Source organism: Aeromonas sp. 602658, from assembly GCF_049173005.1.
Classification (GTDB): Bacteria; Pseudomonadota; Gammaproteobacteria; order Enterobacterales; family Aeromonadaceae; genus Aeromonas; species Aeromonas veronii_A.
The window spans coordinates 1-104,378 of the sequence record NZ_JAAKRF010000012.1; the positions used below are offsets into that span (position 1 = coordinate 1).

Annotated in this window: 94 protein-coding genes and 1 riboswitch; of the genes, 63 read left to right on the top strand and 31 right to left on the bottom strand. The window is 59.9% G+C overall.

Translation table 11 applies throughout. The features are described 5' to 3' along the window. From G5253_RS10810 to G5253_RS10830, 5 genes are all read left to right on the top strand, one after another. Positions 1–812, top strand: an 812-nt coding sequence (locus tag G5253_RS10810; protein ID WP_421203293.1) for a LysR family transcriptional regulator, incomplete at its 5' end; no start/stop codon positions are given. Positions 813–913: 101 nt separating this feature from the next. Beyond that, positions 914–1,510, top strand: a complete 597-nt coding sequence (locus G5253_RS10815) for an NAD(P)H-dependent oxidoreductase (protein WP_005339958.1) — start codon at positions 914–916, stop codon at positions 1,508–1,510. A 67-nt stretch (positions 1,511–1,577) separates the two neighbouring features. Further along, positions 1,578–3,434: a monovalent cation:proton antiporter-2 (CPA2) family protein gene (locus G5253_RS10820; protein ID WP_042052534.1), complete on the top strand. Its 1,857-nt coding sequence runs from the start codon at positions 1,578–1,580 to the stop codon at positions 3,432–3,434. Then, positions 3,431–3,817, top strand: coding sequence for a SirB2 family protein (locus G5253_RS10825; RefSeq protein WP_421203295.1), 387 nt, complete (start codon positions 3,431–3,433; stop codon positions 3,815–3,817). The genes G5253_RS10820 and G5253_RS10825 overlap by 4 nt, the downstream gene beginning before the upstream one ends. 290 nt (positions 3,818–4,107) lie before the next feature. Beyond that, positions 4,108–5,094 carry a helix-turn-helix transcriptional regulator gene (locus G5253_RS10830; RefSeq protein WP_005339987.1) on the top strand — a complete coding sequence of 329 codons (987 nt, stop codon included), beginning with the start codon at positions 4,108–4,110 and terminating at the stop codon, positions 5,092–5,094. An 853-nt stretch (positions 5,095–5,947) separates the two neighbouring features. On the opposite strand, the gene G5253_RS10835 is transcribed toward G5253_RS10830, so the two are convergent. Both G5253_RS10835 and rsmD read right to left on the bottom strand, forming a co-directional pair. Beyond that, positions 5,948–6,259, bottom strand: a complete 312-nt coding sequence (locus tag G5253_RS10835; protein ID WP_421203297.1) for a DUF1145 domain-containing protein — start codon at positions 6,257–6,259, stop codon at positions 5,948–5,950. Further along, on the bottom strand, positions 6,243–6,872 hold the full coding sequence (gene rsmD, locus G5253_RS10840) for a 16S rRNA (guanine(966)-N(2))-methyltransferase RsmD (RefSeq protein WP_124930360.1): 630 nt from the start codon (positions 6,870–6,872) through the stop codon (positions 6,243–6,245). Before rsmD ends, G5253_RS10835 begins: the two co-directional genes overlap by 17 nt. A 110-nt stretch (positions 6,873–6,982) precedes the next feature. Here rsmD and ftsY point away from each other — a divergent pair, with 110 nt between their 5' ends. The 10 genes from ftsY (at position 6,983) to hutH (ending at position 18,900) form a co-directional block, all read left to right on the top strand. After that, a complete protein-coding gene (ftsY, locus tag G5253_RS10845; protein ID WP_421203299.1) occupies positions 6,983–8,785 on the top strand; it encodes a signal recognition particle-docking protein FtsY in 1,803 nt (600 codons plus the stop codon). A 58-nt stretch (positions 8,786–8,843) separates the two neighbouring features. Beyond that, complete coding sequence (gene ftsE / locus G5253_RS10850; protein ID WP_005339995.1) at positions 8,844–9,512, top strand: cell division ATP-binding protein FtsE; 669 nt, start codon at positions 8,844–8,846, stop codon at positions 9,510–9,512. Next, complete coding sequence (ftsX, locus tag G5253_RS10855) at positions 9,512–10,465, top strand: permease-like cell division protein FtsX (protein ID WP_005342860.1); 954 nt, start codon at positions 9,512–9,514, stop codon at positions 10,463–10,465. Before ftsE ends, ftsX begins: the two co-directional genes overlap by 1 nt. A 451-nt stretch (positions 10,466–10,916) precedes the next feature. Next, positions 10,917–11,771, top strand: a complete 855-nt coding sequence (gene rpoH / locus G5253_RS10860) for an RNA polymerase sigma factor RpoH (protein ID WP_005339997.1) — start codon at positions 10,917–10,919, stop codon at positions 11,769–11,771. Between the two features lie 125 nt (positions 11,772–11,896). Next, the gene (gene can / locus G5253_RS10865; protein WP_005339998.1) at positions 11,897–12,556 is read left to right on the top strand and encodes a carbonate dehydratase; all 660 of its coding nucleotides are present in this window, start codon (positions 11,897–11,899) and stop codon (positions 12,554–12,556) included. A gap of 11 nt (positions 12,557–12,567) precedes the next feature. After that, entirely contained in the window at positions 12,568–13,272 is a 705-nt protein-coding gene (gene hutC, locus G5253_RS10870) for a histidine utilization repressor (RefSeq protein WP_266134611.1), read from the top strand. A 154-nt stretch (positions 13,273–13,426) separates the two neighbouring features. Further along, positions 13,427–14,662: an imidazolonepropionase gene (gene hutI / locus G5253_RS10875; RefSeq protein WP_421203301.1), complete on the top strand. Its 1,236-nt coding sequence runs from the start codon at positions 13,427–13,429 to the stop codon at positions 14,660–14,662. After that, positions 14,655–15,599 (top strand): formimidoylglutamase, encoded by a 945-nt coding sequence (hutG, locus tag G5253_RS10880; protein WP_421203303.1) that lies wholly within the window; start codon positions 14,655–14,657, stop codon positions 15,597–15,599. The genes hutI and hutG overlap by 8 nt, the downstream gene beginning before the upstream one ends. Before the next feature lie 54 nt (positions 15,600–15,653). Further along, complete coding sequence (gene hutU, locus G5253_RS10885; protein WP_421203305.1) at positions 15,654–17,363, top strand: urocanate hydratase; 1,710 nt, start codon at positions 15,654–15,656, stop codon at positions 17,361–17,363. 4 nt (positions 17,364–17,367) lie between these two features. Beyond that, positions 17,368–18,900, top strand: a complete 1,533-nt coding sequence (gene hutH / locus G5253_RS10890; RefSeq protein WP_421203306.1) for a histidine ammonia-lyase — start codon at positions 17,368–17,370, stop codon at positions 18,898–18,900. Between the two features lie 145 nt (positions 18,901–19,045). Here the strand turns inward: hutH and G5253_RS10895 are convergent, their stop codons facing one another. Continuing rightward, positions 19,046–20,143: a calcium:proton antiporter gene (locus G5253_RS10895; protein ID WP_266134562.1), complete on the bottom strand. Its 1,098-nt coding sequence runs from the start codon at positions 20,141–20,143 to the stop codon at positions 19,046–19,048. 265 nt (positions 20,144–20,408) lie between these two features. Next, positions 20,409–21,938 (bottom strand): EAL domain-containing protein, encoded by a 1,530-nt coding sequence (locus G5253_RS10900; protein WP_421203308.1) that lies wholly within the window; start codon positions 21,936–21,938, stop codon positions 20,409–20,411. 495 nt (positions 21,939–22,433) lie between these two features. Here G5253_RS10900 and G5253_RS10905 point away from each other — a divergent pair, with 495 nt between their 5' ends. Further along, entirely contained in the window at positions 22,434–24,362 is a 1,929-nt protein-coding gene (locus G5253_RS10905) for an EAL domain-containing protein (protein ID WP_421203309.1), read from the top strand. A 64-nt stretch (positions 24,363–24,426) separates the two neighbouring features. On the opposite strand, the gene G5253_RS10910 is transcribed toward G5253_RS10905, so the two are convergent. Beyond that, a complete protein-coding gene (locus G5253_RS10910) occupies positions 24,427–25,350 on the bottom strand; it encodes a 1-aminocyclopropane-1-carboxylate deaminase/D-cysteine desulfhydrase (protein ID WP_216952742.1) in 924 nt (307 codons plus the stop codon). An 86-nt stretch (positions 25,351–25,436) separates the two neighbouring features. Between G5253_RS10910 and G5253_RS10915 the strand changes: the two genes are divergently transcribed. From G5253_RS10915 to G5253_RS11045, 27 genes are all read left to right on the top strand, one after another. After that, positions 25,437–26,300 carry an MSHA biogenesis protein MshI gene (locus tag G5253_RS10915; protein ID WP_227341524.1) on the top strand — a complete coding sequence of 288 codons (864 nt, stop codon included), beginning with the start codon at positions 25,437–25,439 and terminating at the stop codon, positions 26,298–26,300. A 100-nt stretch (positions 26,301–26,400) separates the two neighbouring features. Next, the gene (locus G5253_RS10920) at positions 26,401–26,994 is read left to right on the top strand and encodes a PilN domain-containing protein (RefSeq protein WP_128834786.1); all 594 of its coding nucleotides are present in this window, start codon (positions 26,401–26,403) and stop codon (positions 26,992–26,994) included. Beyond that, positions 26,994–27,641 (top strand): type 4a pilus biogenesis protein PilO, encoded by a 648-nt coding sequence (gene pilO / locus G5253_RS10925; protein ID WP_128834788.1) that lies wholly within the window; start codon positions 26,994–26,996, stop codon positions 27,639–27,641. The genes G5253_RS10920 and pilO overlap by 1 nt, the downstream gene beginning before the upstream one ends. After that, positions 27,634–27,963, top strand: a complete 330-nt coding sequence (locus G5253_RS10930) for a SctD/MshK family protein (protein WP_106844136.1) — start codon at positions 27,634–27,636, stop codon at positions 27,961–27,963. Before pilO ends, G5253_RS10930 begins: the two co-directional genes overlap by 8 nt. Before the next feature lie 70 nt (positions 27,964–28,033). After that, entirely contained in the window at positions 28,034–29,713 is a 1,680-nt protein-coding gene (gene mshL, locus G5253_RS10935; RefSeq protein WP_421203311.1) for a pilus (MSHA type) biogenesis protein MshL, read from the top strand. Positions 29,714–29,805: 92 nt separating this feature from the next. Further along, complete coding sequence (locus G5253_RS10940) at positions 29,806–30,702, top strand: ExeA family protein (RefSeq protein WP_216952746.1); 897 nt, start codon at positions 29,806–29,808, stop codon at positions 30,700–30,702. Continuing rightward, the gene (locus tag G5253_RS10945) at positions 30,699–31,781 is read left to right on the top strand and encodes a tetratricopeptide repeat protein (RefSeq protein WP_266134568.1); all 1,083 of its coding nucleotides are present in this window, start codon (positions 30,699–30,701) and stop codon (positions 31,779–31,781) included. Before G5253_RS10940 ends, G5253_RS10945 begins: the two co-directional genes overlap by 4 nt. A gap of 73 nt (positions 31,782–31,854) precedes the next feature. Further along, entirely contained in the window at positions 31,855–33,564 is a 1,710-nt protein-coding gene (gene mshE / locus G5253_RS10950; RefSeq protein ID WP_106844139.1) for an MSHA fimbrial ATPase MshE, read from the top strand. Between the two features lie 3 nt (positions 33,565–33,567). Next, entirely contained in the window at positions 33,568–34,788 is a 1,221-nt protein-coding gene (locus tag G5253_RS10955; protein WP_005340027.1) for a type II secretion system F family protein, read from the top strand. A 145-nt stretch (positions 34,789–34,933) separates the two neighbouring features. Then, entirely contained in the window at positions 34,934–35,395 is a 462-nt protein-coding gene (locus G5253_RS10960) for a hypothetical protein (RefSeq protein ID WP_128834793.1), read from the top strand. 77 nt (positions 35,396–35,472) lie between these two features. Next, positions 35,473–36,144 (top strand): prepilin-type N-terminal cleavage/methylation domain-containing protein, encoded by a 672-nt coding sequence (locus G5253_RS10965; RefSeq protein WP_106844142.1) that lies wholly within the window; start codon positions 35,473–35,475, stop codon positions 36,142–36,144. Positions 36,145–36,158: 14 nt separating this feature from the next. Continuing rightward, complete coding sequence (locus G5253_RS10970; RefSeq protein WP_106844143.1) at positions 36,159–36,590, top strand: prepilin-type N-terminal cleavage/methylation domain-containing protein; 432 nt, start codon at positions 36,159–36,161, stop codon at positions 36,588–36,590. 58 nt (positions 36,591–36,648) lie between these two features. Continuing rightward, on the top strand, positions 36,649–37,137 hold the full coding sequence (locus G5253_RS10975) for a type II secretion system protein (RefSeq protein WP_128834795.1): 489 nt from the start codon (positions 36,649–36,651) through the stop codon (positions 37,135–37,137). Further along, a complete protein-coding gene (locus G5253_RS10980; protein ID WP_128834797.1) occupies positions 37,124–37,684 on the top strand; it encodes a type II secretion system protein in 561 nt (186 codons plus the stop codon). Before G5253_RS10975 ends, G5253_RS10980 begins: the two co-directional genes overlap by 14 nt. Continuing rightward, positions 37,684–38,613: a PilW family protein gene (locus G5253_RS10985; RefSeq protein WP_421172668.1), complete on the top strand. Its 930-nt coding sequence runs from the start codon at positions 37,684–37,686 to the stop codon at positions 38,611–38,613. Before G5253_RS10980 ends, G5253_RS10985 begins: the two co-directional genes overlap by 1 nt. Positions 38,614–38,650: 37 nt before the next feature. Continuing rightward, entirely contained in the window at positions 38,651–39,076 is a 426-nt protein-coding gene (locus tag G5253_RS10990; protein ID WP_216954499.1) for an MSHA biogenesis protein MshP, read from the top strand. Continuing rightward, positions 39,073–42,729, top strand: coding sequence for a DUF6701 domain-containing protein (locus G5253_RS10995; RefSeq protein WP_421203312.1), 3,657 nt, complete (start codon positions 39,073–39,075; stop codon positions 42,727–42,729). The genes G5253_RS10990 and G5253_RS10995 overlap by 4 nt, the downstream gene beginning before the upstream one ends. Positions 42,730–42,933: 204 nt before the next feature. Further along, positions 42,934–43,974 carry a rod shape-determining protein gene (locus G5253_RS11000; protein ID WP_005340051.1) on the top strand — a complete coding sequence of 347 codons (1,041 nt, stop codon included), beginning with the start codon at positions 42,934–42,936 and terminating at the stop codon, positions 43,972–43,974. A 42-nt stretch (positions 43,975–44,016) separates the two neighbouring features. After that, positions 44,017–44,910, top strand: coding sequence for a rod shape-determining protein MreC (gene mreC / locus G5253_RS11005; RefSeq protein ID WP_005342907.1), 894 nt, complete (start codon positions 44,017–44,019; stop codon positions 44,908–44,910). Further along, a complete protein-coding gene (gene mreD / locus G5253_RS11010; RefSeq protein ID WP_005342908.1) occupies positions 44,910–45,395 on the top strand; it encodes a rod shape-determining protein MreD in 486 nt (161 codons plus the stop codon). Before mreC ends, mreD begins: the two co-directional genes overlap by 1 nt. 2 nt (positions 45,396–45,397) lie before the next feature. Beyond that, positions 45,398–45,985, top strand: a complete 588-nt coding sequence (locus G5253_RS11015; RefSeq protein ID WP_266134573.1) for a Maf family protein — start codon at positions 45,398–45,400, stop codon at positions 45,983–45,985. 95 nt (positions 45,986–46,080) lie between these two features. Further along, positions 46,081–47,550, top strand: coding sequence for a ribonuclease G (gene rng, locus G5253_RS11020; protein WP_421203313.1), 1,470 nt, complete (start codon positions 46,081–46,083; stop codon positions 47,548–47,550). Beyond that, complete coding sequence (locus G5253_RS11025; RefSeq protein WP_421203316.1) at positions 47,551–51,444, top strand: YhdP family protein; 3,894 nt, start codon at positions 47,551–47,553, stop codon at positions 51,442–51,444. Positions 51,445–51,478: 34 nt separating this feature from the next. Continuing rightward, positions 51,479–51,799 carry a Dabb family protein gene (locus G5253_RS11030; protein WP_042052565.1) on the top strand — a complete coding sequence of 107 codons (321 nt, stop codon included), beginning with the start codon at positions 51,479–51,481 and terminating at the stop codon, positions 51,797–51,799. Positions 51,800–51,824: 25 nt separating this feature from the next. Beyond that, positions 51,825–52,658, top strand: a complete 834-nt coding sequence (locus G5253_RS11035; RefSeq protein ID WP_421172672.1) for a carbon-nitrogen hydrolase family protein — start codon at positions 51,825–51,827, stop codon at positions 52,656–52,658. Positions 52,659–52,791: 133 nt separating this feature from the next. After that, the gene (tldD, locus tag G5253_RS11040; RefSeq protein WP_421172673.1) at positions 52,792–54,240 is read left to right on the top strand and encodes a metalloprotease TldD; all 1,449 of its coding nucleotides are present in this window, start codon (positions 52,792–52,794) and stop codon (positions 54,238–54,240) included. A 32-nt stretch (positions 54,241–54,272) separates the two neighbouring features. Further along, positions 54,273–55,136 carry an SIS domain-containing protein gene (locus G5253_RS11045; RefSeq protein WP_041209636.1) on the top strand — a complete coding sequence of 288 codons (864 nt, stop codon included), beginning with the start codon at positions 54,273–54,275 and terminating at the stop codon, positions 55,134–55,136. Between the two features lie 68 nt (positions 55,137–55,204). Here G5253_RS11045 and G5253_RS11050 read toward each other — a convergent pair whose 3' ends face one another. The 8 genes from G5253_RS11050 to G5253_RS11085 all read right to left on the bottom strand — a co-directional run bounded on the left by G5253_RS11050 (position 55,205) and on the right by G5253_RS11085 (position 62,703). Beyond that, a complete protein-coding gene (locus G5253_RS11050) occupies positions 55,205–55,840 on the bottom strand; it encodes a DUF2057 family protein (RefSeq protein ID WP_421172674.1) in 636 nt (211 codons plus the stop codon). A gap of 41 nt (positions 55,841–55,881) precedes the next feature. Beyond that, on the bottom strand, positions 55,882–56,955 hold the full coding sequence (locus tag G5253_RS11055) for a porin (RefSeq protein WP_227341512.1): 1,074 nt from the start codon (positions 56,953–56,955) through the stop codon (positions 55,882–55,884). 102 nt (positions 56,956–57,057) lie between these two features. After that, positions 57,058–58,512, bottom strand: a complete 1,455-nt coding sequence (gene murP, locus G5253_RS11060; RefSeq protein WP_041234056.1) for a PTS N-acetylmuramic acid transporter subunit IIBC — start codon at positions 58,510–58,512, stop codon at positions 57,058–57,060. 96 nt (positions 58,513–58,608) lie between these two features. After that, the gene (murQ, locus tag G5253_RS11065) at positions 58,609–59,505 is read right to left on the bottom strand and encodes an N-acetylmuramic acid 6-phosphate etherase (RefSeq protein ID WP_227341511.1); all 897 of its coding nucleotides are present in this window, start codon (positions 59,503–59,505) and stop codon (positions 58,609–58,611) included. Between the two features lie 262 nt (positions 59,506–59,767). Continuing rightward, positions 59,768–59,971, bottom strand: coding sequence for a hypothetical protein (locus G5253_RS11070; protein ID WP_041209699.1), 204 nt, complete (start codon positions 59,969–59,971; stop codon positions 59,768–59,770). Between the two features lie 182 nt (positions 59,972–60,153). After that, on the bottom strand, positions 60,154–60,357 hold the full coding sequence (locus tag G5253_RS11075; protein ID WP_216952760.1) for a hypothetical protein: 204 nt from the start codon (positions 60,355–60,357) through the stop codon (positions 60,154–60,156). 159 nt (positions 60,358–60,516) lie between these two features. Beyond that, a complete protein-coding gene (locus G5253_RS11080) occupies positions 60,517–61,239 on the bottom strand; it encodes a MarC family NAAT transporter (RefSeq protein ID WP_151287145.1) in 723 nt (240 codons plus the stop codon). A gap of 144 nt (positions 61,240–61,383) precedes the next feature. After that, positions 61,384–62,703 carry an MFS transporter gene (locus tag G5253_RS11085; RefSeq protein ID WP_151287144.1) on the bottom strand — a complete coding sequence of 440 codons (1,320 nt, stop codon included), beginning with the start codon at positions 62,701–62,703 and terminating at the stop codon, positions 61,384–61,386. A 166-nt stretch (positions 62,704–62,869) separates the two neighbouring features. Here G5253_RS11085 and G5253_RS11090 point away from each other — a divergent pair, with 166 nt between their 5' ends. Continuing rightward, complete coding sequence (locus tag G5253_RS11090; RefSeq protein ID WP_421172712.1) at positions 62,870–63,550, top strand: ATP-binding protein; 681 nt, start codon at positions 62,870–62,872, stop codon at positions 63,548–63,550. On the opposite strand, the gene G5253_RS11095 is transcribed toward G5253_RS11090, so the two are convergent. From G5253_RS11095 to G5253_RS11115, 5 genes are read right to left on the bottom strand one after another with little or no spacing between them, the layout of a single operon-like run. Continuing rightward, positions 63,547–64,749, bottom strand: coding sequence for an HD-GYP domain-containing protein (locus tag G5253_RS11095; RefSeq protein ID WP_216952761.1), 1,203 nt, complete (start codon positions 64,747–64,749; stop codon positions 63,547–63,549). The genes G5253_RS11090 and G5253_RS11095 overlap by 4 nt on opposite strands. Next, positions 64,688–67,354, bottom strand: a complete 2,667-nt coding sequence (locus G5253_RS11100; RefSeq protein WP_216952762.1) for a response regulator — start codon at positions 67,352–67,354, stop codon at positions 64,688–64,690. Before G5253_RS11100 ends, G5253_RS11095 begins: the two co-directional genes overlap by 62 nt. Beyond that, positions 67,355–68,419 carry an ATP-binding SpoIIE family protein phosphatase gene (locus G5253_RS11105; protein WP_216952763.1) on the bottom strand — a complete coding sequence of 355 codons (1,065 nt, stop codon included), beginning with the start codon at positions 68,417–68,419 and terminating at the stop codon, positions 67,355–67,357. A gap of 6 nt (positions 68,420–68,425) precedes the next feature. Next, entirely contained in the window at positions 68,426–68,797 is a 372-nt protein-coding gene (locus G5253_RS11110) for an anti-anti-sigma factor (protein ID WP_216954502.1), read from the bottom strand. 15 nt (positions 68,798–68,812) lie between these two features. Beyond that, the gene (locus G5253_RS11115) at positions 68,813–70,033 is read right to left on the bottom strand and encodes a PAS domain-containing protein (protein ID WP_216952764.1); all 1,221 of its coding nucleotides are present in this window, start codon (positions 70,031–70,033) and stop codon (positions 68,813–68,815) included. A 290-nt stretch (positions 70,034–70,323) separates the two neighbouring features. On the opposite strand from G5253_RS11115, the gene G5253_RS11120 reads away from it, so the two are divergent. Next, positions 70,324–70,470: a hypothetical protein gene (locus G5253_RS11120; protein ID WP_421203319.1), complete on the top strand. Its 147-nt coding sequence runs from the start codon at positions 70,324–70,326 to the stop codon at positions 70,468–70,470. A 72-nt stretch (positions 70,471–70,542) separates the two neighbouring features. Here the strand turns inward: G5253_RS11120 and G5253_RS11125 are convergent, their stop codons facing one another. Continuing rightward, positions 70,543–70,809, bottom strand: coding sequence for a hypothetical protein (locus tag G5253_RS11125; RefSeq protein WP_279465418.1), 267 nt, complete (start codon positions 70,807–70,809; stop codon positions 70,543–70,545). A gap of 169 nt (positions 70,810–70,978) precedes the next feature. Here G5253_RS11125 and G5253_RS11130 point away from each other — a divergent pair, with 169 nt between their 5' ends. Continuing rightward, positions 70,979–71,800 (top strand): HDOD domain-containing protein, encoded by an 822-nt coding sequence (locus G5253_RS11130; protein ID WP_421203321.1) that lies wholly within the window; start codon positions 70,979–70,981, stop codon positions 71,798–71,800. A 128-nt stretch (positions 71,801–71,928) separates the two neighbouring features. Beyond that, complete coding sequence (locus G5253_RS11135; protein WP_421203323.1) at positions 71,929–72,426, top strand: GNAT family N-acetyltransferase; 498 nt, start codon at positions 71,929–71,931, stop codon at positions 72,424–72,426. A gap of 155 nt (positions 72,427–72,581) precedes the next feature. On the opposite strand, the gene G5253_RS11140 is transcribed toward G5253_RS11135, so the two are convergent. Together G5253_RS11140 and G5253_RS11145 are read right to left on the bottom strand one after the other, a co-directional pair. Further along, positions 72,582–72,758, bottom strand: coding sequence for a hypothetical protein (locus G5253_RS11140; RefSeq protein ID WP_005340085.1), 177 nt, complete (start codon positions 72,756–72,758; stop codon positions 72,582–72,584). Between the two features lie 506 nt (positions 72,759–73,264). Continuing rightward, positions 73,265–74,542, bottom strand: a complete 1,278-nt coding sequence (locus G5253_RS11145; protein WP_019446508.1) for a cation:proton antiporter — start codon at positions 74,540–74,542, stop codon at positions 73,265–73,267. A 216-nt stretch (positions 74,543–74,758) separates the two neighbouring features. On the opposite strand from G5253_RS11145, the gene metH reads away from it, so the two are divergent. Both metH and rimK read left to right on the top strand, forming a co-directional pair. Continuing rightward, entirely contained in the window at positions 74,759–78,454 is a 3,696-nt protein-coding gene (gene metH, locus G5253_RS11150; RefSeq protein WP_421203341.1) for a methionine synthase, read from the top strand. Positions 78,455–78,685: 231 nt separating this feature from the next. Next, positions 78,686–79,582 (top strand): 30S ribosomal protein S6--L-glutamate ligase, encoded by an 897-nt coding sequence (gene rimK, locus G5253_RS11155; RefSeq protein WP_005340088.1) that lies wholly within the window; start codon positions 78,686–78,688, stop codon positions 79,580–79,582. Between the two features lie 84 nt (positions 79,583–79,666). Here rimK and G5253_RS11160 read toward each other — a convergent pair whose 3' ends face one another. Then, on the bottom strand, positions 79,667–80,911 hold the full coding sequence (locus tag G5253_RS11160; RefSeq protein WP_139429558.1) for a sensor histidine kinase: 1,245 nt from the start codon (positions 80,909–80,911) through the stop codon (positions 79,667–79,669). Next, positions 80,908–81,576, bottom strand: coding sequence for a response regulator transcription factor (locus tag G5253_RS11165; protein WP_047434725.1), 669 nt, complete (start codon positions 81,574–81,576; stop codon positions 80,908–80,910). The genes G5253_RS11160 and G5253_RS11165 overlap by 4 nt, the downstream gene beginning before the upstream one ends. Before the next feature lie 88 nt (positions 81,577–81,664). On the opposite strand from G5253_RS11165, the gene G5253_RS11170 reads away from it, so the two are divergent. From G5253_RS11170 to thiH, 9 genes are all read left to right on the top strand, one after another. Further along, a complete protein-coding gene (locus G5253_RS11170) occupies positions 81,665–82,087 on the top strand; it encodes a hypothetical protein (protein WP_005340092.1) in 423 nt (140 codons plus the stop codon). An 86-nt stretch (positions 82,088–82,173) separates the two neighbouring features. After that, on the top strand, positions 82,174–82,659 hold the full coding sequence (locus G5253_RS11175; protein WP_266134581.1) for a hypothetical protein: 486 nt from the start codon (positions 82,174–82,176) through the stop codon (positions 82,657–82,659). 260 nt (positions 82,660–82,919) lie between these two features. Next, complete coding sequence (aerA, locus tag G5253_RS11180) at positions 82,920–84,383, top strand: aerolysin AerA (protein ID WP_266134613.1); 1,464 nt, start codon at positions 82,920–82,922, stop codon at positions 84,381–84,383. A 271-nt stretch (positions 84,384–84,654) separates the two neighbouring features. Then, positions 84,655–84,767, top strand: a riboswitch (TPP riboswitch). A gap of 278 nt (positions 84,768–85,045) precedes the next feature. After that, a complete protein-coding gene (gene thiC / locus G5253_RS11185; RefSeq protein ID WP_421203326.1) occupies positions 85,046–87,037 on the top strand; it encodes a phosphomethylpyrimidine synthase ThiC in 1,992 nt (663 codons plus the stop codon). Then, a complete protein-coding gene (gene thiE / locus G5253_RS11190; protein WP_421203328.1) occupies positions 87,034–88,641 on the top strand; it encodes a thiamine phosphate synthase in 1,608 nt (535 codons plus the stop codon). The genes thiC and thiE overlap by 4 nt, the downstream gene beginning before the upstream one ends. Continuing rightward, the gene (locus G5253_RS11195) at positions 88,631–89,407 is read left to right on the top strand and encodes a HesA/MoeB/ThiF family protein (protein ID WP_421203330.1); all 777 of its coding nucleotides are present in this window, start codon (positions 88,631–88,633) and stop codon (positions 89,405–89,407) included. The genes thiE and G5253_RS11195 overlap by 11 nt, the downstream gene beginning before the upstream one ends. Next, a complete protein-coding gene (thiS, locus tag G5253_RS11200) occupies positions 89,404–89,610 on the top strand; it encodes a sulfur carrier protein ThiS (RefSeq protein WP_368209623.1) in 207 nt (68 codons plus the stop codon). Before G5253_RS11195 ends, thiS begins: the two co-directional genes overlap by 4 nt. Position 89,611: 1 nt before the next feature. Next, complete coding sequence (locus tag G5253_RS11205) at positions 89,612–90,379, top strand: thiazole synthase (RefSeq protein WP_346215003.1); 768 nt, start codon at positions 89,612–89,614, stop codon at positions 90,377–90,379. A gap of 35 nt (positions 90,380–90,414) precedes the next feature. Continuing rightward, a complete protein-coding gene (gene thiH / locus G5253_RS11210) occupies positions 90,415–91,653 on the top strand; it encodes a 2-iminoacetate synthase ThiH (RefSeq protein ID WP_421203343.1) in 1,239 nt (412 codons plus the stop codon). A 586-nt stretch (positions 91,654–92,239) separates the two neighbouring features. Here thiH and G5253_RS11215 read toward each other — a convergent pair. The 3 genes from G5253_RS11215 to G5253_RS11225 form a co-directional block, all read right to left on the bottom strand. Next, positions 92,240–93,979 carry an AIPR family protein gene (locus G5253_RS11215; RefSeq protein WP_159158080.1) on the bottom strand — a complete coding sequence of 580 codons (1,740 nt, stop codon included), beginning with the start codon at positions 93,977–93,979 and terminating at the stop codon, positions 92,240–92,242. Between the two features lie 158 nt (positions 93,980–94,137). Then, positions 94,138–94,731, bottom strand: coding sequence for a GNAT family N-acetyltransferase (locus G5253_RS11220; protein ID WP_159158081.1), 594 nt, complete (start codon positions 94,729–94,731; stop codon positions 94,138–94,140). Beyond that, on the bottom strand, positions 94,731–95,147 hold the full coding sequence (locus G5253_RS11225) for a GNAT family N-acetyltransferase (protein ID WP_127007363.1): 417 nt from the start codon (positions 95,145–95,147) through the stop codon (positions 94,731–94,733). The genes G5253_RS11220 and G5253_RS11225 overlap by 1 nt, the downstream gene beginning before the upstream one ends. Positions 95,148–95,436: 289 nt before the next feature. Here G5253_RS11225 and G5253_RS11230 point away from each other — a divergent pair, with 289 nt between their 5' ends. Next, positions 95,437–96,018: a penicillin-binding protein activator LpoB gene (locus G5253_RS11230; protein WP_159158082.1), complete on the top strand. Its 582-nt coding sequence runs from the start codon at positions 95,437–95,439 to the stop codon at positions 96,016–96,018. A gap of 89 nt (positions 96,019–96,107) precedes the next feature. Here the strand turns inward: G5253_RS11230 and G5253_RS11235 are convergent, their stop codons facing one another. Continuing rightward, on the bottom strand, positions 96,108–96,743 hold the full coding sequence (locus tag G5253_RS11235) for a Vat family streptogramin A O-acetyltransferase (protein ID WP_159158083.1): 636 nt from the start codon (positions 96,741–96,743) through the stop codon (positions 96,108–96,110). A gap of 23 nt (positions 96,744–96,766) precedes the next feature. After that, the gene (locus tag G5253_RS11240; RefSeq protein ID WP_058056329.1) at positions 96,767–97,084 is read right to left on the bottom strand and encodes a DUF6968 family protein; all 318 of its coding nucleotides are present in this window, start codon (positions 97,082–97,084) and stop codon (positions 96,767–96,769) included. Between the two features lie 350 nt (positions 97,085–97,434). On the opposite strand from G5253_RS11240, the gene G5253_RS11245 reads away from it, so the two are divergent. Further along, positions 97,435–98,325: a sensor domain-containing diguanylate cyclase gene (locus G5253_RS11245; RefSeq protein ID WP_159158084.1), complete on the top strand. Its 891-nt coding sequence runs from the start codon at positions 97,435–97,437 to the stop codon at positions 98,323–98,325. A 152-nt stretch (positions 98,326–98,477) separates the two neighbouring features. Here G5253_RS11245 and G5253_RS11250 read toward each other — a convergent pair whose 3' ends face one another. Then, complete coding sequence (locus tag G5253_RS11250) at positions 98,478–98,732, bottom strand: hypothetical protein (protein ID WP_421203335.1); 255 nt, start codon at positions 98,730–98,732, stop codon at positions 98,478–98,480. Between the two features lie 64 nt (positions 98,733–98,796). Here G5253_RS11250 and G5253_RS11255 point away from each other — a divergent pair, with 64 nt between their 5' ends. Continuing rightward, positions 98,797–100,071, top strand: a complete 1,275-nt coding sequence (locus tag G5253_RS11255) for an amino acid permease (RefSeq protein WP_421203337.1) — start codon at positions 98,797–98,799, stop codon at positions 100,069–100,071. Positions 100,072–100,137: 66 nt separating this feature from the next. On the opposite strand, the gene G5253_RS11260 is transcribed toward G5253_RS11255, so the two are convergent. Then, positions 100,138–100,776 (bottom strand): exopolysaccharide biosynthesis protein, encoded by a 639-nt coding sequence (locus G5253_RS11260; RefSeq protein WP_201298789.1) that lies wholly within the window; start codon positions 100,774–100,776, stop codon positions 100,138–100,140. Between the two features lie 248 nt (positions 100,777–101,024). Between G5253_RS11260 and G5253_RS11265 the strand changes: the two genes are divergently transcribed. Continuing rightward, on the top strand, positions 101,025–101,648 hold the full coding sequence (locus tag G5253_RS11265; protein WP_159159217.1) for an outer membrane beta-barrel protein: 624 nt from the start codon (positions 101,025–101,027) through the stop codon (positions 101,646–101,648). Between the two features lie 90 nt (positions 101,649–101,738). On the opposite strand, the gene G5253_RS11270 is transcribed toward G5253_RS11265, so the two are convergent. Further along, complete coding sequence (locus G5253_RS11270; RefSeq protein WP_159158086.1) at positions 101,739–102,662, bottom strand: GGDEF domain-containing protein; 924 nt, start codon at positions 102,660–102,662, stop codon at positions 101,739–101,741. Between the two features lie 505 nt (positions 102,663–103,167). Between G5253_RS11270 and amt the strand changes: the two genes are divergently transcribed. Further along, a partial coding sequence (gene amt, locus G5253_RS11275; protein WP_421203340.1) for an ammonium transporter occupies positions 103,168–104,378 on the top strand: 1,211 nt, incomplete at its 3' end.

Genomic DNA, 104,378 nt, shown 5'->3' on the forward strand with positions numbered 1-104,378 from the left:
TCGCCATCTATGAAGAGAAGAACATCACGGCGGCGGCCGAGCGTTGCCACGTCAGCCAGCCCTCCCTCTCGGCGGGGCTGCGCCAGCTGGAAGAGGCGCTCGGTGACAGCCTGTTTGTCCGGGGCAAGAAGGGGGTGGTGGCGAAAGATCCGGCCCACTATCTCTATCCTCACGCGGTCAAGCTGGTGGAGGAGGCGCGCCGTCTGCCGGAGCTGTTTCGCCAGAAAGCGACGCGTGCGAGGCTTAATATCGCTATCATGCCGGACTTGAGTCGCCGCCGGGTGGCCGGGCTGTTGCAGCAAGTACAGCGCGTGTTGCCGCAACTGGATCTCACCCTCTCCGACTACACCACACCCGCCGACTGCCGTTTGACGCTGGATGCCTTGCGCCGGGAGGACGAGATCTTCCTGCCGCTGTGGGAGGAGGATTACGTGCTCTGCGTGCCGGTCGACCATCCCCTTGCCAGTCGCGAAAGGATCGAGCTGGCCGAGCTGCAACATTATGATTTTATTGAGTGCCCACCCTGTGAGGCCCATCAGCAGACTATCGGCCTGCTGGCCTGTGACCGCCTTACCCTCAATCTGGTGGCAAAGGCCGAGAGCAAGGGGCTGGTGATGGCGCTGGTGCTGGCGAGGGTCGGCATCAGTTTTCTGCCGGACGGGCTGGTCGAGGATGAGGCGGGGCTCTGTACCCTGCCGGTGAGCGGGCCGCGGATGTTTCGCCGGATCGGGCTCTGCTATCCCGCCCACCAGACCCTCAATCCGGCGCTGCGGGAGCTGATCCCCGAGTTGGCAGGCTATGGCGCTTCCTGATAAGGTCGCTCTCCTGTGCACCTTTACGATGCAGCTCCCCAGACTCCCCTTTTCTGTTTACCTCGCCTTGCACCGCAAGGCTTTGTTCGGGTGATGTGGTCATGAAACGCATTCTGGTTATTTTTTCCCATCCCGCGCTGCAGAGCTCGCGGGCCAACAAGCAGCTGTTGCAGGCGATTGAGGGGCTGGAGGGGGTCACGGTTCACGACCTCTATCAGCACTATCCCGACATGTTTATCGATGTGAAGCGGGAGCAGGCGCTGCTCTGTGAGCACGACATCATCGTCTTCCAGCACCCGTTTTACTGGTACTCCTGCCCGGCCATCATGAAAGAGTGGATGGATCTGGTGCTGGAGTATGGCTATGCCTACGGCCCTGAAGCCCACGCCCTCAAGGGCAAGCAGTGGCTGAGCGCCATCACCACCGGCGGGGCGCCGGAGTCCTACTGCAGCGAGGGTTACAACAGCCGACCGCTGCTCGATTTTCTGCTGCCATTTCAGCAGGCGGCCACCTTGTGCGGCATGAACTGGCTGCCCCCTTTCGTGCTCCACTCCTTTCACAAGATCAAGGATCCCGCCGCCCTGCGCCGCTGTGGGCAGGACTACCGCCAGCTGCTTTGCGCCCTGCGTGACGATCAGCTGACCCCGGAGCAACTGGCCGGGCGCCCTTATCTGCGCGACTTGCTGGAGGTGCTCTGATGAAACACGGGCAGCTTGCTGGCCGAGCTTATGAGCCGGATCTGATGTTCACACGGAGGGCTGACTGATGGGCCACGGGATCCTGTTTGATGCCTTTATCTACCTCTCCGCCGCCGTTATCGCGGTACCGCTGGCCAAACGCTGGGGGCTAGGCTCGGTGCTCGGCTACCTGCTGGCGGGGATCATCATAGGCCCCTTCCTGCTGGGGCTGGTGGGGGAACAGAAGGATGTGATGCACTTCGCCGAGTTTGGCGTGGTACTGATGCTGTTTCTGGTCGGTCTTGAATTGCGTCCGGCCCTCTTGTGGCAGTTGAAGGGGCCGATCCTCGGCACCGGCGGCCTGCAGGTGCTGCTCACCACGGCGGCGCTGACCGGCGTGGCACACCTGATCGGTCTGCCGCTGCAACAGGGGCTGGCCATCGGCCTCATTCTTGCGCTCTCTTCCACCGCCATCGTGTTGCAGAGCCTGCAGGAGCGCAAGCTGATGCAGAGCGAGAGCGGTCGCTCCGCCTTTGCGGTACTGCTGTTTCAGGATATTGCGGTCATTCCTATCCTGGCGTTGCTGCCGCTGCTGGCCATGGCGCCGGTCGCCAGCAGTGGAGGCTCCGAGCTGGCGGGGTGGCAACATGGTTTGCTGGTGGTCGCGGCCATCTCCGGCATAGTGCTGGGTGGCCACTATCTGATGCGGCCGGTATTTCGTGCCATCGCCCAGTCCCATATGCGGGAGATCTTCGTCGCCGCCGCCCTGCTGCTGGTGATCGCTATCGCCGTGTTGATGGAGTCGGTGGGGCTCTCGCCCGCTCTCGGCTCTTTTCTCGCCGGGGTGGTGCTGGCCGACAGCGAATATCGCCATGAGCTGGAGGCCGACATAGAGCCGTTCAAGGGCTTGCTGCTCGGCCTGTTCTTTATGTCGGTGGGGGCGGGGATCGACTTCGGGCTGTTTGCCGAACACCCCTTCCTGATACCAACCCTGGTGGTTGGCCTGATGGTGCTTAAATGGCTGGTGTTGATGGCGCTCGGCTTCATCATCCGCATTTCGCCGAGTCAACGCTGGACCTTCGCGCTGGCGCTGGCACAGGGGGGCGAGTTTGCCTTTGTGCTCTTCTCGTTTGCCGCCCAGAACCGGGTGCTGCCCGGTGAGACCATCTCCCTGCTGACGCTGGTAGTGGCACTCTCCATGGCGCTCACCCCGCTGCTGCTGATCCTCAACGATCGGGTGATCCAGCCCTGGTTCGATTACCGTAACCAGAGCGACGCACCGCAGCATGAGCAACCTGAGCTGGTGGAGCATCCGGTGATCATCGCAGGCTTCGGCCGCTTCGGTCAGATCGTGGGGCGTCTGCTGCATGGTCACGGCATCGGCACCACCATCCTCGAGCAGGATGCCAGCCAGATAGAGACCCTGCGCAAGTACGGCTATCAGGTCTTCTATGGCGATGCCAGCCGGATCGATCTGCTCCATGCCGCCGGGGCGCACAAGGCGAAGCTGCTGGTGCTCTCCATCAACGATCCGGCTACCTCGCTGGCGGTGATCGAGATGGTGCAGAAGCACTTCCCGCACCTGAAGATCCTGGCGCGAGCGCTAGATCGGCCCCACGCCCACGAGATCCTGCGCCACGGGGTCGAGAGCGTTCACCGGGAAACCCTGGGCTCGGCAGTCGATCTGGGGGTGGAAGCCCTGACCCAGCTCGGTTTTCGGGCCAACCAGGCCTGGCGGGCGGGGCAGACCTTCAAGCAGCACGATAACTGGTTGTTGCGCGAGCAGGTCAACTATCTGGACGACGAACACACTTATATCAACAAGAGCCTGCAATACCGGGAGATCCTCTCCGATCTGTTGCAAGACGACGAGGAGGGGCAGGAGCGTATCCATGCCCACAACTGGAACAGCGGGCTACCCGACGACGACAAGGAAGCAAAATGATTGCCTATTACCCCATGTTCAAACACCTGCATATGACGCTGGCGCTGGTCAGTCTGCTGCTCTTTATCTATCGCTGGAGTCTGGCGCTGGCCGGCAGCGATCGGTTGCAGCAGAAGTGGCTGAAGATCCTGCCGCATATCAACGACACCTTCCTGCTGCTGTTTGGTGTGTTGCTGGCGGTGGCCTTGCAGTTGAGCCCGGGTCAACAACCCTGGCTGATGGCCAAGCTGATTGCACTGGTGCTCTATATCGGTCTGGGTGTCATGGCGCTCAAGCGCCCGGCCCGCGGTCAGAAGCTGGTGGCCGGTGTGGCGGCACTGGCGGTGTTTGGCTACATGGTCGGTGCGGCCATCACCAAGTCAGCCTGGTCGTGGCTGACGTGATTTGGCTGGGAGGGAGGATTGCCTCCCTCCGGCTATCTCAAAAGAATAGATTCAGAAAAATCCTACGCCCCTCTATGTTAGCCTGCCTCTCCACTTAGTTTTCTTCGATACGCTTAGCTTGTCTGAAAACGTCAAGTTAGCTGTGTTTATCCATATTTTTTCTTATCAATCATATATATACGTAGTTTTGTATGAAAATGGCGACAGTTGTCGCTACAAAACTTACGACATAGACTGTCGCAAGTTGCGACTAGCATACAGTCAACGCTAAACCAGTGAAGGCATGCACCATGAGTAAGAAGCTGTTACGACAACTGACCTTGGCGCGTTGCATCCCGCACCGCCCTTACAAGCTGACCGCCAGCCAACTTCAGGTAAAACTGGAAGAGGAAGGCATCCATGTCAGTCTGCGTACCGTGCAACGGGACCTGGAGGAGATGTCCGGCATGGGACTGTTCGACCTCACCTCGGACGAGCGCAGCAAACCCCATGGCTGGTGCTTCGAGCGCCACGGCCTCAACGACTTTGCCAATATCATGCCGCTCTCGCTGGCGGTGGCCCTGAAAACCTGGAGTGATCAGGCGAGCCAACTGTTGCCGGCGAGTGTACTGACTGAATTGAATCCGCTGGTCGACAAGGCGAGCCAGGTGATCCGCGACAGCCAGAGTGAACTGGCCGAACGCTGGCTGGAGAGTGTCCACCAGTCACCGCGCCCGTTTGCCGGCAACCCGGAGATCCGTCGCAGCACCCTGATCCGCGATGCGCTCTGGCGTGGTCGCAAGTTCAGTGCCGAGATCCAGCGCGTGATCAAAGAGCGCACCGTGTGGCTCTGCTACGACCGTATCAACCCGCTCGGCATTCTCAATCAGCCGGACGGGCCGATCCTGCTCTGCACACTATCCGAGCTGGATCCCAAGGTTTACGGCATCCCGTTTGACCATATCAAGAACGTGGAGCTGACCAACTTCAGCGCCACCCAGCCGAAGGATTTCAATATCCAGAAGCTGATCCGCGATCAGGGCTATCAGGATGTGAGCGGCCCGATCCGCTTCGTCGGCCGGATCGATGCCAACAGCCAGTCGCTGGTGGATAACCAGATCCCCGGCAACAATCCGCGCATGACCCGCTATGACAAGCGCAGCGTGGTGGTGGAGACCGAAGTGCAGGACACCCCGGAGTTTCGCAGCTGGTTGAACAACATCGGCGGTGAACTGGAGGTGCTGGCACCGGAATCGTTGCGCAAGGCCTATCTCAATCCGGCCAACCGCTTGAGCTGATTAAAAAATTGGAATGTTGAAGAGTCGAGCCTGGTCTCGGCTCTTTTTTTGCGGTTTTTTTAAGCATATTTATTCAACTAATTTTTAAGTCTTAACGTCAGGATTGAACCGTTTTCCTGCCCCGTTTTTGGGGGCGAAACCCGTGTAAGAGATCTGCCATAGCGACTGTAAGAGGCTGGCGCTTTGAGCCGTACGCGAAGCCATGCCAGAATGATCGAACTTTCCCGTGAAACTAAATAAATAACTGATATTAAAGGGTTAGTTTTTAAGTTTGTTTTTTGGGATGAGAGCTGCATCGGATCTTTATCATCGGATGGCCCTTGTTCGGGGTGCGCATTTCCTTAGTATGGGTCTCACAAGGACGGAGCTGGTCCGGCAGGATGCAGGGCAGCGCATAAAGATGGAATAATCCGCAGGATGTGGACAAGGGACACCTCAGGATGAGCTCGATAATCAGGATGATTATCGTCACGGATGAATAAAGGAACACCGCGGGATGCGGCAGGACACTCTCGGGATGGGAGCAGAACGAACGGAACCTCGTTCTTCAGGATGAACAGGACCTCGCCGGATGCGAGAGGAATACTTCAGGATGAAGTGAGATAACCCGGATGGTTATCTGTCAGGAAGACGCAGGAACCCCACAGGACGTGGTAATGGACACCTCCAGGATGGAGACAGAGAAGCAGTTCAGGATGAATTGCCAGGCCAGGAACGCCGCAGGACACGCCAACGGATTGGAAAGGGGATATTCCAAAGGATTAGGATAACGTCAGGGATTGCAGGGAGCATTGCAGTTCTACGGACAGGACGACACGACTCTAGGGGACGGCTACCGCCGTCCCCTTTTCTTTTATTGTTTGCCCGAGAGATTGCCGCGCTGGGCGGCGTTGACGATCTCTTGCAGGCGCTGACGAATGTCGACCATGCCAAACACACCAAAGATCAGCACAGTGACAAATTCGGCTTTGGTGACCGCGAAGTAGCGTTTGCAAGCTGCCTTGATCATGCTGGCCTGCAGCCAGTGCAGCAGGGCGACGATCACGCCGCAGACCGGCAGAAAGCCGTTGAGTTTGCCGGGCAGCGGGGCAATCAGGCTCATCAGCACACCAAACCAGAAGAACAATATCAGCCCCATCGCCAACAGATTAAAGACTCGCTTCATTGTTTACCTCCCTTAGATAGAGTTGATAGCAGACCTGACCGGCTTGTTTGTCCTTGAGTAGTTGCCAGCTGGCGGGCAGCGCCAGATCGGCCATCTCCTTCTCCCGCTCCAGATAGATGAGGGCGTCCGCTGCCAGCCAGCCGCGCTGCTCCAGCAGTTCGCACACTTGCGGCAGCAGCTCGCGGCGAAACGGCGGATCGAGGAACACCAGATCAAACGGCGTGGCCGGGCCTTGCAGCCAGCTCACTGCATCTGACTGGATCACCTGACCCTGACTGCTGCCGAGAGCGGTCAGGTTCTTCTTGATCTGGTCGGCGGCCCCTTTGTCCATTTCGATCAGGGTCACCTGCTCGGCATAGCGCGACAGCGCCTCCAGTCCGAGTCCGCCGCTACCGGCAAACAGATCCAGGCAGCGGGTGCCGCGAATGTGGGGGGCCAGCCAGTTGAAGATGGTCTCCTTGACGCGATCCGTGGTGGGTCTGAGCCCCTCCACATCCTTGACCGGCAATTTGCGGCCTCGCCACTGGCCGCTGATGATTCTTACAAAGCCCGATTTTCCTTGTGGGGCGGGACTCTTGCTCGGGTTGCTACGGCTGGATTTCACTCTGGGCATCGCGTTTCATCGTCAGAAAATAAAGTGGTAGTATAAGGCGGTTCATTTTTATGCCGACCCGCCAAGGGACGGCTATCTTAGCAGTCAGCCTTTGATGTGAGTATTTTTAGATGGCAAAAGGTTTGTTTTCCTGGCTGGGTTTCGGCCGCAAGAAAGAAGAGGCTGAGGCTGTCCAACCACAGACACCCCAAGCCACCCCCGTTACCGTTGAGCCCGAGGTCACTGCTACCCCCGCTCCCGTTTCCGATATAACAGTTTCCGATAGTACGCCGGCCGTTGCCCCCGAAGTGCCTGCCAGCGCACAGAATCCCGTTTTGCAAGATGATTGCTGCCTGCCGACCGAGCTGGACGACCACGGCCCGCTGGTGGTGGAGGAGTGTGCCTCCGATCTGGAGCCGGTGATCGTCAACGAAGCGCTGATCGCCGAAGAGGAGCGTGCCGCTGAAGCCGCTCGCACTGCCGCAGAAGCTCGCGCTGCGGAAGAGGCACGTATCGCTGCCGAGGCTCGCGCCGCAGAAGAGGCTCGTATTGCTGCCGAGGCTCGCGCTGCAGAAGAGGCGCGTATTGCTGCCGAGGCTCGTGCAGCGGAAGAAGCTCGCATTGCCGCCGAAGCCCGCGCTGCAGAGGAGGCCCGCATCGCCGCCGAAGCTCGCGCTGTGGAAGAATCTCGCATTGCCGCCGAAGCCCGCGCCGCGGAAGAGGCTCGTATCGCCGCCGAAGCCCGCGCTGCGGAAGAAGCTCGCATTGCTGCCGAGGCTCGCGCTGCGGAAGAGGCTCGAATCGCCGCCGAGGCTCGCGCCGCGGAAGAGGCTCGCATCGCTGCCGAAGCTCAGGCTGCGGAAGAAGCCCGTATCGCCAAAGAGGCCCAGCGAGCGGAAGATATGCGCCTGGTCGCCGCGATGGAGGCTGAGGCTGCCGCCCTGGCCGCTCTGCCGCTGGCCGCCAAGGTGGACGACGACACCCAGGACAAACCGCAGCGGGAGGGCTTCTTTGCTCGCCTCAAGCGCAGTCTGGTACGCACCAAGGAGAATATCGGCTCCGGTTTCTTCGGCCTGTTCCGTGGCAAGAAGATCGACGATGAGCTCTTTGAAGAGCTGGAAACCCAGCTGCTGACCGCCGATCTCGGTGTGGATACCACTACTCGTATCATCGAGGGGCTGGTGCAGCACGCGGATCGCAAGCAGCTCAAGGATGCCGAGGCGCTCTACGGCCTGCTCAAGCAGGACATGGGCGAGATGCTGGCCAAGGTCGAACAGCCGCTGGTGATCGACACCAGCAAGAAGCCTTATGTGATCCTGATGGTCGGCGTAAACGGCGTCGGCAAGACCACCACCATCGGCAAGCTGGCCAAGCAGTTCCAGGCTGAAGGCAAGAGCGTGATGCTGGCGGCGGGTGACACCTTCCGTGCCGCAGCGGTCGAACAGCTGCAGGTTTGGGGTCAGCGCAACAACATTCCGGTGATTGCCCAACATACCGGTGCTGACTCCGCCTCCGTTATTTATGACGCCATCGAGGCCGCCCGCTCCCGCGGGGCTGACGTGCTGATTGCCGACACCGCCGGTCGCCTGCAGAACAAGAGCAACCTGATGGAAGAGCTCAAGAAGGTAGTACGGGTGATGAAGAAGCTGGATGAAGAGGCCCCCCACGAGATCATGCTGACGCTGGATGCCGGCACCGGCCAGAACGCCCTGAGCCAGGCCAAGCTGTTCAGCGAGGCGGTTGGCCTGACCGGCATCACCCTCACCAAGCTGGATGGCACCGCCAAGGGCGGCGTCATCTTCGCGGTGGCCGACAAGTTCCAGATCCCGATCCGCTATATCGGGGTGGGCGAGGGGATCGACGATCTGCGTCCCTTCGTTGCCAACGATTTCATCGAGGCGCTCTTCAGCCGCGATGAGTCAGCTCAGCCGTGATGATTAAGTGTTCCATACCCCGACTTCGGTCGGGGTTTGTCAATGTCAGGGAACCGTTATGATTCGTTTTGACAAGGTCAGCAAGGTATACAGCGGCGGCCATCAGGCGCTGCAAAAGGTCAGCTTTCACCTGCGCAAGGGAGAGATGGCCTTTCTGACCGGGCACTCGGGGGCGGGCAAGAGTACCCTCCTCAAACTGATCAGCGTGATGGAGCGTCCGACCGATGGTCGCGTCTTCTTTCATGGTGATGATGTCAGCCATATCCAGCGCAGCCAGATCCCCTATGTTCGCCGCCAGATCGGGATGATCTTTCAGGATCACCGCCTGCTGATGGACCGCACCGTGTTCGACAACGTAGCGCTGCCGCTGGTGATCGATGGTTACAGCCATGCGGACATCAACAAGCGGGTGGCGGCGGCATTGGACAAGGTAGGGTTGCTCGGCAAGGAGCGTTACCAGCCGCGGATGCTCTCCGGGGGTGAACAGCAGCGGGTCGGCATCGCCCGTGCCATCGTCAACAAGCCGCCGCTGCTGCTGGCGGATGAACCGACCGGCAACCTGGATCCCCAGCTCTCCATGGATATCATGCGGCTATTTCAGGAGTTCAACAATTTTGGGGTCTCTGTACTGATTGCTACTCACGATCTGGGGCTGATCGCCCGCATGCGCTATCGCACCCTGACCCTCAAGGCGGGTCGCATGTATTCGGCCGGGGAGGAGCTCTGATGGCTATCGTTCGTCACAAGCAGCCGCCGCTGCGTCGTCTGATGATGTACGGGGTTGACCATGTGCGGCAGGCGTTTGCCAGTCTCGGGGAGCTGTGGCGAAATCCGCTCGCCTCCCTGATGACGCTGGCGGTGCTCGGTGTCAGTCTGGCGTTGCCCTCCTGCTTCCACGTATTGTTGAAAAACGCCGAGGTGGTGGAGGGGAGCTGGCAGAACAGCTCCCAGATCTCCCTCTATCTGCGCAAGGATCTGCCGGAGCAGAGCATTCTCGATCTGCAGCACAGGATCCTGCTCTATCCCGAGGTGGATTCGGTCACCTACCTGAGCCGTGACGATGCGTTGCGGGAGTTTCGCGAGATCTCCGGTTTCGGCGATGCCCTCGATTATCTGGACAGCAACCCGCTACCGCCGGTGCTGAGCGTCATTCCGGATCCGCGCTGGCAGAATCCGGAAGGGGCCGCCGAGTTGCTCGGCAAGCTAAACAATGAGGATGGGGTCGAGCAGGGCAAGCTGGATCTGCAGTGGCTGACCCGCCTGCAGGGGATCATGAACCTGCTGCGTCACACCATTACCGGTATCGCCGTGCTGCTGCTCTCCGCCGTGCTGCTGATCGTCGGCAACACCCTGCGTCTCAACATCCTCAACCAGCGTTCAGAGATCGAGGTGCTCAAGCTGGTGGGGGCAACCGATGCCTTCATCCATCGCCCTTTCCTCTATACCGGCATCTGGTTCGGGGTGATCGGCGGCATGCTGGCATGGTGGCTGACCGAGGTGATGGTGATCTGGAGCGAAGGGGTGGTGAAGGAGCTTGCGGGCTTGTATAACAGTAACTTCCGGCTGGTTGGCATGGGTCTGGTAGATGGGGTGAACCTGATCCTGCTGGGGGCCTTGCTGGGGCTGATTGCTTCCTGGTTTTCGGTTCATCGTCACATTCGAGATATAGAGCCATCCTGATTAATTTATTATCAAAGTAAATCGCTGGATTTTGAGAGGTGGATCAAGTAAAAGAGGCTCCGTTTCTGGCTTGGCCCCCATAGTCAGAGTATTCTGAATAACAATGATCTTCCGGATCTTCGCTAGATCCAGTGAACCTTCTGATTTATAAGCAGTCTATTAAAGCTGAAGCATTTATACGGGTGTGGCCCCTCTGCCTTGCTCGTCAGACTTGGCAAGCATGTGAAGGTTGCGAGCTCCGCAACAATGGACTTAGCATGCTACTTTTCGGGGGTCCTTCATTGTGACCCCCTTTTTTTGACTGTTCATTCATGATTCATCCTGCAGGCTTAAGATAAGCCGGTCTAAAACTGGGCATGTTCTTTGATACACGCCGCAGAATGGCATCCGGTCAGTAGACAGACCCTCTCAGGGTGTTAGACTGATTCGATTGAAAAGTAAGAGGTAACAGATGGGAACTTCATTGCAGCGCACTATGGCTCTGATTCCGCAAGGTAGTCTGGAAGGCTATATCCAGGCAGTAAACTCTATTCCGGTGCTGAGCGCAGAGGAAGAGCGTGAGCTGGCTGAGCGTTTGCAGCAGGATGGCGATCTCGAGGCTGCTCGTCAGCTGGTTATGTCGCACCTGCGCTTTGTCGTTCATGTCGCCAAGAGTTATGCCGGTTACGGCCTGCCTCAGGCTGATCTGGTTCAGGAAGGCAACATCGGCCTGATGAAGGCGGTCAAGCGCTTCGACCCGACGGTCGGCGTGCGTCTGGTCTCCTTTGCCGTGCACTGGATCAAGGCCGAAATTCACGAATATGTCCTGCGCAACTGGCGCATGGTCAAGGTGGCGACCACCAAGGCCCAGCGCAAGCTCTTCTTCAACTTGCGCAAATCCAAGAAGCGTCTGGGCTGGCTGAACCACGAAGAGGTTCAGGCCGTGGCGGCCGATCTCGGCGTCTCTGCCGCTGACGTGACCGAGATGGAAGCGCGGATGGCCAACTACGATCAGGCGTTCGATCTGGTTGGTGACGATGAGGAAGAGGGCGGCTTCGCACCGGTTCACTATCTGGAGGACAAATCCTCCGATCTGGCCGCGACCATCGAGAATGACAACTGGGACGATCACGCGACCCGTCGTCTGAGCTCGGCCCTCGCCACTCTGGATGAGCGCAGCCAGCACATCATCCGCGCCCGCTGGCTCGATGATGACAGCAAGACCACTCTGCAGGAGCTGGCCGATACCTACGGTGTCTCCGCCGAGCGTGTGCGTCAGCTTGAGAAAAACGCACTCAAGAAGCTGAAAGATGCCATGGAAGCCTGATGCTTCCTCTCATAAAAACAGGGCCTGATGGCCCTGTTTTTGTTTCGCAGGGATCTGGTCGGCCTTGCTTTGGTTACCCTTGAGTGTGTTATGTTGCCGCCACTGCCACATTAGGGAGAGCAGAAGTGAAACTGTTGAACGACCTGTTTACCAACAACCGTGAGTGGGCCGAACGGATCAAAGCCGAAGATCCCGCTTTCTTTGCCACTCTTTCTGCCCAGCAGGCCCCCGAATACCTCTGGATTGGTTGTTCCGACAGCCGGGTCCCCGCCAACCAGCTGATGGGGTTGCTGCCGGGGGATGTCTTCGTCCACCGCAACGTCGCCAATCTGGTGGTACATACCGATTTCAACTGCCTCTCCGTGCTGCAATACGCGGTAGAAGTGCTCAAGGTGAAGCACATCATCGTCTGCGGTCACTACGGTTGCGGTGGCGTCAAGGCCGCGATGCAGAACCAGGAGCTGGGGCTCATCGACAACTGGCTGCGCAACATCAAGGATGTCTACTTCAAATATGGTGAAGAGCTCGAGGCCATCGAGGATGAGCATGAGCGCTTCGACTACCTGTGCGAGCTGAACGTGGCCGAGCAGGTCGCCAACGTCTGCCACACCACCATCATCCAGAACGCCTGGCGCAAGGGGCAGGAGCTGGCGGTGCATGGCTGGATCTACGGGATTAAAGACGGTCTGCTGCACGATCTCGATCTCTGCATCAGCGGGCCGGATCAGATCCCCGATGTCTATCGCGCCTGGCCGGACATGCGTCCGCCCCACCGTCGGCGCTAGGGAGCTTCATGGTGGCGCCAGCCCTCTATCTGCAGATCAAGCAGCACATTCTGGACGGGATCCGCGAACGCCACTATCAGGCGGGCGACAGGATCCCGACCGAAGCGGCCCTGTGCGAGCAGTTCACCGTGAGCCGGATGACGGTTAACCGGGCGCTGCGGGAGCTGGTGGCGGAAGGTTGGCTGGTGCGTACCGCCGGTTCCGGTAGCTTCGTGGCGGACAGGCGCACCGAGTCGCCGCTGCTGGCTATTCGCAATATTGCCGACGAGATCGCCGAGCGTGGCAGCGAGTACAGCGCCCGGGTGATCCGGCTGCAGCGACTGGCTGCCGACGAGAAGGTGGCGGTACAACTGGGGCTACGGGTTGGCGCCCCCATCTTTCACAGCCTGATCGTCCATCAGGCCGATGGGGAGCCGTTGCAATTGGAGGAACGCTTCGTCGATGCCGGGCGCTTGCCGTGCTATGGCGAGCAGGATTTTACCCAACAGACCCCCAACCGCTATCTGATGGATGTCTGCCCCCTCTCCGAGATGGAGCACGTGGTGGAAGCCGTGCTGCCCAGCGCCGGTGAGGCGGGATTGTTGCAGATCCGCGTAGATTCCCCCTGCCTGTTGTTGCACCGGCGTACCTGGTCGGAGGGGCATCTGGTCTCCTACGCCCGTTTGCTCTCTCCCGGTTCCCGCTACAAGCTCAGCTCCAAGACTCAGTTGGAGTAAATGTATATACAACTCGATTTTGCAAAGCCCACCTCCTGGTGGGCTTTTTTGTGTTTATACTCTAAGTTTGATGCTGTTATCAGGATGTGAACACCGCTCTTTCTTTCGTCATAGAGATCGACTATAAGAATATGTATATACATTTGAGGTCGCTATGAACAAGGAACTGTTGAACTGCGAGCGTGTCTGGCTCAACGTGACACCCGCCACCCTGAATGATGAGCTGGCCGACTACGGCCTGCTGCCGCTCCACGCCATCGGCGTGAAGGATGGCAAGATCCACGCGCTGTTGCCGATGGCCGAGTTGAAAGGGCCGTATCCCGCTCACTGGCAGGATATGCGGGGCAAGCTGGTCACCCCCGGCCTTATCGATTGCCATACACACCTCATCTTCGCCGGCAGCCGTGCCGAAGAGTTCGAGCTGCGTCAGCAGGGTGTGCCCTATGCCGAGATCGCCCGTCGGGGCGGCGGCATCATCAGCACGGTGCGTGCCACTCGTGCCGCCAGCGAAGAGCAATTGTTCGAGCTGGCGCTGCCGAGGGTGAAATCCCTGATCCGCGAAGGGGTCACCACGGTGGAGATTAAGTCCGGCTACGGCCTGACGCTGGATGACGAGATCAAGATGCTGCGGGTGGCCCGCCGACTGGGAGAGGCGTTGCCGATCCGGGTCAAGACCACTTTGCTGGCGGCCCATGCGGTGCCGCCGGAGTATCGCGACGATCCCGACAGCTGGGTCGAGACCATCTGTCAGGAGATCATCCCGGCCGCCGCCGAGGCGGGTCTGGCCGATGCGGTAGATGTCTTCTGCGAGCATATCGGCTTTTCGCTGGCCCAGACCGAGCAGGTCTATCTGGCGGCGGATCAATACGGCCTGCCGGTGAAGGGGCATATGGATCAGCTCTCCAATCTCGGTGGCAGCACCCTCGCTGCCAACTTTGGCGCCCTCTCGGTGGATCATCTGGAGTATCTGGATCCGGAAGGGATCCTGGCGCTGGCCCACCGTGGCGTGGTCGCCACCCTGCTGCCCACTGCCTTTTACTTCCTCAAAGAGACCAAGCTGCCGCCGGTTGCCGCCTTGCGCAAGGCGGGGGTGGCGATGGCGGTCTCCTCCGACATCAACCCGGGTACGGCCCCCATCGTCTCGCTGCGGATGGCGATGAACATGGCCTGCACCCTGTTTGGCCTGACCCCGCTGGAGGCCATGGTCGGGGTGACCCGTCACGCCGCCAAAGCGCTTGGCGAGCAGGATCGCCTTGGTCAGCTCAGGGTCGGCATGGCAGCCGATTTCCTGATCTGGCACTGCGCCCATCCGGCCGAGCTGAGCTACATGGTCGGCGTCGATCAGCTGGCAGGCCGCATCTTCAACGGCGAGGAGACCCTCCATGGATAAGTTCAACCCGATCGACATGTCGCTCTGGCAGGGGCGGCAGGATCCGGAAGATGGCGAACTGGCCCTGCGCTGGCATGACAAGGTGCAGCCCTGGGCCGCCGGGGCACAAGAGGCAGCAGGTGTAGTGCTGTTCGGTTTTGCCTGCGATGAAGGGGTACGCCGCAACAAGGGGCGTGTCGGTGCCGCCGGTGCGCCGCAAGCGGTGCGCAAGCTGCTGGCCAACACTGCCTGGCACCTGAACCGTCCCGTCTACGATGGCGGAGATGTGAGCTGTACCGATGGCAATCTCGACGCCGCCCACGGCCGTCTGGCCGAGCGGGTCGCCGCTGCACTCGATCTGGGCCACTTCCCGCTGGTGCTGGGGGGCGGCCACGAGGTGGCCTTCGGCAGCTGGAGCGGCCTCAACCTGCATCTGGCGGGTCAGGGGCGAGTCGGCATTATCAATTTTGACGCCCACTTCGACCTGCGCATGAAGCAGGAATTGGCAAGCTCCGGCACCCCCTTCTTCCAGATCGCCGAGCAGTGCGCCGCTCAGGGCACGCCGTTTCACTACGCCTGCCTCGGGGTAGCCGAGACCGCCAATACCCAAGCCCTGTTTGCCCGTGCCAAGGCGCTGGGTGTGTGGCATGTGCTGGACGAGGCGATGACCCAGACCGGGTTGCCAGCCTTGCTAAGCGGGCTGGATGCCTTTATCGCCCATTGTGATCACCTCTATCTGACCATCGACCTTGATGTGCTGCCCGGAGCCGTGATGCCGGGAGTGAGCGCTCCAGCCGCTCGTGGCGTGGAGCTGGCGGTGATCGAACCGCTGATCGCCCATATCCGGGCCAGCGGCAAGCTCAGGCTCGCCGATCTGGCCGAGTACAACCCGACGCTGGATCAGGACAACCGCAGTGCCCGCGTGGCCGCGCGGCTGGTTCATCTGTTGACCCGTTAACCCCTTTGGTCACACATCGCCGAAGGCACCCTATTGATACAACAAGGAGTGTGTATGTCTGTGCAACACCAGGATCCCCGTCATGATCCCAATCGCGTGATCCGCGCCCCGCGCGGCACCACGCTGACAGCCAAGAGCTGGCTCACCGAAGCGCCGCTGCGGATGTTGATGAACAACCTGGATCCGGAAGTGGCCGAGCATCCTCAGTCGCTGGTGGTCTATGGCGGCATCGGCCGCGCCGCCCGCAACTGGGCCTGCTTTGACAAGATCGTCGAGGTACTGACCCGGCTCGAGGAGGATCAGACCCTGCTGGTGCAATCCGGCAAGCCGGTCGGGGTGTTCCAGACCCACAAGGATGCGCCGCGGGTGCTGATCGCCAACTCCAATCTGGTGCCCCACTGGGCCAACTGGGAGCACTTCAACGAGCTCGATAAGAAGGGCTTGATGATGTACGGCCAGATGACCGCGGGCTCCTGGATCTACATCGGTACCCAGGGGATAGTGCAGGGCACCTACGAGACCTTCTTTGCGGTGGCCAATCAGCACTTCAACGGCGAACCCAAGGGGCGCTGGATCCTGACCGGTGGTCTCGGCGGCATGGGCGGCGCCCAGCCGCTGGCCGCCACCATGGCCGGCTTCTCGATGATCGCCGTGGAGTGCGACGAGACCCGCATCGATTTTCGTCTGCGCACCCGTTATGTGGACAAGAAGGCTCACAGCCTGGATGAGGCGCTGGCCATGGTCGAGGAGGCCAAGCAGAGCGGCAGCGCCATCTCCATCGGTCTGCTCGGCAACGCCGCCGACGTGTTCGCCGAACTGGTGGCCCGTGGCATCACCCCGGACGTGGTGACCGACCAGACCTCCGCCCACGACCCGGTGCACGGCTACCTGCCGCAGGGCTGGAGCGTGGCCAAGTGGCGCGAGCTGCAGCAGAGTGCCCCGCAGGAGGTTAATCTGGCCGCTCGTCGCTCCATGGCCCGCCAGGTGGAGGCGATGCTGACCCTGCAGGAGCGCGGCGCGGCGACTCTGGATTACGGTAACAACATCCGCCAGATGGCGCTGGAGGAGGGGGTGGCGAACGCCTTCGACTTCCCCGGCTTCGTCCCCGCCTATATCCGCCCGCTGTTCTGCGAGGGGATTGGACCGTTCCGCTGGGTGGCCCTTTCCGGCGATCCGGAAGATATCTACAAGACCGATCAGAAGGTGAAAGAGCTGATCCCCGACGATCCTCACCTGCACAACTGGCTCGACATGGCCCGCGAGCGCATCGCGTTTCAGGGGCTACCGGCTCGGATCTGCTGGGTCGGGGTCAAGGATCGGGTACGCCTCGGTCTGGCCTTCAACGAGATGGTGAAAAACGGCGAGCTGAAAGCCCCCATCGTCATCGGCCGCGACCATCTGGATTCCGGCTCGGTGGCGAGCCCGAACCGCGAGACCGAGTCGATGATGGATGGCTCCGATACCGTCTCCGACTGGCCGCTGCTCAACGCCCTGCTCAACACCGCTGGCGGCGCGACCTGGGTGTCGCTGCACCACGGCGGCGGGGTCGGAATGGGCTTCTCCCAGCACTCCGGCGTGGTGATCGTCTGCGATGGTTCCGATGACGCTGCCAAGCGCGTCGGTCGGGTGCTGCGCAACGATCCGGCCACCGGGGTGATGCGCCACGCGGATGCCGGCTACGAGATTGCCATCAACTGTGCCCATGAGGCGAAACTGGATCTGCCGATGATTGACGGCGCCAACGGTGTCAAAGGAAAGGTGTAACACCATGTTTGAATTGACTATTACTCCGGGCGAGCTGGATCTTGCCACCCTGCGCCGCGTCAGCCGCGAGCCGGTACATGTTTCACTGGATCCGGCCGCGCTGCCGGGGATCCACGCCTCAGCTGCTGTGGTTACCAAGGTGATCGAGCAGAACCGGGTGGTGTATGGCATCAACACCGGCTTTGGCCTGTTGGCCAACACCCGCATTCCGGTGGAGCTGCTGGACGAGCTGCAGCGATCCATCGTGCTCTCCCATGCGGCAGGGATTGGCGAGTACATGGATGACGCCACCGTGCGGCTGATGATGGTGCTCAAACTCAACTCGCTGGCGCGGGGCTTCTCCGGGATCCGGCTGACGGTGCTTGAGGCCTTGATGACCCTCATCAACGCCGAAGTCTATCCGGTGGTGCCGAAGAAGGGATCCGTCGGTGCCTCCGGCGATCTGGCGCCGCTGGCCCATATGAGCTGCTTGCTGATCGGTGAAGGCAAGGCTCGCCACAAGGGCGAGCTGATCGACGCCGCCACTGCGCTGAAAATTGCCGGGCTCGAGCCTATCGCGCTGGCACCCAAAGAAGGATTGGCGCTGCTTAACGGCACTCAGGCGAGCACCGCCTTCGCGCTGGAAGGGCTGTTCCATGCCGAGGATCTCTACGCCGGTGCCATCACCATAGGTGCCATGAGCGTGGAGGCCGCCCTTGGCAGCCGCCGGCCGTTCGATGCTCGCATCCACGCGGTGCGCGGTCAGCGTGGCCAGATCGACGCTGCCGCCTGCTACCGCCACCTGCTGGTGGATGGCAGCGAGATCGGCATGTCCCATCACAACTGCGAGAAGGTGCAGGATCCCTACTCATTGCGCTGCCAGCCGCAGGTGATGGGTGCCTGCCTGACCCAGATCCGTCAGGCCGCCGAGGTGCTGGTGTGCGAGGCCAACGCGGTCTCCGACAACCCGCTGGTATTTGCCGATGATGAGGAGATCATCTCCGGCGGCAACTTCCATGCTGAGCCGGTGGCCTTCGCCGCCGATAATCTGGCACTGGCCATCGCCGAAATCGGCTCGCTCTCCGAGCGGCGCATGGCACTGCTGATTGACTCTCGGATGTCCGGTCTGCCGGCGTTTCTGGTCAACAACGGCGGGGTCAACTCCGGCTTTATGATTGCTCAGGTCACCTCGGCGGCGCTGGCCTCCGAGAACAAGACCTTGGCCCATCCCGCCTCGGTGGATAGTCTGCCTACGTCGGCCAATCAGGAGGATCACGTCTCCATGGCGACCTTCGCCGGTCGTCGATTGGCTGACATGGCCGAGAATACCCGCGGCATTCTGGCAGTCGAACTGCTGGCGGCGGCACAGGGGCTCGATTTCCGCGCGCCGCTGCGCAGTACCGAGCTGATCGAGCTGGCCAAGGGACGACTGCGGGCAGAGGTAAGCTTCTACGACAAGGACAGGTACTTCGCGCCGGATATCGAAGCGGCCGCCGCCCTGCTGGGCCGTGCCAGCTACAACGACCTGATCCCGGTCGGGGTACTGCCCAGCCTGTAAGCCTTGATCCCCCTTCTCTCCTGGCGGGAGAAGGGTGGGGGATGAGGGGGACGCCGCTTCACTGGCGCCGGTGAGGTCCGGGAGCCGATAACAAAAGACCGCCCAATCGGGCGGTCTTTGCGTGTCTGACGTTGGTTGAACGCAGTTATTCGTGTTCGAACATCAGGAACAGATAGACCACAAACAACACCAGATGGGTCGCACCATGGAGCACATTGGTGCGGCCGCTGCTGAAGGTCACTTTACAGACCATCAGGGTCGTGACCAGCAGCACCATATCGGCGGGGGAGAGGCCGAGGCGTACCTCCTGACCCAGCATGGAGCCGATAAAGAGCACGGCAGGCACGGTGAGGGCGATGGTGGCCAGCACCGAGCCGAAGTAGAGGTTCATTGCTCGCTGCAACTGGTTGTTGAAGGCGGCTTTGATGGCGCCGACTGCTTCGGGAGCCAGCACGATGCAGGCGACGATAAAGCCGCCCAGTGCGGCGGGCGCGTCCATCACATGCACCCCGTAGTTGATGGGGATGGCTAGGGTCTTGGCCAGCAGGATCACTACCAGCAGGTAGGCGAGCAGCAGGATGGTGTGATAGACGTTGCTCTGCAGCGGGCCGTGGTGCTCCTCGTAATCCTCGTGATCGCTGTCGACGAAGAAGTGGCTGTGGCTGCGGGTCTGGATCAGCAGAAAGACCCCGTAGAGCAGGATCGAGATGATGATCAGCATCCACGACATGGCGCGCGACATACTGCCGATTGCACCGCCCTCGGTGAAGTTGGGCAGCACCAGACAGAGCAGGGCCAGCGGGATGATGGCCACCAGATAGGATTTGACCCCGTCCAGATTAAAGCTCTGGGTGTGGTAGCGCCAGCCGCCAAACAGCAGGGTGAAGCCCACCAGACCGGTACTCACCAGCATCACTACTGCAAACATGGTATCGCGGGCCATGGTGGGGTTAGGCTCACCGGTCAGCATCACCGAAGAGATCATCACCACCTCCAGCGAGATGACCGAGAGGGTGAGGATCAGGGTGCCGAAGGGCTCGCCCAGCTTGATGGCGAGGGCATCGGAGTGGCGCACCACCGAGAAGATAGCCCAGGTGACGATGGCCAGTAGTGCAGCCGAAACCGGAAGATAGATCCCGAGCGGAGTTGTCTCTGTCAGCAGGTCGCTCCCGATCGTCTTGAAAAAGAGCAGGGTCAGCAGGCCGACGGGCAGGGCAATCTCTTGCCGGATAAATGTCTTCATAGGCAATGGTTCTCATCTCGGGACGGCGCTGGCCGACAGGGATTGATGGGAGGCGTGCGTGAAGGTGCTCACGGTAGCCGAATGCTTATGATAAGGGTTCCATCCTCTCAGGGGCAGATCATTTTGTTGCTGAATGTAAATGGTGGTTCAAGGGCGATGAGCCAGGTCGTGGCAGAGGCTGTGGGAGTGTCAGCCTCTGTGCAAAAGGGTGCGTGTGCTCCCGGTGGGGGGAGCCCTGCCAGCGCTGGCCTGTGCAATATCGGTGTCAGCTCTCTTGCGAATATTGTGGAGGCCACGTCTGCTGCCAGATGGCAAGATCTGCCAGCGCCATGGGCCTGCCAAAGACGTAACCCTGGATCAGATAGACGCCGTGTTGCCGCAAGTAATCAACCTGTTCCCGCGTCTCAACCCCTTCCGCAATCATCTCCATGCCTGCTTCCAGGCCAAACGTGATGATGGCATCCAGCACGCTGCGTTTGAGGTCGTTGGTGCCTATGGTATCGACGAACATCTTGTCGATCTTGATCTGGCGGATCCCGAGGCTCTGCAGGTAGGCAAAACCACCGTAGCCGGTACCGAAATCATCCAGTTTGAAGTGATACCCCATCTGTTGCAGCAGGGTGATCTCCTCGGTGGCCGCCTTGATGTCGAGGATCGGCTTGCGCTCCGTCAGCTCGAAGGTAAGGCGCTCGGGCGAAGGGTTATGGTGTTCACTCAACATGTTGCGCAGCAAGGGTTGTTCGATATGGGTGGCCATCAGATTGACACTGATCCACTGCTCTGGTGGCAACAGCGGCAGATCCGTGATCACCTGCTCCAGCAACTGCCTGGTGATAGGCAGGATAAGTCCCTGATCTTCAGCATATTCGATGAAAGCGCTCGGGGGGATCAGCTCGTGTCCACGTTGCCAGCGTAGCAGCGCCTCAAAACCGGCAATCTGCCAGGTTCGAAGATCCACCACGGGTTGATAGAAGGGGATGAACTCCTGGCGCACCAATCCGGCCTGCAATAGCCCCTTGAGCGAGCGGCGATAGTTTCGCAGCGACCAGTAAGCGGTCACCAGCAGCAGGCCCAGGATAGTGCCGCTCCAGAGTGCGATTCGTCTGACTTGCTCGCGAGCATACAGATCCAGTGCAGAACCGGCCCAGATGGTTTGTCGGGTAAGTTTGTCCTGATCAAAGAAGCTCAGGCTGCGGCTGCCCTCTTCCAGCTTGATGGTCCGGTCACCGCGCGGGAAGCGGGGGGTCATCGCTGCGGGATCCCGCTGGCTGAACTCCAGATAGAAACAGTCACTGCAGGGGAGCTGTAGCAGATCGTGGCTCCAGCTGTTATCGAGCACCCAGTAGGCAATGTTGCCGCCGTTTTTGTAGTAGGCAACCATCTCCTGTTCCGTATTGAAACTGGCCGTTGTAGCAGTCAGCCCCAGTTTGTCGGGGAGGGCGCCATCCTGGTTGGCGTTTTTGATGAGCGAAATACCCACACCCAGGCTTGAGCAGCTTTTCCCTGATGCCAGTTCCAGCCCCTGCAGACGAATATGGGTGTTGTAAAAGCGGGGATCCCGCAGCAGTGCCATGTCGTTGGCACCACAATCGAAATCAAACAGCGTCAGCTGCTCGCTCATGGCCTTGTCCAGCGTGTGATGGCGTATCGCCATGGCTCGCTTTATCTCGGCCACCTTCTGCTCAAGCAGGTGGTTGGCCATCGGTTTTGTTAGCCACAGACCGACGGACTGGCTTGCCAGGATGGGCAAGAGCAGTAGCAGTACAGTGATCCAGAGGGGGGTGATGCGTAACAAGGGCGCCTGCCAGTTTCACGAGACACAAATGGGTCAAGCCATCATAGTGCATTAGTACAATCAATTTGAGCTCTACTTATCACACTTATTGGATGATTTTTTAAATGTATGATTTTAAATGTTTTTATTATTAACCTTGAAAAGATTCAATCGCTGACCTGTCATAAATGACAATTGCTCAACTTATCCGAACTGCTTTAGAGTACCCCTGCGGTTTGACTCACCGTGTGTTCAATACTCCTGTATCTGTTTTTTGTCAGTAGCACAGAGTGTTAGTTTTGATATGAGTGTTCCTTTTGGTCCCTTTTGAGGGACCATTTTTCTGTCTGCTATCTTCCCCTGCTCCACCTGTGTACCTTCCTTGGTATTCTCCCGCTGCTTTGGGTATGCTGCCCCGCTTAAATTACAGAAGCGGGATCCCCGTCCATAGTGATGGCCACAGCGCCACTGCTACCATGAACTCCAATGGATGATGCCGGGCACACGGAAAGGCACATGAAACTCACAACACATCTTGTCTCGTTTATTACCTTGTGCGTGATCGCTGCCATGGCGACCGTGCTGATTGGCGGGGTGTTCAGCTTTCGCGAGCTGGGCATGGAGTTGCAGCAAAAGAAGGTCGATGCGCTGGTCGAGGTGATCGACAAGCAACTCGACGTTGCTCACGGTATGGAGGATATGAGCCGCTGGTTGCCCACCTTGCTGCGGGCGGCTCATGTGGTGGAGCTGGAGGTGCGCCAGAATGACCAGCGGGTCTACTGGTTCCGTGACGTACAGCGTCCGGTTGATGAACCGCTGCTGGTGCCATACAGCCATCCGCTGCCCCATCAGGCTGGCATGCAGGCCAGCTTCAAGCTGGAGCGCCCCTTCAAGGAGGCGGAGTACTCCATCAAGGCGATGTCGGGCATCTCGTTCGGGATCTTCATCGTGGTGTTCGGTCTCTGGTACTCCATCCGCTGGTTGCGTCAGCAGTTGCGCGGCGCCGAGCTGCTGGGCATTCGCGCCCAGCTGATCCTCGATGACAAGCTCTCCAAACTGAGCCATGACCCCGTCGAAGAGTGGCCGGTGGCCGCCAGTCAGGCCCTCGATCATCTGCTCGCCGAGCTGGCGGATGCCCGCAAGGAGCGCAGCCGCTTCGACAACTTCATTCGCAGCAACGCCTTCGTCGACAAGATGACCGGCATCGGCAACCGCCTCTTCTTCGATAACCGGCTCGAGAGCGCTATCATGGAGGCGAGCGTGATGAGTGGCGGTGTCTTGCTGATTGAACTCGCCTGTCTGGAAGAGCTGGAAGCGGAGCAGTTCGAGCTGCAGGGGCATGATCTGCTGCTGGAGGCGAGCGCCGTGATCAGTGCTTTTGTGCGCAAGCATAACGGTGCCTTGCAGGCTCGTTATGCCGGACATGTCTTTGCGGTATTGTTGCCCAACATGTCGGAGAGCGAGATGGTGGACAGTGCCAGCCAGCTGCTCAAGAGCCTGCAACGGCTGCATTGGCCGCAGGAGGTCAACCCCGAGACTGCGGTCTATCTCGGCGCCGTCTGTTATCAGGCAGAAGACAGCCTGCTCAAGGTGCAGGAGGAGGCTGAGCTGGCCCTCAAGAGTGCCCGGCTGCAGGGGCACAACGGCTGGTTCCTCTACGAGAAGCAGCTGGATGAGGAACAAAGCAGCAAGGGTACGGTACGCTGGCGAACCCTGATCAGCCGCCGTCTCGAAGAGCACGGCATCGAATTTTACACTCAGCCGATCCAGCAGGATCGGGGGCAGGTGGTGTTGCAGCAGGAGCTGCTCACCTATCTGCACGATGAGCAGGGGCGGGAACTGCAAGCAGGGATCTTCATGCCAATGGCGGAGAAGGTGGGCCTGCTGCTGCAACTGGATCGGCTGGTGGCGGAGCAAACGCTGGTGTTGCTGCGCCAGCGTTCCGAGCAGAGCTGTCCCATCACTCTGACCCTGAGTGCCCAGAGTCTGCTCAACCGCGAGTTCCAGCGCTGGCTCTTCTTCGCCCTGTTCCAGCTGCCGCGCAGCATCAACGAGCGGTTGATCCTGCAGCTCTCGGAGGCTCAGGTCACACGCCACTTCGAAGCACTCAAGCGGCCGCTGCGCTCCTTGCGGATGCTGGGCTGCCAGCTGGCCATCGATCATGCTGGCCAGGATGTGGTGAGCACCCAGTACATCAAGGAGTTCGAGATCAACTTCCTCAAGCTGCACCCCAGCCTGGTGCGGGAGATTCACGCCCGACAGGTGAACCAGATGGCGGTCCGCAGTCTGGTGGGGGGCTGCGCCAATACCCGTACCCGGGTGCTGGCGGTGGGGGTAGAGAGTGGCGATGAGTGGAAGATGCTGCGCCACCTCGGGGTGCATGCCGGGCAGGGGCCCTGGTTTGCCGAGCCACGCCGGTTGGTGCTGGAGCCGGCTGGTGATTGAGATAAATGAGAGAGGGTCGTCGTGGGGCGACCCTCTCTCGTTTGCGGTTGCCGTCAGGCGGGGCTCACAGTCGCCCTTGTTCCCGCAGTCCGGCCAATCCCTGCATGCCGCCGGTATGGATAAAGACAATCTTGCTGCCGGGGGCGATGCGGCCCGCAGCCAGCTCGCGAAACAGCCCCCACATCGCCTTGCCGCTGTAGATGGGCTCCAAAGGCAGACCTGTTTCGGCGCTGAAATCTTGAACCCACTGCCAGAGGGCCGGGCTGAATTTGGCGTAGCCACCATCGTGGTGATCGAGTGCGACCCGCCAGCCGGGGATGCTGGCGGCAGCGGGATGGAGGCGACACACCTCGTCAGCGATAAAGCCGCCTCCTTTCAGTACCGCAATGGCGAGGATCTGCTCCCGGTCCTGTTTGCCAGCGATTAGGCCCGCCAGGGTGCCGCCGCTGGCACAGGGCAGTACCCAGAGATCCGGCGAGAAGGGTACCTCGCCGACCAGTTCGGCAACCCCGGGGATAGCCAGCGGGCTGCTGCCCCCTTCCGGCACGATCAGGGTATCGGGTGCATCGAATTGGGCCAGCCAGTCGGGATCCTGGCGACGGCGGTAACTCTGGCGGTCGACGAAAACGAGATCCATACCCCAGCGTCTGGCATCCCTCAGGGTGGTATTGCTGACGGCATCAGATTCGCCCCGTATGATACCGGTAGTTCGAAGGCCAGATTGGCACCCTGCTGCTGCCAGTGCATGGATGTGATTGGAGTAGGCGCCGCCAAACGAGAGTAGATGCCGTTTGCCGTGCTCTCTGGCATGAAGCAGGTGGTATTTGAGCTTGCGCCACTTGTTGCCGGAGATGGTCGGATGGATCAGATCATCCCGCTTGCACCAGAGTTCGACGCCGTAGCGGGTCAGCAACGGGTGGTGGAGGGGGTGCAGGGGGGAGGGCAGGATAGCTGACCCCTCTGGCTCGGCTGGAAGGCTGGCTTGCAATGGTGAGTCCGTCTTTTATATAGAGGCTAATCTGCTGTTTATGTTAATATTTCATACATTTAATCACTATTGATGGGCGGGCTTACATGAAAAAACTGTTCAGACGGTCGACGCCAAGCCGCCAGGTCGGGCTCTTGTTGGCCAATGACAGGATCATGCTGGCTGCAGTGGGCAATCCCCCCGTCTTCGCGACGCGCACCATCAACGGCCCACAGGAGTGGGCTGTGGCCATGAACGAGCTGTTCAGCCGTTATGGGCTGGCCAAGTCTAAAGTGCGGGTAGCCCTCGCCGCCAGCCTTTATCAACAGATCCAGATCGACAAGCCTGCCGTGCCTGACGCCGAGATGGCGGGGGCGCTCCCCTGGGCCATCAAGGACTATGTCAGCGAACCCGTGCTGCAACTGGCGATGGATTATGTGGACTTGCCCACCCCGCCTGCCGGTCGTCCGCGCATCAATGTGATCTGCCTGCCCAAGAGCCGGGTGCAACAGCTGGCCGATGCCATCAACGGCATCGCCACCCTGCAATCCATCATCAGCGACGAGCTGGCGCTCACCTCTCTCTATGAAGCGGATGACACTGTGCGCATGCTGCTGTGGCAGCCCAAGGGGCAGGATCTGCAACTGCTGGTCTTCCATCAGGGGGGGCTCTGCTTCTCCCGCCAGCTGCGCGGTTTCACCAGCCTGACCGGCGAACATGAGCCTGACGCCATGCTGCTCGATTCACTGGCGCTGGAGATCCAGCGCTCCCTCGACTATCTGGCGGGCCAGCTCAAATTGCCCGAGCTGGGGCAGATGCAGTTTGCCGTCGCTTCGCCCTTTATCGGTACCCTGGTGCGTCACATGGAGCAGACCTTCGGCTTTGCCGTCTCCGCCATGGCCAACAAGGCGGTGCTGGCCGGCGTCGAATACCTCTCGGCTTATGCTGCCGCATTGGGGGATCATCAATGAGAGTGTTATTCCCCCTTGCTGCCATGGTCAACAAGACAATGTTGCTGGCTGGCGTCGAATACCTTTCTGCCTACGCAGCCGCCATCGGGGAGGATGCGTGATGAAACGTCAGATAAACCTCTATGGTGCCGAGTTTCGTCCCAAGCGGCAGTGGGCCAGCCTCAATCAGATGGCGTTGGTATGGGGTGTTGCGCTGTTGCTGATCCTGCTGACGGCTATCGGTTACAGCTGGCAGCAGCAACAGGTCAGCCGGGCGCTAGCGCAACGCACCGCCGAGCTGGAGCTCAAGCGCAGCGAGGCCAGACGCCTCGATGCCGAGCTGGCGCGCCATCAGGCGGATCCCCGGCTGCAACAGCAACTGGTCAATAAACGGGATGAGCTGACCGCCAAGCAGGGGTTGATGCGTCAGCTCGGTAGCCTGTCTCTGCAAAAATCCCAGGGCTATGCCAGCGTGATGGCGGATCTCTCCCGCATTCGCAGCAGCAACCTCTCGTTGCAGCGCATCGAGATCAACGAAGGGCGGATCAACCTCTCCGGTTTTGCCGGACGCAGTCAGGATGTGCCGGCCTGGGTCAACCGCTTCAAGCAGACCCCGAGTCTGGTAGGCAAGGAGTTTGGTGAACTGACCCTCGGCCGTGACGAGGAGGGTCGTCTGACCTTCCAGTTGAGCGGCATCGCGCGGGAGAAACCCTGATGAACCTGAAAGCACAATGGCAGGCGTGGGGCCAGCGTATCGCCCGGTTGAGCCAGCGGGAGCGGGTGTTGATCCTGCTTACCGGTCTGGTTTTGCTGGGCGCTGGCAGCATCTACGGTTGGCTCGATGGCGCCGATACCCGCCTGCAGCAGGATCGCATGGCCCTGAGCGCCGCCGAGCGCGACCTCGAAATCATGGAGCTGGAGAACCTCGGCAAACAGGCTCGGCTCAAGTGGGATCCCAATCAGGGCGTTCGCGACCAGCTGGCGCAGGTCGAAGCGGATCTGGCCCGGATCGACGATGAGCTGAAGGCCCAGACCGTCGATCTGATCCCGGCGCACGAGATGCCGCAGGTGCTGGAGGCGCTGCTCTCCCGCTCCGCCAACCTTCACATGCTGGCGCTCAGTTCGCTGGAGCCGACCCCGCTGATGGCGGGAGAACAGAAGGTCAATCTCTACAAACATGGTATCCGGCTTCAGCTTGAAGGTGGCTATTTCGATGTTTATCAATATCTTAAAGCGCTGGAAGCCTTGCCGCGCCACTTTTACTGGAAGCAGTTCGACTACCGGGTCAAATCCTATCCCGGCGCGGTGGTGGAGATGGAGATCTACACCCTGAGTACCAGCAAGGAGTTTATCCGTGGCTAGAGTGTTTGCGTTGTGCTGTTGCCTGTTCAGCGTGCTGGTAAAGGCGGAGCAGGTCGAGGTATTGCAGGATCCCACCGCACCGCTGGCGGATGTGGCGATTGGCGCCCGTGCGACCGGCGAGAGCAACACCGGTTTACCGAAGCTGCAGAGTGTGGTGCTGGGCAATGGCCCGGCGCTGGCGGTGCTCAATGGCAAGAGTTATCGGGTCGGGCAACAGGTGGATGGCTATACGCTGGTGGCCATCACGGCAGATGCCGTGGTGCTGGAAAAGGCGGGCAAACGCCACGCGGTCACACTCTTTGCCAGCAAGATCCGGGTTTGAGTCGTGCTTGCCTTTCGAGAGGTGGAGCGGCTTTATCGAGTTTAATTGCAAGTCAGGGTGCTCTAATTACATGAAAAAACACCGTCTCTGTCTGATCACCATGGCCATGATGGCCGCAGGCTGTACCACGTATCAGCACCCCGAGCCGACCCAGGCCAAGGATGCTCTCAAACAGGCCATGAACGAACAGCAGAAGCAGGCTGCCCCGCTGACCGCCTTGCCCAAATCGGTGCAGAGTGAATTGCTGCAGCTGAACCGGCCGCAGATGCCGGTCGGCATGCCGGAGAAGCGGCTGCGCATCGCGGCTCACGACGTGGAGGCGGTGGAGTTTTTCGGTTCCCTGTTCAAGGGCTCCCGCTACAGCGTGGCGGTTCATCCCGGGGTGGCCGGGCTGGTCTCGGTCGAGCTCAAGGATGTGACCCTGCCGGAGGTGCTGGCGGTGGTAGGTGACATGTATGGCTTCGACGTGCAGCGCAAGGGCAATGTCTTCCACATCTATCCGGCGGGTCTGCGCACCGAAACCATTCCGGTCAACTATCTGATGATGTCCCGCCGTGGCCTCTCCCGCACCTCGGTCAGCACCGGCGGGGTGACTGCCAATGACAACAACAATGGCAGCAATAACAGCAGTTTCGACAGCGCGTCCAACAACAGCGGCAGCAACAGCTCCTCCAGCAACAACTCGAGCGGTGACAACAGCAACGGTACCCGGATCGAGACTGACACCAACAGCGACTACTGGACCGATCTGCGCGACTCCCTGCAGACCCTGATTGGCACGGGTGATGGTCGCGCCGTGATTACCAGCCCGCAGGCGGGTCTGGTCACTATTCGCGCCTATCCGAAGGAGCTCAAGGCGGTACGTGAATTCCTCAATCAATCCGAGAGTCACCTCAAGCGCCAGGTGGTGCTGGAGGCGCGGATCATCGAAGTCGCCCTCAACGAAGGGTATGAGCAGGGGGTTGACTGGAGCGGTCTCTCCGCCAGTTGGGATGGCGGCAAGGGTATTACCGGCGGCCAGTCACTTGCCAAGACCCAGCTGCCCACCACCCCCAACCAGATCTTCAGTGCGCTGGGCGGCGGCGCCGGTTTCACGATCTCTGATGGCAACTTCGAGGTGGCGGTCAACCTGCTCAAGACCCAGGGCGATGTGAATACCCTCTCCAGCCCGAGGGTCACTGCGACCAACAACCAGAAGGCGGTGATCAAGGTGGGGACGGACGAATATTTCGTCACCAATGCCTCGACCACTACGGTGACCTCGACCGGCACGGCCGAACCTATCGTGACCCCCAATGTGGAGCTGACCCCCTTCTTCTCCGGTATTGCGCTGGACGTAACGCCGCAAATCGATGAAGAGGGCAAGGTGCTGCTGCACATCCATCCCTCGGTTATCGATACCGAAGAGCAAAACAAGGTGATCGACATGGGTACCTCGGGCGGCAAGTTGCAACTGCCGCTCGCCAAGAGCTCGATCCGCGAGTCCGATACCGTGGTGCAGGCCAATAACGGCGACATTATCGTCATCGGTGGTCTGATGAAGACCGACAAGCAGGAGATCGTCAGCAAGGTGCCGCTGCTGGGAGATATTCCCTGGGTGGGCGAAGCCTTTACCAATCGTCGCGAGAGCACCAAGAAGGTGGAGCTGGTGATCATGCTCAAACCGACCGTGGTGGAGAAAGATACCTGGCAAAACGAGCTGCAGCGTTCCGCAGATCTGCTCGACAAGTGGTATCCGGCGAAGGGGTAAGCCATGAGCTGGCGATTGGCATCTTTCCATTCCGCCGTACTGCGGGCCGAGGCTCGCGGTCGCAGGTTCCCCGTACTGGCTGGTGAGCGCCCATGTACCTGAGCCACTTCGGCCTGCAGGAGGCGCCGTTCGGCCTCACCCCCAATACCGGCTTCTACTACGGCCTGCCCCCTCACGAGGAGGCGCAACAGGTGCTCAATTGGGCGCTGGCGCAAGGGGAGGGATTTATCAAGGTGACCGGCGAGGTGGGTACCGGCAAGACCCTGCTCTGCCGAAAACTGCTGAGCGAGCTGGGCTCGGAAGAGTGCCCGGTGCGGCTCGCCTGGTTGCCCAATCCCCACCTCAGCCCGGCCGAGCTGCGCACAGCGCTGGCGCTGGAACTGGGGTTGTCGGTGCGGGAGCAGAGTGAGCTGGATCTTACCGATCGCATCCATCGTCACCTGATCAGCCTGCACCAGCAGGGCAGTCGGGTGGTGGTGCTGATCGATGAGGCCCAGGCGCTGCCTGACGAGACGCTGGAGGCGATTCGCCTGTTTGGCAATCTCGAGACCGAATCGAGCAAGCTGCTGCAGATTGTGCTGTTCGGCCAGCCGGAGCTGGATATCAGACTGGCCAGGCCCCACCTGCGCCAACTGCGCCAGCGGATCGGCTTTTCATACTGCCTGCGCCCGCTGCGCTTTGACGAGACCCGCGCCTATCTGGAGCACAGATTGCAGGTCTCCGGCTACCGCGGGGCACCACTGTTTGCCGGCCGCGCCATGCGGATGCTGTGGCGGGCCTCGCGAGGGATCCCGAGACTTATCAACATCCTGGCGCACAAGTGCCTGATGCTGGCCTACGGTCAGGGGAGGCGCCGGATCGATAGCCGTCTGGTGAGGCTCGCCATTCGCGATACCGACGATGCCAGCCGCTTTGCGCCATTGCGCTGGTGGCCCCTGTTACTGTTACTGTTGCTGGGGTGCGCCCTGGCTTATGGAGTCTGGCCATGAGCGTTATCAACCAGATGCTGAAAGATCTGGATCGGCGCCAGCAAGGCGCCGAGGGAACTGCCGTCTATATTGCCCCTGCGCGCCAGCAGGGGTGGTGGATGTTGCTGCTGACCCTGATCTGTGGTCTGGCATTGGGGATCCTCGGTTGGCGCACCTGGATCTACTGGCAGCAGACACACCCTGTCGTCGCCGCCAGCGAAGTGGTGGTTCCCGATGTGGTGACACGGGCCGCCGAGCCAGTCAATCCGCCCGAGCCGGTCGCAGTGGCCGCTGCGCTGCCGTTGCCGGGTGGGGATGAGAGAGTGGCTGATACCGCTGGCGGGCAGGTAGAGGGAGAGATGGCCGATGGTGCCCCCTTTGATGCCTCCAGCGATGTTGACGATTCGGAGCCGACCGATGAAGAGCTGCAGCCCGAGCTCTACGCCGAACTGGCGGCAGAGCAGCAGGCTGTCGCCAGCGCCCCGCGTAAACCGGGCATATTGAAGATCGAGACGGTCGAGCTGTCGGCCAAGGAGCTGGCGGCACTGGCGGAGCGCAAGGCGACGACCGCCATGGCCAAGGGAAGCCTGCGGGATGCGCAGGACAACTACTATCAGGTGCTGGCCCACGATCCCTATAACCAGGGGGCGCGCGAGCAACTGGCGGGGTTGCTCTACGGCGAGGGGCGCCTGACCGAGGCGCGCCAGCTGCTGGAGGAGGGGATCCGGCTCGATCCCCAACAGGCCGATTTTCGTCTGCTGCTGGCCCGTCTTGCCATCAACGAGGGGCAGCAACAGCAGGCGCTTGGCTGGTTGTCCGGTTATCAACCTGATCTTGCCAGCAACCTGGACTATTACGCCACTTGGGCGGGTCTGACCCAGGAGCTGGGTCAAAATGCCGATGCGGCGGCGCTCTATGTGAAGCTGCTGCGCCAGCAGCCGGATCAGGGCCGCTGGTGGCTTGGTCTCGGTGTCGCCGAGGATGGTCAGGGGCACAGCCAGCGGGCACTCGATGCCTATCGCAACGCCCTGCTGCACGGCAATCTCGGCGAGGCGTCGACCAACTGGCTGGAACAACGAATTGGCCAACTAACCCCTTGATAAACGCAGATTCGATGAGCGAAGCCTCATCGGATGCGGCAACGGGTGTGAAGTAACAGATATCGGAGCAAACATGGCACAACCCAGACTGAAAATGCGCCTCGGCGACCTGCTGGTTCAGGAGCAGATCATCTCTGATGATCAGTTGCAGCTTGCCCTGCAGCAGCAGCGTCAGACCGGACGCAAACTGGGTACCACTCTGATTGACCTCGGCTTTATCAGCGAGGTACAGCTGCTGCAGTTCCTCGCTCGCCAGCTGGATGTACCCTTCTTCGATCTCAATAACCTCACCATCGATGCCGCCGCGGTGCCGCTGCTGCCCGAAGTGCAGGCGCGCCGTTATCGGGCGCTGGCGGTCAACCTTACCGACGACAAGGTGACGGTAGCCATGTCGGATCCGGCGGACTTGAGTGCGCTGGATGCCATTGCTGCCTTGCTGAGCCCGCGGGAGATGGTGCTGGCGGTCGCGCGGGAAGGGCAGTTGCTGGACTATTTTGACCGCCTCTATCGCCGCACCCGCGAGATTGAGAGCTTCGCCGAACAGCTGCAGGAGGAGTATCAGGACTCCGGCTTCGAGTTGGGTTCAGGTAATCTGGGGGCCAATGACGAGGGGGAGGCGACGGTGGCCAAGCTGCTGCGCTCCCTGTTCGAGGATGCGGTGCAGGTGGGAGCGTCGGATATCCACATCGAGCCGGACGAGAAGGTGCTGCGCATTCGCCAGCGGATCGACGGCATCCTCCACGAGAATATCCTCAACGAGGTGCGCATCGCCCAGGCGCTGGTGCTGCGTCTCAAGCTGGTGGCCGGGCTCGATATCTCCGAGAAGCGCTTGCCGCAGGATGGCCGTTTCAACATGAAGGTGCGCGGCCGTGATGTGGATGTGCGGATGTCCACCATGCCGGTGCAGTATGGCGAGTCTGTGGTGATGCGTCTGCTGGATCAATCCTCCGGCATCCTGTCGCTGACCGAGACCGGCATGCCGCCGGAGATCCTGACCCGTTTCCGTCGTCAGCTCAAACGCCCGCACGGCATGATCCTGGTGACCGGCCCCACCGGTAGCGGCAAGACCACCACCCTCTATGGCGCTCTCTCCGAGCTCAACCAGTCCAGCAACAAGATCATCACGGTCGAAGATCCGGTGGAGTATCGTTTGCCCCGTATCAGCCAGGTGCAGGTCAATCCCAAGATCGGTCTCACCTTTTCCCACGTGTTGCGTTCTACCCTGCGTCAGGATCCGGACATCCTGCTGGTGGGTGAGATGCGTGACAACGAGACGGTGGAGATCGGCCTGCGTGGCGCCATCACCGGTCACCTGGTGCTGACCACCCTGCACACCAACGATGCGGTGACCAGTGCCTTGCGCCTTATCGACATGGGGGCGCCCGGCTATCTGGTGGCGAGTGCCCTGCGGGCTGTGGTCGCCCAGCGGCTGGTGCGGCGGGTATGTGAGCACTGCGTCGAGGAGAAGGCGCCCGACGAAGGGCAGGCCACCTGGCTCACCGTGCTTTCCGGCGAGGCGCCTGGCCAGCATACCTATCACAAGGGCCGGGGTTGCCAGAGCTGCAACTTTACCGGTTATTCCGGCCGGATCGGGGTCTACGAGCTACTGGAGCTGGATCAGCCGATGATGGATGCCCTGCGCCGCAACGATGCGGAAGGGTTCGCCAAGGCGGCCCGTCAACACGAACACTACCGGCCGCTGGCCCTCACTGCCCTCGATTATGCCCGTCAGGGGATCACCTCGGTGGATGAGGTGTTGCGACTGGCCGAGGATTTGGGGTAAGCGATGGCTAACTTTGCTTACAAGGGGCGTGACAGCCAGGGCAACGCCACCAGTGGCGTGGTCGAAGCGGCCAACGAGATGGCGGCCGCCGAGCAGCTGATGCGCCGTGGTGTGATGCCCACCGAGCTCAAACCGGGCAAGGCCAAGTCCGCCGCCATCGACTGGTCACTGTTGCTGGAAGGTGGCGTCAAGCTGGATGAGCTGGTGATCTTCAGCCGCCAGATGTATGCCCTGACCCGGGCCGGGATCCCGATCCTGCGTGCCATCGCCGGGTTGGAGGAGAGTACCCACAGCAAGCCGCTCAAGCGGGCGCTTCACTCGCTGGGGGAAGATCTTGGCAACGGTCGCCCGCTCTCCAGCTCGATGCAGGCGCACCCCAAGGTATTCAGCAGCCTGTTCGTCGCCATCATCCATGTGGGTGAGAACACAGGTCAGCTGGAAGAGTCCTTTTTGCAGCTCGCCAACTATTTCGAGCTGGAGCTGGAGACTCGCAAGCGGATCAAGACCGCGATGCGCTACCCCAGCTTCGTGATGATCGCCATCGGTATCGCCATGGTGATCCTCAATATCATGGTGATCCCGGTGTTTGCCGGCATGTTCGCCAAATTCGGGGTGGAGTTGCCGCTGGCGACCCGCATTCTGCTCGCCACCTCGCACTTTTTTGTCAACTACTGGTGGCTGCTGCTCGCTATTCTGGCGGGGATGGTGTTCGGTTGGCGCCGCTGGGTCGCCACCACCAAGGGCAAGCTGACCTGGCACCGCTGGCAGCTCAAGTTGCCGATCGTCGGCACCATCATAGAGCGCTCCCTGCTGGCCCGTTTTGCCCGCAGTTTTTCCATGATGCTCAAGGCAGGGGTGCCGCTGAACACCGCGCTGACCCTGGTGGCCGATGCGGTGGATAACGCCTATATGGCGGGGCGGGTACGGGATATGCGCGCCGGTATCGAGCGGGGCGAGAGCCTGCTTCGCACCGCCAGCAGCAGCGGCCTGTTCACCCCGCTGGTGATGCAGATGATCGCCGTGGGTGAGGAGACCGGTCAGGTCGATGACCTGCTGCACGAAGCGGCCGAGTATTACGAGCGCGAGGTGGATTATGACCTCAAGAGTCTCACCGCCCGCATCGAGCCGATCCTGATCGGGATCGTGGCAGTAATGGTGTTGATCCTGGCGCTGGGTATCTTCACGCCTATGTGGGACATGATGAGGGCCGTAAGAGGCAAGTAACCCCGTATCTTCACGCCAGAATGGTGGGACATGATGCGAGCGGGATGTGAGTGGTTCGTAGCAAGTAACTCGGCATCTTCACACCTGAGTGGCTGGGCATGATGAGCGTCGTAAGAGGCAATAGGGCGAGGGAGTCGAGGAGTGGATGAACAGACAGACACAACAGGATGATCGCTGGCTGGCCGGATATCGGCGGATCGCCGTGATAATCCTGCTGATGGTGATCGTCACGACCCTGGTGCGCAGCTATCAGATCAACCGGGAGGAGGCGCAACAGCTTTCGCTCACCCTGCTGGGAGAGCAATTTGCGGAGCGGGCACAGCGTTTGCACGGGATCTGGCTGAATGAACGGCGCCCCGACACCCTGCATAGCGCGGGTCATGGTTGGCAATTTGATGAGCGTGGCTGGCCACTCGGACTGTTGCCCCTGCAATCACCATCAGAAAATTGTCGTCAGTTGTGGCTGGCGTTGGTGGGAGAGACGGAGGGGGGCATGCCACCCTTGCAGTTTCTGGCCCGCCCCGATGGCAGCGGGTGCGAGATGGGGTGGGATGGTTATTGGCTGGTTTATCTGTTTTCCGACGGGCGAGTGATTAAAAAGCCTTGAATGAGGCTAATCATATGACCCAACTACATGATTTTTTTAGGTCTGCATGAAATAATATCGGCCATTACCAAGGGAGCATGAAAATGAAACCAATGGCACCATCAATGCCAAATAACGGGATGACAAGAGTGACCGCCGGCTTCTCCCTGATTGAGCTGGTGATCGTTATCGTGATCCTGGGGATCCTGGCGGTAACAGCATTGCCCCGTTTTCTGGATGTAACCGACGAGGCGAAAAAGGCCAGCGTCGAGGGCGTCTCGGGTGGTTTTGCAACAGGAGTGTCGCTAGTGCGGGCCCAGTGGGAAGCGGAAGGGCGCGCCAAACAGGATAGCCTCAATACCGTGCTCTATGACGGCAGCCGCTTCTATCTGACCACGCCGACCGATGCCCAGATCAGCAACGGCGAGTTGTCTCCCGGCTATCCCATGGATACTGCGGCTAGCGGCAATCCGGATGTGGATCCGGCCAATCTGAGCGCAGAGCGTTGTCTCAAGATTTGGGAGGGGTTGCTGCAAAACCCGCCCAAGGCTACGGCCAACTTCAATGAAGTACGCGGTAGCGGCAATGACCTGAAATACTATGCCACTGTGAGCAGTAATGGACTGGATTCGGTCTGTCGTTACTATCTGGTCAATAGTTTGAGTAAGGGCAGCGATGGCAAGTATCAGGATCCGCAAGGCAGTACTGATGCATTCATGAGTTTCAGTTACCGTCCGGCGTCCGGTCAGGTGACTACCAACATCAATTGACAGAGGAAAGTGAAATGAAAAAACAGGCGGGTTTTACCCTGATCGAACTGGTTATCGTGATCATTATTCTGGGGATTCTGGCGGTCACCGCTGCACCCAAGTTCCTGAATCTGCAGGATGATGCGCGTAAAGCAGCTGCTGATGGGGTCAAAGCATCACTACAGAGTGCGGCTCAGATGATTTACAGTAAGGCGGCTATCCAAGGTATTGAAAACTCTTCTTCGGCAGTCTCTGTTGCTGGCACTACCGTCGATGCCAAGTATGGCTATCCGACAGTAGGTACCATTGCAAACGCCGTTACTTTAGATGGGTGGGATGAAGTATCTGCATCCAAAGGGACCTTCAAGCCCAAGGCGGCTGGCAATAACGCTAATTGCCAAGTTAAATACAATGAGGCCACTTCAGCCGCTGCATTCAGTGTTGATGTGACAGGTTGTAGCAACTGATTGAATTATCAAGCGAGGCTTTGGCCTCGCTTTCTTCTTTCCCCCTATGAGAAAAACCATGCCTGCAACCAAGGGCTTTACCCTGATTGAACTGGTTGTGGTGATCCTGTTACTCGGGATTCTCGCCGCCTTTGTCGTGCCCAAATGGCTGGGCAAAGGCGGCGTTGAAACTCAAACTGTGCGTGATGAACTGCTGACCCGTCTGCGGTTGGTACAGACCGTCAATATGCATGAGCCTGCCAACCGCTGTACCCTGCTGGTGGTCGCCTCTCCCCGTTTTGCCCACCGTACTTATGCGGCGTGTCCCGCCAGCGATGATCTGGGCAGTGGTTGGACCGATAACCTGCGCACCCGTGGTCGGCTGGTGACCGCCTCTGACGGAATCACGCTTTCCCTGAACAGCAACAGAAGCTTCGTACTCCGCTTCGATCAGATGGGCAGACCGCTAGGCAGCTGTGCCAACGGTTGTACCTTGCTGGTGAGTGATGGTCGCGAAACCAGCCGCATCCAGATTGAGTCTGAGGGGTATATCCATGAGATCCCTTAAGCGCGGCTTTACCCTGATTGAGCTGATTGTCGGCATAGTGCTGCTGGCGGTGGCCTTGACCGGCATATTGGGGTTACTCATCAATCAGGCGCCCCGGGCGGTGGATCCGGTACAGCAGGTGCGTGCCGCCCAGCTGGCCCAGCGCCTCTCCGGCGAGATCCTGCAAAAGTCGTTTGATGAACATTCGGATCATAATGGTGGCCGTTATCGTTGTGGCGAGCAGGTGGCGGGGGTGAACATAGCTCCCTGCTCCGGCAGTTATGGCCCCGATGGTGAGCCGGCTCCCTACGCCTATAACGATGTGGATGACTTCGATACTGCGGGAAACTGGCGGGATGCCAGCTGGTTTACCCAGACGGCGGCGGGGATCAGCGGCGAGGAGTATCGCAACTATCAGGTCAGGATTGCGGTCAGCGCCGTCGATTTTAGCGATGGCACCTTCAAGAGTTGTACCGCGCCCTGTTCTGTGGGCAAGCGGATTGATCTGCAGATCAAGCTGCCGGATGAGAGCGTACTCGACTTCTCCTTCTACCGGGGGAACTACTGATGAATCGTTCCGCTGTCGGGTGTTGCCTGCCTGTCCGAAAGTCCGCTCCTGTAACCACTTCCGGCCTCCGATTATGTCTGGCGGCTAGTCGAACTTACCGTAAACCTGGGGGTAACAGTGGCTTTACCCTGGTCGAGCTGGTGATGGTGATCCTGCTGCTGGGCATCATGGCGACATTTACCAGCCAGTTTATCGGCATCGGCAGCCAGATCTATGGTGATGCCAGCAGTCGTGAGCAGTTGATGAGCGATGCCCGCTTCGCCATGGAACGGCTTAATCGCGAACTGCGCGATGCGGTGCCGGGATCGGAGCGGATCGAGACGCTTGATGGTACCTGGGTTGACTCGGGGGCTTGCCTGCGGTTCTGGCCTATCAGCACCTCCAGCCGCTATCTGGCGCTTAACCGTGCCATGTCGGGGAGCACGGCCACCCTTGAGCTGGTGATGGCGACCCCGGCTTCTGCTGCCAGCCCGTCGAGTGCAGATCCGTTGGCCGTCGGCAAAGGTGACTGGATGATCGTTTTCCCGGTACCTGACCCAAGTGCAGGGTCGCTGCTGAGCAATTGTGAATATGGCCGCTGTGTGGCCAGGGTTGCTGATGTGCTGGCGCCCGTCTCCGGCGCACAAACGATCCGCTATACCAATAGCGAGAGTCTGGCTGGCCTCTCTCCCGGTAGCCGTGTCTACTTTGCCAATCAACAGGTACGTTATTGCGTTGATGGGGGCACCCTCACTCGTGCCAGTGCCGCAATCGGTGCTCCTTTACCTGCGCAAGGCGTGCTGATGGCAGAGTCGCTCCGCGCTGGCGGTTTCTATCGGGAAACATCGGCATTCAACGCGGAAGGGGAGTTTGGCATGCGGTTCTTGTTCGAACGCAAGGGGGAGTCGGTCACCTTAAGCCACAAGATCGAGGTGTTCAATGTCCCGTGATGCACTCCCGGCAGGACGGATGCGTGGTAGCGCCCTGATGATCGCCCTGTTTGTGATCGTGGTGATGGCGCTGCTGGCGGCCGCCATGGGCCGTTTTCTGGTCGACAGTAGCGAGAAAAATACCGTGGAGGTACGCAGTGTGCGTGCTCTGCTGGCCGCCCAGAGCGGGCTGGAGATTGCTCTGTATCAGCTGTTTCCGAACCGGCCTGCTGCGCCATCTCCCCAGGATCGTTGTGACTGGATCAGCCCGACCCCCTCGTTCACCGGCGTTACCGGTCTGGTGCAGTGCCAAGTTGCTGTGCGTTGCACTCAGGTTCCGGTGACCTATAACGGTGCCGTGACTAATGGCTATCGTCTCGAGAGTGTCGGAACCTGTGGTTCCTCTGAACTGGATAGTGCGAGTCCCGATTTTGCCGTGAGCAGAACTCTGATGCTTGAAGCGTATGACGGAGGCGGACAATGAAATGGGTATGGGCGCTTGCCCTCTTTACTGGCCATGTCTGGGCCTTCGACCCTATCGACACAGGCACGCTCTTTCCGGATGTGGTGCAAGGGCATCATGGCAACAACAATAACGTTTGCCATCAGATTAGCGGCTACCAGCTTAGCCAACTCAACAACGCCAAGATCAACGGTTCCGGCGGTTTGCCTCTCAACTTCTGCTCCATCCAGCCGGATCAGAACAATACGCCGCGCTGCGATGATGGTACTGGCGGCTACATGGTTTGTAGCGTTACTGGCAAAGATATCCGCGGGCTGTCCCTGAGCGGGAATAATGCTTTTCCCGCCATCACCTCCAATTCGACCCAGCTCTGTTCGTTCGGTTCGCAAACGGCTTCCAGTACCTCTTATGGTGCGATGACGGTAGAAAACTGCACTATGACGTTCCCCAGCCGCAGCACCTACCTGATCAAGACGCTGACAGTGCGCAACAACGCGATCCTGGTGCTGGGGGAGGGGGATTACTTCATCGACAAGCTGATTCTGGACAGCGGTACCATCCGTCTCTCAGGCAGTGGCACCACCCGGATTTTCGTCAATCAGGATGTCAAGCTGGTCAATACGGCCAATATCAATGCCAATAATCAGGGCAGTCTCATCTGGGTTAACTATAACGACATGGTGATCGACAACCGCACCACGTTTTATGGTTATCTCTATGCCGATGGGAAGCTCACCATGAACAATAATGCCACCGTCTATGGCAGGGTGACGGCCCGCTATCTGGCCATGGATGCCCAGTCCAGCATCAATGAAGCGGTACTTCCGCCGATGCTGACCTGTTTTGTCGACGGTTTCGAAAGCAGCCAGATCAACCCCGACAGTTGGGTCGTGGCTCAGCGCAACAACAGCACATTGCCATCGGTGCAGAATGGTCGCCTGCGTCTCACCCAGAACGTCACCAACCAGGCCACGTCAGCCACATTCCAGCGTCTCTTCCCTGGAGCCGGCAACCTGGTGACAGTCGAGTTCGATCAGTATGCCTACAAAACTTTTGGCTCTAGCGGGGCGGATGGCATGGCGGTGGTGCTCTCGGATGCCACCCTGACGCCACAACCTGGTGCATTTGGTGGCCCCCTGGGATACGGTTTCAAGACAGGAATCAGCGGCTTTGCGGGCGGTTGGCTTGGTGTCGGGATCGACGAATACGGCAACTACGCCAATGAGGGGGGGTCTTATAATATCGGCTCCCGACCGCAGGCCGTCTCTATTCGCGGATCCGGCTCCGGTACCTCCGGTTACCGCTACCTGGCCGGAACCGCCAGCAATCTCAACCCGACCGTCGACAGCGGTACCAACAGCAATCGCCCCCACCGCTATCGCATTACGGTCGACTCTCGCACGGCGGGCAACTCGGTGGCCACCGTCGAACGGGATAGCGGTGACGGGTTTCGTACGCTCGTTGGTCCAATCAACATGACGAGCCAGACCGGCCAAGCGACAGTACCGGGCAACTTCCTGCTGTCATTGACTGGGTCCACCGGGTCGGTGACCAACTTCCACGAGATCGATAACGTGCGGATCTGTGCGCTGCGTTCCAGTCCAGTGGGCACCCAGATCGATCATTTCGAATTCGATCACAGCGGCAATGCGCTGACCTGCAACCCTGAAACCCTGACCATTCGGGCCTGTGCCAATGCCGACTGCAGCCTGTTGGTGACCGAACCCGTGACTGCCACCCTGCAACCCGCAACGAGTAGCAGCGGTGGTTGGGTGGGAGGCAATCAAGTGAGCTTCAGCGGAGGAACCACCACGCTGGCGCTGCGACAGAATACCGCCGGTACGGTGACCGTCGGGGTCAGCGGCTCGACGCCCTCGACCAAACCGTTGAGTACCACCCTGTGCCGGGTTGGCGGTGGCGCCAAGAGTGCGGCTGCCTGTACGCTCACCTTTGCCGACAGCGGATTTATCTTCGACGTGCCCGACACCTACTCGAACCAGCCGCAGACGGTGACCATCAAGGCGGTCAAAAAGAGCGATGTGACCAAGCAGTGTGTGCCGGGGTTTGCCAGCCAGAGCAAGAGCGTCAAGTTCTGGAGCAGCTATATCACCCCCACCAGTAACCCCTATAACAGCCAGATGAGCGTCAACAGCAGTACGATTGGTGCCAGTCAGGGGGCTGCAACGCCGCTCTCCCTCGTATTCGATGCGCAGGGGCAGTCGAGCATAACGGTTAAGTACCCGGATGCGGGCAAGGTGCAACTGGATGCTCGTTATGATGGTACTGGCAGTGAAGCCGGTCTGGTGATGCTAGGCGCGGATCAGTTTGTGGCTCGCCCGGTCGGTCTGTGCATCACGCCCCCGCAAGGGGTCTGCGCGGCAGGTGACAGCAGCTGTCCGGTATTCAAAAAAGCGGGGGAAACGTTCCAGGTAGATATCAAGGCGATGGCCTGGGAATCCGCCAATGATGGGGATATCTGCGTAGGGAATCAGACTACGCCCAACTTTGCCCTGCCCAATATTGCTCTGGGCAGTACGCTGGTGGCACCCAATCCGGGCACTAATGCAACGCTGGGTACTACCACCTATAACCATGTTGCTGCGGCCAACAGTATCAATAGCGTTAGCCAGACTGTGAGCGAGGTGGGAGTATTCCGGATGACGGCGACGCCGCCAGTCAATGGCTACTTCAATTACACCATCCCATCAACCCAGAGCCAGCCGGTGGGGCGTTTTATTCCTGCCGACTTCAATCTGGTGAGCGGCGACATAGTGCCAGCCTGCAATGCGTTCTCCTATATGGGGCAGCCCTTTGGCGTCATGCTGGATGTGCTGGCTCGTAATACGATGGGCGTACAGACCCGAAACTATACGGGGCCCTTTGCCAAGGGCGAAGCCTATCTCTCGGTTGCCAATGATAAGGATGGTAAATCCCTGTCGAGCCGCTTGCGCAGTCTGCAGCCGCTGCCATGGCTCGATGGCCGTGCGGCCTTGACTACCGGTAGCAGCGAGTTTGTGCGCCTCTCTGGCACGCAACCGGATGGTCCCTACAACTCTTTGTTGTTTGGTCTGTATATGAGGGATAACGATGGCGACAGAACGCTGATTGCCAGCCCGAATTTCAATGATGCCGTGGTAGGTAACTGCAGTGGCAGCGGCTGTAATGCCCGTCAGATAGACAGTGTGCCTATGAAAGCCTATTTTGGCCGCCTGCAGGCGGGCACGGCGGCGGGTCTGGCCTCGGCACCGCTGGCCATTCCACTGCAGATGCAATATTACGAAGGGGGCAACTGGCTGCAAAACAAGGAAGATCAATGTACCCAGTTCTCTTTGGCCAATCAGGGGTTCACTTTCCTCAATCCGAGTCACACCTTTGATGCGGCGACTCGCGAGCTGAATCTGGGGGCAGGTCGCAAGATCAAGCTGGGATTGGGCAGTTCGGCACCGGGTGGGGATGCTGCACTGGCGAAAGACGGGGAGATCCTGTTCCACTTTGCCAAGCCGGACATCTCGGTGCGCATCCCCTACAAGGTCGAATTGGCAAAACAGCCATCATCGCCACTCTGGTTGTCTGACCCAACGAGTGCCAATGACGGCAACCTGCAAGGTGAGGCCATTTTCGGCTCCAGCCGGGGTAATGACAGAATTATTTATCGGCGCGAAGTATTGCAGTAATTGATGTGTAAGGGGGGTTGGCTCAACAGCATCCCCCTAAATCCTTGTTTATTAGTGTTTGCAAGCGTGTGCGAGTGAGTGATGACTCGCATTTTTGTCGCGCCTGATTGATTGGCGACAGTTTGAGCGCTTGCCCATTGGGGTGGGCATTGGTAAAGTTAGCCGGTTTTCTGCACCTCCAAATTCTTAGGATTTCCCGTAGCCATGTTCAAAAAGCTCAGAGGCGTCTTTTCCAACGATCTGTCGATCGATTTGGGAACTGCCAACACCCTGATCTATGTAAAAGATCAAGGGATCGTCCTTAACGAACCCTCAGTTGTCGCCATTCGCCAAGAGCGCGGGAACGCCAAATCGGTCGCTGCTGTCGGTCATGCCGCCAAGCAGATGCTGGGCCGTACCCCGGGCAACATCTCCGCGATCCGCCCGATGAAAGACGGCGTGATTGCCGATTTTTACGTGACCGAGAAGATGCTGCAGCACTTCATCAAGCAGGTTCACGACAACAACTATTTCCGCCCCAGCCCGCGTGTGCTGGTGTGTGTACCGTGTGGCTCCACTCAGGTTGAGCGTCGTGCCATCAAGGAGTCCGCTCTGGGTGCAGGTGCCCGCGAGGTTTACCTGATCGATGAGCCTATGGCTGCTGCCATCGGTGCCGGCCTGCCGGTGTCCGAAGCAACCGGTTCCATGGTGGTTGATATCGGTGGTGGTACTACCGAAGTAGCCATCATCTCCCTGAACGGTGTGGTCTACTCCCAGTCCGTCCGTATCGGTGGCGACAAGTTTGACGAAGCCATCATCAGCTACGTCCGTCGCAACTACGGCAGCCTGATCGGTGAAGCCACTGCCGAGCGCATCAAGCACGAGATCGGCTCCGCCTATCCGGGCGAAGAGGTGCGCGAGATTGAAGTCCGTGGTCGCAACCTGGCTGAAGGTGTACCGCGCAGCTTCACCCTCAACTCCAACGAAATCCTGGAAGCGCTGCAAGAGCCGCTGTCCGGTATCGTGGCCGCCGTTATGGTGGCTCTGGAGCAGTCCCCGCCGGAACTGGCTTCCGACATCTCCGAGCGCGGCATGGTGCTGACCGGTGGTGGCGCTCTGCTGAAAGATATCGACCGTCTGCTGATGGAAGAGACTGGCATTCCTGTCGTCGTGGCCGAAGATCCCCTCACCTGTGTGGCCCGTGGCGGCGGCAAGGCGCTGGAGCTGATCGATATGCACGGTGGCGATCTGTTCCACTACGAATAAGACCCAAAGCCGGCCAGCGTGCCGGCTCTTTTTTGACGACCCATGAAACCCATTTTTGGTAGAGGCCCTTCGCTTCAGTTACGGTTGTTTCTCGCCGTCATCATCTCCATTGCTGCCATCGTCGCGGACTCCCGCTTCGGTGTGTTTACCCATGTCCGCGTCTACCTCAGTTCGTTAGTCAGTCCCCTGCAATACATGGCCAATGCGCCCGGTACTCTGCTCGACACCATGTCGACTCAGGTGCAGACCCGTGCCGATCTCATCGAGCAGACCAAGCAGCAGGAGCAACAGCTGTTTACCCTGCGCTCTCGCCTGCTCAAGATGGATCATCTGGAGCACGAGAACCAGCGTCTGCGCGAGCTGCTCGGTTCACCGGTGCACAAAGAGTCCCGCAAGATGGTGGCCGAGCTGCTGTCGGTGGATTCCGACCCCTTCAGCCATCAGGTGCTGATCAACAAGGGGGCGCTGGATGGCGTCTATAACGGTCAGGCGGTGATCAACGATCAGGGTGTGATTGGTCAGGTGCTCCACGTGGGCTCCACCACCAGTCGCGTGCTGCTGATAACCGACTCCAGCCACGGTATTCCGGTGCGGGTGCTGCGCAACGACTTGCGCGCCATCGCCTCCGGCAGTGGTGAGCTCGACAAGTTGGAGCTGCGCAACCTGCCGCGCAACACCGATATTCAGGTGGGGGATCTGCTGGTCACCTCGGGTCTGGGTGGCCGTTTCCCTGAAGGTTATCCGGTGGCGACCGTGACCCGCTCTGAATATGTGGAGGGCAAGCCCTTCGCCCAGGTCGAGGCCAAGCCGCTGGTCGAGCTGGACAGGCTGCGCTATCTGCTGCTGCTGTGGACCGACAAGAAACCCGAAGTACACGATGATGAGAATGGCGAACGGGTGGCAACGGCTGCCTCCGCCGCAGGAGCCACTCGCTGATGCTGCAACCCGCCAGCGGCAGGATCTGGATCTGGATTTCGATCCTGCTGGCTTTGAGCCTGTCGATCCTGCCGCTTCCTTTCGAATTTGATCCATTTCGTCCGGACTGGCTGGCCATGGTGCTCATTTACTGGGCACTGGCGTTGCCGCACCGGACCAACGTCGGCACCGCCTGGGTGGCCGGCCTGCTGCTGGATGTGCTGCTTGGCAGCACCCTCGGCGTGCGGGCCATGGCGATGGCCATCACCACCTATCTGGCAGCATTCCAGTTCCAGAAGATCCGCAACTTCTCCCTCTGGCAGCAGGCCCTGATCATCGGTGGGCTGTCGCTGGTAGGCAAGCTGACGGTGTTCTGGGCCGAACACCTGTTTAGCCGGGCCAGCCTCAACTTCGCCTACTTTTGGTCGACGTTGACGACGATGCTAATATGGCCCTGGGTGTTTCTGGTGTTGCGCAAAGTGCGGCGCCGCTTCAATATCAGGTAAATATGAGCAAAAACAACGAACTGCAACTCTATCTTGCATCGGGTTCCCCCCGTCGTCGCGAACTGCTGACCCAGCTTGGCTATCGTTTTGATGTGCTGAAACTGGATGTGCCGGAGCAACGGGAAGAGGGGGAGAAACCGCAGGATTATGTCTGCCGTCTCGCTCGCGACAAGGCGATGGCGGGTGTGGCGTGTGCGCCGACGGCGTTGCCGGTGTTGGGTGCCGACACCATAGTGGTGCTGGGGGATCGGGTGCTGGAGAAACCGTCCGATCTGCTCGATGCCAAGGATATGCTGGAGGCACTCTCCGGCAAGGTACATCAGGTGATGACCGCGGTGGCGCTGGCCACCCCCGAGCGCTGCGATGTGCGACTGGTCACCACCAACGTGGCGTTTCGCAAGCTGGACGAGGCCGAGATTGAGGCCTACTGGCAAACCGGAGAGCCCTGTGACAAGGCCGGGGCCTACGGCATTCAGGGGATTGCCGGCAAGTTTGTCAGCCGCATCGAAGGCAGCTATAGCGCCGTGGTCGGCCTGCCGCTGCTGGAGACGGATCTATTGATCAAGCAGCATCTGGAACAACACAAGTAATTTTCCGTCAGCTGTGCTCTGCTGCGTTCTTCCTTGCGCGCGTTGTACCGGATTGGCTGTATAAGAATTCAAAACTGGAACAGGCAAGGTTAGTTATGTCGGTAGAACTGCTGGTTAACGTTACCCCCTCCGAAACCCGGGTCGCTCTGGTCGAAAACGGTCTGCTGCAGGAAGTGCATGTAGAGCGTCAGGCCAAACGCGGCATTGTCGGCAACATCTACAAAGGCAAGATCAGCCGGGTGCTCCCGGGCATGCAGGCGGCTTTCGTCGATATCGGTATGGACAAGGCGGCCTTTTTACACGCCTCCGATATTGTGCCCCATACCGAGTGTGTGGCGGTGAAGGAGAAGGAGCAGTTCCAGGTCGGCAATATCGCCGAGCTGGTGCGTCAGGGGCAGGACATCATGGTGCAGGTGGTGAAAGACCCGCTGGGTACCAAGGGTGCCCGTCTCACTACCGATATCACCTTGCCTTCCCGCTATCTGGTCTTTATGCCGGGCAGCGCTCACGTCGGTGTCTCCCAGCGAATCGAGTCCGAAGCGGAGCGGGAACGCCTCAAGCGCACCGTGGCCGGTTATGTGGATGAGCTGGGTGGCTACATCATCCGTACCGCCGCCGAAGGGGTGGGGGAGCAGGAGCTGGAGCAGGATGCCGCCTTCCTGAAGCGGCTGTGGCGCAAGATCCTCGAGCGCAAGCAGAAGTATCTCCCCTGCAAGATCCTCTACGAGGATCCCAGTCTGGCCTTTCGGGTGGTGCGCGACTTCGTCGGTGCCGAGCTCGACAAGATCCGCGTTGATTCCCGCCAGAGCTTCGATCAGCTCAAGCGCTTCACCGAAGAGTACGTGCCTGAGCTGGCCAGCAAGCTGGAGTACTACCCCGGCGAGTCGCCCATCTTCGATCTCTACGACGTGGAGAACGAGATCCAGCGGGCGCTGGAGCGCAAGGTGGAGCTGAAATCCGGCGGCTACCTCATCATCGACCAGACCGAAGCCATGACCACGGTGGATATCAACACCGGCGCCTTTGTCGGCCATCGCAATCTGGAAGAGACCATCTTCAACACCAACGTCGAGGCGACGGCGGCCATCGCCCGCCATCTGCGCCTGCGCAACCTCGGTGGCATCATCATCATCGACTTCATCGATATGCAGTCCGAGGATCACCGCCGTCGGGTGCTGCACAGCCTGGAGCAGGCGCTGTCAAAGGATCGTGCCAAGACCAACGTCAACGGCTTCTCCCAGCTCGGTCTGGTGGAGATGACCCGCAAGCGCACCCGCGAGAGTCTGGAGCATGTGCTCTGCTCCGAGTGCCCCGAGTGCAAAGGGCGCGGCCGGGTCAAGACGGTGGAGTCGGTCTGCTTCGAGATCCTGCGAGAGATCATTCGGGTCAATCGTGCCTACGATGCGGATCAGTTTACCGTCTATGCGGCACCGGCCGTGGCCGACTACCTCCATGGCGAGGAGTCCCACAGTCTGGCGGAGCTGGAAGTGTTTATCGGCAAACAGGTGCGGGTAGTGAGCGAACCCCTCTGTGGTCAGGAGCAGTTCGACGTGGTGATGATGTAATTGGTCTATCGCTGGCTGAGTCGGGGCTGGTTGGCCCTGGGGGTCCTGTTCGTACTGATGGCCATGCTGGTCACCCTGGTACGGGTTGGTGGCCCTTTGCTGAATCAATACCGGGAGAGTCTGATCCACACTCTGCTGGGTGATTCACAACTCAAGGTCAGCGTGGAGCAAGTGGGGCTGGACTGGACACAGTCCGGGCCCGCGCTCGAACTACAGCAACTCGCCATCGCCCCGGATTCGGGGCGTTTTACCGTACAGCTCGGCAAAGCCTGGGTGCACCTCGACTTCTGGCGCACCATTAACGAGCTCAAGCCGGTGTTTGGCGAGCTGATCCTGAGCGATGGCGATATCACCATCGACTTGCGCCAACCGGCTGACGACAGCCCCTCCGGCGATCCCCAGCAGGGCGCCCTGCTGCGCTTTCTGCTGACCCAGCTATCTACCTTCGATGTGCACAACACCCGCCTCAGCGTCACCACCTCCCTCGGTGATCTGCGTGCTCTCGATATCGCCCAGCTGCGCTGGCAGAACCGTGGCAAGCGCCATCAGGGGGTTGGCAAGGCTTACCTCATCAACGGGGTGGGTGAGAGCACCCTCGATCTGATTCTGGATGTGGACGCCCCGACTGCTCGGCTCGATCGCCTCAAGGGTCAGCTCTATCTGGGGGCCCGCCAGCTCGATATCACCCCGACCCTGGCCAAGATCCATGCGGGCGAACCCAAGGTTGCCGGTCAGCTCGACTTCCAGCTCTGGAGCGAGTTTGACAGTGGCAAGCTGGGCAATACCCTGCTGGCGTTTGGCAACAACTACCTGATCTGGAAGGATCCCAAGAAAGGGGAGATGCACCGCTTCGGTCTCGATGGTGGCAAGATCCAGCTGCGCCGTGACGGCACTGACTGGCAACTGGCCAGCCACAACGTCACCTTCAAGCTGGATGGCAAACCCTGGTTGCAGAGCCGCTTGCAACTGGAACGGATCGGGGATCGGGTGCAGGGCTATCTGCCCAGCATAGAGTTCGACAAGATCACCCAGATCAGTCAGCTGGTCTCGGCGCTCTACCCCACTCTCTGCGAGACCCTGCGCCAGACCAATCCGCAGGGTTCGGTGCAGGATCTGACGCTGCTGGCCAATGCCGACTGGCAGGATCTCTCCCTCAGCGGCCGCTTCAGCAAGGTGCGCCTCAAGGCGTGGCAGGATATACCCGGGATGCAGGATCTCAACGGTGAATTCTGGCTCACCCCCAAGGGGGGCAGCGCCAGAGTGGCGCTGGCGAACGACAAGGTGGATCCCGCCCGTCACTTCAAGATGCCGATCCCGGTCGACCACTTCTCGGCCCGCCTCGACTGGTGGCGCGAGGAACAGGGCTGGGTGCTGTACGGGCAGGATATCGCGCTGGATAACCCGGATCTGACCCTGGCCAGCCGTTTCCGCCTCGATCTGTTCGAGCACCCTTTCCTCGCCCTGACCGGTCGCATCGATGTGAAGAATGCGGGCCATGCGGATCGCTACTTCCCGCTGCAGGCGATGGACAAGGGGCTGGTGGATTACCTGAGCGGTGCCATCAAGGGGGGCAAGGCCAAGGGGGCCGACCTGCTCTGGTATGGGGAGTTTCGGGATTTCCCTTATGAGAAAGGTGATGGCATCTTCCAGGTGGCGGTGCCCCTCGAGCAGGCCACCTACGAGTTCTTCCCCGGTTGGCAACCGCTTACCGATCTGCAGATCGATCTCTTGTTCCAGAATGCCGGTCTCGATATGCGCAGCCGCTCCACCCGACTTGGCAAGGCGAGCTCCGACTCGGTGCATGCCTGGATCCCGGATCTCTCCCCCGGCGCCCACCTCTATGTGGATGCCAAGGTGCAGGGGGAGGGCAAGGCCATCAGCGACTACCTGCAGGATTCCCCGCTGGGCAGTTCGGTGGGACAGGCGCTGCGGGAGATCGAGATCCGCGGCCCGATGGCCGGTTCGGTCAAGCTCGATATTCCTCTCGATGGCGAGAGCGAGGTCAAGGCGAGCGGCGATGCCACCTTCAGCAACAACAAGGTGCGGGTCGCCAGTCTGGACCTGCCGCTGGAGAAGGTGCAGGGGCGCCTTGAATATGACAACCAGCAGACCCGTTTCAACAACCTCAAGGCGAGCCTGTGGAACCAGCCGCTGACCCTCGACTATCAGGGGCGCCAGCATCCGGATCACTATCAGGTCGACCTCGATTTCAAGGGGCAGTGGGATAGTCGCCGCCAACCCGCCGCCATCTCTTCATTCGGCATTCTCAACGGCCGCAGTAACTGGGGCGGCAAGCTCGGGTTGACCCTGCCCGACAGCAAGCCGTTCAGCTTCCAGCTGGCGCTCGACTCCAACCTGCAGGGGATGGGGCTGGATCTGCCGCTGCCGCTGGCCAAGAGCAGCGCCAGCCGGCTGCCGCTCAAGGTGATCGCCCGTGGCCGGGATGGCAGCGCCGACATTCGCGCCGTGCTGGGGGCTGATGTGGATATGCAGACTCGGCTGGTCTACGGCGAGGGGGTGCCTTATCTCAGTCGGGTGCGGGTTGATGTGGGCCAACCGGGCGCCCGGGTGCTGCGCGATGCCCCCATGCTGCTCGCCATCAACCAGCAGGAGGCCGATGTCGGTGGCTGGCTGGCCAGACTCAAGCAGTGGTTGCCAGCGCAGAACCAGACTGGCAATGCGGTGGTTGGACCCGCCTTCCTGCCGCAGGAGTGGTGGGTGGATGGACAGCTGGCTCGCGCCTATATCGGCAGTGCCACCCTCAAGGCGGCGCGTTTCACCGTGGGGCCGACCAATCAGGCGACCGAGGTGATGATCGACAGTCCCGACGTGATGGGGGTGATCCGCCTGCCTGCAGTAGCCAATCGTCCGGTGGATGCCAAGTTTGCCCGTATCTACTGGTCCGGCAAGAGTTCGGATCTCAGCCCGGATCCCGATGCCAAGCAGGACAACGCCATCATGGCCTCCATCCCCTGGCTGACATTCAGCTGTGTCGATTGCCGCTTTGGCGCATTGCCGCTCGGTGAAGTGAAAGGCGAGCTGGTGCCCGGCGCCAACAAGGTGACACTCAAGGGGCTGGATGTGCGGCTGGCGGGGAGTCAGCTCACCGGCAGCGTCGACTGGCTGGCCGATGGCAACCGGATGCAGACCCGTGCCCGTGGCAAGCTGACCAGCAACAACAGCGAGCTATTGCTCAAGCGGCTGGGCTACACCTCACCCATCGGCGATGCCCCCGGCTCCCTCGCTTTTGATCTGAACTGGCAGGATGTGCCCTATCGCCCGAGCCTGCCGACTCTGGGGGGAAGTGCCAACTATCAGCTGGAGGGTGGCACCCTGCGGGAGATCAACGACAAGGGGGCACGGCTGCTCTCCCTGCTCAGCCTCGACTCCCTGCTGCGCAAGCTGCGGCTCGATTTTCGCGATGTGTTCGACAAGGGCTTCTACTTCGAATCCATGTCCGCCTCCGCCAAGATCAAGCAGGGGGTGGTGGACAACCGCGACTTCTACATGAAGGGGGCGGCCGGCAACCTGCGCGGCGAGGGGATCGCCGATCTGGTGCGCTGGCGGCTCGACTACGAGCTGAGCTTCTCTCCCAATCTGGGGGGCACCCTGCCGGTGGTGGCGGCTTTCTCCATCACGCCGGTCACGGGTCTCTATGTGCTGGCCCTCTCCAAACTGCTGGAGCCGGTGGTGGATGTGGTGACCCGCATCGATTTTCGCATCTCGGGCCCGCTCGACGCACCCAAGCTGATCGAGGCGGGGCGCGATCGCGCGCGCATCAAGCTCAACCAGCAGCAGAAAGAGGCGGTAGATGCCGTTGCCCCCAGCCTGCCGACCCAAGAGGTGACCCCTTTCCTGCTGAGCCCCAAACACGCAGGGCCCGCTCAGCGCTGAACGAGCGGCCCGGCACCATCACAAGGAGTGAGCCATGATCCGACATATCCTGCTGATCGCCTTCAAGCCGGACACCCAGCCTGCCCGGGTAGATGCGGTGCGTACCGCCTTTCTCGCCATTCCCCATCAGGTCAGCGGCGTGACCGCCGTGGAGTGGGGGGAGAATGACAGCCCGGAGGGGAGGGATGATGGCTTTACCCACAGCGTGCTGATGACCTTCGCCGACGAAGCAGCCCGCCAGCGCTATCTGCCCCATCCGGATCACGATGCCCTCAAGGCCATCTTCCGCCCGGTGCTGGCGCGCATCATAGTGCTGGATTACACCCTGCAGGCAGGGGATGCTGTCACCGTCTGATGGCCCAAGCGACAAGGAGAACGTCATGTGGTTAGCCGCAATACAGCTGGTATCTGGCCGTCACTGGCAGGATAACCGGGAGCAGATCGCCGCCGAGCTGGCCGCCTTGCCCAAAGAGCGGCCGCTGCTGGTGCTGTTGCCGGAGAACTTTGCCCTGTTTGGCGAACGGCAGGGTTATCTGGATGGGGCCGAGGCAATCGGCTCCGATCCCAGCGCCACTCTGAGCGGAGCAACGCCCATTCAACAACAACTGGCCGAATGGGCCCGCGATTATGGCATCTGGCTGGTGGCCGGGGCTATGCCGACCACCATCGCAGGTTCTGACCATATCCACACCAGCTCGCTGGTGTTTGACCCAAGCGGTGAGCTCAGGGGCTACTACCACAAGATCCACCTGTTCGACGTGGATGTGGCGGATAATCACGGCCGCTATCGGGAGTCGGAGACCTTCAGCCCTGGGGAGGCTCCTGTGTTGGTGGACTCCCCCTTTGGTCCCCTCGGCCTCTCGATCTGTTATGATTTGCGCTTTCCCGAGCTCTACCGCCAGTTGGCCCGAGTTGGAGCTCGTGTGCTGCTGGTGCCTGCCGCCTTTACCGCCGTGACAGGCGAGGCGCACTGGGAGCCGCTGCTGCGGGCTCGCGCCATCGAAAACCAGTGCTACGTAGTCGCGGCCAATCAGGGCGGCACTCACGAAACGGGGCGCCAGACCTGGGGCCACAGCATGGTGATCGACCCCTGGGGCCGGGTGCTGGCCAGCAAAGAGTCCGGGCGCGGCACAGTGCTGGCGAAGATGGAGCCCGGGCTTATCGACGAATTGAAACGCACCATGCCAGTGCTGCAACACGCCCGTTTGCTCTGATGGTGTGGTGAAAAATTGAAACGCAGCCGTTTGCCCGTGCTGGAGCATGCCCGTTTGTTGTGATGGTGTGGCTTGTTGCCAACCCGTCGGCAAGACGATTTAAAACAGCTCGTTACGAGAGTGGAGAAGAAGATTGAGTCTATTGAGCCAGGTTAGTGCCTCCCTGTTGGCCCCGAACGACCTCGACGAAGGACGCCTGCAGCAGCTGCTCTGCAGCCTGATGAGCCATCAGGTGGAGTTCGGCGATCTCTATTTCCAGCGCAGCTGGCACGAGTCCTGGATGCTGGAAGATGGCATCGTCAAGGATGGCAGCTACAACATCGATCAGGGGGTCGGGGTGCGCGCCGTCAGCGGCGAGAAGACCGGCTTCGCCTACTCGGACGAGCTGAGCCTGCTGGCGCTGCAACAGTCGGTGACTGCTGCTCGTGGCATCGCCGCTGCCGGTGCTCACGGCAAGGTGAAGGCGTGGGCGCGCACCGAAGCGAACCTGCTCTATCCGGCCATGGATCCGCTACAGACCCTCGACAAGCAGCAGAAGATCGCCCTGCTGGAGCAGATGGACAAGTTTGCCAGAAGTCTGGACCCCGCCATCAACCAGGTGATGGCCTCCATCAGTGGCGTCTATGAAGAGGTGCTGGTGGCTGCGACCGACGGTACCCTGGCTGCCGATATTCGCCCACTGGTGCGGCTGTCTGTGACCGTCATTGCCGAGAAGGGCGATCGTCGCGAGCGCGGCAGTGCCGGTGGCGGCGGCCGCTTTGGTTACGACTGGTTCCTCGAACTGGACGGGCTGGAGAGCCGTGCCTTTGGCTATGTGCGCGAAGCGGTGCGTCAGGCGCTGGTCAACCTCGACGCCATCGATGCGCCGGCCGGCACCATGCCGGTGGTGCTCGGCGCCGGCTGGCCCGGCGTGCTGCTGCACGAGGCAGTGGGTCACGGTCTGGAGGGGGACTTCAACCGCAAGGGCTCTTCCGCGTTTGCTGGCCGCATCGGCGAGCAGGTGGCCTCCAAACACTGCACCATCGTCGATGACGGTACCCTGCCGGGTCGGCGTGGCTCCGTCAGCATAGATGACGAGGGGACGCCGGGTGGCTACAACGTGCTGATCGAGAATGGCATTCTCAAGGGTTACCTGCAGGACAAGCAGAATGCCCGTCTGATGGGGGTGCCGCTCACCGGCAACGGTCGCCGCGAATCCTACGCCGCCATGCCGATGCCGCGCATGACCAACACCTACATGCTGGCGGGTCAGTACGATCCGGCCGAGATCATCGCCTCGGTAAAGAAGGGTATTTATGCCCCCAACTTCGGTGGCGGTCAGGTGGACATCACCTCCGGCAAGTTTGTCTTCTCCGCCTCCGAGGCTTACCTCATCGAGGATGGCAAGATCACTGCCCCCATCAAGGGGGCGACCCTGATCGGCAACGGCCCCGAGGCGATGAGCCAGGTCTCCATGGTGGGTAGCGATCTTGCACTGGATCGCGGAGTCGGTATCTGCGGAAAAGAGGGGCAGAGCGTGCCGGTCGGTGTCGGCCAGCCCACCCTTAAACTGGATCAGCTCACCGTGGGTGGCACCCAGTAAGCCTCGACGCAGAACAAGAACAGAGAGAAACCATGCTTACCCTGTCGAAAATATCCAATATCAGGAGCCAGCTCTCCCCCAGCGAGCTCAAGATTGCCGATTACATCCTCTCCTGTCCGGAACAGGTGACCCACTTCTCCTCTCAGGAGCTGGCCCAGCAGGCGGAGGTGAGCCAGTCGAGCATAGTGAAGTTCACCCAGAAGATCGGGTTCAAGGGCTTCACCGCCTTCAAGCTGGCGGTCAGCGAGGATCTGGGGCGCAAGCATGCCATCAAGACCGACACTGTCGGTGATCTCTACAATGGCATCGGGCGAGACGATGATCTGGAGACCATGGCCAAGAAGCTGGCGCAGGAGAAGATAAATTCTATTATCGAGACCACTCAGGCTCTCGACAGTGCTCTGCTGAAGCAGGTACTCGACACCATAGATGGCGCCGGGCGAGTACAGCTGGTGGGGATTGGCGGTTCGGCACTGACCGCCAAGGATCTCTGGTACAAGTTGCTCAAGATCGGCGTAACTACCCTGTTTGCCCAGGATAGCCATGTGCAGATCTCCATCGCCCAGACCCTGGGGCCGGGTGATGTGCAGCTGGTCATCTCCTATTCTGGCGCCAGCCGTGATGTGCTGGCGGCGGCCGAGCTGGCCAAGCGCAATGGTGCCACCCTGATTGCCGTGACTTCGTTCCGGCAAACCCAGTTGCGCCAGATGGCCGACATGGTGCTGGATACGGTGGCGGAGGAGAACGAACTGCGTATCTCTTCCATCTCCTCCCGTACCGCCCAGAACACCATTACCGACATCCTGTTCCTTGGCCTGGTGCAGCGCAGAGACGAGCGAGCCTGGGCCCTGATCGATGGTACCCGGGATGCCATCGACCGACTCAACAAGGAGTGAGGCCGGCTCTCCCGCTGCATCATCCGTACAACAAAAAACCACCTGAACAGGTGGTTTTTTGTTGTCTGCTAGAGGTCAAGGGCCCAGCGGATAAAGGCTTTACGCCGCTTGGCATCGGCCGCCAGATAGAGTTCCCGCAGGGTGGCATCCGCCTGCTCCGGCGTAAGTGCCGAAGCTGTATGAGCAGTAGTTGCGGCCTGTGTTGCGAAAATGGGGGCCGGGCTTACTGTTGGCGTATGGCTTTCCAGCAGGGCCTGGTAATCGGTGCCCAGACTATCCTGGCTGCGTGGCAGGGCTTGTAGTGCCAGCGGCTGTGAGGTGCCCTTGTCGTCACTCAGCAGCAGGGCCGGGCTGGCGGCAAACTGGCGGATAGCCGAGGAGCTGGTCAGCACCGGGGGGGTCAGTTGCAGCGTCCCTTGTGATGGTGCTGTAAGGGTAACCAGCAGAGGAGCCGAGGTCACGCGTCCCTGGCTCTCGTTGGTGGAGCGAGGGTCACTTGGGCTGTCAAAGCGCACCAGCAGTCGGGACTCTCCCGCCGGGAGCTCAATGGTCCGGGTGAAGACCGAGGGTTTGCCCTGTGGCGAAGCGAGCAGGGTGAGGGTATCGGCCAGCTCCAGTCGGGCGGCCGTGGCCGGTACGCTGAGCAGCAGGGCAAACAGGGGGGATAATAGTAGGGGAGAGAGCAGGGAGGATCGTGCCATCATAAGACTCCATGAAGGAGCCGGCCCGCAGGCCGGCAACCAGATCAGAATTCGTAGCGCAGGCCGAGGTGGTAGAAGCTCTCGCTGTTGCTGCTGCCACCAAAACTGGTGATGGTGCTACCAGCCAGACCATCTTCACCATTGCGGATCACATAGGCGCTGTAGAGGGAAGATCGCGGGGTGAGCTTGTATTGCAGTTCCAGCGTAGTATCGCGCAGTGCCATCTGGTCGCCCCCCTCGTTGACGAGGTGACGATAGCCTGCGCGGGCCGCCCACTTCTGGTTGATGTCATACACCGCGGTCAGTTCCCACACCTTGTCTTCACTGTCGGCACGGCCATCGCGATAGGTCACCTGATCCTTGCTATAGAGGGCGCCCAACATCAGAGGGCCGAGATAGTAGCGGGTACCGATCCCGGCGAAGCGATACTCATCGGCATTGGGATCGACCTTGCTGCCACTGCTCTGGGCGGCTTTGGTCTGCTGATACGCCACGACTGGAGCCAGTTTGCCTGCATTGCCCAGATCGAAGGTGTAGCGCAGGGCGCCGTTGTAGCCGTAATCAAGATCCGAGGTACCGTTACCAAGGATGTAGGCGAGCGAGAGATCCAGATTGCCGAGGGTGTTCTGGTACTGCAGGGTGCCATCCTGACGGAACACCTGCACGGCGGTGGAGTCCACCTTGCTGGCCTGACGAGCCATGGAGACATCAGAGGCGGCAAACACATCGCCAATATCGGTGAACATGATGAGGCCGGAAGAGACGCGCCCGCCGGTCACCTTGCCCCACTGACCACCATCGATCCCTGCCCAGACGTAACGGGCAGTGAGGTCGCTGCTGTTCTTCTGCACGTTGTTGGCGTATTCGGCTGCATTGACCTGATATTGCGCCATGCCGATCACTGCGACATCGTCATTGACGGTCTGACGGGCGGTAAAGCCGATACGGCCATCGAAGTCACCCTGATCATTGCCGCTCTTCTTGTCGGAAATATTGAAGCCAAGACGGCCGTAGAGGTCGACGTTGGAGCCATCGTCAGCCTGATAGATGACGGCCGCATGAGCGGAACCTGTGCCGAGCAGTGCGGGAAGAACCAGAGCAAGCATGGATTTTTTCATTTTTTATCGTTCCTGTACGGGCTCTGTGCCAGAGCCGGGATGAGTTTGGCCATGACCCCGATTGCTCGGGGCCAGACCTTGGCTAGAAATCCGGAGGAGGGATTAACTCAGATCGACGTTCTTGCAGCCGAACATCAGGGTGAAGAGATAGCCGCCGAGGTAGGCGACGGCGAGGCCGACCGCATAGACCATCATGCCGGGGAAGATCCCCTGGGCGGAGGTCATCAGCGGCAGGGCGACGATACCGGATGGTCCAAAGACGGTGTTGAGGCCGACCGGCAGACCCAGCCAGGAGATCAGGCCAACCACGAAGCCCCCCAGCGAACCACCGCAGCAGGCCGTGATAAAGGGTTTGACCCGCGGCAGGGTGACGCCGTAGATGAGCGGCTCACCGACCCCCAGAATGCCCGGAATGATGGTGCCCTTCACCTGAGTGCGCAGTAGGGAATCCTTGCCTGCCCGGCTGTAGAGCGCCAGCGCAGCCCCTACCTGTCCGGCACCGGCCAGCGCCAGGATAGGAAACAGGGAGTTGAAGCCCTGGGCATCCATCAGCGCAAAGTAGACGGGAACGAACCCTTGGTGGATGCCGAACATCACCGAGATGAGGAACAGGCCAGCCAGAATAGCGGTACCGAACGGGTTGCCATTGAGGTTGATGAAGAGCCAGGACATGCCGTTATAGAGCTGCACGCCGAGGGGCATGATCAGGATAAAGGTGACGGCTCCCATGATCAGCAGGGTGATGCAGGAAGTGAGGATCATATCCAGACTGTCCGGCATGTAGCGGCGAACCTGGCGCTCAACCGAGGCGCCTATGATGCAGGCGATCAGCACGCCGATGATGTTGCCGCGGGGATCGATCTGATGGCCGAAGAAGTCGGTGATACCGGAGTAGATGCCGCTGCTGGCCTGAGGGTCATAACCCATGACAAACAGAGAGGCGATGATGGCACCGTTGACGCCGGAGCCACCAAACGCCTTCTGGGCGTTGTAGCCGATCAGGATGCTGAGGAAGCTGAACAATCCCTTGCTGAAGAGCTTCATGTAGCCGACAAATTCGGCCAGCATGCCCCCTGTCTGCTGTCCTTCCAGCAGCAGGGTTTGCTCGATCAGGGTGGCGCAGCCGAGCAGCAGACCCGCAGCGATAAAACCGGGGATCAGCGGTGTGAAAATGGTGGCAAACTTGGCCAGGAAGCGGTGCGCCGCACTGCTCTGTTTCTGCTTCAGCGCCTGTTTGTTGGCGGCGGCGATGTCGACAAGATCCGCTGATTGCGGGCGGGGGGCGGTGAGGATGCCCGCGTCCGCACTCAGCATGCCGTTCATCATTTCGCAGGCGGTCTGGGCTTTGCCCGGACCAAGCACGATCTGGAACTGGTTGTCGCTTTCAATCACCCCCATCACCCCGGCGATCCGTTTGATGGTATCGCGATCGGCATGCAGGCTGTCCGCCAGGCTCAGCCGCAAGCGGGTCATGCAGTGGCCACAGTTGGTGATGTTATCCCGGCCGCCGATGGCCTGGATGATCTGGCCAATCATGGAATCAGTTATTTTTGCCATAAAGAACCCGGTCAGTCTGATGTGAGGGGGCGGATGCCCCCGCTTATGTTGTTATCCTGTCGCCATTGCTGGCGCGGCCAATGTGCGGTCGGCCGATTAATCTGTGCATTTGCTGATAAAGCCGCCGCTGCTTTTCAGCCGCTCTCGTGCTTCGCTGGCGGAGATATTGGCCAGGATCATTACGATGGCGGTCTTGCAGTGGTTATCTGCGGCGGCGAGAGCCTGCTCGGCCGTGCCACGGTCACATTCGGTTGCTTCCATGACGATGCGCTTCTGGCGCTCCACCAGTTTGGCGTTGGTCGCCTCCACATCCACCATCAGATTGCCGTAGACCTTGCCGGTACGGATCATGGCGCCGGTCGAGAGCATATTGAGGATCAGCTTCTGGGCTGTGCCCGCTTTCATGCGGGAGGAGCCGGTCACAATCTCGGGGCCGACCACGGCGACCATGCTGATGTCGGCCGCTTTGGCGAGCGGGCTGCCCGGGTTGCAGCTGATGCTGCACACTGTGGCACCCAGGCTCCTGGCATATTGCATGGCGCCCAGCACATAGGGGGTTCGCCCGCTGGCTGCGATACCCACCAGCACGTCGTGGGCACTGAAGTGGATATTTTTAAGATCGTTGGCACCGAGTTCTGCATCGTCTTCGGCATTCTCCACCGCCTGCAGTATGGCCTTGTGGCCCCCGGCAATCAGGCCGATGACCAGCTCGGCAGAGACCCCGTAGGTGGGCGGGCATTCGCTGGCGTCCAGGATGCCGAGGCGTCCGGAGGTGCCAGCCCCGATGTAGATCAGGCGGCCGCCTTTGCCAAATGCGGCTGCAATAGCATCGACCGCCTTGGCGATCTCGGGCAGCAGTTGGCCTACAGCCACTGCAACGTGTTGATCTTCTTGATTGATGATCCGCAGCATATCCAGCGTCGGGAGCTGATCGATCTCGATGCTGGCTGGATTGCGGGTTTCGGTAATCATGCTTGATAGGTCAATGGTCATCGCTTCCTCTACTTCAGGTCGTCGCCATTCCCGGCGTAAATCATTCTTCTCGATGCGGGTCATCATGCTCGATTTTTGATTTTTATTATGAGACTGATGTCGCATAATTAATTATTCCAATTATTTTCTTTTTAAAGGAGGTAAAATTCCATCAGAGGAGCATAGAGAGAAGAGGGAGTGACAGGGGGATTGGCTAGCCTGCTTGATGGACATGCAACAAAAAGCCCCGGTCAGTAGGCCGGGGCTTGCAGAATCATCGGTGTTAATTGACCGAGATGGCGCGGGCGTCGATGAAGTAACGGGCTTTACCCTGTTTGTCGATCTGGATTTTGGCGAGCAGCCTCTCTTGCTGCCTGTGTTCCCACAGTTGTTCTATGTTGGCAAGAGCTGGATTGGCTATGCCGAGCACATTCAGGTATTCGTGAAACAGGCTATGACTGCCGATTTCGGTCAGCATCTTGGTCATATGGGCACTCTTCTGGAACAAGGGGGGCAGATAACAAGATAGCCATGTCGAGCTGAATGAGTGCTGTACAAAAAACAAACAGAGCTTCTGGCAACAGCAGAGATAATGCGGGTCAGCGAGTGCGGGATCGCAGACAACAAAAAGCCCCGTTCGGTGGAGCGGGGCTGGCTGGTTATTCGGTATCAGTTGATGGATATTGCGCGAGCATCGATGAAGTAACGGGCATTGCCCTGTTTGTCGATCTGGATTTTGGCGACCAGCTGCTCCCGCTTTTTATATTCCCAGTGTTGCTCAATTTTGGCGAGGGATGGGCTCGCAATCCCAACCACGTTCAGGTACTCGTGAAACAGGCTATGGCTCCCTATTTCGGTCAGTATCTTCTCCATCTGCATACTCTCCTGAAGTTGAGTGGGTATTCATCAACAAACCTATCAGCGTCCGTCTGAATAAAGTCTGTATAAAAAACAAACTAACCCATTTTTGTGTCAATAACATGATCAGGAACAAGATCAGTGCAGATCGTCAGGGACTTTTTGATACCGTTTTCAATCAGGGCTGACGGGCTTTTGCGGCAACTGATCAAACGTGCCGGAAGCCTGCGGTAGCGCCGGTGCGGTTTGCACGGCCTGGCCACCGTGGAAGACCGGATCCTGTGCCACTTCCTTGATGCCGTTGATGCAAAACTGCATACCCATGCAGACCAGCAGGAAGCCCATGATGCGTGTCATGGCATCGATGCCGGTGGCGCCAAGGATCTTGCAGACCGGATCCGCCAGCTTCAATACTCCCCAGCTGATCAGGCTCATCAGGGCAAACGCAGTGACCATGGCGCCATAGATGGTGAGGCGGTTGTACTCGTCAGGCAGCTCGGCAATCTGGGCTGCCCCGCTTATCACCAGCGCCATGGTGCCCGGCCCGCACATGCTGGGCATGGTGAGTGGTACGAAGGCAATGCTCTGGTTGATATCGACCCCGCTCTGCTGGCTGGGGGCGGGGAACAGCATGCGAAAGCCGATAAAGCCGATGATGAGCCCCCCGGCCAGGCGCAAACCCGGAATGGAGATACCGAACAGATCCAGAATCGAGGATCCGATAAAGAAAGTGATGCAGAGGGTGCAGAACAGATAGATGGCCGCCATATTGACCTGACGTCGCACATGTTCGCGCGACATCCCCTTGCTCAGCCCCAGCAGCAGGGTGGCCGTGGTAGGCGGATTGACCATGGGCAGCAACGCCAGCAAAGCGAGAAATACGACCTGAAAGAACATGTTGAGCCTCGGATAGCAGGGATGAATGGGAATACCTTGATCCAGGTGGTCACCTGACTCAAGAGGGAGGCTATCTTATGCTGGCGAAACTGAACATAAGCAGTACAAAAAAGCCCCGGCAGATACCGGGGCTTGTTGTTCGGGTCAGGCCGCTTGCGGCGCTTGCTGTTGCCGGATGGCCCGTTGCTGGAACCAGAGCCAGAGGCCGATGGCGAAACCCAGCACCGACAGGCTTACCACATAGTGGGAGGGGGCCAGCATGTCGCTCTTCATCCAGAGGGTCACCGCCATCGGGGTGAGGCCGCCGAAGATGGCGTAGGCCACGTTGTAGGAGAACGACAGACCGGAGAAGCGCACCACCGGCGGGAAGGCGTTGACCATCACGTAAGGCACGGCGCCGACAATCCCGACCGCAAAGCCTGCCAGCATGTAGAGCGGCACCAGCTGGCTCGTACCGGCCGCCAGACCGTGATAGAAGGCGTAGCTGGAGCCTGCCAGCAGCAGGGAGCCGAACATGAAGGTGAGACCGCTGCCCAGCAGGTCGATCAGTCGGCCATAGACGATGCAGCCGAGGGTCAGGGCAATGATCGCCAGCGAGTTGGCGGTCAGGGCGTCCGCCGGGCTGATGCCATAGACCTTCTGCAGATAGGTGGGGGTCATCAGGATCACCACCACGATACCGGCGGAGAGCAGCCAGGTGAGCAGCATGGAGACCACCACGCTGCTCTTGTGGTTGCGCAGTACCGACTTGAGGGGGAGTTCGTCAGCCAGGGTCTTGTTGGCCTTCATCTCGGCGAAGACCGGGGTCTCGTGCAACCAGCGACGCAGGTACATGGCGACGATGCCGAAGATACCGCCCAGCAGGAAGGGCACTCGCCAGCCCCAGTCACTCACTTCGGCCGGGGTCAGGCTCTTGTTGACCGCAGTGGCGATGAGGGAGCCGAGCAGGATGCCGGCCGTCAATCCCGCCGTGAGCGTGCCGCAGGCGACCCCGACCCGACGGGCAGGAACGTGCTCGGCGACAAACACCCAGGCGCCCGGCACTTCACCGCCGATGGCGGCGCCTTGCAGGATCCGCAGTCCCAGCAGGGCGATGGGGGCGCCGATGCCGAGCACTGCATAGGTGGGTAGCAGACCGATCAACAGGGTCGGCAGCGCCATCATGATGATGCTGAGGGTGAACATCCGCTTGCGACCGATGAGATCGCCAAAGTGGGCCATAATGATGCCGCCGAGCGGGCGGGCCAGATAACCGGCGGCGAAGATGCCGAAGGTCTGGAACTGGCGCAACCACTCGGGAATATCTGCCGGGAAGAACAGCTCGCCGATGACCACGGCGAAAAAGACGAAGATGATGAAGTCGTAAAACTCCAGCGCACCGCCGAGGGCAGCCAGACTCAGGGTTTTGTAATCCTGTCGATTGAGGGGGCGGGCGTGATCGTGTTGTTGTGTGGTCGTGGTCATATCCGTATGTTTCCCATCGGTTTTTTTAGTTATTGTCACCCCGTGCAAGGGGCATATACAGGTGATCGAGAGTATGCTGCCTGCCTCTTGTGTGTAAATCGCGCAATTCGCAACACTGTCTTGCATCTTTTTGGGGCAATCCGAATGCCCCGCTGGCGGAGGAATGATGGAAAAGAAACGGGTACTGCTCTCCTGGAGCAGCGGCAAGGATTGCGCATGGGCTCTGCATCAGTTGCGGCAGGATCCCGCCATCGAGGTGGTGGGGCTGTTTACCACCCTCAATCAGGCATTCGAGCGGGTGGCGATGCACGGGGTGCGCAAGCAGCTGTTGACCGAACAGGCCGCCTGCGTCGGGCTGCCCCTCATCACCATCGATCTGCCCTGGCCCTGCAGCAACGAGGATTACGCCCGCATCATGACCGGCTTTATCGCCGATGTGGTGGCACAGGGGATCCGCCATATGGCCTTTGGCGACTTGTTCCTTGAGGATGTGCGCGCCTACCGTGAAAAGCAGCTGGCAGGCACCGGCATCGAACCACTGTTCCCGCTGTGGGGCAGCAATACCCGTGAACTGGCGTCGCAGATGGTGGCCGCTGGGTTGAAGGCGCGGATCAGTGCTCTCGACCCGAACAAGTTGGATGCCAGCCTGGGTGGCCACGATTTTGACGAGGCACTGCTGGCGGCGCAGCCGGCGGGGGTCGATCCGTGCGGCGAGAACGGCGAGTTTCACACTCTGGCCTATGATGGCCCCATGTTTCTGCGCCCGCTGGCGATCTGCACGGGGAAGACGGTGGAGCGCGATGGTTTCATTTTCACTGACTTGTTGCCTGCTGATTCCAGCACCTAGTCGAGTTTGGCCTCCTGATCGCTCTTGTCGTCGTTGTAGCGCAGCGCGATCTCGTGAAATTGCACGTGGATGTGAGCGAAGGCATCCGTGATGTCGGGATCAAAATGGTTGCCCCTTCCCGCCAAAATGATGGGCACCACCTCTGCATGGGTCATGGCTGCCTTGTAACACCGCTTGCTGATCAAGGCATCGTACACATCTGCTAGCGCCATCAGTCGGGCCGAGAGGGGAATCTCATCTCCTATCAGACCGTAGGGGTAGCCGGTGCCATCCCACTTCTCGTGGTGGTAGCAGGCGATCTCCTTGGCCAGTCTCAGAAATTCCACCTCTACCCCCAGTGCCTCCTCGGCGTGGACTATGGCCTCCTTGCCAAGGGTGGAGTGGTGTTTCATCTGGGCGAACTCATCTTCATCGAGTTTGCCAGGTTTGAGCAGGATCCGGTCCGGTACGCCGACTTTGCCGATATCGTGCAGGGGGGCCGACTTGAACAGCAGCTCTATTGTCTTGGGGGTCAGCTCGGCACGAAAGCGAGGGTGCTCGCAGAGAGTTTCCGCCAATAGCTTCACATAATGCTGGGTGCGCAGAATGTGGTTGCCGGTCTCGTTGTCCCGGGTTTCGGCCAGAGAGGCGAGGGAGTGGATGGTGATGTTCTGGATCAGCTCGTTTTCTCGGGTGCGTCGTTCCACCTCCTGCTCCAGATAGGCATTTTGGTCATGTAGCAGATCCCGTGCCGCCTTCAGCTCAAGGTGGTTTCTGACGCGGGCCAGCACGATGGCGGGGGAGATCGGCTTGTGAATATAGTCCACGGCGCCGAGAGCCAGTCCATGTGCCTCGGCGCTCTCCTCTACCTTGGCAGTCAGAAAAATCACCGGAATATGCCGTGCCTGCGGCATCTCCTGCAGTGCCTGCATCACCTGATAACCATCCATCCCGGGCATCACGACATCAAGCAGGATCAAATCTACCCGGGAGTCTGATGACAGTATCTCCAGTGCCCGCTGGCCACTGATGGCGACCTTGACCCGGTATTGTGGGCTGAGCAAGGCGCTGAGCAATGAGAGGTTTTCAGGGGTGTCATCGACCACCAGCAGGGTGGGCTTGGTATCGGGATCCAGCAGGTTGAGCATGGTGGTGCCCTCACTCTTGGTTGAACAGATCGGGCCTGAGGGCCCGGACTCGTTGCAGATGTGCAAGTGCATCCGTAAAACGGAAGCCGGTAATGGCGTCAGCCATCCTGGATGCCGTCTCTCCCAGCACTCTCGTCAGCTGCTGCTGATGCTGCTGGAACAGGGTCAGAGCTCCGGCATCATCTTCCGCCAGCAGCCGGATCAGCTGCGCCAGCAGGGGCGCCAGGTCGACTTGTTCTTGCTCCGGCAGGTCGGCTGTGGTCTGGGTGGGTAGCAGGGCCTGTAGGCCATCGCTCAGTTGCTGCTGCATCTGCAGCCCCTGTTCCGCCAGTGGAAGCAGGCTGGTGGTGTCATCCCCCCGGGAGAGTGCACTCTCCAGCCTGGCCGAGATACCCCGCAGTGGTTCGGCGCCCAGAGTGGCGGTAATCCCCTTGAGGGTATGGGCCTGACGATGGGCCTCCTCCCGGTCGTTCTTCTGCAGGGCGGCGATCAGGCTCTGCATGGGCCGGGTGCCCTGTTGGGCAAATCGTTGCAGCAGATCCTGATACCACCCCCAGTTGTACATCAGCCGTTGCAGGGCGGCTTCGGCATTGAGTCCGAGCGCTCTTAACTGAGGCTGCAATGGCTGGTGCTGTGGTGAAGGTGCGCTCTTGGGTATTGCATCGGTTTCAACGCTGAAGGCAGGGGCCCAGCACTGCAGTGCGGCATAAAGCTTGTCGGGGTCGATGGGCTTGGCGATGTGGTCATCCATACCGGCCGCCAGACAGCGTTCCCGGTCACCGGCCATGACATTGGCCGTCATGGCGAGGATCGGAGTGTGGTGCCCTTCGCTCTCTTGCTGGCGCAACTGACGGGTGGCAGTCAGTCCATCCATCACCGGCATCTGCATGTCCATCAGGATCAGGTCGTATGGTTGTTGCGCAGCCATTTCCAGAGCAATGGCACCATTGGCAGCAATGCTGACGTCGATGCCCGCCGCTCGCAGCAGTTCCATGGCCACCTGCTGATTCAGCTCGTTGTCTTCTGCCAGCAGTATACGGAGTCCCTCGAAGCGATAGTTGTGGGTAGGCTGGGTGGGCTTCAAGGCAGTCGCCGTGGTTTGCTGGCCGAACAGCCCAATGATGGTATCAAACAACACAGAGGCACAGACTGGTTTGACCAGCACCCTATCAAAGCCGGCGGCCTCTGCTTCGCGAAAAATCTCTTCCCGCCCATAACCTGTCACCATGACCCGATAAAGCCGCTTGCCAAGGCCGCGGGCGATGAGGCGGCGCCCCGTCTCTATGCCATCCAGCCCGGGCATGTGCCAATCCAGCAGCACCACCTCGTAGGCGTTACCTTCCTGCTCGGCACAGGCGATCATCTGCAGCCCTTGCTGACCCGATTCGGCGGTGTCGACCACGAAACTCATGCTGCGCAGCAGGGCAGCCAGTATGGTGCGGGCGCTGGCACTGTCGTCGACCACCAGTATGCGGCGGCCACGCAGATCCAGACTTGGCAGATAGCGTGAGCGGTATCTGCCGCGGCCGAGTCGGGCAGTAAACCAGAAAGTGCTTCCCTTGCCCGGTTCGCTCTGCACGCCGACCTCCCCTCCCATCAGTGCCGCCAGTTCGCGGGAGATGGCGAGCCCGAGGCCGGTGCCGCCGTATTTGCGGGTGGTGGAGCTGTCCGCCTGCTGGAAAGACTGGAACAGCCGTTGCTGCTGCTCCTGGCTCATGCCGATCCCCGTGTCCTGCACCGAGCAGTGCAACAGCACCTCTTGCGGTCGTTTCTCCAGACAAGTGACCTTGACCAGTATCTCCCCCTGCTCGGTGAATTTGACTGCGTTGTTGGCGTAGTTGATCAGGATCTGGCCGAGCCGCAGGGGATCGCCATAGAGCAGGGTGTCTAGCTGGTGATCGACCTCGAACAGCAGTTCTATGCCTTTGGCTTCGGCCTTCTCGCCCACCAGGGTTGCCAGATTTTCCAGCACATGGTCGAGATCGAACTCGATCTGCTCCAGATCCAGCTTGCCCGCCTCGATCTTGGAGAAGTCGAGGATATCGTTGATGATGCCGAGCAGGTGATGGGCCGAGCGCTGGATCTTGCCCAGATAATCAGCCTGCTGCGAGTCGAGGCGTGTTTGCAGGGCGAGGTGGGCCATACCCAGAATGGCGTTCATCGGGGTGCGGATTTCATGGCTCATGTTGGCGAGAAAATCGCTTTTGGCCCGGGTTGCGCTTTCTGCCAGCTCATAGGCCTGCTCCAGCTCCTGATTCTTGGTCTGCATCACGGCGAACAGCTCATCCCGGGTCGGTTCAGCGAACTGCTGCTGCATCTGCAACAGCAGAGCGTCATCGGGCCAGTGTGGCAGGTGGCATACCAGAGCGATGGCGGTGTCAGCATGAGGAACCAGCCGGATGCTGCCATGGGTTGCACCGGGTGCGTTGTGCTGCAGTGGCTCGTCGGCCGAGAGGGAGACCCACAGCTCCCGCGTATTGCTCTCCAGCCAAAGCTGGAGTTGCAGTGAGTCGATGGTTGCCGTCAGCTGGCGCACCAGCTCCGAGGTGGTACCCGCCAGCGGCGCCACGAAGGTGGGGCTCTTGTCGATGCAGGTGAGCACCTGGATCACCTTGCGTCTGGCGGTGAGGGCTGCCGTCGGGCCAGAGAGCCTGATATCACCGATCAGCTGCCGCATCTAGCGCTCCTTCTCTGGTTGTACCCGCAGCACAATACAGCTCGCATCGTCGGTGCTGCGCCCACTATGGTCTATGACTTGACGGGCCAGAATGACGGGATCAGCCCCCAGATCCAGTGCGCCGTCACGCAGGTTGAGTGACTCGCTGATGCCATCCGAATAGAGCATCAGCACATCCCCCGGCTTGATGGGCTGCCGTTGCAGCAAGGGGGTGGGGAAGCGCTCCCCCAGCACCCCATCACGGGAGATACCGCGCCAGAGGTCATGGCCGCGCAGACAGATGCGGGTGTTGCCGATGCCGGCGTAGCTCAGTTCACCCCGTTCACTGTTGACCAGGGCTATGCCAGCGGCCGCTCCCCGGGTACCGATGCAGTGTTGGTGCAACAGCTGCAGCAGAGGTGCCGGCTCCTGTTCAGGGGTGTTTTGCAGCGCCTCTTGCAGTATCAGTGCCAGCTTGTTGGCCGAGGAGCCGTGGCCGCTGACATCGATCAGTACCAGCAAGACGCCGTCGGATGTGGGCCGGATAAAGACCAGATCGCCGGAGACCTTTTCCGGATAACAGGGTCTGTTTTCGCTAGCCCAGACCAGTGTCAGACCTGCCTGCCCCCATTGTTGGGTGGGCGTGATGAGACGTGGGACCGAGGGTACAGAACCCAGCCATTTGCGCGCCTGCACCAGGGTGCCCCCTTCCGGCGGTGTGCTGATGGTGAGCTCTGACATCATGCGCCGCACGCCGGGCAGTCCCAGTCCCAGGGTGCCGGAAGTGCTGTAGTGATCCTGCAGGGCCTGATAGACATCCGATATGCCGGGCCCTTTGTCACGGGCGATGATGTCGATGCAGGATCTCCCCTTCGGGTGATGGAGCATCAGGGTGATCTCCCCCTGCCCGGCGTATTTCAGGATATTGCTGCCAAGTTCGGAGACCACGGTGGAGAGCATGGCGCGATCCACGTCGGATAGGTTGGCGATAAATGGGAGCCGACGAACCGACATCACAGCCAGGTGCAGATCGATATCGTGGCGTAGCGGATAGCTGGCCTCCCGGGTCGCATGCTCTTGTATCATGGCGGTTTACTCCTCGCCCTGGAGGCGGCTGACATGGGCAAAAGCGTCGTCCATGTCGATGAAGCAGCGCAGTGGCCCGGGCTGTGCCTCGGCTAGCGCCAGAAATGCGGCGATCCCGGCATTGAGCCCTACCAGCAGGCAGGTGGCACCCAACAGACGGCACACCTCGGCAAGTTTGCAAACCTGTCTGAATTCATGGTGATCCAGTAGCATGACGCCGGAGAAGTCGAGCAAGACTGCATGGTGACGCCCGTGTACCAGTCGCTGGGAGAGGGCCTGCATCAGCATCTGCATGCCGTCGTCTCCGAGATCGGGGCGCATGCTGACTACTATGCAGTCGGCCATATCGGCGATGCCAAGATCGTTGTTGAGCTGCATGGTCATTGCCGCGACCTAGAGGGCTGAGCCAACCCGTTTGAGCGCTATTTCGAAGGCGTCTCTCAGGGTCGCTGTGGTACGGACGTCACCGACCGACACCCCCAGCTCCACCATGGTACGGGCAATGGCGGGGGAGACTCCCGAGATGATGGCTTCACAGCCCATAAACTGGGTCGCCTTGGTGATCTTGATCAGCTGGTTGGCGACGCCAGTGTCCACGGTGGCGACTCCGGCAATATCCAGCACAAAGACCCGGGCGCGGGTTTCGGCAATCTTGGTGAGCGACTTGTTCATCACGTCGGCAGTGCGCATGGAGTCGATGATCCCAACCAGTGGCAGTAGCAGGATCCCGTCCCAGATAGGGGTGACAGGGGTCGACATCTCTTGCAGAGACTTGTGCAGCTCCTCGCGCACTCTGGCGGCCTCTTCCGCTTCCACCATCGCCTGTTTGAGCTGGCGGTGCTGCTCCACCTGCGCCGTGATGTCGGTGGCAAACTTGACGATTTTACTGGGCTTGCCGTTCAGATCCAGCACGGGGTTGTAGGAGCCCTGGATCCATACCTCCTGTCCCTGCTTGTTCAGGCGGCAGAATTCGCCAGCCAGAAACTCGCCCCGGCGCAGCGTGTCCCAGAAGGCGAGGTAATCCGCCGACTGGGCGTAGTCTGGGTCAACCAGCAGCCTGTGGTGTTGCCCTTTCAGCTCTTCCAGCTGGTAACCCACTATGTCGAGAAAGCGTGGATTGGCATCCAGTATGGTGCCCTCCAGCGAAAACTCGACCTTGCCCATGACCCGGCTCAGCGCATTGAGCTGGCCCTCGAAGCTGGCCGTGAGCTGCTTCTGCCCGGTCAGATCCATGGCGTACAGAGTCATACGAGATAGTTGTCCATTGTCATCCAGAACCGGGCTGCAGGCTCCACGGATCCAGACATCCCGTCCCGGCTTGTCCAGCAGGTGAAGCTCGTCCTCCTGCGAGGAGCCGCTGCGCAGTGCGGCCTGAAAGGTGTCATGTGTGGCGGATTGCACCTGGTCCGGGGAGAGCAGCATGCCGTAGTGCTTGCCGGAGAGCTCATCTAGCGTGTAGCCCATGAGGCTCAGAAATCGCGGGTTGGCATCAAGGATCTGCCCCTCTGGCGAGAGTTCGAGCCGTACCAGCACCTGATCGAGGGTGTCTATCCCGGCATGATGAGTGGAAGGGGCCGAACCTGTGGTATTGGAAGAGGAAGTGTGCGCGTCCATGGCATCTCCAGAGAGAGTCGTTGATTTTGATATCAATAGCGGGTGTTAAGCAGTTATAGCCCACTCTGGCTCTTCCAGCCGATATCTAGGGTCAAAAGAGGCTTGTCATATCCTGGTTGGTGGAGGCTTATCCCGGGCGGATAAAATGGGGGGCTAGCCACCAAGACCGAGACCGTGAGCCAGATCCTGCAGCAGACCATGAATATTCCGGCCGACCAGCTCAATCCGGTGATCTTCGCCGGTGGCCAGCGGGGCAGAACACCAAGGTGCAGTGGCTCAAGGATAAGCCGATGACGCTCTTCTACGGTGATATCAAGGCGGCGCAGGAGGTCGGCATTCGCGGCATTCGTCTGCTGCGGGCCGCCAACTCCAGCTATCGGCCACTGCCGTTGGCAGGGGCGCTGGGAGAAGAGGTGATCATCAACTCCCAGTTCTGATCCGGAGCGGATCCATGCAAAAGGGCGGGGCCATTGGCACCCGCCCTTTTTGCATCCGTTATTCAGCTCGGGTCAGTCGTCTGCCCACGGCATCTCGGGCAGGCTGTCGAGGAACTCGCCGTAACGGGTCAGATTGAAGGGGCCCTGATCGGCCTCCATTGCCAGCAGCTCGGCACCGAGGGCGCAGGCGATATATTGCAGTGCCTCCTCCCGCGGGGTGCCCTTCATCACCAGTCTCATCAAGGTAGCTTTCACGTGGGGCGGGTGACCGTCGTTGAGCTGGTTCTCCACCATCTCCAGCAGCGCGTCTTCATCAAAAAATTCCTGAGTGTCGTTCATGGGATATCCGCAACAGTGAATGTGGCGGCCAGTATAGCCTGAATGTGACTAACACCTTGAATGGCCAGCGAATAAACAATCCGATGGGGAGGCCATTTGTTACCCATAATTAGGAGGAGTTTGCCAAGGCAAACAGGTTGGAACACATATAACATGGATGGACACGCCTATGCCCACGATAGATTCCCTGCTGGCCGAGCCCAAGCTACTGCCCCAGATCCCGGAAGTGATGCGCGATTTGATCCAGACCTTCAATGAAAAGGATCCGGATCTGCTCAAGATCAGCAAGTTGATCAACAAGGACCCTGTCATCTCCGCCAAGTTGCTGCGGCTGGCCAACTCGGCCAAATTCGGCAGCAGTCGTCAGATCGGCACCGTCAATGAGGCCGCGGTGCGGCTTGGATTGGCGATGGTGCGCAACATGGTGCTGGCCTGCGGGCTCACCGAATCGGTCACTGCGGTGCCCGGCATTGACCTCAAACATTTCTGGGGCTGCGTCTTCAATGTGGCGGAGCTGGCGCGTCGTCTGGCGGTGAAGAAGGGGATGAAGGGGGATGAGGTCTTTACCTGCGCCCTGCTCTACGATCTTGGCCGACTGGTGATGCATGTGGGCCTGCCGGAAAACACCGTCCATCACATCCACGATCTGGAGTTGCACAAGGGACGGGCCAAGGCGGAAGAGCTGGTGGTCGGCTTCAACTATGCCCAGGTCGGGGCGGCCATGGCACGCTACTGGAAGTTCCCCGAGACCATCAGCAATGCGGTGGAGTATCACTACAACCCCATGCTGGCCAAGGAGTTCTCCGCCGAGGCCGGGTTGATCCATCTGGCGATCGTGCTGGCTGCGCAATCCGATGTGGGGGAAGAGGCGCCACCCGAGTGGCCCCACAAGGTGGCAGATGCGCTGCGGTTGAGCTGGGCCGATTGCGCCGCCCAGTTCACTGCCCTGCGCGAGCAGGGTAATGGCTACGCCGGGTTGCTGGCTGCCTGAGCCCGTTTATCCCATCTCATCAGGGGCCAACATGGCCCCTTTTTCATGGCCGATGGCGCCACAGGCTTGCCAGCCCTGGAGTGACGGGGCACTCTTTGCCCTTCACTTTCCGTTTGAGAGCCCTTGCCATGATTACCTCCTCCCGCCTGATCCTGCGCGAAATGATCGCCACCGACGCTCCCTTCATCCTTGAGCTGCTTAATGACGGCGACTTTTATCGTTACATCGGTGATCGGGGCATTCGTACCCTCGAACAGGCGCAGGACTATATCCAGCAGGGGCCGGCGGTCAGCTATGCCCGCTATGGTCACGGACTCTATCTGGTGGAGCGCAAGGAGGACGGTGCCAGCCTCGGTATCTGCGGCCTGATCAAGCGCGATACCCTGGAGCAGGTCGATATCGGTTACGCCTTCCTGCCGCAATATCGCGGTCAGGGCTACGCCATTGAAGCGGCGCAGGCCGCCCTTGCCGATGGCAAAAGCCGGTTGGGGATCGGGCAGGTGGTTGCCATCGTCACTCCGGGCAACGAGCGATCCATCGGCCTGCTGGCCAAGCTGGGGCTGGTGCGCAGTCGGCTGGTCAAGCTGAGCGAAGATGCCGATGAGTGCCTGCTGCTGGAGCAGTGATCAAGGTCAGAGAGTGGGGAAGCGAATGGCGAGGTGGCTGTCAGGCTGAGTGACAAGCAAGAGCCCGGGTCTGGCTAAAAGCGTGAGAGAGAAGCAAAGAGGCCGCCGTGAGTTGCGGCCTGTCTGCATCGGGCGCTGCCGGAGGGCAGGCAGGATCAGTTGAGGTCTTCGATGGAGAACTCGCCAGCGATACCATCACAGGAGATGGCGAAACCGCCGCTGAAGCGGGTGCTGAACTGGATCAGAAACGCATCATTGTCGTGCTCTTGCACAGGCAGGTTGATGGGCTTGCTGCGACGCAGGGGCTTGTGTGTTTGTACTGCTTTCATCATGGTATTTCTCTATATAAATTAGGTGTTTGCTCCTTGTATTGGCAAATGTCAGGTCAATGGGCGCGGTCGATTGGGTGAACGACAAGCGCGCAGGAATACCCAGCCCGGTTAAGGGGCGTCTGCACTTTCAAGGAATATGCTGATGCATAAATCAAATTGGGTGGGCAGATCGGGTCTGCACCGTGAGAGCCGGGCAACGCAGGCAGACAGCCTGACGGTTCTCAAGGCGAGTAAATCAGAAGAAGGTTATGCGGGTACTGGCAGGATTCATCGTGAGGTGAAGCATTGCAGGGTAAACATAAACAGGGCTGATTAACTAGCCGACGCGCATTCTCTCCTCGAAATGAATAAAAAGCAAACAATAATTTGCCGATGTTGAAGTCAGTACACTTTTCCTCTGTGTAATCAAGGTGCTATCAGCAGCAAATATTCGCAACTATCCGCCATAAAAAGAGGGCTCCCGACGGGAGCCCTCTCTCATTCTGCAATCAGCACAGTGGGCCGACTCAGTAGTCGCCACAGGCCTTCTTGGCAGCCGTGATCATCGGGGTGATGGTCATGCCTTGCACCACGATGGAGAACATCACCACCGAGTAGGTCATCACCAGGATGACCTCCCGCAGATCGACGCCATGTTCCGGGATCATCATGACGCCGGAGGGGAGTGCCAGTGCCATCGCCATGGCCAGACCACCGCGCAGGCCACCCCAGGTGAGGATCCGCACCGAGAAGGTGTTGTAATTGCGGAATCGGCGGAAAGCCACATAGGGCAGCGACACGCTGATAAAGCGGGCACCCAGGCAGAGCGGCACCGCAATGACCAGCAGGATCCAGTCACGCCAGGCGAGATCCAGCAGTACCAGCGCCAGACCGATCAGCAGGAACAGCAGGGCATTGAGGAACTGGTCCATCAACTCCCAGAAGTGATCCAGGTGATGGCTGCTCTGCTCGGAGAAGCCGGAGTGACGGGTCCAGTTGCCGATCATGATGCCGGTGACCACCATGGCCAGTGCGCCGGAGACGCCAATCATGTTGGCAAAAGCGAAACCGGCGGTCGGGATGCAGAGGGTCAGCAGCAGCTCCAATGAACCGTCATCTGTGGCGCTGATCATCACGTGGGCGATGAGGCCCAGCACGGCGCCGAACAGGATGCCGCCGAGGGCTTCGTGCAGGAACAGACCGGCCACGCTGCCGAAGGTGGGCTCGACACCGCCAAAGGCGACGGCAAACACGGTAGCGAAGATGACGAGGCCAACACCGTCGTTGAACAGGGATTCCCCTTCGATCTGGATAGCGATCTGGGGTGGCGCTTTCATCTTCTTGACGATGGCCAGTACGGCAATCGGGTCAGTGGGGGAGATCAGCGCGCCGAACAGCATGCAGTAGACCAGCGGCAACTCCCAGCCCAGCAGCTTGGCGATAAACCAGAAGCCGTAGCCGATGAGGAAGGTGGAGAGCAGGGTGGCAATGATGGCCAGAATGGTGATCTCCCACTTCTGGCTACGCAGCGCCTTGAGGTTGATGCCAAGGCCACCGGCGAACAGCAGGAAGCCCAGAATCCCCTTCAGCAGGAAGTTCTGGAAGTCGATGCTCTCCATGGTCTTGACGGCAAGAGGTTCCAGGTTGAACCAGCCCAGTTTGCCAAACAGCACCAGCAGTGCGGAGATCAGCATGGAGCCCGCAGTAATGGCGATGGTGGTCTGGATCTTCACAACATACTGGTTGGCAAAGGCGATAAAAATCGCCAACGCTGCCAGAAAACAGAGTGTGTAGTAGACGCTCATAGTTATTTTTTTCTCGTTGGTAGACAGCAAGCACGTATCCCTATGCAGGACGGGCATAGGTTACTCTCGGGCCCTATGTTACTCATTACCCATAAATGAGTATATGGTGGCGCATTTGGACTGATAGACGGCTAGATTTCCATTTTATTTGTTTGCTGTTAGGATGCTGTTTACGCAGTTGCATGGATGTAAGAGGAACACGCGGTGTCGAACGTAATGTCGAGCAGAGAGCCGAGCAAGCAGTCGGACGTAACAAAGAAGCTGGAAGCCTGCCTCAGGGAGCGGATCCTGATCATCGACGGGGCCATGGGCACCATGATCCAGGGCTACAAGCTGGGGGAAGCGGATTATCGGGGTGAGCGGTTTGCCGACTGGCATACCGACATCAAGGGCAACAACGACCTGCTGGTGCTGACTCGTCCGGCGGTGATCCGCGAGATCCACGAGCAGTATTGCGCTGCCGGGGCCGACATTCTCGAGACCAACACCTTCAACGCCACTCGCATCGCCATGGCCGATTACGAGATGGAAGAGTTTTCCGCCGAGATCAACCGTGAAGCCGCCCGTCTGGCCCGCACCGTGGCGGACGAGTGGACGGCAAAAGATCCCGCCAAGCCGCGCTTCGTGGCAGGGGTGTTGGGCCCCACCAACCGCACTGCCTCCATCTCGCCGGATGTGAACGATCCCGGCAAGCGCAACGTCACCTATGACCAGCTGGTGGCTGCCTACACCGAATCGACCCACGCCCTGATCGAGGGCGGCGCCGACATCATCCTGATCGAGACCATCTTCGACACCCTCAACGCCAAGGCCGCCGCCTTCGCGGTGGAAGGGGTGTTCGAGGTGCTGGGTTACAGCCTGCCGGTGATGATCTCCGGCACCATTACCGATGCCTCCGGCCGAACCCTCTCCGGTCAGACCACCGAAGCCTTCTACCACTCGCTGCGTCACGTAAAGCCGGTGTCGTTCGGCCTCAACTGTGCGTTGGGGCCCGATGAGCTGCGCCAATATGTGGAGGAGCTGTCTCGCATCAGCGAATCCTGCGTCAGCGCCCACCCCAACGCCGGTTTGCCCAATGCGTTCGGCGAGTACGACCTCGATGCGGGTGAGATGGCGGAGCATATCCGCGAGTGGGCCCAAAGCGGCTTTCTCAACCTGGTCGGTGGCTGTTGTGGTACCACCCCGACCCATATCCGCGCCATGGCGGACGCTGTGGCGGGCATCAAGCCGCGTGTGCTGCCCGAGCTGCCGGTGGCCTGCCGCCTGTCGGGCCTCGAGCCCCTGATCATCACCCCCGAGACCATGTTCGTGAACGTGGGGGAGCGCACCAACGTCACCGGTTCGGCCAAGTTCAAGCGGCTGATCAAGGAGGGGCTCTACGACGAGGCGCTCGATGTTGCCAAGCAGCAGGTAGAGAACGGCGCCCAGATCATCGACATCAACATGGACGAGGGGATGCTGGACGCCGAAGCGGCCATGGTGCGCTTCCTCAACCTCATCGCCGGTGAGCCAGATATCGCCCGGGTGCCTGTGATGATCGACTCCTCCAAGTGGGAGGTGCTGGAAGCGGGCCTCAAGTGCGTGCAGGGCAAGCCGGTGGTCAACTCCATCTCCATGAAAGAGGGGGAGGAGAAGTTCATTCAGCAGGCTAAACTGCTGCGCCGCTACGGCGCAGCCGTCATCGTGATGGCGTTCGATGAAGCGGGTCAGGCCGATACCCGCGCCCGCAAGTTCGAGATCTGCCAGCGTGCCTACCGGATCCTGGTGGATCAGGTCGGTTTCCCGCCGGAAGACATCATCTTCGACCCCAACATCTTCGCGGTGGCGACCGGCATCGATGAGCACAACAACTACGCGGTGGACTTCATCGAGGCGGTGAAGGACATCAAAACGCACCTGCCCCACGCCATGATCTCCGGCGGCGTCTCCAACGTCTCGTTTTCGTTTCGTGGCAACGAGCCGGTGCGGGAAGCCATTCACGCCGTCTTCCTCTACCACGCCATCAAAAACGGCATGGACATGGGGATCGTCAACGCCGGTCAGCTCGCCATCTATGAAGACATTCCGGCGGAGCTGAAAGAGAAGGTCGAGGCTGTGGTGCTCAACCTCAATGACAATGCCACCGAGGAGCTGCTGGCCATCGCCGAGAAGTATCGCGGTGCTGGTGCACAGGCTGAGGATCCGCGGGATCAGGAGTGGCGCAGCTGGCCGGTGGGCAAGCGGCTGGAGCACGCACTGGTCAAGGGGATCACCGACTTTATCGAAGAGGATACCGAAGAGGCACGCGCTGGCGCCGAGAAGCCGCTGCATGTCATCGAAGGGCCGCTGATGGATGGCATGAACGTGGTCGGCGACCTGTTCGGGGCGGGCAAGATGTTCCTGCCGCAGGTGGTGAAATCGGCGCGGGTGATGAAGCGGGCTGTGGCCTATCTGCAGCCCTATATCGAGGCGGAAAAATCGGGCGGCTCCAGCAATGGCAAAATCGTGCTGGCCACCGTCAAGGGTGATGTGCACGACATCGGCAAGAACATCGTCGGGGTGGTGCTGCAGTGCAACAACTTCGAGATTGTCGACCTCGGGGTCATGGTCTCCTGCGAGATGATTCTCAAGACTGCGCGGGAGGTCGGCGCCGATATCATCGGGCTGTCGGGTCTCATCACTCCGTCCCTGGACGAGATGGTGCACGTGGCCAAAGAGATGGAGCGTCAGGGCTTCAAGCTGCCGTTGCTGATCGGCGGTGCCACCACCTCCAAGGCGCACACTGCGGTGAAGATCGAGCAGAACTACTCGGAGCCCGTGGTCTATGTCTCCAACGCCTCCCGCGCGGTGGGGGTGGCCCAGAGCCTGCTTAGTCCGGATCTCAAGGAGGCGTTTGTCGCCCGCATCGACAAGGAGTACGAGATCGCCCGGGATCAGCATGCCCGCAAGCAGCCGCGCTCCCGTCCGGTCAGTCTGGCTCATGCCCGCGCCAACCGGCATCAGCTGGATTGGGTTGGCTACCAGCCACCCAAGCCCCGCGAGCTCGGGGTGCAGAAGTTCGAAGATGTGGCCATTTCGGTGTTGCGCCCCTACATCGACTGGACGCCGTTCTTCCTCAGCTGGGAGCTGGCGGGCAAGTATCCGCGCATCCTTGAGGACGAGATCATCGGCGAGGAAGCGACCAAGCTGTTTGCCGATGCCAACGCCATGCTGGACCAGCTGGAACAGGATCAGAGCGTGCGCTGCGCCGGGGTGATCGGCCTGTTCCCGGCCAACGCGGTAGGGGACAGCATCGAGGTCTACTGCGACGAGTCCCGCACCGAGGTCATCAAGGTGTTGCACCACCTGCGCCAGCAGAGCGAGAAGCAGGGCTTCCCCAACTACTGTCTGGCGGACTATGTGGCGCCGAAAGAGAGCGGCAAGCCCGACTGGATCGGCGCATTTGCAGTGACCGGCGGCATCGGTGAGGAGGCCATCGCCAAGGCCTACAAGGCGCAGCACGACGACTACAACGCCATCCTTATTCAGGCGGTGTGCGACCGTCTGGCCGAAGCCTTTGCCGAGTATCTGCACGAGCAGGTGCGCAAGGTTCATTGGGGTTATGCTCCCGACGAGGCCCTCAGCAACGAGGAGCTGATCCGCGAGAACTATCAGGGTATCCGCCCGGCCCCCGGTTATCCGGCCTGCCCGGAGCACACCGAGAAGGGGAGCATCTGGGAGCTGCTGGAGGTGGAGCAGGCTATCGGCATGCAGCTGACCGAATCCTACGCCATGTGGCCGGGTGCGGCGGTGTCGGGCTGGTACTTCTCCCACCCCGAGAGCAAATACTTCGCGGTGGCGCAGATCCAGCAAGATCAGGTGGAAGATTACGCTGTTCGCAAGGGGATGACGCTGGCAGAGGCCGAGCGCTGGTTGGGGCCAAACCTGAACTGATTTCCGCGTGACATCGGTTGATCTTTAACGAGAAACGGCGGCATCCTTGCACGGGTTGAACAACCTGCGCAGAGCCGCCGTTTAACCTGTTGGTCACAGTGACAGGGTAGAGTGCGGTTTGGCGTGGTTTGTCTTGTTGTCAGGATAAACAATTGGCGTTGTCTTGGCGCTGTGGCACCTTATACTCTCCCGCCCCATCCTGCCCAGGCACAGCCTTCTAGCGGAATTGTCATGAAGATCGCCATTTTATCCCGTGAGCCGAAAAACTACTCCACCCGCCGTCTGGTCGAGGTGGCACAGGCGCGCGGTCATCAGGTAGAGGTGCTCGACACCCTGCGCTGCTATATGAATATCGCTTCCCACAACCCCTCCATTCACTACGAGGGTGGGGAGCTGGGAAGTTATGACGCCGTGATCCCGCGGATCGGGGCCAGCATTACCGCCTATGGCACCGCCGTGCTGCGCCAGTTCGAGATGATGAACACCATGGCCCTCAACAGCTCGGTGGCCATCAGCCGCTCCCGCGACAAGCTGCGGGCGATGCAGCTGCTCTCCCGCCACGGTATCGGCCTGCCCATCACCGGCTATGCCCACAGCACCCACGACGTGCCCGACCTCATCACCATGGTGGGCGGGGCGCCGTTGGTGGTGAAGCTGCTGGAGGGAACCCAGGGGATTGGCGTGGTGCTCTGCGAGACCCAGAAGGCCGCCGAGAGCGTGATCGAAGCCTTTATTCAGACCAACAACAACATTCTGGTACAGGAGTATATCCGCGAGGCCAATGGTGCCGATATCCGCTGTCTGGTGGTCAATGGCAAGGTGGTTGCCGCCATGCGCCGTCAGGCCCAGCCGGGGGAGTTTCGCTCCAACCTGCACCGTGGCGGTACTGCCGAAGCGATCAAGATCACCCCGGAAGAGCGCGCCACCGCGGTGCAGGCCGCCAAGATCATGGGGCTGGATGTGGCGGGGGTCGATATCCTGCGCAGCGCACGTGGCCCGCTGGTGCTGGAGGTCAACTCCTCCCCCGGATTGCAAGGGGTGGAAGCCGCCTCCGGCAAGGATGTGGCCGGCAAGATCATCGAGTTTCTCGAACTCAAGGCGAGCCGCAAGAACAAACCGGCGGAGTGAGCCGCGGGCTTGCATCCGTCAGATAAAAACAGGGCGCCCTCGGGCGCCTTGTTGCTATCTGGCTGGTGCCGAAGTTCCCTCACCCTAGCCCTCTCCCAAAGGGAGAGGGAACTGTTCGGCGGCGATCATCGCCAGCCTTGCGCTAAATACGCCATCCTCGAGCCGGGTATCGATCTGCCAACCCAACTTCTCGCAGATACGCTGAATGATGGTGAGGCCACAGCCGTAGCCGAGGATCTGATCCGGCGCCGCTGCCGTCGGGTTGCTGATGGTGAGCACCGGGCCACACAGCTCGATGTCGATATGTCCCTCGGCATAGCTCAGGGCATTTTTCAGCAGGTTGCCGAGGGCGATGGCGAGCAGGGAGAGGGGGGCGTTTACTTCGCTGCTCTCGTCCAGATTAAGCCGGATATCGAGGGCCTCCCGCTGCAACAGCGGAGCGAGGCGGGCCAGCTCCTGACGGATCAGCGGGGTTACCTGCTGCAGCGGTCGCTCCACTGCCTCCTTGCGGCCCAGCAGCAGGAAGGTCTCGGTGAGCAGCGCCATCTCGTCGGCGGCGGCGCGGATGCGGGTGGTGGCGCGGGCGGCCGGTGCGGGCAAGTCCGTCACCTTGCCGAGCAGGGCCGCCGAGCCCTGGATCACCATGTTGGGGGTGCGCAGCTCGTGGCTGGCGAAACGGCTGAACTCCTGCTCGCGGGCGAATACGGCGCTCACCTCCTGTTTGCCGGCCAGCAGCGCCAGCTCGATATCCCGCAGCTCCTGCCAGGGGGCGTCGGGCTCGAAATCAGCCTGATCCGGGGTGAGGTGGGCGACCCTCTGTTGCAGCCGTTGCAGCGGCCCTGTGATATGGCGTACCAGCCAGATACCGAAGCCGAGGCAGCCCAGCAGCAGGGTCACCCCGATCAGTCGGGTGGCCAGATGCAGCTTGTCTTCGTAGGGGTCTAGGTAGTCATCGGCGTCGTCATTGAACACCAGATAGAGCAGTCCCTCGCCGGAGGGGTGACGGGCCACCAGAAAGTGTTTGTCCTCCTTGCCCAGTTGGTGCTCGAAAAAGCCGGGGGTCTGGTAGGGCTTCAACCACTTGGGCAAGCGGCCCGCCTCGGTCCAGTAGCTGGAGAACTGTCTGGGGCTTGGAGCCGCCGCAGCCGGGCCGAGTCGCAGCCAGTCATCGCTGTAGCGGGTCACTTCCGCTTCCAGCCAGTGGCGCAGGCTCAGCTCTTCCATCTTGTCCTCGGCCACCAGCATCAGGCCGGAGAGCAGGATCAGCAGCACCACCCCGGCGCCGCCGAGCGCCATGATCAGGCGGCGACGCAGGCTCGGCAGGCTCATGCGCTCACCAGTCGGTAGCCCTGGCCGTGGAGGGTCTCCAGCATGGGAGTGGGGAAGGGTTTGTCGAGCGCGTTGCGCAGGGCGTAGATATGGCTGCGCAGGGCATCGGAGTCGGGCTCCTCATCCCCCCAGACGGTGTCGAGCACCTCCTGACGGCTGACGATGGCGGGGGCGCGGCGGGCCAGCAGGGCGAGGATCCGGAACGGGATCTTGCCGAGCTTGAGGGGCTCACCGGCGCGGGTGGCGCGGCCGCTGGCGACATCGACCGTCAGATCGCCAAAGCTGATGGCCCCCACATCGCCGCGCGGGCCACGCAGGCTGAGGGCTTGCAGTCGCACCTCCAGCTCCTCCATGGCGAACGGCTTGACCAGATAGTCATCCCCTCCCGCCTTGAAGCCCGCCAGCTTGTCCTCCAGGCTGTCGCGGGCGGTGAGAAACAGCACGGGAGTGGCAATCCCCTGCTCGCGCAGGCGCGCTACCGTGCTGAGGCCATCGAGGCGCGGCATCATCACATCCATGATGATGACGTCGAAACGCTGATCCTCCAGCAGTTGCAGCGCCGCCTGACCGTGATAGGCACAATCGAGGCGGTGACCGGCCAGCTCCAGATAATCCATGATGGTTTCCGCCACCTGAGGATTGTCTTCCACTACCAAAATCTTCATGCTTTGCTCTCCTGGTTGGCGAGCGTTTCACGCTCTTTTCACACCGGATTCGGCATCCTGTTTGCCAGTGTAACCCCGAGGATCCCTGATGAAGAAGTCTCTCTGCGCCCTCCTGCTGTTGATCTTGTTGCCACTTGGCACCGCACAGGCGACCGAATTCAAACTGACCGGCCGCACCACCTGGCAGCTTGGCCAGTTGATGGTCAACGGCATGCCGTTCGTGATCGACGACCAGACCCGCTTCAAGGATTGGCTCAACGAAGATGATCTCGGCGGTACCTGGGTCGAGATGAAAGGGGTGGTGGAGAACGGCGTGCGCTATGTGCGCAAGGTCGAAGCCCTCGACGAAGATGACAAGGACGAGATGGATCTGGAGGGGCCGGTCGAAGGGGGGCGGATCTGGGGCTACACCACCTCGGATAACAGTCTGGCGCCGTTCGAAGGGCGCTGGCTCGAGCTGGAGTGCAAGTTTGACGGCATGCGCCTGAGCCGCTGCCGCGAGGATGACTGATCCGATCTCTGCGTTCCGATTAGAAATGCTCCCGAATGAAGCCCATGCTTGTCCTGCATGGGCTTTTTGTTCAGGGACGAACGAAGATGGAACAATCGAGAAAGTGGTGTGCATGGATGCTGGGTGTGCCGCTTTGGGCGGCGCAGGCGGGAGCCGACGAATTGTGGCTGGTGGAGCTGGAGCACAGCGATGGCATCCGCCTGCAATTTCAGGGGGCCGAAGTGGAGCAGGGCAGTGCCGCCATCTGGCGGCAGGGGGAGATTTGGCCGCAGCCACTCAAACCCGGCGACCAGCTCGCTCTGCTGGTGGCTGATGGCGTTGCCACCCGGATTGAGCTGCTGGCCGCCAGAGCCCCGCTGGCCAATCAGCCCTGGCTGCGGGCGCAAGATCGCCTGCAATCCTTCGATGATCGGCAGCTCACGCTGGCCACCCTGGGCACTGTGCCACTCAATCCGCAGGTGCGCTGGGTCAACGGCTCGGCCGCCGATCTGCATGCCGGGAGCGAGCTGGTATTGATCCGTTCGGCGGATGGAATATTGCAGGGAATTGAAGTGATCAATCCGGAAGAGTAATTCAGTATCTTCTTATTTAATATGTTTTCACCATATTGTGGCAGGCATTAAATAATACCTGTCACAATATTTATGATTTATTCCTCAATAAAGTCATCACTCTAATTATTTTCTTATACCACCATTATTTTGTTTGTCATGGATGTTTTTTGGTGGTTTATTTTATTTGTGTCAGGTTTTGTCGGAGTCCATACCTGTCAAATGAAAAAGGATATTTCTACACAATAACAATTATCGTATGTCTGAAAGAGGGATAAATGATGAATAGAATAATTACCGCCAATCTGGCGTTTTTGGCATCGTCATGGATGCTCGCTCAGGTGCAGGCGGCTGAACCTGTCTACCCTGATCAGGTCAAGTGGGCGGGTCTTGGGACGGGCGTCTGTGCCAGTGGTTACCGTCCTCTGACCCGCGATGAAGCCATGAGTATCAAGGGTAATCTGGTCAGCCGCATGGGGCAGTGGCAGATTACCGGGCTGGCGGATCGCTGGGTGATTATGGGGCCGGGATATAATGGCGAAATCAAACAGGGCACTGCCGGAGAAACCTGGTGTTATCCCAACTCACCGGTTTCCGGAGAAATACCAACACTCTCTGACTGGAATATTCCGGCGGGTGATGAGGTCGATGTGCAATGGCGGCTTGTCCACGACAATGATTATTTTATCAAGCCAGTCAGTTATCTCGCTCATTATTTGGGATATGCCTGGGTGGGTGGAAACCATAGCCCCTATGTCGGGGAAGATATGGATGTTACTCGGGTTGGCGATGGCTGGCTGATAAAGGGAAATAATGACGGCGGCTGCTCCGGATATCGTTGCGGGGAGAAGAGCTCCATCAAGGTAAGCAACTTCTCATATACCCTGGAACCCGACTCCTTCAGCCATGGTCAGGTCACCGAGAGCGGCAAGCAGCTGGTCAAGACCATCACGGCCAATGCGACCAACTACACCGACCTGCCCCAGCAGGTGGTGGTGACCCTGAAGTACGACAAGGCCACCAACTGGTCGAAGACCGACACCTACAGCCTGAGCGAGAAGGTGACCACCAAGAACAAGTTTCAGTGGCCGTTGGTGGGGGAAACCGAACTGGCCATCGAGATCGCTGCGAGCCAGAGTTGGGCCTCCCAGAAAGGGGGCTCGACGACCGAGACCGTCTCGGTTGAAGCGCGCCCCACGGTGCCGCCTCACTCCAGCCTGCCGGTGCGGGTTGCCCTCTACAAGTCCAACATCTCCTACCCCTACGAGTTCAAGGCCGAGGTCAATTATGACCTGACCATGAAGGGCTTCCTGCGTTGGGGCGGCAATGCCTGGTATACCCATCCGGAGAATCGTCCGACCTGGGAGCACACCTTTGCCGTCGGCCCGTTCCGCGACAAGGCAAGCAGCATCCGTTACCAGTGGGACAAGCGTTATATCCCGGGTGAAGTGAAGTGGTGGGACTGGAATTGGACCATCAGCGAGTATGGTTTGTCGACCATGCAGAATAACCTAGGTCGTGTGCTGCGCCCGATCCGTTCGGCAGTGACCGGTGACTTCTATGCCGAGAGCCAGTTTGCCGGCGATATCGAAATCGGTCAGCCCCAGACCCGTTCCGCGGCCTCTGCCCAGTTGCGTAACGCCTCTGCTGAAGGTGTGGCACTGACCGGCGTGGATCTGGATCAGGAGGCTCTTGCCAACGAAGGGTTTGGCAATGTATCCCTGACCATAGTGCCGGTTCAATAACCTCCCTCGCAGGCCCCTTTCATAGGGGCCTGTTCCTGTTCTGCGCAAGACGCGGCTCTTGCTCTGTGTCCCTCGACTTTCCCTCTTTTTCTCCTCTTGTCCCTGAATGCTCACAACGGGAACTTGTGGCGTGCCAAGGGGATGCCAACGCAGGTTTGACCTCTGTTTGGGGTGGTCCCGTGATCGAGACATTGTTCACTCATTTGTTGCAAGAGGCGTGTTGGCCAGATTGTTAACGGCTTGTGCTTTAGATTTTCCCCCTTATACTGGCGCCATCTTGTCGGAGTGCTGACCGTCGAACGACGCGAAGCTGAGACCGTTAATTCGGGATCCGTGGAACCTGATCAGGTTAAAACCTGCGAAGGGAACAAGGGTAACTTGCGGGTTACCGCGCCGGAGGAGGAACAAGCCTCTTCCGCTCATCGAAGGGATCACCCTTGATGGGTCAGCGCACAGGAGGGAGTCTGTCCCGTCCGGTTTTCCAGCACGTGGGGCGCCTTGCCCACAGCATGCAGAGAGCGGGAAGCGGCAGAACAGCAGCGCGGAGATCCATCCCGCGCGCACTCCCTCCCGAGATAAACACCCCGCCGCAAGTTCATCTTCTCCTCGAACTCCAGACAAGCAAATACCCATAACTTCAACCAGTTAATGTGAGTTTTGCTATGTCTACTTCTGTATCTGATACCACCAAATCCAGCCGCCGCGAGCAGCGCTCCAGCGCTCAGGCCTTTATCGACAGCCTCAAGGGGATGGCTCACCCCAACTCCCGCCGCATCTTTATCGAAGGCTCCCGCGCCGATATCCGGGTACCCCTGCGGGAGATCCAACTGGCCGACACCTTCGTCGGCGGCACCAAAGAAAATCCCCAATTCAAGCCCAACGAGCCGGTGCCGGTCTACGACACCTCGGGCCGTTACGGGGAGGAGGGGGTCGCCATCGACGTGCGCCGCGGTCTGCCGCGCCTGCGGGAGAACTGGGTGCTGGAGCGGGATGACACCGACGAACTGCCGGGGCTCAGCTCCACCTTCACTCAGGAGCGGCTGGCCGACGAGGGGCTCGACCATCTGCGCTTCGAGCATCTGCCCAAGCCACGCCGCGCCAAGCCGGGTCGTCGGGTTACCCAGCTGCACTATGCCCGTGCCGGCATCGTCACTCCCGAGATGGAATTTATCGCCATTCGCGAAAACATGGGCCGTGAGCGGGTGCGCTCCGAGCTCCTGCGCACCCAGCATCCGGGCCGCGATTTCGGTGCCCGTTTGCCCCAGAACATCACCCCCGAATTTGTGCGCGATGAGGTGGCTGCCGGTCGCGCCATCATCCCCAGCAACATCAACCACCCGGAAGCGGAGCCGATGATCATCGGCCGCAATTTCCTGGTGAAGATCAACGCCAACATCGGCAACTCGGCGGTCACCTCCAGCATCGAAGAGGAAGTCGAAAAGCTGGTCTGGTCGACCCGTTGGGGCGCCGACACCGTGATGGATCTCTCCACCGGCCGCTACATCCACGAGACCCGCGAGTGGATCCTGCGCAACAGCCCGGTGCCCATCGGTACCGTGCCCATCTATCAGGCGCTGGAGAAGACCAACGGCATCGCCGAGGATCTCACCTGGGAGCTGTTCCGCGACACCCTGCTGGAGCAGGCCGAGCAGGGGGTGGACTACTTCACCATCCACGCCGGCGTCCTGCTGCGCTTTGTGCCGATGACTGCCAAGCGCCTCACCGGCATCGTCTCGCGCGGCGGCAGCATCATGGCCAAGTGGTGCCTCTCCCACCACAAGGAGAACTTCCTCTATCAACACTTCCGCGAAATCTGCGAGATCTGCGCCGCCTATGATGTGGCGCTGTCGCTGGGCGACGGTCTGCGCCCCGGCTCCGTCTATGACGCCAACGACGAGGCCCAGTTCGCCGAGCTGCGCACTCTGGGCGAGCTCACCAAAATTGCCTGGGAGTACGACGTGCAGGTGATGATCGAGGGGCCTGGTCACGTGCCCATGCACATGATCGAGCGCAATATGACGGAGCAGCTGGAGCACTGCCACGAGGCGCCGTTCTATACGCTGGGCCCGCTCACCACCGATATCGCGCCGGGTTACGATCACTTCACCTCCGGCATCGGCGCCGCGCTCATCGGCTGGTACGGCTGCGCCATGCTCTGCTACGTGACCCCCAAGGAGCATCTGGGACTGCCCAACAAGGAGGATGTGAAGCAGGGGCTGATTACCTACAAGATCGCCGCTCACGCCGCCGATCTGGCCAAGGGGCACCCGGGCGCCCAGATCCGCGACAACGCCATGTCCAAGGCGCGCTTTGAATTTCGCTGGGAGGATCAGTTCAATCTGGCCCTCGACCCCGACACCGCTCGCGCCTACCACGACGAGACCCTGCCGCAGGAGTCCGGCAAGGTGGCCCACTTCTGCTCCATGTGCGGGCCCAAGTTCTGCTCCATGAAGATCACTCAGGACGTGCGCGACTACGCGGCCAAGCTTGAGGCGGTAGAAATCAAGCTGGTCGGTATGGATGGTCAGCAGGAGCAGGTAGTGGCTCAGGTGGAGAACGGCATGGCCCGGATGGCAGAGACCTTCAAGGAGACCGGCGGCGAGATCTACCATCAGGCGGCGGCGCTGAAACAGGCCGCAGGGGAGGAGGCGTGAGCAGCGCAAGCGGGGCTGTCAGCCCCGCCGATCTGCTGCCTGTGACGGACTCCCGCCCAGTTGTCTGGACCATCGCCGGTTCCGACTCCGGCGGCGGCGCCGGCATTCAGGCCGACTTGCACACATTGCACGACCTCGGCGTGCACGGTTGCTCGGTCATCTCCGCCATTACCGCCCAGAACTCGGTGGCGGTGAAGATGGTCGACCCTGTGCTGATGCAGACCTTCACCGCCCAGATCGACGCCCTTGGAGTCGATCTGCCGCCCGCCACCATCAAGATCGGCCTGCTGCCGACCCGGCTCCATGTGGAGGTGCTGGCCCGCCGACTGGCGGCCATCGAGGCCCCCTTTGTGGTCTACGATCCGGTGGCCATCGCCAGCACCGGCACCCCGATGGCGGAGCCCAATATGCTGGAGGCGGTGCGTGAGCAGCTGTTGCCACGTCTGTCGCTTATTACCCCCAACGGCCCCGAGCTGGAAGCCCTGACCGGACTGCCGGTCAGCAGCCCCGAACTGGTGCGCCTTGCCGCCCGCCGCCTGCGCGAACTCGGCGCCCGCGCCGTGCTGGTCAAGGGGGGCCATCTGGAGTGGAGTGGCGATCTCTGCCTCGACTACTACCAGGACGAGACCCGCGAATTCTGGCTGGCGGCGCCGCGCCTCGATACCCGCCATGGCCACGGCACCGGCTGCTGTTACGCCAGCGCCATCGCCGCCGTGGTGGCGCAGGATTATCCGGTGGAGGACGCCATCACCCTGGCGCGTGCCTACCTGCAACAGGGGTTGGCTGCGGCGCAGGGGGTGGGCGCAGGCCCGGGCCCCATCGCCCATCTCGGCTGGCCTGCCGATCTGGCCCACTTCCCTCGCGCCGTGCTGGCGGGTTCAACCCTCGATCGCCGCTTCGGATTGTATGAGACAAGCAGTGCCCGCCTGCCGCAGGGCCCCTTTGCGCCGACCGAACATAACCTCGGCATCTATCCGGTGGTCGATTCGGTCAAGTGGCTGCGCCGCCTGCTGGGGCAGGGGGTCAAGACCATCCAGCTGCGGATCAAGAATCTGCCCGCCGCTCAGGTGGCACCGGCCATTCGCGATGCGGTTGAGCTTGGTCGCCGCCATGGGGCGCGACTCTTTATCAACGACTACTGGCAGCAGGCCATCGAGGCGGGCGCCTGGGGCGTGCATCTGGGGCAGGAGGACATGGAGACCGCCGATCTCGCCGCCATTCAGGCGGCCGGGCTGCGCCTTGGCATCTCAACCCACGGTTACTTCGAGCTGATGCGGGCCCGCGAGCTGGCCCCCTCCTATATGGCGCTGGGTCATATCTTCCCGACCAACACCAAGGCAATGCCGTCTCGCCCGCAGGGGCTGGTGCGGCTGCATCGCTACCGCGCCCTGATGGCGCAGTGGCCCACGGTCGCCATCGGCGGCATCAGCGAGGAGCGGGTGGCGGCGGTCAAGGCAAGCGGGGTCGGCAGTATCGCGCTGGTTTCGGCCATCACCGCCAGCGACGATTGGCAGGGGGCGACCGAGCGGCTGCTCGCTGCCGTGGGGGCGGGGGATGAACCGCGCTCGGCTTCTGCCATAAGTGAGGTGGAACATGCTCTCTGATGCTGAGTATTTGCGATACGGCCGCCAGCTGATGCTGGCGGAAGTGGGGGAGGCGGGGCAGGCACGGCTCAAGGATAAGTCCGTGCTGATCGTGGGCCTCGGCGGGCTCGGCTCGCCGCTGGCCCTCTATCTGGCCGGGGCCGGGGTGGGCACCTTGTGGCTGGCTGATGGCGACACAGTCGATTCCAGCAACCTGCCGCGCCAGATCCTGTTCGATAGCGAGGCGGTCAACCACTCCAAGGCGGAGCTGGCCCGCGAGCGCTTGGCGGCCCACAACCCACTGGTGGAGCTGATTGCCATCAACCAGCGGCTCGATGCCGCCAGCCTGCCGGAGTTTGTGGCCGAGGTGGATCTGGTGATCGACTGCTGCGACAACCTCGCCACCCGGCAGGCCATCAACGCCGCCTGCGTGGCTCAGGGCAAGCCCTGGATCTCCGCTGCCGCAGTGGGTTGGCAGGGGCAGCTGATGGCGCGCACCAGCAGCGATCACGCCTGCTACGCCTGCCTCTATCCGCTGGATACCCAAATCGCCGAGCGTTGCGAGACCAGCGGCGTCACCGGCCCGTTGGTCGGGGTGATGGGCTCTTTGCAGGCGCTGGAGGCACTGAAACTGCTGCTCGGGATGCAGAGCCCGGTCGCTGGCACATTGCGCCGCTTCGATGCTTTGACCCATCAGTGGCAGACCCTCACTCTGGCTCCCGATCCCGATTGCCCGGTTTGCGGGCAGCGCCGATGCCCGACACACGATAAGGAGATCACCCCATGATCCTCACCATTCGACTCAACGATAAAGCCCAGTCGCTGGCGGCAGGGCAGAGTGTGGCCGACCTGCTGGCGGCGCAAGACGTTAATCCACAGGGGGTGGCGGTGGCCCTTAACGGCGCCGTGCTGCCCCGAGGCCGCTGGGCCGAGACCCGTCTCAATGACGGGGATGAACTTCACCTCTTCACCGCCATTGCGGGAGGCTGACATGCTCAAGATTGCCGATCACACCTTCTCTTCGCGCCTCTTTACCGGCACCGGCAAGTTTGCCCGCCCGGAACTGATGGCCGCCGCCATCGAGGCGAGTGGCTCCCAGCTGGTCACCATGGCTATCAAGCGGCTTGAACCGGGCAAGGCCCACGACGATATCCTGAGCCCCTTGTTGCAGCTCGGGGTCAAGCTGCTGCCCAACACTTCCGGCGCCAAGACCGCCGCCGAGGCGGTATTTGCCGCCCACCTCGCCCGCGAGGCGCTGGGGACAAACTGGCTCAAGCTTGAGATCCACCCCGATCCTCGTTATCTCTTGCCCGACCCCATCGAGACGCTGAAAGCCGCCGAGCAGCTGGTGAAAGAGGGCTTTGTAGTGCTGCCCTACTGTGGCGCCGACCCGGTGCTCTGCAAACGGCTCGAAGAGGTGGGCTGCGCCGCCGTGATGCCGCTCGGCGCGCCCATCGGTTCCAATCAGGGGCTGGTGACCCGGGAGTTTCTCGCCATCATCGTCGAGCAGGCCAATGTGCCCGTGGTGGTGGATGCAGGCATCGGTGCGCCGAGCCATGCCGCCGCTGCCTTTGAGCTGGGCGCGGATGCCGTGCTGGTCAACACCGCCATCGCGGTGAGCGGCGATCCGATTGCCATGGGCCGTGCCTTTGCGCTGGCCTGCACGGCCGGTCGCAGCGCCTATGAGGCAGGCCTTGGCGCCCGAGCCCTGCAGGCCCAAGCCTCCAGCCCGCTCACCGATTTTCTGGGGGCGTTATGAGTCATGATGCTGGCTCGGGGCAAGAGCCAATCGCCATGTCCTCTTTCTCGGTTTCTCCCGAGGCGGATGTGTTTAGCCCCCCTCTCGGCTCTTCACAAAATAAGGGAGAGGGGCTGGGGGTGAGGGCCCAGGGGGAAATAGGATCAAAGATCGCCCCCTCCTTTCTCGACCGCTGGCAGGAGCTGGATTGGGACGATATCGGCATGCAGATCCGTGCCAAGACGGCCGCCGATGTGGCACGCGCCCTGAGCGCCCCCCGCCGCACCTTGGCCGATTTTATGGCGCTGATCTCCCCTGCCGCCGAGGCGTTTTTGCCGCAGATGGCGGCCGAGGCCGAGCGGCTCACTCGTCAGCGTTTTGGCAACACCATCGGCTTCTATGTGCCGCTCTATCTGTCGAACCTCTGCGCCAACGACTGCACCTACTGCGGCTTCTCCATGAGCAACCGTCTCAAGCGCAAGACCTTGAATGCAGAGGAGATAGATCGCGAGTGTCTGGCTATCAAGGCGCGCGGTTTCGACAGCGTGCTGCTGGTGACCGGCGAGCACGAGCACAAGGTGGGGCTCGCCTATTTTCGCGAGGTGATGCCCATCATCCGCCGCCACTTCAGCACGGTGGGGATGGAGGTGCAGCCTCTCTCGCAGGCCGAATATGCCGAGCTGAAAACCCTCGGCCTCGATGCCGTTATGGTCTATCAGGAGACCTACCACGCACCCACCTACGCGCGCCATCACCTGCGCGGCAACAAGCGGGACATCGCATGGCGCCTCGCCACGCCGGATCGACTTGGCCGCGCCGGTATCGACAAAATCGGACTGGGGACACTCATCGGCCTCTCCTCGGACTGGCGTGCCGACAGCTACTTTGTCGCCGAGCATCTGAGCTGGCTTGAGCGCCACCACTGGCAGAGCCGCTACTCGCTCTCCTTCCCGCGCCTGCGCCCCTGCACCGGCGGGCTGGAACCTGCCGTGGTTATGTCGGATCGCCAGCTGGCCCAGCTGATCTGCGCCTGGCGCCTCTTCTCGCCCACGCTGGACTTGTCCCTCTCGACCCGCGAGTCGGCCACCTTTCGCAACGGCGCGGTGCGCCTTGGCATCACCCAGATGTCGGCCGAGTCGCGCACCCAGCCGGGTGGCTATGCCGAAGGGGATGCCGAGGAGCTGGAGCAGTTCGCCATCCACGACGATCGCCCGGTGGGGGAAGTGGCGGCTGCCGTGCGGCAGGCCGGGTTGCAGCCAGTGTTCAAGGATTGGGAACCCTTCTTGGGTCGATAGGGGCGGCCACGCCCCCCCTTTGCCGGTGGCATCCCGGCGTCCAGCCAGACTCCGTGCCAGTGGTGAACAGGCACGGCCGCGTCGTGCAATCGTAGGGTCGATTAGCCGATAGGCGTAATCGTCCGCTTTGCATTTTTTGGGGATGGTAGACGGCTCGGCTTCGCCGTGCAGGACGCGAGGCCGCCGGCCTCGAAGGGGTTTCGCCCGCCCTTCGGGCCGGGGCGAGTGACTTTGGAAAGACCCGCTCTTTTCAAAAAATGCACCAAAGGTCTTCTCCCCCACTTATTCGCCCGACTTCGTCGGGTTCCTTCGGCTCACCCGCGTGTCCGACGGCACGCGCCGACGGGCCATCCATGGCCCGGCGCCGCTCGCTCGACATCCTGTCTCGCGGCCTGGACAAGCGTGCTCGCCTCAGCGAATAAGAGGGGGGGAAACCAAAACCGTGCCCACCATAACCTCAGGGTGTGGTCGTAGGGTGCAATAAGCGGAGCGTATTGCACCCTACGGTTTTACCGAAATTCTGAGTATTGTAGGATGCAAAAAACTTGTTAATTGCATCCTACAAGAGTTACATCATGTTCATTTCTTATAGTTCTAAGGCACTATTAACCTTGCTTAGGTTTTCAAAGAAACGCGGCATCTGCCCATTGGGATAGTTTGTTGTGATATAGTCTTGAATTTTATCAAAAGAAGCACTTATTGAATTGTTTGGACTAGGTATTTCACTAGACGAAAGGACTCTAGATGCATTTTTTATTATCTTCACATCATTGAAAGCTCTAGCGATAAAAACATAGCGACCATGTATCAAAATTCGCCTTGATTTTGAGTTTGTACACTTTAATTCCATCTCCTTTAAACATGAAATACATGCTCTAAGGAAGTTCACAGAGTTGATTAAATTAATGCTAGTTACAGATGGGTTAAATACACTTTTGTAAAAGCTATTTGTCGTTGACTCGAAAAATCTACCCCTGTTAGATTTGAGTGTTGCAATGTTTCTAGGAAGTGTTGATGAGCAAACTAATGCGGATAAGGCTTCATCCATTGTTATCGTATATGGACTTTCAGCTGTATTGTCATCATTTCTTTTTATTTCATAAATATAGTTTTCTTCTAGTGCGACAGAATCTCTTATTTTTATTTGAATTGGATCTTTTGATGCAAAATCTCGACCGGTGACTTTGTTTTGGCTATTGTTGGCTATCGTTACATTTAAAGCCACATCACCATAGTCTGATAGTTCTGCGTTGCCTGCTTCATCACTATGTTTGGACACTTTGATAAAACGAATTCCAACTCTAACCGTTTCTAACTTCTCTATATTAATTTCGTTTGAAGAAAATGTTTTTCCTATGGTTGTAACTGTCTGAGCACCGTTAATAATACTAGCATTTTTAAAATTAAATCGACCAGACTCTCTTCTGGTCGCAGCATTTCTTAAACTACTATCATAGTCATCTACAAGAACAGTTATGCCATTATTGTAATACCAGAACATTTCTGGACTCTGTAATAGCGTGTTCTTTATTCCAATGTTGACATCTGTATTCTCACCAAGTCCGCCACGGATGTTTTTCTCAAATAACATGTCGCCATAGCTATTCCACCACTGTGCAATCTGGTCTCCGGTAATTATACCATGAACCGCAGATAACGGATGTTCTGTAGCACCATACTGAAGTAGTTCTACATCGTTTATGTCAATAGCTCTTAGCGTTGCCTTGGATAGGGCTGTCATAATATATTCAAGAGGGATTATTTCTATTTTGTATGGCGCTTCTGTTCGGCCATACATTAGATCTGCATTAAACTCTGCATTATAACTGGCGATTATGTGCTTTACTTCATCAGTTATTTCTGTTGTCCCGCTGTAAATGTATGAAAAAACAAAGTCATATGAGTTGTCATATGCTGTTTCTAAATCTGACAATGACCTCTGAAATTTCTTATTAAAAAGGTTATAGTTCTCTAATATGATGTCTTTGCAAGACATCATGTAATCATTGAACTCTTTTCTAGAAATGGAACCAGTTCCTGATTGATCAAATTTAGATTGAGTTATTGTGACTAGTTTTTTATCGTGGTTCACGTAAATGGCATCAATGCAATGATCATCGGAACCATCACAAACATTAAATGCACAAGTTGCTTCATCAATCTCAGAGTTGAAATAATTAATTGCAAAAGCAGCGAGTGCACGTGATACTTTCGTGGTTTCTTTATCTGTACCACCAACATCACTCATATCGAGATGTTCACCATATTTTCTTAAAAGCTTTCTTTTTAACTGGTGTATTGTGACTTCTTTCGGTGATACAGGCATTCTATCATCCTCGTTTTTGGTTAATTCATGGAGGGCCAAATGAGACGCATGATACATGATTTTTTACAAAAAGAGCATTATTTTAGTTGTGGTCTAAAAGTGCATTTAGATGGTAACTATATTACCTAGTACGAATACTAACTGTTACATGCTGATTATCATTTTGAATGATTTAATTTATTATTGCTTCCAAATAAATTAGAGAGATGCTCCCTTGCGGGTAAAATTACATAAATAAGCGCATCAAGGGGTTGTCCGTGGAGGAATATGCGGTTCCTAGCCCGACACTCAAAGGTAGCCCCGGCGGCGATGGCAACCGCTTCGCTGGCGCTGTTGCCAACCCCCATCACGATCTCCAGCCGAAATAGACCCAGCTGCCGAAAGCCAAAGTCACGGAGCAGGGCGACCGCCTGTCGGGCGATGCCGCAGCCTTGCCGGGATTGGCGTACCCAATAGCCGATATTGCCGTAGCGGTGATGGGGCGACAGCTGGTTGATACCTGCGCCACCCAAAAGCTGGCCGGTGGTGGCGCAGAAGATGCCCATGTCAAAGGCGCGTCCCGCCGCACAATCCTGATCGCAGCTGGCAAACCACGCCAGTGCGCTCTCCCGAGTAAATGAACGGGAGCACCAGCTCATCCATTTGCCGACCGTCTCGATGGATTCGTGGGCTGCGCGGACAAACTCGTCGGCATCGGCCGGTTCGAACAGGCGGATCACGAGTCTGGCGTTGGCAAGGCGCGGGAGTGTCATCACTTGTCCTGCTTTTTCAGAAAGTAACTGATATGCCCCGGCGGCATATCGGGCAACTGCCCAAAGACCTCGTAACCCTGCTTCTGGTAGAAGGGAAGAGCCTGAAAACTGGTGGTTTCCAGATGGTAGTTGCTGATGCCCTTGCTTTGGGCGTACTGCTCCATGGCGCCGAGCAGGCGGCCGCCCCAGCCGTCGCGGCGGATGCTTTCGTCGATCCAGAGCCAGTCGACGTGCAGCCAGCCCCACTTGATGTCGGCGATGATGCCGCCGTGTACCTTGCCCTCTTTATCCTTGATAAAGCTGGCGATCCGCTCGCGCAGATGGGTACCGGCGTGACCCGTGTTGAAGCCCGAGAGGCCAATGCGCAGCGCTTCGATCTCATCGTCCTGAGGCGGTTGGGGTGGGGTGAGTTGCATAGTGCTTCCTGCTTGAGTGTGATGATCTCTGTCGGGTTCCGGCGTGTTGTGCGCCGGGCTTACCGCTGCGTTACTGTTGATGATGTTTTACCAGCACTACCCTAACGGAATCGGGTGGAGCCTTGCCACCCTTTTGTGCCGTCCGCTTCGCCAGTCTCTGTCGCCCTGTGGTGGTGGGCGTATCGACCCCGCCGGGGTTTGTCCCTAGCATAAGGAGGATGCGGGGCAGTGGCTCCGCCATGCGGGCATGTGTTGATGCCCGTTTACGGACTTTTGGCGGAGAGAAAAGATGAAGCTGCGTTCCTTGTTGATGGTGGGGGCCCTGCTGCTGGGCGGTTGTGCGGTCAATCCCTACGGTGGCACTCAGGCTCCTGTCAGTGAACCCGATCAGCCAGTGAGCCAGCCGGACAAGCCGGTGACCAAACCGGATAGCGGGGACGTTCAGCCCAAGCCGGTGGCGCCGACCGCTCTGGCGCAGGCCATGGCCGATCTCTTTGTGCAGGCCCCCGAGGTGCGGGAACTGGCGCAAACCGGTCAGCCGGTGCTGCTGCTCACCCCGCCCCAGAACGGTACCGGCGAGCCGGTGGACACCCGCGCCATGGCGGCGGCCATGAGCAAGCGCATCCAGAGCAAGAGCGGTGTTCACTTTGTCGACCCGGGGCAGGTGGCAGCCATCACCGGCCAGCTTGAGTATCAGCAGGGCAGGATGAACCCGGCCTCCCTGGTGCGGCTTGGCCGCCAGACCGGCGCCGGCTACATGCTCTACGGGGATCTGGTGGCACAGGGGAGCCGTTATCGGTTGTCGATGACCCTGATGGAGCTGCGCAGCGGCGAGCTGATCTGGAGCGGTAGTCGCTCCGCCAGCCACTGAGCGGTCTGCGACCAATCAAAAAGAGGGTTGAGTGCCTGTGCGCTCAACCCTCTTCTCATTTCTGGCCCTATGCCTGATGGGGCTTGTCTCTAGCGGATTGCCGCTTCCAGCGCGGCTATCTCGCCGCCGCTGATAAGCGGCAGGTTACGGCTGATCTGCTCCACCGGCCAGTCCCACCAGGCGATGGCGTTGAGACGGGCTATGGTGTCGTCGTCGAAACGGTAGCGGATCACTTTCGCCGGGTTGCCGCCGACCACGGCGTAGTCGGGCACATCAGTGGTGACTACGGAGCGGGCGGCGATGATGGCGCCGTTGCCGATTTTGACCCCCGGCATGATCAGGGCCTCATAGCCAATCCAGACATCGTTGCCGATGACGGTATCCCCCTTGTAGGGGAGGCTGCCCGGGGCAGGGACGACGCTCTCCCAGCCGTTGCCGAAGATAAAGAAGGGGTAGGTGGAGGGGCCCGAGCTCTGGTGGTTGGCGCCGTTCATGATGAACTTCACCCCGCGGGCGATAGCGCAGAACTTGCCGATGATGAGCTTGTCGCCGATGAAGGGGAAGTGGTAGAGGACGTTGCGCTCGAAGCCCGCAGAATCCTCCGGAACGTCGTAATAGGTGTAGTCACCCACCTCGATATTGGGCCCCTTGATGGTGTTCTTGATAAAACACACCTGGGGGAAGCCATTCATGGGGTGGGGATTGGCGGGGTCGGGTCCGTGCATCCGGGCTCCTAGGGTTGGCCGGGCTAGAGCGCCGGGAAGTAGCAGGCGCTCATGTCGATGGGGTGATCGGGGCAGCCTGGCAGATAGAATTGCCAGCCCGCATCGGAGAAGGCGCGCAGTTCGGTCTCGACAAACTTGATGGCGAGGCTCAGGGCCTGCAGGCTGTCGATGCCGTAGATAAAGGTTTTGTCGCTCAGCCCCGCCAGCTTCACCTTGCAGCGCCAGTCACCGCTGGCGGACTTGGGATCCGGCTCGGGGGCCTTGATGGCGATCTTGAGGGTGAGCTGTTCCCCTTCGGTACTGATAGCGTCGAAGCGGGCGGTAACGATGGCGTTTTTCATCTGGCGATTCCTTTTCCGTGGTACAGCCCCTGCGGTTGCGGGGGGGCTGGCGTTCCTGATGGCTGATGAGGTGAAAACTGGACTCGTGACGGCCAGCGTAAATGAACTTGTGAGTTGAAACAATGAGATATCATTGAGCGAGGGAGGGGCCATCCGCCACTGCGAACGGTCGCAAGTCAGAGCGGCGGTGGGCGCAGGCAATCCTTGCTGGCCGAGACGTCCGCATGCTGCTAGATGTAAAGGATTGTTGGCTATGACGGCAGATTTTTCTCCGTTGCCGATGAGGGCGAGTGAGTCCTTTTAAGGCAGAATATCTCCCCCCTGTTTGACCCTAACGTACAGGAGTCTCCGTGGCGCTTTCGGTAACCCAGCTTTATGAAGTGATGGCCCAACTGCCAGATCCCATCTTCATCCTCAGTGAAGATGGTTATTACGTGGAATATATCGGCGGCATGGAGCAGCAATCCTATCACGATGGCAATCCGCTGGCGGGCAAGCAACTGGCCGATGTGCTGCCACCCGAGATGGCCATGTGGGTCAAGGCACAGGTTGCCGAGTCACTGGCGAGCGGTCAGGTGCGGGTGGTGGAGTATGAGCTATCAGCAGCCGAGGTGGGGGGAATCAATGCCGCCGTCGGGCCGCAGGGGGTACAACGTTTCGAGGGCAAGATTGCCCCGCTGCCCTCCCTCTATGACGGCAAGCGGGCGGTGGCCTGGGTGACTCGCAATATTACCCGCCAGTACGAGTTGCAGCAGCGACTGCAGCGCCAGAGCGAGACCGATCAGCTGACCGGTCTCTACAACCGCCGCTTCTTCTTCGAGCACTGCCAGCCGCTGCGGACAGGGGAGGCGCCCTGTGGCCTTATCATGCTCGACATCGATCACTTCAAGCAGATCAACGATCACTACGGCCATCAGCAGGGAGATCGGGCCTTGCAGCGATTCAGTGGCTGCATCGATGCCCTGTTGCGGGCGGACGATCTCTTTGTGCGCAGCGGCGGCGAGGAGTTTCTTATCCTGTTGCCACGGATCGATGAGGCCGGTTTGCTGCAGATGGCGGAGCAGATCCGTGCCGCTGTCGAAGCATTGCCTGCCGATCCGGTCGCCATCACGGTCAGTCTGGGCACAACCCTGGTGCAGCCGGAGGAGGAGATCAATCAGGCGCTGGCCCGGGCCGACGAGTGGCTCTATCAGGCCAAGCGGGCAGGGCGCAACCGGGTGGCACACTGCCCGGCACGCTGAGCTGATTGGTCCTGTTATTGGCAGACATCACCTTTCCTTTTGCCATAAATAAATTGGCTGACATCACTGTCAATTAGTCGAAAAGTTGGCCGAATTATTTCACTGATATTCCACAGGTTAAGGTGTTAATATTATCGGCCTGATCGCTGGTCTTATTTGTGTTTTTGGGCAACAGCATGAGGTTTTATCGGTATGTTATCAAAAGGGTTTGGATCTGGTTCTGGATGACGAATGTGACACATTTCATTGTCTTTTGAAACAATCCGATTCAAACGGTCATGAATTATTAACCTTGACCAGGTTGGCGATTTCAACGATGGTGGCGTGGCAGCTCCGTTTCTCTCCGGTGGCCCTGTTGGCCACTGGCGGCGTTGTTTTTTCATGTGCAGGGCGATCTGCCATGACATATCGCCAGCCTGTTATTCGGGCCAATAAAAATAATGATGACAGACTAATAAGGTATATATTGCAATGAGTGTTTCTATTGCTGAAAAGAGTCACCCTGTTTCAAAATTGAAATGGGAGAAAAGCGATTCGGTATGGACCATGGGCTTATATGCCACTGCTGTTGGTGCCGGTACGTTATTTCTCCCTATTACTGTTGGCAGTAATTCCCCGGTTATTTTGCTGTTTATATTATTGCTGGCTTTCCCGCTCTCTTATTATTCCCACCGGGCATTGAGCCGCTTTGTGCTCTCCAGCTCCCATAAGGAAGGGGATATCACCCATGTGGTGGAGGAGCACTTCGGTGCCAGGGCGGGCAAGCTGCTGATGCTGGTCTATCTGATGGCCTTCTACCCCATCATTCTGGTCTACAGCATCTCCATCACCAACGCGATCCAGAGCTTCGTGGTTCACCAGCTGGGGGATGCCGAGCTGCCGCGCGGCTTGCTGGTGCTGGGGGTGATGCTGGGCCTGCATCTGGTGCTGCTGGCCGGCAAACAGATCGTGGTGTCGGCCATCAGCGTGCTGGCGCTGCCCATGGTCGCCTTTCTGATTGGTCTCTCTATCTATCTGCTGCCCCAGTGGAGCCTCTCCTATTTCACAGAGAGTCAGGCGGTGGATTGGCGGGATCCGGCGTTCTGGAAATCCCTCTGGCTAATCGTGCCGGTGATGGTCTTCTCCTTCAGTCATGCGCCCATTATCTCCTCCTTCAGCGCGGCGCAGAAAAAGCGCTGTCAGGAGAGTGCCGACCTGCGTGCCAAGCGGATCATCAAGTGCAGCAGCATTCTGATTTGCGGCAGCGTGCTCTTCTTCGTGGTGAGCTGCGTGATGAGCCTGAGTCAGGCCGAGATGGCGCTGGCCCGCACCGACAATATCTCCGTGCTGTCGGCGCTGGCGAACAAGTTTTCCAATCCGCTGATCGCCTATGTGGGGCCGCTTATCGCCATTCTGGCCATGTCCAAATCCTTCCTCGGCACCTCCATGGGGGTTAGCGAGGGGACGGTGAGCATGGTGAGCGGTGCCTGTCAGGGGCTGGGGCTCTCTCTCAAGGAGTCGACCATCGCCCGGGTGTCGTCGGTGATCCTGTTTATGGTGACCGCCCTCATCACCTATCTGAACCCCAATGTGCTCGACATCATCGAGCGCGTCAGTGGCCCGCTGATCGCGGTGATCCTGTTTCTGCTGCCGGCCTGCTCCATCTATCGCTTGCCCGCACTCAAGCGTTATCGCGGGCCGAGTACCCTTTTTGTGTTGGTGATGGGGCTGCTTGCCATCTCGGCCCTTATCTACGATCTGCTTTGACCGGGCGGTATCCCGCACAAATCCAAAAGGGCGACCATCTGGTCGCCCTTTTTCTGTGCATCGGGGTTAGCCGAGCAGGCCGGTGGCGCTCTGGCCCGCCATCAGCAAGCCGATGGCCAGCACGCTGAACCAGACCAGGGTTGCACTTACCAGCAGATAGCCGCTGGCAACGAACAGACCGTCCCGCTGCAACATGCCGGTGCAGAGCAGCAGGATGGCCCAGGCGGGCATGGCATTGGTGAAGGGGATGGCGCCCAGGGGTAGCATCAGCAGCAGGGCGGCCAGCATGATCAGCAGACCGTTGCAGCGGTTGACCGTGCTGCTGCCGGTCAGCACCAGCAGGCGCGGGCGGATAACGCGATCGACACGGGCCAGCAGATCCGCACCCTTGTGCAGGGTCGGCTTGAGCTGGTCGGCGGCGAAGCGGCGTTCCATCAGGATGGCGGGCAGCCAGGGCACCCGGTTGAGGGTGATGCCGATGCCGATAAAGAGGATCAGCAGACCAAACGGGGTGCTGACCCCGGGAATGGAGACCGGTAGCAGGAAGGGGACGGTGAGCAGCACGCAAAACAGCAGCATGCCCTGCTCGCCCACCAGCTCCAGCATCTGGCGCAGGCTGATATGGCTCTCGTCGATGGCATGCGCGGTGGCCCGCAGGGTATCCGCGAGGGTTGTTTTGGGGTCGTTGAGTTGCGCGGCAACCATTCCCTGATGTCCTTCTGAGTGGTGATAACGGGCTCCGATGACCCGATTTGGCGCCAGCATACGTGGCAGAGGTTAACCGTCGATGAATGGTGGCGGGGAGTACGGCAAGGCCACAATGGTACTGCTTTGCCGCGCCATTGATGAGTGTGATCCCCCCCATGAAAGTGAACCGGTACAGCTGCCATTTAGGATGAGCGCAGGATGCCTCTGGTATGCTTTCTGCACAATCACACAGGGAGCAGGGGATGATGAAGAGAGCCGGGATAGCGATGATGGGGTTGTTGCTGCCACTCGGGCAGGTCTGGAGTAGTGAGGCAGCAACCACATCCGGTTGGCAGGTGACGCCGTTTTTCGGCTACAGCTCAGCCATCGACTTCGAGAAGAGTGACGAGGTGGTGCAGCCGGTCTCGCGCTCGGCCTCGCTCGATTCACTGCAGGGGCAGGGCTCCGGCAGTTGGGGTCTCTTTATCAGCAAGGAGGTGGATGATCCGGGCATGATCGAGCTGCTCTACAGCCATCAGTCCACCACCCTCTCTCCCGACCAGCCGGATCGCCTGACGGTGGACATCCTGCACTTTGCCGGTGCTCTGACCCTCTCTGACAACCTGATGGCGCCCTACATCGGCGCCGGAATCGGGGTGACCCGCTTTGCCGCTTACGACAGCGAGGTGACCCCTTCCATGTCGCTGGCGCTCGGGGTGCAACCGCGCCTCGCCGAGCATCTGGCCCTGCGGGCCGAGGTGCGCGGTTATGGTTCGCTGGTCAACGACAACAACCAGTTTCTCTGCAACCCGGAGCAGTGCGTGTTCAAGGTGCGCGGGGAGCTGGTAACCCAATGGCAGGCCAATATCGGTCTTACCTTCCGCTTTTAGGCGAGGGGATTTGCCCTATGAAACAGGGGCCCTTGGGCCCCTGTTTCAGCAGCAATGTTTCGCCGTGATCGGCAATCAACCTGCAGATCTTCATACCTCCTTGTTAGTCGGCGTCGCCCATACCGCGCAGTTTCTGCCCGCCTCCTTGGCGCCATAAAGCGCCTGATCCACCCGTTTGAACAGCGAGACTGCCGGCTCCTTGGGCTCGCGGATCCCCACTCCCAGGCTGACCGTCATGGTATGGGCCGGGTCGGGGGCTATGGTGCGGGTCGCAGTGAGCAGGGCGTTGGCCAGTTGCTGCAGCTCGGCTTCGTGGGCGATGGGCAGCAGCAGGGCAAACTCTTCACCCCCGACACGGGCCGCCAGCGCACCGGGCGGGCAGTGCTGTTGCAACAGCTCGCCAAACTGCTGCAACACCCGATCCCCGATATCGTGGCCGTAGTTGTCATTGATCAGCTTGAAGTGATCCAGATCCAGCAGGATGAGAGCGTGGCAAATCCCCTGTTCCAGAAACAGTTGCTGATGAAAATAGCGCCGGTTTGGCAGCCGGGTCAGATCATCGAACAGTGCCTGTTGTCTGAGCTGGGTATTGATGTGAAAGAGGTGGTGCATGGTGCTCAGGATGCCGATGCTGCTGAGCAGGATGCCGCTGGAGCGCAGCAGATCCTCGGCATAGATGGCGAGCCAGAGTGGCTGCGCCACCAGTTCATCCATGATGTCGGCGGTGGCCCCCATGATCCACAACATCAGACCGCAGGAGAGCATGCGGTAGGTATGGGTGGGCAGGTGGGCGCACTGCACCACCCAGAACAGGAACAGCATGGTGAGCCAGTTGATCACCTCGAAGCCAAAGCTGACGGCGTAAAAGCGTTCGTAGGGGAAGTGGGGCAGCAGCAACAGATGAAGGGCCATGATGGCCAGCATCACTATCCCCAGCAGCGCGATGTGGGCGCGATGCTCCCGGTCGAGATGACGGTAGTGGGAGAGGCTGATGTCGAGACGATCGAACTGCATGGTGTTCCTCGGATTGGGCCTGCCATCAGGTTGCAAACAAGGGGCTGTGTAATGGCATGCCGTGGTCGAATAACAGGAAACGGCTGGTCTGTCAGTGTAAACGAGCGGACCCGTAGCGCGCGATATCGATGACGTCAGCTTGTGGGCTGGCTCAGGGTTTGCGCACTTCTGGTGCGTGAAGTATCGCCTGCCCTGCGACAGGGCGACCCTGGGCAGGTTAGCGCAGCTCATGCGCCAAATTGGTGCATTGATGATGCGTGATCTTGCTAATGCGATGATTTAAAAGGATTTAAATTTGTGGCCCGCTTTATGCTTTTTACATGTCAGACGGTCTCTTGTGGTCATCGGCGGCAGACGCAGTGATGAGGAAGTGGCAAGAGACATCCCCGTGCCGGGCGCGGGTGTGATTCTGGCGGGTTGCAGCAACACCTTGCGGTTCGCCACAGATTCAATCAGGGAAACGGAGCCGGTCTTGTACCGGTACGACAGGGAAGGAGAGTGCTCTATGGTCAAAAAATGGATGATGGCGGGTCTGACGATGTTGCCTGCCTTGCTGGTTACCCCAAGTTGGGCCGAAGAGGTCGCTCAGGTACAGGCGGCGGTGGCTCCGGTTGCCGCCATGACAATCAACAAGGGTGACAACACCTGGATGCTGCTCTCGGCGGCGCTGGTGATCCTGATGTCGATCCCCGGTCTGGCCCTCTTCTACGGTGGTCTGGTACGGGCCAAAAACATGCTGAGCGTGCTGATGCAGGTCTTTACCCTGTTCTGCCTCATCTGCGTGCTCTGGGTGATCTACGGTTATTCGCTGGCCTTTACCGAGGGGGGCAATTTCTACGGCTCCTTCAGCAAGGTGCTGCTCAAGGGGGTGACCCCTGACTCCATCGCCGCCACCTTCAGCAAGGGTGTCGGGATCAGCGAGCTGATCTATGTGGTGTTCCAGGGGGCCTTTGCCGCCATCACCTGCGGCCTTATCGTGGGGGCGTTCGCCGAGCGCATCAAGTTTGCTGCCGTGCTGCTCTTCTCGGTGATCTGGTTCACCTTCGCCTATATCCCGCTGGCTCATATGGTGTGGTACTGGGCGGGTCCGGATGCCTATACCAGCGCCGAGGCTGCCGCCACAGCGACTGCAACGGCCGGTTATCTGTTCCAGCATGGTGCGCTGGATTTTGCAGGCGGCACAGTGGTGCACATCAACGCCGCCGTGGCGGGTCTGGTGGGTGCCTATCTGGTGGGCAAGCGTCTGGGCTACGGTCGTGATCCCATGACCCCCCACAGCCTGACCATGACCATGATCGGTGCCTCCCTGCTCTGGTTCGGCTGGTTCGGTTTCAACGCGGGCTCCGCGCTGGAAGCCAATGGTATCGCCGCGCTCGCCTTTATCAACACCTGGGTGGCGCCGGCTGCGGCCGCTCTGTCATGGACGCTGGCCGAGTGGGTGATGAAGGGACGTCCCTCCCTGCTGGGGGCCGCCTCTGGTGCGGTGTCCGGTCTGGTGGTGATCACCCCGGCAGCGGGTTTCGTCGGTGTGGGCGGTGGTCTGGTGATGGGCCTTATCAGTGGCGTGGCGGGTCTGTGGGGCGTCCACGGTCTCAAGCGCCTGCTGGGTGCCGATGACAGTCTGGACGTGTTTGGCGTACACGGGGTGTGCGGCATTCTCGGCGCCCTGCTGACCGGCGTCTTTGCCAGCCCGGATCTGGGCGGTACCGGGGTGTG

Bases quoted from the DNA above. Each gene is read 5' to 3' on its own strand.
- G5253_RS10815 (WP_005339958.1), top strand. From the start codon at position 914: ATGAAACGCATTCTGGTTATTTTTTCCCATCCCGCGCTGCAGAGCTCG.
- G5253_RS10820 (WP_042052534.1), top strand. From the start codon at position 1,578: ATGGGCCACGGGATCCTGTTTGATGCCTTTATCTACCTCTCCGCCGCC.
- G5253_RS10825 (WP_421203295.1), top strand. From the start codon at position 3,431: ATGATTGCCTATTACCCCATGTTCAAACACCTGCATATGACGCTGGCG.
- G5253_RS10830 (WP_005339987.1), top strand. From the start codon at position 4,108: ATGAGTAAGAAGCTGTTACGACAACTGACCTTGGCGCGTTGCATCCCG.
- G5253_RS10835 (WP_421203297.1), bottom strand. From the start codon at position 6,259: ATGAAGCGAGTCTTTAATCTGTTGGCGATGGGGCTGATATTGTTCTTC.
- rsmD (WP_124930360.1), bottom strand. From the start codon at position 6,872: ATGCCCAGAGTGAAATCCAGCCGTAGCAACCCGAGCAAGAGTCCCGCC.
- ftsY (WP_421203299.1), top strand. From the start codon at position 6,983: ATGGCAAAAGGTTTGTTTTCCTGGCTGGGTTTCGGCCGCAAGAAAGAA.
- ftsE (WP_005339995.1), top strand. From the start codon at position 8,844: ATGATTCGTTTTGACAAGGTCAGCAAGGTATACAGCGGCGGCCATCAG.
- ftsX (WP_005342860.1), top strand. From the start codon at position 9,512: ATGGCTATCGTTCGTCACAAGCAGCCGCCGCTGCGTCGTCTGATGATG.
- rpoH (WP_005339997.1), top strand. From the start codon at position 10,917: ATGGGAACTTCATTGCAGCGCACTATGGCTCTGATTCCGCAAGGTAGT.
- hutI (WP_421203301.1), top strand. From the start codon at position 13,427: ATGAACAAGGAACTGTTGAACTGCGAGCGTGTCTGGCTCAACGTGACA.
- hutG (WP_421203303.1), top strand. From the start codon at position 14,655: ATGGATAAGTTCAACCCGATCGACATGTCGCTCTGGCAGGGGCGGCAG.
- hutU (WP_421203305.1), top strand. From the start codon at position 15,654: ATGTCTGTGCAACACCAGGATCCCCGTCATGATCCCAATCGCGTGATC.
- hutH (WP_421203306.1), top strand. From the start codon at position 17,368: ATGTTTGAATTGACTATTACTCCGGGCGAGCTGGATCTTGCCACCCTG.
- G5253_RS10895 (WP_266134562.1), bottom strand. From the start codon at position 20,143: ATGAAGACATTTATCCGGCAAGAGATTGCCCTGCCCGTCGGCCTGCTG.
- G5253_RS10905 (WP_421203309.1), top strand. From the start codon at position 22,434: ATGAAACTCACAACACATCTTGTCTCGTTTATTACCTTGTGCGTGATC.
- G5253_RS10915 (WP_227341524.1), top strand. From the start codon at position 25,437: ATGAAAAAACTGTTCAGACGGTCGACGCCAAGCCGCCAGGTCGGGCTC.
- G5253_RS10920 (WP_128834786.1), top strand. From the start codon at position 26,401: ATGAAACGTCAGATAAACCTCTATGGTGCCGAGTTTCGTCCCAAGCGG.
- pilO (WP_128834788.1), top strand. From the start codon at position 26,994: ATGAACCTGAAAGCACAATGGCAGGCGTGGGGCCAGCGTATCGCCCGG.
- mshL (WP_421203311.1), top strand. From the start codon at position 28,034: ATGAAAAAACACCGTCTCTGTCTGATCACCATGGCCATGATGGCCGCA.
- G5253_RS10940 (WP_216952746.1), top strand. From the start codon at position 29,806: ATGTACCTGAGCCACTTCGGCCTGCAGGAGGCGCCGTTCGGCCTCACC.
- G5253_RS10945 (WP_266134568.1), top strand. From the start codon at position 30,699: ATGAGCGTTATCAACCAGATGCTGAAAGATCTGGATCGGCGCCAGCAA.
- mshE (WP_106844139.1), top strand. From the start codon at position 31,855: ATGGCACAACCCAGACTGAAAATGCGCCTCGGCGACCTGCTGGTTCAG.
- G5253_RS10955 (WP_005340027.1), top strand. From the start codon at position 33,568: ATGGCTAACTTTGCTTACAAGGGGCGTGACAGCCAGGGCAACGCCACC.
- G5253_RS10960 (WP_128834793.1), top strand. From the start codon at position 34,934: ATGAACAGACAGACACAACAGGATGATCGCTGGCTGGCCGGATATCGG.
- G5253_RS10965 (WP_106844142.1), top strand. From the start codon at position 35,473: ATGAAAATGAAACCAATGGCACCATCAATGCCAAATAACGGGATGACA.
- G5253_RS10970 (WP_106844143.1), top strand. From the start codon at position 36,159: ATGAAAAAACAGGCGGGTTTTACCCTGATCGAACTGGTTATCGTGATC.
- G5253_RS10975 (WP_128834795.1), top strand. From the start codon at position 36,649: ATGCCTGCAACCAAGGGCTTTACCCTGATTGAACTGGTTGTGGTGATC.
- G5253_RS10980 (WP_128834797.1), top strand. From the start codon at position 37,124: ATGAGATCCCTTAAGCGCGGCTTTACCCTGATTGAGCTGATTGTCGGC.
- G5253_RS10985 (WP_421172668.1), top strand. From the start codon at position 37,684: ATGAATCGTTCCGCTGTCGGGTGTTGCCTGCCTGTCCGAAAGTCCGCT.
- G5253_RS10990 (WP_216954499.1), top strand. From the start codon at position 38,651: ATGATCGCCCTGTTTGTGATCGTGGTGATGGCGCTGCTGGCGGCCGCC.
- G5253_RS10995 (WP_421203312.1), top strand. From the start codon at position 39,073: ATGAAATGGGTATGGGCGCTTGCCCTCTTTACTGGCCATGTCTGGGCC.
- G5253_RS11000 (WP_005340051.1), top strand. From the start codon at position 42,934: ATGTTCAAAAAGCTCAGAGGCGTCTTTTCCAACGATCTGTCGATCGAT.
- mreC (WP_005342907.1), top strand. From the start codon at position 44,017: ATGAAACCCATTTTTGGTAGAGGCCCTTCGCTTCAGTTACGGTTGTTT.
- mreD (WP_005342908.1), top strand. From the start codon at position 44,910: ATGCTGCAACCCGCCAGCGGCAGGATCTGGATCTGGATTTCGATCCTG.
- G5253_RS11015 (WP_266134573.1), top strand. From the start codon at position 45,398: ATGAGCAAAAACAACGAACTGCAACTCTATCTTGCATCGGGTTCCCCC.
- rng (WP_421203313.1), top strand. From the start codon at position 46,081: ATGTCGGTAGAACTGCTGGTTAACGTTACCCCCTCCGAAACCCGGGTC.
- G5253_RS11030 (WP_042052565.1), top strand. From the start codon at position 51,479: ATGATCCGACATATCCTGCTGATCGCCTTCAAGCCGGACACCCAGCCT.
- G5253_RS11035 (WP_421172672.1), top strand. From the start codon at position 51,825: ATGTGGTTAGCCGCAATACAGCTGGTATCTGGCCGTCACTGGCAGGAT.
- G5253_RS11045 (WP_041209636.1), top strand. From the start codon at position 54,273: ATGCTTACCCTGTCGAAAATATCCAATATCAGGAGCCAGCTCTCCCCC.
- G5253_RS11050 (WP_421172674.1), bottom strand. From the start codon at position 55,840: ATGATGGCACGATCCTCCCTGCTCTCTCCCCTACTATTATCCCCCCTG.
- G5253_RS11055 (WP_227341512.1), bottom strand. From the start codon at position 56,955: ATGAAAAAATCCATGCTTGCTCTGGTTCTTCCCGCACTGCTCGGCACA.
- murP (WP_041234056.1), bottom strand. From the start codon at position 58,512: ATGGCAAAAATAACTGATTCCATGATTGGCCAGATCATCCAGGCCATC.
- murQ (WP_227341511.1), bottom strand. From the start codon at position 59,505: ATGACCATTGACCTATCAAGCATGATTACCGAAACCCGCAATCCAGCC.
- G5253_RS11070 (WP_041209699.1), bottom strand. From the start codon at position 59,971: ATGACCAAGATGCTGACCGAAATCGGCAGTCATAGCCTGTTTCACGAA.
- G5253_RS11075 (WP_216952760.1), bottom strand. From the start codon at position 60,357: ATGGAGAAGATACTGACCGAAATAGGGAGCCATAGCCTGTTTCACGAG.
- G5253_RS11080 (WP_151287145.1), bottom strand. From the start codon at position 61,239: ATGTTCTTTCAGGTCGTATTTCTCGCTTTGCTGGCGTTGCTGCCCATG.
- G5253_RS11085 (WP_151287144.1), bottom strand. From the start codon at position 62,703: ATGACCACGACCACACAACAACACGATCACGCCCGCCCCCTCAATCGA.
- G5253_RS11090 (WP_421172712.1), top strand. From the start codon at position 62,870: ATGGAAAAGAAACGGGTACTGCTCTCCTGGAGCAGCGGCAAGGATTGC.
- G5253_RS11095 (WP_216952761.1), bottom strand. From the start codon at position 64,749: ATGCACTTGCACATCTGCAACGAGTCCGGGCCCTCAGGCCCGATCTGT.
- G5253_RS11100 (WP_216952762.1), bottom strand. From the start codon at position 67,354: ATGCGGCAGCTGATCGGTGATATCAGGCTCTCTGGCCCGACGGCAGCC.
- G5253_RS11105 (WP_216952763.1), bottom strand. From the start codon at position 68,419: ATGATACAAGAGCATGCGACCCGGGAGGCCAGCTATCCGCTACGCCAC.
- G5253_RS11110 (WP_216954502.1), bottom strand. From the start codon at position 68,797: ATGCAGCTCAACAACGATCTTGGCATCGCCGATATGGCCGACTGCATA.
- G5253_RS11115 (WP_216952764.1), bottom strand. From the start codon at position 70,033: ATGGACGCGCACACTTCCTCTTCCAATACCACAGGTTCGGCCCCTTCC.
- G5253_RS11120 (WP_421203319.1), top strand. From the start codon at position 70,324: ATGACGCTCTTCTACGGTGATATCAAGGCGGCGCAGGAGGTCGGCATT.
- G5253_RS11125 (WP_279465418.1), bottom strand. From the start codon at position 70,809: ATGAACGACACTCAGGAATTTTTTGATGAAGACGCGCTGCTGGAGATG.
- G5253_RS11130 (WP_421203321.1), top strand. From the start codon at position 70,979: ATGCCCACGATAGATTCCCTGCTGGCCGAGCCCAAGCTACTGCCCCAG.
- G5253_RS11135 (WP_421203323.1), top strand. From the start codon at position 71,929: ATGATTACCTCCTCCCGCCTGATCCTGCGCGAAATGATCGCCACCGAC.
- G5253_RS11140 (WP_005340085.1), bottom strand. From the start codon at position 72,758: ATGATGAAAGCAGTACAAACACACAAGCCCCTGCGTCGCAGCAAGCCC.
- G5253_RS11145 (WP_019446508.1), bottom strand. From the start codon at position 74,542: ATGAGCGTCTACTACACACTCTGTTTTCTGGCAGCGTTGGCGATTTTT.
- metH (WP_421203341.1), top strand. From the start codon at position 74,759: ATGTCGAGCAGAGAGCCGAGCAAGCAGTCGGACGTAACAAAGAAGCTG.
- rimK (WP_005340088.1), top strand. From the start codon at position 78,686: ATGAAGATCGCCATTTTATCCCGTGAGCCGAAAAACTACTCCACCCGC.
- G5253_RS11160 (WP_139429558.1), bottom strand. From the start codon at position 80,911: ATGAGCCTGCCGAGCCTGCGTCGCCGCCTGATCATGGCGCTCGGCGGC.
- G5253_RS11165 (WP_047434725.1), bottom strand. From the start codon at position 81,576: ATGAAGATTTTGGTAGTGGAAGACAATCCTCAGGTGGCGGAAACCATC.
- G5253_RS11170 (WP_005340092.1), top strand. From the start codon at position 81,665: ATGAAGAAGTCTCTCTGCGCCCTCCTGCTGTTGATCTTGTTGCCACTT.
- G5253_RS11175 (WP_266134581.1), top strand. From the start codon at position 82,174: ATGGAACAATCGAGAAAGTGGTGTGCATGGATGCTGGGTGTGCCGCTT.
- aerA (WP_266134613.1), top strand. From the start codon at position 82,920: ATGAATAGAATAATTACCGCCAATCTGGCGTTTTTGGCATCGTCATGG.
- thiC (WP_421203326.1), top strand. From the start codon at position 85,046: ATGTCTACTTCTGTATCTGATACCACCAAATCCAGCCGCCGCGAGCAG.
- G5253_RS11195 (WP_421203330.1), top strand. From the start codon at position 88,631: ATGCTCTCTGATGCTGAGTATTTGCGATACGGCCGCCAGCTGATGCTG.
- thiS (WP_368209623.1), top strand. From the start codon at position 89,404: ATGATCCTCACCATTCGACTCAACGATAAAGCCCAGTCGCTGGCGGCA.
- G5253_RS11205 (WP_346215003.1), top strand. From the start codon at position 89,612: ATGCTCAAGATTGCCGATCACACCTTCTCTTCGCGCCTCTTTACCGGC.
- thiH (WP_421203343.1), top strand. From the start codon at position 90,415: ATGTCCTCTTTCTCGGTTTCTCCCGAGGCGGATGTGTTTAGCCCCCCT.
- G5253_RS11215 (WP_159158080.1), bottom strand. From the start codon at position 93,979: ATGCCTGTATCACCGAAAGAAGTCACAATACACCAGTTAAAAAGAAAG.
- G5253_RS11220 (WP_159158081.1), bottom strand. From the start codon at position 94,731: ATGACACTCCCGCGCCTTGCCAACGCCAGACTCGTGATCCGCCTGTTC.
- G5253_RS11225 (WP_127007363.1), bottom strand. From the start codon at position 95,147: ATGCAACTCACCCCACCCCAACCGCCTCAGGACGATGAGATCGAAGCG.
- G5253_RS11230 (WP_159158082.1), top strand. From the start codon at position 95,437: ATGAAGCTGCGTTCCTTGTTGATGGTGGGGGCCCTGCTGCTGGGCGGT.
- G5253_RS11235 (WP_159158083.1), bottom strand. From the start codon at position 96,743: ATGCACGGACCCGACCCCGCCAATCCCCACCCCATGAATGGCTTCCCC.
- G5253_RS11240 (WP_058056329.1), bottom strand. From the start codon at position 97,084: ATGAAAAACGCCATCGTTACCGCCCGCTTCGACGCTATCAGTACCGAA.
- G5253_RS11250 (WP_421203335.1), bottom strand. From the start codon at position 98,732: ATGTCATGGCAGATCGCCCTGCACATGAAAAAACAACGCCGCCAGTGG.
- G5253_RS11255 (WP_421203337.1), top strand. From the start codon at position 98,797: ATGAGTGTTTCTATTGCTGAAAAGAGTCACCCTGTTTCAAAATTGAAA.
- G5253_RS11260 (WP_201298789.1), bottom strand. From the start codon at position 100,776: ATGGTTGCCGCGCAACTCAACGACCCCAAAACAACCCTCGCGGATACC.
- G5253_RS11265 (WP_159159217.1), top strand. From the start codon at position 101,025: ATGAAGAGAGCCGGGATAGCGATGATGGGGTTGTTGCTGCCACTCGGG.
- G5253_RS11270 (WP_159158086.1), bottom strand. From the start codon at position 102,662: ATGCAGTTCGATCGTCTCGACATCAGCCTCTCCCACTACCGTCATCTC.